The organism is Agromyces terreus (genome assembly GCF_009749465.1).
In the GTDB taxonomy this organism is placed as follows: domain Bacteria; phylum Actinomycetota; class Actinomycetes; order Actinomycetales; family Microbacteriaceae; genus Agromyces; species Agromyces terreus.
Map to the genome: position 1 here is coordinate 226292 of NZ_WBIS01000003.1, position 107548 is coordinate 333839.

General features: G+C 72.1%; 88 protein-coding genes, 1 tRNA gene, 1 other RNA gene and 2 pseudogenes (1 of these 92 only partly in view). 56 read left to right on the forward strand and 36 right to left on the reverse strand.

Annotated features, from left to right (window positions below; translation table 11 throughout):
- Together GQQ92_RS09695 and GQQ92_RS09700 are read right to left on the reverse strand one after the other, a co-directional pair.
- A protein-coding gene (locus tag GQQ92_RS09695; protein ID WP_156999140.1) for a Gfo/Idh/MocA family protein crosses the window boundary here: on the reverse strand, nt 1–714 show its 5' portion. The gene continues 498 nt to the left of window position 1, outside the view; the window shows 714 of its 1212 coding nt (coding positions 1–714); it begins with the start codon at nt 712–714; the stop codon falls past the left edge of the window.
- A 157-nt stretch (nt 715–871) separates the two neighbouring features.
- Nucleotides 872–1939 (reverse strand): LacI family DNA-binding transcriptional regulator, encoded by a 1068-nt coding sequence (locus GQQ92_RS09700; RefSeq protein ID WP_156999045.1) that lies wholly within the window; start codon nt 1937–1939, stop codon nt 872–874.
- A 309-nt stretch (nt 1940–2248) separates the two neighbouring features.
- Between GQQ92_RS09700 and GQQ92_RS09705 the strand changes: the two genes are divergently transcribed.
- On the forward strand, nt 2249–3598 hold the full coding sequence (locus GQQ92_RS09705) for a Gfo/Idh/MocA family protein (protein ID WP_232057612.1): 1350 nt from the start codon (nt 2249–2251) through the stop codon (nt 3596–3598).
- An 18-nt stretch (nt 3599–3616) separates the two neighbouring features.
- A complete protein-coding gene (locus tag GQQ92_RS09710) occupies nt 3617–4195 on the forward strand; it encodes a dihydrofolate reductase family protein (RefSeq protein WP_156999046.1) in 579 nt (192 codons plus the stop codon).
- Here GQQ92_RS09710 and GQQ92_RS09715 read toward each other — a convergent pair whose 3' ends face one another.
- The 4 genes from GQQ92_RS09715 to GQQ92_RS09730 all read right to left on the reverse strand — a co-directional run bounded on the left by GQQ92_RS09715 (nt 4196) and on the right by GQQ92_RS09730 (nt 8784).
- The gene (locus GQQ92_RS09715; protein WP_156999047.1) at nt 4196–5701 is read right to left on the reverse strand and encodes an aldehyde dehydrogenase (NADP(+)); all 1506 of its coding nucleotides are present in this window, start codon (nt 5699–5701) and stop codon (nt 4196–4198) included.
- 67 nt (nt 5702–5768) lie between these two features.
- A complete protein-coding gene (locus tag GQQ92_RS09720; RefSeq protein ID WP_232057613.1) occupies nt 5769–6833 on the reverse strand; it encodes a mandelate racemase/muconate lactonizing enzyme family protein in 1065 nt (354 codons plus the stop codon).
- Nucleotides 6830–7822: a 5-dehydro-4-deoxyglucarate dehydratase gene (locus GQQ92_RS09725; protein ID WP_156999048.1), complete on the reverse strand. Its 993-nt coding sequence runs from the start codon at nt 7820–7822 to the stop codon at nt 6830–6832. Before GQQ92_RS09725 ends, GQQ92_RS09720 begins: the two co-directional genes overlap by 4 nt.
- The gene (locus GQQ92_RS09730) at nt 7819–8784 is read right to left on the reverse strand and encodes an NAD-dependent epimerase/dehydratase family protein (RefSeq protein WP_156999049.1); all 966 of its coding nucleotides are present in this window, start codon (nt 8782–8784) and stop codon (nt 7819–7821) included. Before GQQ92_RS09730 ends, GQQ92_RS09725 begins: the two co-directional genes overlap by 4 nt.
- A 154-nt stretch (nt 8785–8938) precedes the next feature.
- Between GQQ92_RS09730 and GQQ92_RS09735 the strand changes: the two genes are divergently transcribed.
- From GQQ92_RS09735 to GQQ92_RS09765, 7 genes are all read left to right on the forward strand, one after another.
- Nucleotides 8939–9958, forward strand: coding sequence for a LacI family DNA-binding transcriptional regulator (locus tag GQQ92_RS09735; protein WP_156999050.1), 1020 nt, complete (start codon nt 8939–8941; stop codon nt 9956–9958).
- Nucleotides 9959–10134: 176 nt separating this feature from the next.
- A complete protein-coding gene (locus tag GQQ92_RS09740) occupies nt 10135–11109 on the forward strand; it encodes a M24 family metallopeptidase (RefSeq protein ID WP_156999143.1) in 975 nt (324 codons plus the stop codon).
- 43 nt (nt 11110–11152) lie between these two features.
- Nucleotides 11153–13219 (forward strand): beta-galactosidase, encoded by a 2067-nt coding sequence (locus GQQ92_RS09745; RefSeq protein ID WP_232057614.1) that lies wholly within the window; start codon nt 11153–11155, stop codon nt 13217–13219.
- Nucleotides 13216–14313 carry a glycerate kinase gene (locus GQQ92_RS09750; RefSeq protein WP_156999051.1) on the forward strand — a complete coding sequence of 366 codons (1098 nt, stop codon included), beginning with the start codon at nt 13216–13218 and terminating at the stop codon, nt 14311–14313. Before GQQ92_RS09745 ends, GQQ92_RS09750 begins: the two co-directional genes overlap by 4 nt.
- Before the next feature lie 57 nt (nt 14314–14370).
- Complete coding sequence (locus tag GQQ92_RS09755) at nt 14371–14982, forward strand: GNAT family N-acetyltransferase (protein WP_156999052.1); 612 nt, start codon at nt 14371–14373, stop codon at nt 14980–14982.
- Between the two features lie 52 nt (nt 14983–15034).
- Nucleotides 15035–15388, forward strand: coding sequence for a GntR family transcriptional regulator (locus tag GQQ92_RS09760; RefSeq protein ID WP_156999053.1), 354 nt, complete (start codon nt 15035–15037; stop codon nt 15386–15388).
- On the forward strand, nt 15385–16542 hold the full coding sequence (locus tag GQQ92_RS09765) for a DUF1648 domain-containing protein (RefSeq protein ID WP_156999054.1): 1158 nt from the start codon (nt 15385–15387) through the stop codon (nt 16540–16542). Before GQQ92_RS09760 ends, GQQ92_RS09765 begins: the two co-directional genes overlap by 4 nt.
- Before the next feature lie 21 nt (nt 16543–16563).
- Here GQQ92_RS09765 and GQQ92_RS09770 read toward each other — a convergent pair whose 3' ends face one another.
- The 5 genes from GQQ92_RS09770 to xylA all read right to left on the reverse strand — a co-directional run bounded on the left by GQQ92_RS09770 (nt 16564) and on the right by xylA (nt 22835).
- Nucleotides 16564–17859: a sugar ABC transporter permease gene (locus GQQ92_RS09770; RefSeq protein ID WP_156999055.1), complete on the reverse strand. Its 1296-nt coding sequence runs from the start codon at nt 17857–17859 to the stop codon at nt 16564–16566.
- Nucleotides 17856–18608 (reverse strand): ATP-binding cassette domain-containing protein, encoded by a 753-nt coding sequence (locus tag GQQ92_RS09775; protein WP_156999056.1) that lies wholly within the window; start codon nt 18606–18608, stop codon nt 17856–17858. The genes GQQ92_RS09770 and GQQ92_RS09775 overlap by 4 nt, the downstream gene beginning before the upstream one ends.
- 110 nt (nt 18609–18718) lie before the next feature.
- Nucleotides 18719–19783, reverse strand: coding sequence for a sugar ABC transporter substrate-binding protein (locus tag GQQ92_RS09780; protein WP_156999057.1), 1065 nt, complete (start codon nt 19781–19783; stop codon nt 18719–18721).
- A gap of 298 nt (nt 19784–20081) precedes the next feature.
- Nucleotides 20082–21497: a xylulokinase gene (locus tag GQQ92_RS09785; protein ID WP_156999058.1), complete on the reverse strand. Its 1416-nt coding sequence runs from the start codon at nt 21495–21497 to the stop codon at nt 20082–20084.
- A 147-nt stretch (nt 21498–21644) separates the two neighbouring features.
- Nucleotides 21645–22835 carry a xylose isomerase gene (gene xylA, locus GQQ92_RS09790; RefSeq protein ID WP_156999059.1) on the reverse strand — a complete coding sequence of 397 codons (1191 nt, stop codon included), beginning with the start codon at nt 22833–22835 and terminating at the stop codon, nt 21645–21647.
- A 114-nt stretch (nt 22836–22949) separates the two neighbouring features.
- Between xylA and GQQ92_RS09795 the strand changes: the two genes are divergently transcribed.
- A complete protein-coding gene (locus GQQ92_RS09795; protein ID WP_197738187.1) occupies nt 22950–23981 on the forward strand; it encodes a LacI family DNA-binding transcriptional regulator in 1032 nt (343 codons plus the stop codon).
- 28 nt (nt 23982–24009) lie between these two features.
- Here the strand turns inward: GQQ92_RS09795 and GQQ92_RS09800 are convergent, their stop codons facing one another.
- From GQQ92_RS09800 to GQQ92_RS09820, 5 genes are read right to left on the reverse strand one after another with little or no spacing between them, the layout of a single operon-like run.
- The gene (locus GQQ92_RS09800) at nt 24010–25641 is read right to left on the reverse strand and encodes a glycoside hydrolase family 43 protein (protein WP_156999061.1); all 1632 of its coding nucleotides are present in this window, start codon (nt 25639–25641) and stop codon (nt 24010–24012) included.
- Nucleotides 25641–28076: a beta-xylosidase/alpha-l-arabinosidase gene (locus tag GQQ92_RS09805; protein ID WP_156999062.1), complete on the reverse strand. Its 2436-nt coding sequence runs from the start codon at nt 28074–28076 to the stop codon at nt 25641–25643. Before GQQ92_RS09805 ends, GQQ92_RS09800 begins: the two co-directional genes overlap by 1 nt.
- Complete coding sequence (locus tag GQQ92_RS09810; RefSeq protein ID WP_156999063.1) at nt 28073–28942, reverse strand: carbohydrate ABC transporter permease; 870 nt, start codon at nt 28940–28942, stop codon at nt 28073–28075. The genes GQQ92_RS09805 and GQQ92_RS09810 overlap by 4 nt, the downstream gene beginning before the upstream one ends.
- A complete protein-coding gene (locus GQQ92_RS09815) occupies nt 28939–30042 on the reverse strand; it encodes a carbohydrate ABC transporter permease (RefSeq protein ID WP_232057615.1) in 1104 nt (367 codons plus the stop codon). The genes GQQ92_RS09810 and GQQ92_RS09815 overlap by 4 nt, the downstream gene beginning before the upstream one ends.
- A gap of 13 nt (nt 30043–30055) precedes the next feature.
- On the reverse strand, nt 30056–31351 hold the full coding sequence (locus GQQ92_RS09820; protein ID WP_156999064.1) for an extracellular solute-binding protein: 1296 nt from the start codon (nt 31349–31351) through the stop codon (nt 30056–30058).
- Nucleotides 31352–31495: 144 nt separating this feature from the next.
- On the opposite strand from GQQ92_RS09820, the gene GQQ92_RS09825 reads away from it, so the two are divergent.
- The 10 genes from GQQ92_RS09825 to GQQ92_RS09870 all read left to right on the forward strand — a co-directional run bounded on the left by GQQ92_RS09825 (nt 31496) and on the right by GQQ92_RS09870 (nt 44031).
- Nucleotides 31496–32671 (forward strand): ROK family protein, encoded by a 1176-nt coding sequence (locus tag GQQ92_RS09825; protein WP_156999065.1) that lies wholly within the window; start codon nt 31496–31498, stop codon nt 32669–32671.
- Nucleotides 32672–33053: 382 nt separating this feature from the next.
- Nucleotides 33054–34328: a multidrug effflux MFS transporter gene (locus GQQ92_RS09830; protein ID WP_156999066.1), complete on the forward strand. Its 1275-nt coding sequence runs from the start codon at nt 33054–33056 to the stop codon at nt 34326–34328.
- A 140-nt stretch (nt 34329–34468) separates the two neighbouring features.
- Nucleotides 34469–35227 (forward strand): phosphatase PAP2 family protein, encoded by a 759-nt coding sequence (locus tag GQQ92_RS09835; RefSeq protein ID WP_156999067.1) that lies wholly within the window; start codon nt 34469–34471, stop codon nt 35225–35227.
- A gap of 60 nt (nt 35228–35287) precedes the next feature.
- A complete protein-coding gene (locus GQQ92_RS09840; RefSeq protein ID WP_156999068.1) occupies nt 35288–36316 on the forward strand; it encodes a LacI family DNA-binding transcriptional regulator in 1029 nt (342 codons plus the stop codon).
- 150 nt (nt 36317–36466) lie between these two features.
- Entirely contained in the window at nt 36467–37798 is a 1332-nt protein-coding gene (locus tag GQQ92_RS09845) for an ABC transporter substrate-binding protein (RefSeq protein ID WP_197738188.1), read from the forward strand.
- A 110-nt stretch (nt 37799–37908) separates the two neighbouring features.
- Nucleotides 37909–38865, forward strand: coding sequence for a carbohydrate ABC transporter permease (locus GQQ92_RS09850; RefSeq protein WP_156999070.1), 957 nt, complete (start codon nt 37909–37911; stop codon nt 38863–38865).
- On the forward strand, nt 38865–39806 hold the full coding sequence (locus GQQ92_RS09855) for a carbohydrate ABC transporter permease (RefSeq protein WP_156999071.1): 942 nt from the start codon (nt 38865–38867) through the stop codon (nt 39804–39806). Before GQQ92_RS09850 ends, GQQ92_RS09855 begins: the two co-directional genes overlap by 1 nt.
- A gap of 109 nt (nt 39807–39915) precedes the next feature.
- Complete coding sequence (gene arfA / locus GQQ92_RS09860; protein ID WP_156999072.1) at nt 39916–41427, forward strand: arabinosylfuranosidase ArfA; 1512 nt, start codon at nt 39916–39918, stop codon at nt 41425–41427.
- Nucleotides 41428–41435: 8 nt separating this feature from the next.
- Nucleotides 41436–42443, forward strand: a complete 1008-nt coding sequence (locus GQQ92_RS09865; protein WP_232057616.1) for an arabinan endo-1,5-alpha-L-arabinosidase — start codon at nt 41436–41438, stop codon at nt 42441–42443.
- Between the two features lie 190 nt (nt 42444–42633).
- Nucleotides 42634–44031 (forward strand): FAD-binding protein, encoded by a 1398-nt coding sequence (locus GQQ92_RS09870; protein ID WP_156999073.1) that lies wholly within the window; start codon nt 42634–42636, stop codon nt 44029–44031.
- A 45-nt stretch (nt 44032–44076) separates the two neighbouring features.
- Here the strand turns inward: GQQ92_RS09870 and GQQ92_RS09875 are convergent, their stop codons facing one another.
- Nucleotides 44077–44325: a MoaD/ThiS family protein gene (locus GQQ92_RS09875; RefSeq protein ID WP_156999074.1), complete on the reverse strand. Its 249-nt coding sequence runs from the start codon at nt 44323–44325 to the stop codon at nt 44077–44079.
- 182 nt (nt 44326–44507) lie between these two features.
- Here GQQ92_RS09875 and GQQ92_RS09880 point away from each other — a divergent pair, with 182 nt between their 5' ends.
- Complete coding sequence (locus GQQ92_RS09880; RefSeq protein WP_156999075.1) at nt 44508–45758, forward strand: ThiF family adenylyltransferase; 1251 nt, start codon at nt 44508–44510, stop codon at nt 45756–45758.
- A gap of 94 nt (nt 45759–45852) precedes the next feature.
- On the opposite strand, the gene moaA is transcribed toward GQQ92_RS09880, so the two are convergent.
- Entirely contained in the window at nt 45853–47016 is a 1164-nt protein-coding gene (gene moaA, locus GQQ92_RS09885; RefSeq protein WP_232057617.1) for a GTP 3',8-cyclase MoaA, read from the reverse strand.
- Nucleotides 47017–47291: 275 nt separating this feature from the next.
- Between moaA and GQQ92_RS09890 the strand changes: the two genes are divergently transcribed.
- The 3 genes from GQQ92_RS09890 (at nt 47292) to GQQ92_RS09900 (ending at nt 50690) form a co-directional block, all read left to right on the forward strand.
- Complete coding sequence (locus GQQ92_RS09890; protein ID WP_156999076.1) at nt 47292–47819, forward strand: nucleoside deaminase; 528 nt, start codon at nt 47292–47294, stop codon at nt 47817–47819.
- A 16-nt stretch (nt 47820–47835) separates the two neighbouring features.
- Nucleotides 47836–49314: an NCS2 family permease gene (locus GQQ92_RS09895; RefSeq protein ID WP_232057618.1), complete on the forward strand. Its 1479-nt coding sequence runs from the start codon at nt 47836–47838 to the stop codon at nt 49312–49314.
- Nucleotides 49315–49496: 182 nt separating this feature from the next.
- Nucleotides 49497–50690, forward strand: a complete 1194-nt coding sequence (locus tag GQQ92_RS09900) for an MFS transporter (protein WP_232057619.1) — start codon at nt 49497–49499, stop codon at nt 50688–50690.
- Here GQQ92_RS09900 and GQQ92_RS09905 read toward each other — a convergent pair.
- The 6 genes from GQQ92_RS09905 to GQQ92_RS09930 all read right to left on the reverse strand — a co-directional run bounded on the left by GQQ92_RS09905 (nt 50674) and on the right by GQQ92_RS09930 (nt 57589).
- Nucleotides 50674–51438, reverse strand: a complete 765-nt coding sequence (locus tag GQQ92_RS09905; RefSeq protein ID WP_156999077.1) for an SDR family oxidoreductase — start codon at nt 51436–51438, stop codon at nt 50674–50676. The two genes, GQQ92_RS09900 and GQQ92_RS09905, sit on opposite strands and share 17 nt — an antisense overlap.
- Entirely contained in the window at nt 51435–52394 is a 960-nt protein-coding gene (xdhC, locus tag GQQ92_RS09910; protein WP_232057620.1) for a xanthine dehydrogenase accessory protein XdhC, read from the reverse strand. Before xdhC ends, GQQ92_RS09905 begins: the two co-directional genes overlap by 4 nt.
- The gene (gene xdhB / locus GQQ92_RS09915) at nt 52394–54823 is read right to left on the reverse strand and encodes a xanthine dehydrogenase molybdopterin binding subunit (protein ID WP_156999078.1); all 2430 of its coding nucleotides are present in this window, start codon (nt 54821–54823) and stop codon (nt 52394–52396) included. The genes xdhC and xdhB overlap by 1 nt, the downstream gene beginning before the upstream one ends.
- Complete coding sequence (locus tag GQQ92_RS09920) at nt 54820–56328, reverse strand: xanthine dehydrogenase small subunit (protein WP_156999079.1); 1509 nt, start codon at nt 56326–56328, stop codon at nt 54820–54822. Before GQQ92_RS09920 ends, xdhB begins: the two co-directional genes overlap by 4 nt.
- Before the next feature lie 164 nt (nt 56329–56492).
- Nucleotides 56493–56660 carry a hypothetical protein gene (locus GQQ92_RS09925; RefSeq protein ID WP_156999080.1) on the reverse strand — a complete coding sequence of 56 codons (168 nt, stop codon included), beginning with the start codon at nt 56658–56660 and terminating at the stop codon, nt 56493–56495.
- A gap of 179 nt (nt 56661–56839) precedes the next feature.
- Nucleotides 56840–57589, reverse strand: coding sequence for an IclR family transcriptional regulator (locus GQQ92_RS09930; RefSeq protein WP_156999081.1), 750 nt, complete (start codon nt 57587–57589; stop codon nt 56840–56842).
- Between the two features lie 237 nt (nt 57590–57826).
- Between GQQ92_RS09930 and GQQ92_RS09935 the strand changes: the two genes are divergently transcribed.
- The 14 genes and pseudogenes from GQQ92_RS09935 to GQQ92_RS09990 all read left to right on the forward strand — a co-directional run bounded on the left by GQQ92_RS09935 (nt 57827) and on the right by GQQ92_RS09990 (nt 73196).
- A complete protein-coding gene (locus GQQ92_RS09935) occupies nt 57827–59239 on the forward strand; it encodes an NAD(P)-dependent malic enzyme (protein WP_156999082.1) in 1413 nt (470 codons plus the stop codon).
- Entirely contained in the window at nt 59236–60876 is a 1641-nt protein-coding gene (aceB, locus tag GQQ92_RS09940) for a malate synthase A (protein WP_156999083.1), read from the forward strand. Before GQQ92_RS09935 ends, aceB begins: the two co-directional genes overlap by 4 nt.
- Before the next feature lie 2 nt (nt 60877–60878).
- Entirely contained in the window at nt 60879–62153 is a 1275-nt protein-coding gene (locus GQQ92_RS09945; protein ID WP_156999084.1) for a DUF6986 family protein, read from the forward strand.
- Nucleotides 62154–62169: 16 nt separating this feature from the next.
- Complete coding sequence (locus tag GQQ92_RS09950) at nt 62170–62982, forward strand: bifunctional allantoicase/(S)-ureidoglycine aminohydrolase (protein WP_156999085.1); 813 nt, start codon at nt 62170–62172, stop codon at nt 62980–62982.
- Between the two features lie 312 nt (nt 62983–63294).
- Nucleotides 63295–64104 carry a hydroxypyruvate isomerase family protein gene (locus tag GQQ92_RS09955; protein ID WP_156999086.1) on the forward strand — a complete coding sequence of 270 codons (810 nt, stop codon included), beginning with the start codon at nt 63295–63297 and terminating at the stop codon, nt 64102–64104.
- 82 nt (nt 64105–64186) lie between these two features.
- Nucleotides 64187–65065 carry a 2-hydroxy-3-oxopropionate reductase gene (locus tag GQQ92_RS09960; RefSeq protein WP_156999087.1) on the forward strand — a complete coding sequence of 293 codons (879 nt, stop codon included), beginning with the start codon at nt 64187–64189 and terminating at the stop codon, nt 65063–65065.
- A gap of 18 nt (nt 65066–65083) precedes the next feature.
- A complete protein-coding gene (gcl, locus tag GQQ92_RS09965) occupies nt 65084–66880 on the forward strand; it encodes a glyoxylate carboligase (protein ID WP_156999088.1) in 1797 nt (598 codons plus the stop codon).
- Nucleotide 66881: 1 nt separating this feature from the next.
- Nucleotides 66882–68024 (forward strand): annotated as a pseudogene (locus GQQ92_RS16540) (glycerate kinase); the annotation flags it as partial.
- Nucleotides 68025–68069: 45 nt separating this feature from the next.
- A pseudogene (allB, locus tag GQQ92_RS16545) lies at nt 68070–69419 on the forward strand (allantoinase AllB); the annotation flags it as partial.
- 129 nt (nt 69420–69548) lie between these two features.
- Nucleotides 69549–70046 carry a thioredoxin-dependent thiol peroxidase gene (bcp, locus tag GQQ92_RS16965; protein ID WP_197738196.1) on the forward strand — a complete coding sequence of 166 codons (498 nt, stop codon included), beginning with the start codon at nt 69549–69551 and terminating at the stop codon, nt 70044–70046.
- Nucleotides 70043–70558 carry a 2-oxo-4-hydroxy-4-carboxy-5-ureidoimidazoline decarboxylase gene (uraD, locus tag GQQ92_RS09975; RefSeq protein ID WP_156999090.1) on the forward strand — a complete coding sequence of 172 codons (516 nt, stop codon included), beginning with the start codon at nt 70043–70045 and terminating at the stop codon, nt 70556–70558. Before bcp ends, uraD begins: the two co-directional genes overlap by 4 nt.
- Nucleotides 70555–70896 carry a hydroxyisourate hydrolase gene (gene uraH, locus GQQ92_RS09980; RefSeq protein ID WP_156999091.1) on the forward strand — a complete coding sequence of 114 codons (342 nt, stop codon included), beginning with the start codon at nt 70555–70557 and terminating at the stop codon, nt 70894–70896. The genes uraD and uraH overlap by 4 nt, the downstream gene beginning before the upstream one ends.
- A 10-nt stretch (nt 70897–70906) precedes the next feature.
- Nucleotides 70907–71917, forward strand: coding sequence for a factor-independent urate hydroxylase (pucL, locus tag GQQ92_RS09985; RefSeq protein WP_156999092.1), 1011 nt, complete (start codon nt 70907–70909; stop codon nt 71915–71917).
- A gap of 247 nt (nt 71918–72164) precedes the next feature.
- Nucleotides 72165–73196 carry a type IV toxin-antitoxin system AbiEi family antitoxin domain-containing protein gene (locus GQQ92_RS09990; RefSeq protein WP_156999093.1) on the forward strand — a complete coding sequence of 344 codons (1032 nt, stop codon included), beginning with the start codon at nt 72165–72167 and terminating at the stop codon, nt 73194–73196.
- Between the two features lie 80 nt (nt 73197–73276).
- Here GQQ92_RS09990 and ligD read toward each other — a convergent pair whose 3' ends face one another.
- Nucleotides 73277–74518, reverse strand: a complete 1242-nt coding sequence (ligD, locus tag GQQ92_RS09995) for a non-homologous end-joining DNA ligase (protein ID WP_156999094.1) — start codon at nt 74516–74518, stop codon at nt 73277–73279.
- A 94-nt stretch (nt 74519–74612) separates the two neighbouring features.
- On the opposite strand from ligD, the gene GQQ92_RS10000 reads away from it, so the two are divergent.
- Nucleotides 74613–75281, forward strand: a complete 669-nt coding sequence (locus GQQ92_RS10000) for a GNAT family N-acetyltransferase (RefSeq protein WP_232057621.1) — start codon at nt 74613–74615, stop codon at nt 75279–75281.
- A gap of 99 nt (nt 75282–75380) precedes the next feature.
- Here GQQ92_RS10000 and GQQ92_RS10005 read toward each other — a convergent pair whose 3' ends face one another.
- The 6 genes from GQQ92_RS10005 to GQQ92_RS10030 form a co-directional block, all read right to left on the reverse strand.
- Nucleotides 75381–75935: a hypothetical protein gene (locus tag GQQ92_RS10005; RefSeq protein WP_156999095.1), complete on the reverse strand. Its 555-nt coding sequence runs from the start codon at nt 75933–75935 to the stop codon at nt 75381–75383.
- 302 nt (nt 75936–76237) lie between these two features.
- Nucleotides 76238–76325 (reverse strand) — tRNA-Ser (locus GQQ92_RS10010).
- Nucleotides 76324–76420: signal recognition particle sRNA small type (gene ffs, locus GQQ92_RS10015), an RNA gene on the reverse strand. Before ffs ends, GQQ92_RS10010 begins: the two co-directional genes overlap by 2 nt.
- Nucleotides 76421–76475: 55 nt before the next feature.
- Complete coding sequence (locus GQQ92_RS10020; protein ID WP_156999096.1) at nt 76476–77450, reverse strand: SDR family oxidoreductase; 975 nt, start codon at nt 77448–77450, stop codon at nt 76476–76478.
- Entirely contained in the window at nt 77447–78424 is a 978-nt protein-coding gene (locus GQQ92_RS10025; protein WP_156999097.1) for a bile acid:sodium symporter family protein, read from the reverse strand. Before GQQ92_RS10025 ends, GQQ92_RS10020 begins: the two co-directional genes overlap by 4 nt.
- Nucleotides 78421–79875 (reverse strand): flavin-containing monooxygenase, encoded by a 1455-nt coding sequence (locus tag GQQ92_RS10030; protein WP_197738189.1) that lies wholly within the window; start codon nt 79873–79875, stop codon nt 78421–78423. The genes GQQ92_RS10025 and GQQ92_RS10030 overlap by 4 nt, the downstream gene beginning before the upstream one ends.
- A 324-nt stretch (nt 79876–80199) precedes the next feature.
- On the opposite strand from GQQ92_RS10030, the gene pta reads away from it, so the two are divergent.
- The 4 genes from pta to GQQ92_RS10050 all read left to right on the forward strand — a co-directional run bounded on the left by pta (nt 80200) and on the right by GQQ92_RS10050 (nt 85607).
- Complete coding sequence (gene pta, locus GQQ92_RS10035) at nt 80200–82365, forward strand: phosphate acetyltransferase (protein ID WP_156999099.1); 2166 nt, start codon at nt 80200–80202, stop codon at nt 82363–82365.
- Nucleotides 82362–83564 (forward strand): acetate/propionate family kinase, encoded by a 1203-nt coding sequence (locus tag GQQ92_RS10040; RefSeq protein WP_156999100.1) that lies wholly within the window; start codon nt 82362–82364, stop codon nt 83562–83564. Before pta ends, GQQ92_RS10040 begins: the two co-directional genes overlap by 4 nt.
- A 178-nt stretch (nt 83565–83742) precedes the next feature.
- On the forward strand, nt 83743–84351 hold the full coding sequence (locus GQQ92_RS10045; RefSeq protein WP_197738190.1) for a helix-turn-helix domain-containing protein: 609 nt from the start codon (nt 83743–83745) through the stop codon (nt 84349–84351).
- A complete protein-coding gene (locus tag GQQ92_RS10050) occupies nt 84348–85607 on the forward strand; it encodes an MFS transporter (protein WP_197738191.1) in 1260 nt (419 codons plus the stop codon). The genes GQQ92_RS10045 and GQQ92_RS10050 overlap by 4 nt, the downstream gene beginning before the upstream one ends.
- Before the next feature lie 77 nt (nt 85608–85684).
- Here GQQ92_RS10050 and GQQ92_RS10055 read toward each other — a convergent pair whose 3' ends face one another.
- Nucleotides 85685–86059: a TraR/DksA family transcriptional regulator gene (locus tag GQQ92_RS10055; RefSeq protein ID WP_156999103.1), complete on the reverse strand. Its 375-nt coding sequence runs from the start codon at nt 86057–86059 to the stop codon at nt 85685–85687.
- A 78-nt stretch (nt 86060–86137) separates the two neighbouring features.
- Here GQQ92_RS10055 and GQQ92_RS10060 point away from each other — a divergent pair, with 78 nt between their 5' ends.
- The 3 genes from GQQ92_RS10060 to GQQ92_RS10070 are packed head-to-tail and all read left to right on the forward strand — an operon-like array spanning nt 86138 to nt 89777.
- Nucleotides 86138–88768: a DNA polymerase III subunit gamma and tau gene (locus tag GQQ92_RS10060; RefSeq protein ID WP_156999104.1), complete on the forward strand. Its 2631-nt coding sequence runs from the start codon at nt 86138–86140 to the stop codon at nt 88766–88768.
- A 3-nt stretch (nt 88769–88771) separates the two neighbouring features.
- Nucleotides 88772–89368, forward strand: a complete 597-nt coding sequence (gene recR, locus GQQ92_RS10065) for a recombination mediator RecR (RefSeq protein WP_156999105.1) — start codon at nt 88772–88774, stop codon at nt 89366–89368.
- A 46-nt stretch (nt 89369–89414) separates the two neighbouring features.
- Nucleotides 89415–89777, forward strand: coding sequence for a YybH family protein (locus GQQ92_RS10070; protein WP_156999106.1), 363 nt, complete (start codon nt 89415–89417; stop codon nt 89775–89777).
- Nucleotides 89778–89798: 21 nt separating this feature from the next.
- On the opposite strand, the gene GQQ92_RS10075 is transcribed toward GQQ92_RS10070, so the two are convergent.
- From GQQ92_RS10075 to GQQ92_RS10085, 3 genes are all read right to left on the reverse strand, one after another.
- On the reverse strand, nt 89799–91418 hold the full coding sequence (locus GQQ92_RS10075; protein WP_156999107.1) for an ABC transporter permease: 1620 nt from the start codon (nt 91416–91418) through the stop codon (nt 89799–89801).
- Nucleotides 91415–92317, reverse strand: a complete 903-nt coding sequence (locus tag GQQ92_RS10080) for an ABC transporter ATP-binding protein (RefSeq protein WP_156999108.1) — start codon at nt 92315–92317, stop codon at nt 91415–91417. The genes GQQ92_RS10075 and GQQ92_RS10080 overlap by 4 nt, the downstream gene beginning before the upstream one ends.
- A 103-nt stretch (nt 92318–92420) precedes the next feature.
- A complete protein-coding gene (locus GQQ92_RS10085) occupies nt 92421–92921 on the reverse strand; it encodes a hypothetical protein (protein WP_156999109.1) in 501 nt (166 codons plus the stop codon).
- Between the two features lie 112 nt (nt 92922–93033).
- Between GQQ92_RS10085 and GQQ92_RS10090 the strand changes: the two genes are divergently transcribed.
- From GQQ92_RS10090 to GQQ92_RS10120, 7 genes are all read left to right on the forward strand, one after another.
- The gene (locus GQQ92_RS10090; RefSeq protein WP_156999110.1) at nt 93034–94308 is read left to right on the forward strand and encodes an aspartate kinase; all 1275 of its coding nucleotides are present in this window, start codon (nt 93034–93036) and stop codon (nt 94306–94308) included.
- A 154-nt stretch (nt 94309–94462) separates the two neighbouring features.
- Nucleotides 94463–95518, forward strand: a complete 1056-nt coding sequence (locus GQQ92_RS10095; RefSeq protein ID WP_156999111.1) for an aspartate-semialdehyde dehydrogenase — start codon at nt 94463–94465, stop codon at nt 95516–95518.
- A 58-nt stretch (nt 95519–95576) separates the two neighbouring features.
- A complete protein-coding gene (locus tag GQQ92_RS10100) occupies nt 95577–96341 on the forward strand; it encodes an SGNH/GDSL hydrolase family protein (protein WP_232057622.1) in 765 nt (254 codons plus the stop codon).
- A gap of 156 nt (nt 96342–96497) precedes the next feature.
- Nucleotides 96498–97790 carry an ABC transporter substrate-binding protein gene (locus GQQ92_RS10105; protein ID WP_372493347.1) on the forward strand — a complete coding sequence of 431 codons (1293 nt, stop codon included), beginning with the start codon at nt 96498–96500 and terminating at the stop codon, nt 97788–97790.
- 1 nt (nt 97791) lies between these two features.
- Entirely contained in the window at nt 97792–98763 is a 972-nt protein-coding gene (locus tag GQQ92_RS10110) for a carbohydrate ABC transporter permease (RefSeq protein ID WP_232057623.1), read from the forward strand.
- Entirely contained in the window at nt 98760–99707 is a 948-nt protein-coding gene (locus GQQ92_RS10115; RefSeq protein ID WP_156999113.1) for a carbohydrate ABC transporter permease, read from the forward strand. Before GQQ92_RS10110 ends, GQQ92_RS10115 begins: the two co-directional genes overlap by 4 nt.
- A complete protein-coding gene (locus tag GQQ92_RS10120) occupies nt 99704–101440 on the forward strand; it encodes an amylo-alpha-1,6-glucosidase (RefSeq protein WP_156999114.1) in 1737 nt (578 codons plus the stop codon). Before GQQ92_RS10115 ends, GQQ92_RS10120 begins: the two co-directional genes overlap by 4 nt.
- A 96-nt stretch (nt 101441–101536) precedes the next feature.
- Here the strand turns inward: GQQ92_RS10120 and GQQ92_RS10125 are convergent, their stop codons facing one another.
- A complete protein-coding gene (locus GQQ92_RS10125) occupies nt 101537–102193 on the reverse strand; it encodes a GntR family transcriptional regulator (protein ID WP_156999115.1) in 657 nt (218 codons plus the stop codon).
- 151 nt (nt 102194–102344) lie between these two features.
- On the opposite strand from GQQ92_RS10125, the gene GQQ92_RS10130 reads away from it, so the two are divergent.
- Genes GQQ92_RS10130 through gcvPB form a run of 3 tightly spaced genes read left to right on the forward strand, consistent with a single transcriptional unit; the run spans nt 102345 to nt 107489 of the window.
- On the forward strand, nt 102345–104423 hold the full coding sequence (locus GQQ92_RS10130) for a beta-galactosidase (protein ID WP_232057624.1): 2079 nt from the start codon (nt 102345–102347) through the stop codon (nt 104421–104423).
- Nucleotides 104424–104430: 7 nt separating this feature from the next.
- On the forward strand, nt 104431–105879 hold the full coding sequence (gene gcvPA / locus GQQ92_RS10135; RefSeq protein ID WP_156999116.1) for an aminomethyl-transferring glycine dehydrogenase subunit GcvPA: 1449 nt from the start codon (nt 104431–104433) through the stop codon (nt 105877–105879).
- A complete protein-coding gene (gcvPB, locus tag GQQ92_RS10140) occupies nt 105876–107489 on the forward strand; it encodes an aminomethyl-transferring glycine dehydrogenase subunit GcvPB (protein ID WP_156999117.1) in 1614 nt (537 codons plus the stop codon). Before gcvPA ends, gcvPB begins: the two co-directional genes overlap by 4 nt.
- The last annotated feature ends 59 nt before the right edge of the window (nt 107490–107548 follow it).

Consider the following 107548-nt stretch of genomic DNA (forward strand, 5'->3'; position numbering starts at 1 on the left):
GGCCGCGTCATCCGCCGTCGCGGGGTAACGATCGCCGCGCTCGTCGACGCGCTCGGGGATCTCGGTGACGGCCTTCGCGTAGACCGACTCGACGCGGCCGAAGAGGTTCTCGAGCACGTAGTTCCAGTGCGGGAACATGTCGACGATGATGCCGCCGCCGTCTTCGGCGCGGTAGTTCCAGCTCGGGCGCTGGGCGGGCTGCCAGTCGCCCTCGAACACCCAGTAGCCGAACTCGCCGCGCACGCTCAGGATGCGGCCGAAGAAGCCCGAGTCGATGAGGCGCTTGAGCTTCTGCAGGCCCGGCAGGTAGAGCTTGTCGTGCACCACGCCGTTCTTGATGCCGGCCTCATCGGCGAGGCGCGCGAGCTCGAGGGCCTCCTCGAAGGACTCGGCGGTGGGCTTCTCGGTGTAGATGGCCTTGCCGGCGGCGATCGCCTTCTTGATCGCGGCCGCGCGGGCCTTCGTCACGAGGAAGTCGGCGTAGATCTGCCAGCGGTCGTCGGCGAGCGCCTCGTCGAGGTTCGTCGTGTAGTGCTCGATGCCGTGCTTGGCGGCGAGGTCGGCGAGCTTCTTCTCGCTGCGGCCCACGAGGATCATCTCGACCTGCACGCGGGTCTCGCCGTCGGCGAGGAGCACACCGCCCTGCTCGCGGATCGCGAGGATCGAGCGCACGAGGTGCTGGCGGTACCCCATGCGGCCCGAGGCGCCGTTCATGATGATGCCGATGGTCTGGGGAGCGACGGTGTCTGCCACGGTGATTCCTCTTCGAAACGGTCGAGCGGCGGTGCCGCCCGTGCGGGATAGCGGGAAAGCGTTTACCCGAGTGTGCCACAGGAATCACGGGGGCGCAACGGGTGCGTGCGTCCGCGCGTCAGGCGGCGGGGCCGGGGGTGCTCTCTCGGAGGACGACCTCAGTCGAGACATCCGTCGACGAGGCGCGGGCGGACGCGGCATCCGCACCGTCTTCGAGGGCGAGCCGCAGGGCCTGCTCGCCGATGCGCTCGAGCGGCATGCGCACGCTCGTGAGGCGCGGTGTCACGTCGCGCACCGTGGGGATGTCGTCGAAGCCGGCGACGGCGAGGTCGCGGCCGGGCTCGAGGCCGGCGTCGCGGATCGCCGACATCGCGCCCATGGCCATCACGTCGTTGAGCGCGAACACGAGCTGCGTGTCGCCGATGCCCGCCTCGAGGAGGCGTCGCATGGCGTCGTAGCCGCCGTCGCGCGTGAACGAGCTGCGCACCAGGCGGTCGGCGGGCAGCTGGGCCCCGACCGAGGCGAGGCCCTCGGCGAATCCGGCGATGCGGTCGTGCGCGGTGCGCAGCGTCTCGGGCCCGGCGAGTGCGGTGAAGCGGCGGTAGCCGAGCTCGTGCAGCGCGACGGCGAGGTCGCGACCGCCGGCGCGGTTCGCGAGCGGCAGGGTGCGGAACGGCAGATCGCTCTCGCTGACGAACACGGCTCGCCCGCCGGTCTGCTCGTACGCGGTGAGCTCGGCCTCGAGCGCGGCGGCGTTCGGGTCGCCGATGTCGCGCGAGCCGGCGAGGATCATGACGCGCGGGCGCTGCCCGCGCATCGCACGCACGAGTTCGAGCTCGCGGGCGGAGTCGCGCTTGGTCTCGGCCATCGTGACGATGAGGCGGTCGTCGCCGGCGGCGCCGACGACGCCGGCCGCGAGCGAGGAGAAGTACGGGTCGGCGATGTCGGCGACGAGCAGGGCGACGGTGGTCGAGGTGCCCCTGGCCACGGCCTGCGCCGAGAGGTTGGGGGTGTAGCCGAGCTTCGCGGCGGCGGCGAGCACGCGTTCGCGGTACTCCTCGTTGACCTTGCGGGCGCTGCCGTTCAGCGAGCGCGAGGCGGTGGCGAGCGAGACGCCCGCCTCTCGGGCGACGTCGTGCAGAGTCGCCGGCGCGGTGCGGCGGGTGGGGGCGTCGCCCTCGATCATCGATGTCCTCCTGCTGGCCGGATCCGCCGGTCGCTCCTTCGGGGGCGGGGCGGTTGCGTCGCGCTGGCGCGCGGGTCGGGTGCCGGTCGGCCGGGTGCCGCCCGCGACGGGCGCCTCACTTTACCGCGCGGCGTTCTCGGCGGGGGTTTTGCCGTGTGCCGTGTTTCTGATAGACCTGTAACGAGCGTGAGATAGCGCTTTCCCGCAGGATTCCAGCGAGTCCTGCAGACTTCGGCGAGCCGACGGATGCCGCACCCGACGCGGTGCTCCGTCGTGCCGCCGCACACCCGCGAGGCGATGGAGCACAGCATGGCGCAGCACGGACGCGAACGGTACGCACTCATCGGCGCGGGCAGCCGCGCGGGCATGTACATCGGGGCGATGTCCGGAACCGTGGTCGGCGCCGAGCACGTCGCCGACGTGGCCGAACTGGTGGCATGGTGCGACCCCAACCCGGGGCGGCTCGACGTCTACGAGCGGGAAGTGGTCGAGGCGGGGCATCCGGCGCCCGTCCGCTACGCGGTCGAGGACCTCGAGCGCATGATCGGCGCCGAGCGCATCGACCGCGTCGTCATCACCACGCCCGACTTCACGCATGCCGAGTACATCGTGCGCGCCCTGCGGGCCGGCGCCGACGTCGTGGTCGAGAAGCCGCTCACCATCGACGCCGAGAGCGTGCGCCGCATCGGCGAGGCCATCGCCGAGACGGGCCGCGAGGTGATCACGACCTTCAACTACCGCTACAGCCCCCGCAACTCGACGCTGCGGCAGGTCATCGCCGACGGGCGCATCGGCCGGGTCACGAGCGTGCACTTCGAGTGGGCGCTCGACACCGTGCACGGGGCCGACTACTTCCGCCGCTGGCACCGCCAGAAGCAGAACTCGGGCGGGCTGTTCATCCACAAGGCGTCGCACCACTTCGACCTCGTCAACTGGTGGATCGCCGCCGCCCCCGTGCGCGTGTTCGCGAGCGGCGGGCTGCGCTTCTACGGCGCAGAGAACGCCGCGGCCCGGGGGCTCGGCGAGCGACCCGCGCGTGGCACCGGAGCGTCGGGCGACCCGTTCGCCCTCGACCTCGCGGCCGATCCGCGGCTGAAGGCGCTCTACCTCGACCAGGAGCAGCACGACGGATACCTCCGCGATCGCGACGTCTTCGACGAGGGCATCACCATCGAGGACAACCTCGCCGCGCTCGTCGACTACGACTCGGGCGCGACGCTCAGCTACTCCCTGAACGCCCACGCCCCCTGGGAGGGATACCGGGTGACCGTGAACGGCACCGAGGGCCGGGCCGAGCTCGAGGTCGTCGAGCGCGGATCGGTGCTCGTCGGCGCCCACGGAGAGGTCGTCGTCGACCCGAGCATGCACCCCGACGACGTCGTCGAGGACGACGTGCGCCCCCACTCCGAACGGCTGCTCGTGCAGCGGCACTGGGAGCAGGCCCGCGTCGTCGAGATCCCGCAGGGCATCGGCAGCCACGGCGGCGGCGACGCGTACCTGCTCGACCACCTGTTCCGACGGGTGACGGATGACGCGCCGCTCGGCCGTGTCTCCGGCTACGCCGACGGGGTGCGCGCCGTCTCGGTCGGCATCGCCGGCAACCGCTCGCTCGAGACCGGGCTGCCGGTGCTGATCGAGGAGCTCGAGCTCGGGGTCTGAGCTGGCTATTCTCAGCCCATGAGAACGCTGCGGTACTCGATCAACGTGACCCTCGACGGCTGCTGCCACCACGAGGCCGGTCTCCCGCCCGACGAGGAGTCGATGCGGTACTGGACCGGGCAGATCGAGCAGGCCGACGCCCTCCTGTTCGGACGCGTCGCCTACGGGATGATGGAGTCCGCTTGGCGCAAGCCCGCCACGGGCCAATGGCCCGACTGGGTCGCCCAGTGGCAGCTGCCGTTCGCCGAGGCGATCGACCGGGCGCCGAAGCACGTCGTCTCGAGCACGCTCGACGAGGTCGACTGGAACGCCGAGCTGCTGCGCGGCGACCTGCGCGCCGCGGTGATGCAGCTCAAGGAGCAGCCGGGCGGGAGCCTCTGGGTCGGCGGCGTTGCCCTGCCCACGGCGCTGGCGGAGCTCGGGCTCATCGACGAGTACGAGTTCGTCGTGCAGCCCGTGCTCGCCGGACACGGGCCGACGCTGTTGGCCGGCCTGAGCGAACGCATCGAGCTCGATCTCGTCGATCGACGGGAGTTCCGATCGGGGGCGGTCGCCGTGCGATACCGCCCCCGACCGGGCGACGCGAACGCCGGCTGATCAGCCGACCTGCAGCACGCCGTCCACGCGGCGGGGGATGCCGAGCGGGTTCGCGTCGCGCAGCTCGAGCGGCAGGGCCGACTCGGGGGCGTCCTGGTAGGCGACCGGGCGCAGGAAGCGCCGCATCGCGGTGACCCCGACCGACGTGTGGATCGACGAGGACGACGGCCACGGGCCGCCGTGCTGCTGCGCCCAGCTCACGGCGACGCCCGTGGGCCAGCCGCCGAAGAGCACGCGGCCCGCGATCTCGCTGAGCACCGCCACGACGGCCGTCAGGTCCTCGCCCGGCTCGGCGTGCACGGTCGCGGTCAGCGTGCCGCCGACCGCGGCGATCGCCTCGAGCGCCTGGTCGACCGACTCGTACTCGACGACGAGCGTCGACGGGCCGAAGCACTCCGCGTACAGCGAGCTCGGGTCCGCGAGCACGGCCTCGGCGGTCGTGGTGAGCACGACGGCCGACCCGGTGCCGACGGCATCCGCGTCGACCCGGCCGCCGGCGACGCGCACGTCGTCGCGCTCGACGAGCTCGTCGACCCCCGCGGCCCAGGCAGCGGCGATGCCGTCGGTCAGCATCGGCACCGCGGCATCCGCATCGATGACCGCTGCGACCCGCTCGGCGAAGCCCGAGCCGACGGGCGCGAAGACCACGCCCGGATTCGTGCAGAACTGGCCGGCGCCGAGCGTGAACGAGCCCGCGAGTCCGGCGGCGAGCTCGTCGGCGCGGGCCGCCGCGGCATCCGGCGTCACGAGCACGGGGTTCACGGCGCTCAGCTCGCCGTAGAAGGGGATCGGGTCGGGCCGCGACGACGCGAGGTCGAAGAGCACGCGGCCGCCGTGCAGCGAACCCGTGAACCCGACCGCGCGGATGCCGGGGTGCTGCACGAGGGCCGTGCCGTTCTCGCGGCCCACGATGTGCGCGAACAGGCCCTCGGGGGCACCGGCGTCACGGAGTGCCTCGGCCACGATCTCGGCCGTGCGCAGCGACAGGCGCGGGTGCGCCGAGTGCCCCTTCACGATCACCGGGCAGCCCGTTGCGAGCGCCGACGCCGTGTCGCCGCCCGCCACCGAGAACGCGAACGGGAAGTTCGACGCGCCGAACACGGCCACCGGCCCGAGCGGCCGCAGGATGCGACGCAGGTCGGGGCGCGGCGGTGTGGTCGTCGCGTCGGGGTGGTCGACCGTCGCCTCGAGGTAGGAGCCCTCGACGATCGCCGTCGCGAACAGGCGCAGCTGCGCGGTCGTGCGCGCCACCTCGCCGTTCAGGCGCGCCGGCCCGAGGTGCGTCTCGGCGTCGGCGATGGGCACGAGCTCGTCGCGCGCGGCATCCAGGGCGTCGGCGATCGCCGTGAGCCAGGTCGCGCGCTGCTCGGCCGATGACGCGACCGACACCGCGAACGCGGCTCGTGCGGCCGCGATGACCTCGTCGAGGGAGGCGGCGGCTCCGGCGGAGGCGGCGGACGGCGACGCCGGGCCCGACGTCGATGCGGTGTCGATGGTGCTCGTCATGGTTCCTCGGTTCGTGTGCGGTTCGTGGCGGTTCGTGGGCGGTTCGAGTGGGCGGTCGAGTCGCGGGTCAGCGGAAGGTCAGGCCGAGACCGGGTCGACCGGTGGTGTGCACGAGGCTGCCCTCGACGGCGATCGGCGGGGGAGCGTCGAGCGCGCCGAGCGCCTCGAACGAGGCGTCCTCGACCGCCTCGACGAGGTGCTCGCCGGGCAGGGCGAGCGCGAGCTGCGCCGAGAGCTCGAGCAGCAGGTGGGGGTGCAGGTCGGCGCCGTGCGACGCCGCGAGCGAGGCGATCTCGAGGAACGGCGTGATGCCGCCCACGCGCACGATGTTCGGCTGCACGAGGTCGGCCGCGCCCGCGCCCAGGAACTCGGCGAACCGGTACCGGGTGTGCACGTTCTCGCCGAGCGCGATCGGCACCTCGATGCGCTCGTGCAGCGCGACGTGGCCTGGCAGGTCGTCGGCGCGCAGCGGCTCCTCGATCCAGGCGAGGTCGAACACGGCGAGCTCGGAGATCGCGCGCTCGGCCTGATCGAGGCTCCACCGCTGGTTGGCGTCGATCATGAGCCGGCGGTCGGGGCCGAGCACGTCGCGCACCGCCCCGATGCGTTCGACGTCGTCGGCGAGGTCGGGGCTGCCGACCTTGACCTTCACGGCGTCGAAGCCCGCCGCGACCCAGCGTTCGACCTGGGCGACGAGCTCGGGCAGCGGGTAGTGCAGGTTCACGCCGCTGCCGTAGACGGTCGTCGTCTCGTGCTGCCGGCCGAGGTGGTCGGTGATGCCCAGCCCCGCGCGGGTCGCCGCGAGATCCCAGAGGGCGAGGTCGAGGCCGGCCATCGCGATGGTCGTGATGCCGCCGCTGCCGCCCTCGTGCAGGTGCGCCCAGAGCGGATGCCACAGGGTCGCCGCGTCGGCGTCGCGGCCGAGCGCGAACGCGGTGATGTCGTTCGCGAGGTGCGCCTCGACGGCGGCGGCGCCGATCGACGGAGTCCACGAGAACCCGCGGCCCTGCGCGCCGTCGGAGTCCTCGACGACGACCTCGACGAGCGCGAGCGAGCGCACGTCGGGCCCCCACGGCCGCAGCAGCGGCAGTTCGAGCCGGCGCGTCGTGATGCCGGCGATGCTCGCGGTCACGGCGTCGGCACCGCCACGACGGTCGGCAGGGCGGGGGCGGCGTCGGCCGGGGCGTCGCCGCCCAGCTCGGCGGCGAGCTCGAGCCCGCGCTGGAGGATCGCGGCGAGGCGCTGCTCCTGCTCGGGCGTGGGGTCGACGAGGGGCGGCCGCACGGGTCCGACGGGCAGACCGCGCAGGCGCAGCCCCGCCTTCACGAGCGAGACGCCGAAGCCCGGGGTCTCGTCGCGCAGGTTCACGAGCGGCGTGTAGAACTCGCGCAGCAGGGTCATGCGGGTCTGCTCGTCGCCGTCGGTGTAGGCGCGGTAGTGCAGGGCGGCGAGCTCGGGGATCATCGCGAACGCGGCCGAGGAGTACAGCGGGATGCCGATGCCCCGGTAGGCGCCCTGGCTGAGCTCGGCCGTGAGCAGGCCGTTGAAGAAGGCGAAGTCGCGCCCCGTGGCATCCGCTGCGAGCACGATCTCCTGCGCGAGGCCGATGTCGCCCGTGCCGTCCTTGAAGCCGACGACCTTGGGGTTCGCCGCGAGCTGCGTGATGGCGTCGGCCGTGTAGCGCGCGGTGCCGCGGTGGTAGACGATCACGGGCAGGTCGGATGCCGCGGCGACCGCCTCGACCCACGCGACGAGCCCGCTCGTGGTGCCCGAGACGAGGTACGGGGGCAGCAGCAGCAGGCCGTCGGCGCCGGCCGCCGCGGCGCCGCGTGCGAGCTCGACGGCGTGGCCGAGGGGTCCGCCCGCGCCGGCGATGACGGACACGCGGCCGGCGACGACGTCGACGGTGGCGCGCACGACGTCGATCGCCTCGGAGGCCGAGAGCGCGTGGAACTCGCCCGTGCCGCACGCCGGGAACACGGCGCCCGGCCCGAACGGCAGCCGCGACTCGACGTGCTCGGCGAGGAGCGCGAGGTCGGGCGTGCCGTCGGCGGCGAACGGCGTCACGGGGAAGAACAGCACGCCGTCGAAGGTGAGGGAGGCGGGTGCGGCAGCGGTCATCGGAGGCTCGATTCGGTGAGTCGGACGGTGGAACGGTCGGTCGGTCGGGCGGCCTGCTCGGATGCCGCGAGCAGGCGTTCGACGGCGGCGGGGTCGAGCTCGGTGCGCCAGGTGCGCTCGGGCACCCAGTCGAGCAGGCGTTCGGCCTTCTCGATCGAGAAGACCGGGCGGCCGTGGCCGAGCGCGTCGGCGCCCGGCCCGAGGGCGGGCGCGTACTCCCGCCAGAGGTCGGCGACCGGCAGCACCGCGAGCGCGTCGGCGGCGCCGGCGAAGAAGCCCTCGCCGTCGACGACCGTCGCGGGCGCGGCGAGCCAGGCGGCGACGAAGGTGGCGGCGTCGCGGGCGTCGAGGTAGTTGAAGAGGCTCACCGCGGCGAGAGCCGGGTCGGCGAGGCGCTGCTCGAGCGTGTGCCCCTGCTGGGTGGGGGCGCCGGCCCATTCCTCGGGGGAGAGCACGTAGCAGGGGCGGAAGAAGCCGTACGCGGTGCGCTCGGTGCGTGCGAACTGGCGCACGGTCTCCTCGATGACGAGCTTGGACAGCGCATACGCGTTCGCCGGCGCCGGGGGCGTCCGCTCGTCGAGCGGCACCCGGTCGGCGCGCCAGTCGGGGCTGCTGTAGCCGAGCACCGTCGGGCTGCTGGCCGCGAGCACGCGTTCGGCGCCGACCTCGGCGGCCGCCGCGAGCACGGTGTGCACGAGGGCCGTGTTCGTCATCAGGATGCGTCGCTCGGGGGCGCTGAACGGCACGGCGATGCCGGCCAGGTGCACGACGGCCTCGGGGCGCACCTCGGCGAAGAGGCGCTGCGCGGCGAGCGCGTCGATCAGGTCGACGGTGCGCTCGTCGACGCCGGGGAGGCCGACGGCGACCCGATCGGCGCCGACGACCTGATGGCCGGATGCCGCGAGCCCGGCGGCGACGCTGCGCCCGAGGCGCCCGGCCGATCCGGTGACGATGACCCGCATGTCGATCCTCCGTTGCTTTGGGAAACCGCTTTCTTGTCGCTACCATAGGTCACGATCGAGGCCGCCGACAACCCCGGCGGCGATGTCGGGGAATCGGTTTCTCAGGTCGCCGCGGCGGCCGGCGCACGCCTCGATCGCGAACGGGAGGATCAGCATGGGCCAGCGCAGCCGGGCGACCACGATCGCCGACGTCGCCGCGCACGCCGGCGTCTCGCAGGCATCCGTCTCGCGTGTGCTCAACGGGCGGGCCAGCGTCGATCCCGAGATCGTGCAGCGCGTGCAGGCCTCCATCGCCGAGCTCGGCTACCGGCCGAGCCCCACCGCCCGCAGCCTCGTCAACGGACGCAACAACACCGTGGCGATGGTCGTCCCCGACCTCGAGAACCCGCTGTTCCAGGGCATCCTCAAGGGCCTCAGCCTCGCCGCCGCGCGCGACGGCTACCGCGTGCTCGTGGCCGACACCGCCGAGAACGTCGACGACGAGGAGGCGATCGCCCTCGAGGCCCGCCTGCGCTGCGACGCGCTCGTGCTCTGCGCGCCCCGCATGCCCGAGGCCGAGCTGCGCGCCCTCGTCGAGGCGGTCGCGCCCGTCGTCGTCGTGAACCGGCTGCTGCCGGGCGTCGAGGTGCCGGTCGTGGGCGTCGACTACGTGCGCGGCATCCGCGACCTCGTCGACCACCTGCACGCACTCGGCCACCGGCGCATCGCCTACGTCGGCGGACCGCCCACGAGCGCCTCGAACGCCGAACGCCGGAGGGGTCTGGCCGAGGCGCTCACGGCGCGCCCCGATGTGCGCATCGACGAGCTGCCCGCCGGCTCGAGGCTCGAAGACGGCTACGCGGCATCCGGCGCCGTGCTCGACGCGCACCGCGACGGCTGCACCGCCGTGATCGCCTTCAACGACCTCGTCGCCCTCGGCCTCATGACGCGACTGCACGAACTCGGCGTCGAGGTGCCGCGCGACCTCTCCATCGCCGGATTCGACGACGTGCCGATGGCCGGCTTCGCGACGCCGAGCCTCACGAGCATGTCGGTGCCGCGCGGCGAGATCGGCGCGCAGACGTGGCTGCGGCTGCACGCCCTCATCGAGGGCGGGCCGGTCGAGCACTCGGTGCTGCACCGTCCGAGGCTCGAGGCGCGCGACAGCACCGCCGCGATCGGGGTTCGAGCATGATCGCGGATGCCGCGGGCGCGGGCGTGCTCGACGCGTCGGGGGTCGGGGAGAACGCGGCATCCGTCTCGGAGACATCCGGGCCCGAGGCATCCGCCGTCGAGGCATCCGTCATCGACCGTGCCGTCAAGCGCGACCGCGTGCTCGACCTGCTCGATCGGCGCGGTGCCGACTCGATCGTGCTGCGCTCGCACACCGCGGTGTCGTGGTACCTCGACGGCGCCCGCACGCATGTCTCGCTCGCGGGCGACCCCGTGGCCGCGGTGGTCGTGCGTCGCGACGGCGACGAGCTGCGCGTGTTCGCGAACGAGGCCGACCGCCTGCTCGCCGAGGAGCTCGTCTCGCGCGAGCGGCTCGACGTCGTGCGCGTGCCGTGGCACGAGGCGCTCGTCGAGCCCGACGCCGCCCGGCTCGAGGAGACGGAGGTCGCCGCCGAGCTGCGCGCCGCCCGCGCGAGCCTCCTGCCGGGCGAGCTCTCGCGGTATCGCGGGCTCTGTCGCGAGGTCGCCGAGGTGCTGACGGATGCCGCGACCGCCGCCGCCCCGACGGCGACCGAGCGGGGCCTCGCCGCCCGTCTCGCCGGCGCGCTGGCCGAGCGCGGCATCGACCCCCTCGTGACCCTCGTGGCCGGACGATCGCGGCTCGGCCACCGGCATCCGCTGCCCACCGAGGCGCCCATCGGCGACCGGGCCATGCTCGTGGTCTGCGGGCGCCGCCACGGGCTCATCGCGAACGCGACGCGGTGGGTGCGGTTCGGGCCGGCCGACGAGGGCGAGGCCGACGCGATGCGGCGCATCCTCGACGTCGAGGCCGAGGTGCTCGCGGCGACTCGTCCGGGCGCGCCCCTCGGCGCGGTGTTCGAGGCGGGCGTCGCCGCGTACGCGCGGCACGGATTCGACGCCGAGGAGTGGCGGCGGCACCATCAGGGCGGGGCGGCGGGGTACGCCGGGCGCGATCCCCGGGCGGTGCCGGGCATCGCCGACGTCGTGCACGAGGGGCAGGCGTTCGCGTGGAATCCGAGTGCTCCCGGCGCGAAGGTCGAGGACACCGTGCTCGTGGGGGCCGGTAGGCCCGAGGTGCTGACGGTCGACGCCCGCTGGCCGACGGTGTCGGTGACGGGCGTGGGGCGGCCGGTCGAACTCGACCTCGGCTGACGCCCCGGGAATAGGCTTTGCGGACCGACGACGGAGGAACCACGTGCACTACGGCGCCGACTACAACCCCGAGCAGTGGCCCGACGAGATCTGGCCCGACGACGTGGCCCGCATGCGCGAGGCCGGCGTCACCATGGTCAGCCTCGGCATCTTCTCGTGGGCGCGCATCCAGCCGCGCGAGGGGGAGTTCGACTTCGACTGGCTCGACCGGGTGATCGACCTGCTGCACGAGGGCGGCATCGCCGTCGACCTCGCGACGGCCACCGCGTCGCCGCCGCCGTGGGCGAGCGCCGCGTATCCCGAGCTCCTGCCGCGCGATGAGGACGGCAGCGTGTTCTGGCCCGGATCCCGACAGGCGTACGCGCCCTCGTCGCCCGTGTACCGACGGCTCGCCGGGGAGCTCGTCACCGCGCTCGCCGAACGGTATGCGCGGCATCCGGCGGTCGTCATGTGGCACGTCAACAACGAGTACGGATGCCATCTGAATGCCGACTACTCGGATGCCGCGCGCGACGCGTTCCGTCGCTGGCTGGCCGACCGGTACCCCGACATCGACGCGCTGAACGCGGCGTGGGGCACGAACTTCTGGTCGCAGCGCTACGGCTCGTTCGACGAGATCCTGCCGCCGCGCAAGGCGCCCTACAGTCGCAACCCCGGCCAGATGCTCGACTTCCGGCGCTTCACGAGCGACATGCTGCTCGAGTGCTACCTGATGGAGCGCGAGATCATCCGCGCGGCCGGCGCGACGCAGCCGATCACGACGAACTTCATGGGCGCGTTCAAGCCCGCCGACTACCGGCGGTGGGCCGAGCACGTCGACGTCGTGAGCGACGACTGCTACCCCGACCCGAACGATCCCGAGGGCTTCCGCGCCGCGGCGTTCTCGCGCGACCTGATGCGCTCGCTGAAGCCGGGCGTGCCGTGGCTGCTCATGGAGCAGGCGACGAACGCCCTCAACTGGCGCCCGACGAACGCGCCCAAGGCGCCGGGGCAGATGGCTGCGCTCAGCGCCCAGGCGATCGGGCGCGGCGCCGACGGCATCCTGTTCTTCCAGTGGCGGCAGTCGCGCGCGGGCGCCGAGAAGTTCCACTCGGCGATGCTGCCGCAGGCGGGCACCGACACGCGCACGTGGCGCGAGGTCACCGCGCTCGGCGCCGACCTCGCCGCGCTGCCCGCATTGCCCGCACCGGCACCGGGCGATGCCCGCGTCGCGATCGTGTTCGACTGGCAGAACTGGTGGGCCGTCGAGGCATCCGACCACCCCATGAACGGGCTCGACTACGTCGCCGTCGTGCAGCGGTGGCACCGCGCCCTGCACCGCCGCCACGTGCAGGTCGACCTCGTGCCCGCGCCGCGTGCGGGCGAGTACGACGTCGTGATCGCGCCCCTGCTGTACCTGCTGAGCGAGACGGATGCCGCGGCGCTGACCGCGTTCGTCGAGGCGGGCGGGCACCTGCTCACGGGGCCCTTCAGCGATCTCGTCGACGAGCACGACCGCTTCCGCGACGGCGGATTCATGACGCAGCTGCGCGGCGTGCTCGGCGTCGACGTCGAGGACTTCGGCGCGCTCGTCGCACCCGATGCGCCCGCGGGGGAGCCCGGTGAGCGGTTCGCGCCCTTCGCGGGTGTCGGCGGTGCCGGGGTCGGCGGTGCGGGCGCCGGCGGTGCTGGCAGCGGCTCGATCGGGCTCGGCGAGGCCGTCGGCACGCTGCTCGCCGAGGAGCTGCGCATCGCGGATGCTGCGGTCGAGGCGTCGTTCACCGGCGGACGTCTCGCCGGGCGGCCCGCGCTGACCGTGCGCGCGAGCGGGTCGGGCACGGCCCGCTACCTCGCGACGGTGCCCGACGAGGCCGGAACCCAGGCCGTCGTCGACCACCTGCTCGCGACGACCGGTGCCGAGCCCGTCGTCGCCGGGCTGCCCGCCACCGTCGAGGCGATGCGCCGCGGCGACGTCGTCACCGTGGTCAACCACGGCGACGCCGCCTTGTCCGTGCCGCTCGCGGGCACCGACCTCGTCGGGGGCTCGGCGGTCGACGGCGTCGACCTCGAGCCGTACGCCTGGGCGATCGTGCAGACGGCGGCGGGCAGCTCGACCGGGGCCGCTGCATGAGCCGCCGCATCGTGCTCGCGCCCGACTCCTTCAAGGGCACCGCGACCGCCGCGCAGGCCGTCGACGCGCTCGCGCGCGGCTGGCGTTCGGTCGCACCCGACGACGTGCTCGTCGCGATGCCCATGGCCGACGGCGGGGAGGGCACCCTCGACGCGTTCGCCGCTGCCGTGCCCGGCGCCGAACGCGTGCCGGTTGCCGTGCAGGGGCCCGACGACCGCACGGTCGACGCCTGCTGGCTGCGCCTGCCAGACGGCACCGCGGTCGTCGAGCTCGCGCTCGCGAGCGGCATCACGCTGCTCGATCCGCTGCGCCCGCTCGAGGCGCACACCCTCGGCTTCGGGCAGGCGATCGCCGCCGCCCTCGACGGCGGGGCGACGGGGCTGCTGCTCGCAATCGGGGGCAGCTCGTCGACCGACGGCGGCACGGGTGCGCTCGCGGCGCTCGGCGCGAAGTTCGCGGATGCCGCGGGCGAGCCGATCCCGCTCGGCGGTGGGGGCCTGGCGCGCGTGCGCCTCGTCGACCTCTCGGGGCTTCGCGCGCTGCCCGCCGGCGGCGCCCGCATCCTCTCCGACGTCACGAGCCCGCTGCTCGGGCCCACCGGCGCGGCCGCCGTGTTCGGACCGCAGAAGGGCGCGTCGCCCGCCGACGTCGCGCTGCTCGAGGCGAACCTCGGCGCGCTCGTCGACGCCGTGCCGGGCGTCGCGTCGATCGCGGCACGTGCCGGGTCGGGCGCCGCGGGCGGCACCGGGTTCGGGTTGCTGCTCTGGGGTGCCTCGATGGCCGCGGGCGCCGGCGCGGTCGCCGACGCGATCGACGTCGACGCCGCGCTGCGGGGCGCCGACCTCGTCGTCACCGGCGAGGGCCGCTTCGACGGCCAGTCCGCCGCGGGCAAGGTGCCGAGCGAGGTCGCCGCCCGCGCGGCCGCCGCCGGCGTGCCGGTCGCCCTCGTCGCCGGTGCGATCACCGCGGATGCCTCCGGCTTCGCCGCATCCGCCTCGCTCACCGACCTCGCCGGGTCGGGGGCCGCCGCGATGTCCGATCCGCTGCGCTGGCTCGAGGCGGCGGGGGCCGCGCTCGCGCGCGATGCGGGCTGAGCACGGCGCCGCGGTCGCATGCTGGCCGCTGCGGCGTTCGACGGATACCCTGCGGGCATGACCGCTTCAGAGCTGCGCGTCGGCACGGGTGCGCACGTGATCAGGCCGCTCACCCCCGAGACCTTCCCGGCCTGGCTGGCCCTCGCGCAGAAGCACAACGGGGTCTGGGGCGGGTGCTACTGCTCGTACTTCCACGGCGACACCGAGCAGACCGCGAAGGACGACGTCGATCGGCCGACGTTCAAGCAACGGCTCGTCGCCGAGGGGGTCGCGCACGCCGCACTCGTCTTCGACGGCGACGCCGCGATCGCCTGGTGCGAGTACGGCAGCCCGACCGAACTGCCGAACATCTACCACCGCAAGCAGGTCGACGCGGGCGAGACCAGCCCCGCGCCGTGGCGCATCACGTGCTTCTTCGTCGACCGCGACCATCGGCGTTCGGGCGTGGCGCGCGAGGCCCTCGACGGCGCGCTCGAGCTGATCGCGCAGGCCGGCGGCGGCGAGGTCGTCTCGTTCCCCAACGAGCTGGTTCCCGGCAAGAAGACGTCGTCGTCGTTCCTGCACAACGGCACGCGGGCCATGTTCGAGCGGGCTGGGTTCACGTTCGAGCGCCATATCGGCAAGAGCAAGACGGTGATGCGCAAGACGGTGCCGCCCGCGCGCGGCTGACGGCGGTATCCGTAATTTGACTTGTTCTAGTGGTAACTAGAACAATGGATCCATGATCATCCGCATCGATCCCGCGTCGGGCGCGCCGATCTTCGAGCAACTCGTGCGCGCGGTGCGCTCCGAGATCCTCGCCGGCCGGCTCGCCTCAGGCGAGCGACTGCCGGCCGCGCGCGACCTCGCGACCTCGCTCGACGTGAACCCCCACACCGTGCTCCACGCCTACCAGGTGCTGCGCGACGAGGGGTTCGTCGAGCTGCGCCGCGGGCGCGGCGCCGTCGTCACCCACTCGGCGCCCGGCCTCGACGAGGTGCGCGCGCTCGTCGCCGCGCTCGCCGCATCCGCCCGCGCACACGACCTCGCCGCCGACACCGTGCTCGCCCTCGTCCGAGAGGAATTCCACGCATGACCGAACCCCGACCCGAGACCTCGCCCGAGTATCGACCCGAACCCCAGGCCTCGACCGCGGCATCCGGCCCCTCTGCGGCATCCGGTTCGGCAGACCGCCGCGCGCGCGACCGGCGGCTCGTGCTCGCCGTCACGGTGTGGGTGCCGCTTACGATCATCGCCGTCGGCGCCGGCATCCTGATGACCTGGCTGCCGCGCACGCCCGACCCGATGGTCACGCACTGGGGCGCCGACGGCGAACCGAACGGGTGGATGTCGCCCGCCGGCAACCTCATCGCGTACCTCGTGATCTCGCTCGGCGTGCTCGTCGTCATGGCCGGAGCCGCCTGGCTTTCGACGCGAGTCGCGGCGAAGGCCCAAGCTGAGCTGCCCGATTCCGGCCGGCCCGATGCCGGGCAGACCGACACCGAGCAGGCGAACCCGTGGCGGTCGGCGCGCTCGGCCGCACTGTTCGCTCCCGCAGTGACCACCGCCGTGACGATCGTGTTCGTCGCCCTGACCGGGGTGCAGCTCGACGGCTCGGAGCCCGCCGACTGGGTGGTCCCCGTGATCGTCGCGGTCGGCCTCGGCCTCGGCGCGCTCGTCGGCGTCGTCACCTCCTTCGTGCTGCCCGCGCCCGAGCCGGGCGAGCACACCTCTGCCGAGACGATCGCGCATGCCCTGCGCGCCGCCGTGCGCCTCGCGCCGGGGGAGCGGGCCGTGTGGACGGCCGTCGCGCGGGCGCCCTGGCCCGTCACCGCGCTGCTCGTGCTCGCGCTTCTGCTCACGCTCGTGCCGGTCGCACTCGACCCGTCGCTGTGGGCGTTCTCGCTCGTGTTCCTCGTCGTCGTCGCCGTCCTCGCGACCACCACCGCGGCGCGGATCACCGTCGACACGACCGGGTTGCGGGTGCGCACGCTGCTCGGGCTGCCGATCGGGCGGGTACGACTCGACCAGGTCGTGGTCGCGCGTGCGGTCGACGTCCGCCCGTCGGAGTTCGGCGGTTGGGGGTTCCGGTTCGACGCTCGGGGGCGCCGCGGCATCATCCTCCGCGGCGGCAGCGCCATCGAGATCGAGCGCATCGGGGCGCAGCCGTTCGTCGTCACCGTGCCCGACGCCGAGAACGGCGCGGCCCTGCTGAACGGGCTCGTCGCCGAGGCGCGCGGCACGAACTGAGCCGCGCGCCCCGACGGGCGATCAGGTTCGCAGGATGCTGCCGCCGGCGCGCTTGCGCGAGACCGCGTCGATCGTGGCGGCGAGGATCAGCACCCCGCCCGTCACGGCGTAGTTCACGCCGGCCGGCAGGTTGAGCAGGCCGAGGCCGTTGGTGATGACGGCGATCACGAGCGCGCCGATGGCCGCGTGGATCAGCCGGCCCCGACCGCCGAACAGGCTCACGCCGCCGACCACCGCTGCCGCCACACCGCTCAGCACGATCTCGCGCCCGGCCGCGGCATCCACCGATCCGACCTTGCTGATGCTGAACAGGCCGGACACGACCGCGAGCGAGGAGCACACGATGAACGCGCACCAGCGGATCATCGCGACCTTCACGCCCGAGCGTCGCGCGGCCTCGGCGTTGCCGCCCACCGCGTAGATGTAGCGGCCGAACTTCGTGCGATCGAGCACGAAGGTGCCGATCCAGAGGATCGCGAGCGTGATCGGCACCACGATCGGCACGCCCTCGATGGCCTTGAAGCCGGTGCCGCGGTTCTGGTTCAGGATGAGCACGACGCCGCCGCCGAGCACCGCGATCGCGATGAGCTTCGCCCACACGAGCGCGATGGTGCGGTTCGGCACCTCGGCGCGCGTGCGACGGGCCCGATCGATGAACGACATCGTCGCCGAGATCGCGAGCATGACCGCGACCATCACCCAGCCGCCCCACGTCGGCAGCGTGCTGTTCTGGATGGCGAGGATCTCGGGCGTCTCGACGCGGTACAGGCCGCCCGCGCCGATGATGATGAGCTCGAGGCCCTGGAACCCGAGGAACAGGCCCAGGGTCACGACGAACGACGGGATGCCGACCTTCGCGACGAAGAACCCGATGAACGTGCCGATCGCGATGCCGGTGAGGAACGCGATCGCGAGCGCCAGGATCCAGTTCAGGTTCACCACCGCGATGAGCACCACGAAGATGACCATCGTGAGGCCAGCCGTCACGCCCGCGGAGAGGTCGATCTCGCCGAGGAGCAGCACGAACACGAGCGCCATGCCGAGCATGACGAGGGTCGCGGCCTGGGTGAGCAGGTTCGCGAAGTTGCGCTCGGTGAAGAAGTACGGGCTGAGGATCGTGAACAGGATGCTGAGCACGATGAAGCCGGCGACGGCGGGCAGGGCGCCCATGTCGCCGCCGCGCACCCGCTGCACCCACGCGCGCACCTGGTCGAGCAGGCCGCCCTCCTGGCCGCTGCCGATGAGCTGCTCGGTGCTGAGCGCGGCGAGGGCGGTGGTGGACTCGGTCGGCGGCGTGCCGCTGTTCGGCGCGCTCATGCGGGGGTCCCCTCGTAGGTCTTGGCTCCGGTGATGTAGCCGATGACGTCCTCGTTGTTCGTCTCGCTCGCCTTGACGGACGCCACCATCTGGCCGAGGTAGAGCACGCTGATGTAGTCGGCGACCTCGAACACGTCGACCAGGTTGTGGCTGATGAGGATCACCGACACGCCCTGCTCGGCGAGGCGCTTCACGAGGGCGAGCACCTGCGCCGTCTGCGCGACGCCGAGCGCCGCGGTCGGTTCGTCGAGGATGACGACCTTCGCCTTCTTCAGCACCGAGCGCGCGATCGCGACGGTCTGGCGTTGGCCGCCCGAGAGCGAGGAGACCTTCTGCCGCACGGACTTGACCGTGCGCACCGAGAGCTGCCGGAGCGTCTCGGCGGCCTCGCGCTCCATGCGGCCCTCGTCGAACGTGCCGGCCGAGAGCTCCTCCCGGCCGAGGAACATGTTCTGCACGATGTCGAGGTTGTCGCAGAGCGCGAGGTCCTGGTACACGACCTCGATGCCGAGGTCGCCGGCATCGCGCGGGCTGTGCAGGGTCACGGGCGAGCCGTCGAAGAGCACCTGGCCGCCGTCGTAGGGCTGCACGCCGGCGAGCCCCTTGATGAGCGTCGACTTTCCGGCGCCGTTGTCGCCGACGAGGGCGGTGATCTTGCCCGGGTAGGCGGTGAAGTTCACGCCCTTCAGCACGTCGACGGGCCCGAAGCTCTTCACCACCCCCTTGAGCTCGATGATCGGCATGTCCATGCCGGGTCCTTTCTCTGGGGAACTGCGCTGTCCCGTGGGGGTGTTCATGCTGGGGCGGGAGGCCCCGGGGCGAGCGTGCGTCCCGGAGCCTCCCGTCGGTTCGGTCCGCGTTATCCGACGCCGTGGGCCGCGCAGGCGTCGGCCACGTCGTCGGTGCAGATCTCGGCCGCGTCGGCGTTGCCGTCGTCGACGACCTGCTGGACGTCGTCGGGGCCGACGAGGATCGGCGTGACCGCGATGTACGGCGTGCCGTCGTCGAGCTGCTTGTCGACCGAGGGGGTCTCGCCGTTCAGGAGCTTGATGGCGAGGTCGGATGCCGCGTCGGCTTCGAGTCCGAACGGCTTGTAGACCGTGGCGGTCTGCTTGCCGAGGAGCACGTTCTGGAGGCCGGCGACCGAGGCGTCCTGACCCGAGACGGGAACGGTGAGGCCGTTCTTGTCGAGGATCGTGATGACGCCGGCGGCGTTCGTGTCGTTCGCGACCCAAACGGCGTCGACCTTGCCGCCGAGGGCGGTGAGGGCCTGCTCGAAGTTGGTCGCGGACTTGTCGCCGTCCCAGACGCCCGGGGGCTCCTGGGCGGGGGTGATGCCGGCGGGCTCCATGACGCTCACAGCACCGTCGTGGAACATCTTGGCGTTGCCGTCGGCGGGGTCGCCGCCCATGTAGACCACGGTCGCGGAGGCCGGGTCCTTGCCGGCGGCCGCGAGCCCGTCGAGGATCGACTGGCCCTCGAGCGCTCCGACCTCCTCGTTGTCGAACGAGACGTAGTAGTCGGCGCCCTCGATCGGACGGTCGTAGGCGATGACCGGGATGCCCTGATCCTGCGCCTTCGTCGTGACCGCCACGGCCGCGCCGTTGTAGTCGACGAGGAGCATGACGCCGCAGCCCTTGCTGAGCTGCTGGTCGGCGATGGTGGCGTACTTGCTGGTGTCGCCCTGGGCGTTCTGGATGTCGGCCTCGAAGCCGGCGTCGGTGATCGCCTTCTCGAGGGCGGGGCGGTCGCCGTTCTCCCAGCGCGGCGATGATGCCGCATCGGGCAGGATGACGCAGGCACGCGTGGCGGCCTCTCCGCCGCCTCCGTCCCCTCCGTCGCCGCTGCCGCCGGAGCACCCCGCGAGCATCAGCATCGATGCTCCGGCGAGGGCTGTGATCGAGATCAATGAAGACGTCTTCATCGTTCTCCCCTTCTCGTGGTGAGTGTGCAGGACATTCACTGCTGCCGCGTCTGCACTGACGGCGGCATGAGGATACTGACTGCTCTGTAAGCAAATCGGTAGACCGGCGCGGGTAACGATCGAATAACGCCGGACCGGATGTGACACGTCACATCAAAGGCGGAAAACGGTTCTTCGCAGTGCTGGCCACGATGGCCCTGTCACATTCCGGAATCGACCCCCTCTGCAACCTCGTGACCCCATTTCGGGGTCGAATCGATTCGGCGAGCGGATGCCGCCGCCGAGAGGCCGATCGCGATCATGACCGGCCCTCGGCCGCGGCCGCTCCGGCCGCCCGTGCATACCGTTCGCGGATGCGCGGACGGTGATCGCTCGGCAGGCTCGCGGCGATCTCGAGCGCCCACTCCGGGCGTCGGCCGGTGAGCGCCCACGCCGCCTGGCGGGCGGCGCCGTCGGCCACGTACTCGCCCGGCGCGGGCACCGTGATCGGGGCGTCGAACACCTGCGCCGCGATCGCGCGCACCGCCGGGTTCTGGGCCGCGCCGCCGATGAGCAGCACGCGGTCGGCGGCGACGCCGAGCGCGGTGACCGCGTCGAGCCCGTCGGCCAGGCCGCACAGCATGCCCTCGATCGCGGCGCGCGCGAGGTTCGGCGGCGTCGTGTTCGCGAGGGTCAGCCCCTCGATCCGGGCGGTCGCGTCGGGCAGGTTCGGCGTGCGCTCGCCCTCGAAGTAGGGCACGAGCACGGCGCCGGATGCCCCGGGCTCGGCGTCGAGCGCCAGGCGTCCGAGTCCGTCGTGGTCGACGCCCAGCACGCGGGCGAACGCGTCGAGCACGCGGGCCGCGTTGAGCGTGGCGACGAGGGGGAGCGACCGGCCGGAGGCGTCGGCGAACCCGGCCACGGTTCCGGATGCGTCGACGATCGCGGCATCCGTCACCGCGAAGACCGTGCCGCTCGTGCCGATCGAGACGACCACGTCGCCCGGCGCGGCGTCGAGCCCGAGCGCGGCCGCGGCGTTGTCGCCCGCGCCGGCGCCCACGACGATGCCGTCGGGTGTGCGCCCCGGCGACTCCGACGGGCCCAGCACGCGCGGCAGCACCGCGTCGTGGCCGAGCGCGCGCACGAACAGCTCGCGGTCGTAGCCCGCCGGGCCCCAGTACGCGGTGCCGCTCGCGTCGGAACGGTCGGTCGTGAGCTCCTCGAGCACCGGCCCGAGCGGCGACTCGCCGGCCGGCCCGTAGCCGCGCAGGCGCCAGGTCAGCCAGTCGTGGGGGAGGGCGACCGCGGCGACGCGGGCCGCGGCATCCGGTTCGGCGTCGCGCAGCCAGCGCAGCTTCGTCGCCGTGAACGAGGCCACCGGCACGACCCCGGTGCGGCGCGCGTACGCGTCGGCGCCCACCTCGTCGATGAGGTCGAGCGCCGCCTGCGCCGAACGCGTGTCGTTCCAGAGCAGGGCGTCGCGGATGACGCGGCCGCCCTCGTCGAGCACGACCATGCCGTGCTGCTGCCCGCCGATCGCGATCGCCTCGACGCCGTCGAGCCCGCCCGCATCCGCGATGGCCGAGAGCAGCGCGCCCCACCACGCGGCCGGGTCGACCTCGGTGCCGTCGGGGTGGGGTGCGCGGCCGGAGCGCACGAGCGCCCCCGTCGCGGCATCCCGGATCACGATCTTGCAGGACTGGGTCGACGAGTCGACTCCGGCCACGAGCGTCATGTGCACCTCTTCTGGGGTTCTCGTTCGGTCGTGCTCATGGGGTCGTCTCCGACCGGATGCAGGAACTTCTCGGATGCCGCGGGCGTGTCGCCGAGTCGCCGCGGGCGTGTCGCCGGGAAGTTCCTGCATCCCGGGGCGACCGGAGGGTCAGCGGGCGCCGAGCAGGTGCTCGGTCGCGAGTTGCTGCAGGCGCACGAAGCCGCCGCCCTTGCCGCCGAGGTAGGCGTCGGCGTCGAAGTCCTCGTATGCCGAGCGGTCGGCGAGGAACTCGTCGTAGGACTCTCCGGGGTTCAGCGTCGGGGTCGACAGCTCGAACACCTTCGCGGCCTCGAGCGCCTCCTGCACCTCGGGGTCGGCGCGGAACGCCGCGGCGCGCTCCTTGAGGAGCAGGTAGGTGCGCATGTTCGCGGCGGCCGAGTCCCAGACGCCGGTCTCGTCTTCGGTGCGCGAGGGCTTGTAGTCGAAGTGGCGGGGGCCGTCGTAGGCGGGCACGCCGCCGGGGCCGCCGTTCTCGAGCAGGTCGACGAGCGCGAACGCGTTGTGCAGGTCGCCGTGGCCGAACACGAGGTCCTGGTCGTACTTGATGCCGCGCTGGCCGTTGAGGTCGATGTGGAAGAGCTTGCCGTGGTAGAGCGCCTGGGCGATGCCGGCGGCGAAGTTGAGCCCGGCCATCTGCTCGTGGCCGACCTCGGGGTTCAGGCCCACGAGTTCGGGGCGCTCGAGCGAGTCGATGAACGCGATCGCGTGGCCGAGCGTGGGCAGCAGGATGTCGCCGCGGGGCTCGTTGGGCTTGGGCTCGATCGCGAAGCGGATGTCGTAGCCCTTGTCGGTGACGTAGTCGCCCAGCAGGTTCACGGCCTCGCGGTAGCGCTCGAGCGCCTGGCGGATGTCCTTCGCGGAGTCGTACTCGGCGCCCTCGCGGCCGCCCCACATGACGAAGGTCTTCGCGCCGAGCTCCGCGCCGAGGTCGAGCTGGCGGAACACCTTGCGCAGGGCGAAGCGGCGCACGTCGCGGTCGTTGGCCGTGAAGCCGCCGTCCTTGAAGACGGGGGCGCTGAAGAGGTTCGTGGTCACCATCGGCACGATCAGGCCGGTGTCGTCGAGCGCGCCCTTCAGGCGGTCGATCTGCGTCTGGCGCTCGGCATCGCTCGAGCCGAACGCGAAGAGGTCGTCGTCGTGGAAGGTGAGTCCGTACGCGCCGAGCTCGGCGAGCTTCTCGACGGCGTGCACGACGTCGAGGGGCTTGCGGGTCGGGCCGCCGAACGGGTCGGTGCCGTTGTAGCCGACCGTCCAGAGGCCGAAGGAGAACTTGTCGTCGCGGGTGGGCGCGCTGGCCATGGGTGATCCGCCTTTCAGCGTCATCGGTGATTTGTTGGCAGGTACAACATAAACCCGGGGCTCGCGCGCCGCAAGTCTCGATACCGCGCAACTTTCGCGGATATGATTCGAAACATGAAGACGGATGCCGCGGGCGAGCGAGTCACCCTCGCCGAGATCGCCGAGGAGACCGGCGCGAGCCTCTCGACCATCTCGAAGGTGCTGAACGGGCGCACGGACGTCTCGAAGGCCACGAGGGAGCGCGTCGAACGCGTGCTCCGCGACCGCGGCTACGTGCGCCGGGGCGCCGGCCGCTCGGAGTCGCGGCCCGAACTGCTCGAGCTCGTCTTCCACGGGCTCGACCCCATCTGGTCGATGGAGCTCATCGGCGGTGTCGAGGCCGTCGCGAAGGAGCACGGGCTCAGCGTCGTGCTCACCGTGAGCGGCGACCGGCACGCGCCCGACCCCGACTGGATCGAGGGCGTCATGCGCCGCCGCCCGGTGGGGGTCGTGCTCGTGTTCTCAGAGCTCTCGCCCGAGTACCGCGAGCGGCTGCGCGCACGCGCCATCTCGTTCGTGATCGTGGACCCCGCCGGCGACCCCTCGCCCGACGTGCCGAGCGTCGGCTCGGCGAACTGGTCGGGCGGCCTCGCGGCGACACGGCATCTCATCGAACTCGGGCACCGGCGCATCGCGACGATCACGGGCCCCGAAGACATGATGTGCTCACTCGCGCGCCTCGACGGCTACCGCAGCGCGATGAACTCCGCCGGGCTCCCGATCGACCCCGACTGGGTGCGGTTCGGCACGTTCGAGGTGGCTGGCGGCCGTGACCGCGCGCGCGGCATGCTCGCGCTGCCCGCCGACCGCCGGCCCACCGCGATCTTCGCCGGCAGCGACCTGCAGGCGCTCGGCACGCTCGACGCGGCCCGCGACGCCGGGCTCTCGGTGCCGGGCGACCTCTCGATCGTCGGCTACGACGACATCACCCTCGCGCCGTGGGTGAGCCCCCCGCTCACGACGGTCCACCAGCCGCTGCGGCGCATGGGCGAGGAGGCCGCGCGCCTCGCGATCCGCCTGAGCGGCGAGCAGCCCGAGACGACGCCCCGCATGGACCTCGCGACGAACCTCGTCGTGCGCGAGAGCACGGCGCCGCCGCGGAGCTGACCGGCCCGCGGCCGGCGACCGGGAATCGTCAGATCCGCGGGGCCGCATCAGGGTCGGGCCCGGTCCGATGCGCGAGACGCAGGTCGTGAAACTCGATCGGGCCCGACCTGTCCGGGTCGCCGACCGCGAACGCGCCCGCGACCACGCCGAAGAACCCGCGGCCCTCGCTCGGGCTGAGGCCAGTGAGGTCGACCTCGCCGACCGCCGCCCGGCCGATGCGCGCCCGGCACGAGAACCCGTCGAGTTCGAGCGAGAGTTCGGCGCCTGTGGCCCCGGCGGGCACGCTCGCGCGACCGAGGACCTCCTCGACCCCGTCGAGGTGGCGCACGAGCTGCACGGATGCCGCGTCCCGCACGTCGAAGCCGGGCGCGTCCGGCTGCATCGCGAGGGCGACCCACCGGGCCTCGCTCAGCCGCAGCACAAGGCCGCCCCGCAGGCCGTCGCCCGCGGCATCCGACAGATCGGCCGACAGCGACAGAGTCGCCGAGAGGCGCGCGTGCATCGACTCGAGCCGCCAGCCGAGCAGCGCGTGGGGCGCGTGCTCCGAGAGGCTCGACGACGAGGGAAACAGGCGCACGGCATCGCCATGGACCTCGACACGGGCCCGGCCGTCGGCCGTGCGTACGAGCGCGAGTTCGGGGTGCAGTACGCCGCCGGCCACGGCGTCGAGCGTGCGCGAGCCGCGCCGGTCGCCGGACGCGTGCGTCGCGGCATCCGCCCACGGCACCTCCACGCTTTCGGCGAGGCGGCCGACGCCGGGGGCGAAGACGGGCCAACCGTCCTCCCAGCCGACCGGAACGAGCCAGGTCTCGCGCGCCTGCAGAGCCTCGCGGCCGTCGACGATGCGGGTCGCCAGCACGGTCGCCCACCAGCAGCCGCGGCCGTCGTCGACGAGGTCGGCGTGGCCGACGTTGCGCACGTCGGCGGTCATGCCGAGGTGGCGGTGCGTGAGCACCGGGTTGCCCGGGTTGCCGCGGTACTCGCCGAGCGGGGCGCCGGCTCGGGCGACGCTCACGGCGTGGTGGCGCTCGGTGCCGCCCTCGCTCGCGAGCAGCAGCACGCCGCCGTCGTCGAGGTCGAAGAGGTGCGGTCCCTCGGCCCAGACCGCGCCGGTCACCGCGCCGTTCCACACCACCCGCTCCTCGCCGACGAGGCGGAGGGTCTCGAGGTCGAGCTCGCGCACCCAGACCTCGGTCTGCTCGGGCCACCCTGGCGGATCGGCCTGCCGGGTGCCGCTCCACCAGGCGCGGCCGTCGCGGCCCACGAGGATCGACGGGTCGATGCCCTCGGCGCCGTCGATCCACGCCGGGTCGGACCACGGCCCGGCGGGGTCGGTCGCGGTGACGACGAAGCTTCCGGTGCGCGGGGAGGCGCCCGCGTCGTCGACGAGCGTGCACGCCACCAGGAACCGGTTGCCGTCATGCCGGATCGTCGGCGCGAACAGCCCGCCGCTCGACGGCACGGTCGACAGGTCGAGCTGGTCTTCGCGGTGGATCGCGTGCCCGACGGGTACCCAGTGCGCCAGATCGGTCGACCGGTGCACCGGGAGGCCCGGGAAGAGCTCGAACGACGACGTGACGACGAAGAACTCCTCACCGACGCGGCAGATGCTCGGATCGGGGTGGCAGCCCGGCAGCACCGGGTTGCGTGCGATCGCCATCAGCCGTCGACGCCCGACACGGCCGGCACTCGCGCGGATGCCGCAACCCCGACCTCGATCGCGACCGTCGGGCGCAGGTGACGATCTGTGCCGAGCACGCGCACCGGCCCGACCACGCGAACCGAGTGCGCCGACACCAGATCGTCGCTCGACCGGCCCGCGCTCAGCACGAGCTCGCCCGGTTCGACGATCCGGCGGCCGTCGCGCCCGGTGAAGGCCGCGAGGTCGAGGGGCACGTCGAAGCGGATGTCGGCGGCTTCGCCGGACTCCAGCTCGACGCGCGCGAACCCGATGAGCCGCTGCACGGGCTGCACGGCCGAAGCGACCGGGTCATGCAGGTAGAGCTGCACGACCTCGACGCCCGAGCGCCCGCCTGTGTTCCGCACGCGCAGGGCGAGCCCGATCTCGCCGTCGGTCGCGACCGCGTCGGCCTCGCCGGCGAGGGGCGTCCATTCGAAGCTCGTGTACGCGAGGCCGTGGCCGAACGGGTACCGGGGCGTCGGGTCGATGCTCGAGACCGAGTTCCGCTGCGCGAGCCGCGCCGCAAGATACGTCGATGGGTGCACGCCCGCCGATCTCGGCAGCGAGACCGGCAGTCTCCCGCTCGGGGCCACGCGCCCGCTCAGCACGCCCGCGATCGCGTGCGTGCCCTCCTCTCCGGCGAAGAACGCCGCCACGATGCCGCTCGCACGCTCGGGCGCGGTGCCGAGCGTGTACGGGCGGCCCGCGAGCAGGGTCACGACCGTCGGCGTGCCCGCGTCGAGCACCGCCTCGAGCAGCGCGGCCTGGGCGCCCGGCAGGGCGAGCGACTCGGCGTCGCACCCCTCGCCGCTCGTTCCCCGGCCGAACAGGCCGGCACGGTCGCCCAGGGCGAGCACCACGAGATCGGCGTCGGATGCCGCGGCCACGGCGTCGGCGAACCCGTCGGTCTCGCCGCCCGAGATGCTCGTGCCGCCCGCGAACGAGAACGTCGCATCCGGGAACTCGTCTTCGAGCGCCTCGATGAGCGTCGGCAGGGCGATGCCGTCGCCGGATTCCGGGTGGTGAACGCCGACGTGGGTCGGAAAGGCGTAACAGCCGAGCACCGCGAACCGGTCGTCGGCCGTCGGGCCGATCACGGCGATGCGGGCGGGCGGAGTGCGCTCGTCTCCGGCGAGCGGCAGCGTGCCGTCGTTGTGCAGCAGCACGACGGCGCGTTCGGCCACCTCCGCCGCGAGTGCACGGTTGACCGGCGGGTCGAGGTCGATCGCGCCCCGCACCGCGTCGGGGTCGTCGGCGAGGCCCACGAGGGCGGCGGGCGTCGGGTCCCAGTCGGGGTCGAGCAGCCCGAGTTCGGCCTTCTGCGCGAGCACGCGGCGGAGCGCCCGATCGAGCACGGCCTCGTCGAGCCGCCCATCGGAGATCGCTTCGCGCAGCGGCTCCCCGAACGCGTGCACGGTCGGCAGCTCCACGTCGATGCCCGCGTTCAGGGCCGAGGCCGCGGCATCCGCCAACGAACCCGCGGTGCCGTGCAGGGTCTGCAGGAACGCGACCGAGAAGTAGTCGGCGACCACGGTGCCCTCGAACCCCCAGGTGTCGCGCAGCAGGTCGGTGAGCAGCGTCGCGTCGGCCGCGGTCGGCATGCCGTCGAGGTCGGTGTACGCGTTCATGACCGAGCGGGGCCGGCCCTCGCGCAGCACCGTCTCGAACGGCGGCAGCAGCACGTCGGCCAGCTCGCGCGGGCCGACCGACACCGGCGCGAGGTTGCGCCCCGCCTTCGAGGCCGAGTAACCGACGAAGTGCTTCAGCGTGGCGACGATGCCGGCCGACTCGAGGCCGCGCACGTACGCGGCGCCGATCGTGCCGACCAGGAACGGGTCCTCGCCCATGGTCTCCTCGACCCGTCCCCACCGGGCGTCGCGCACGACGTCGAGCACGGGGGCGAGGCCCTGATGCACGCCGACGCGGCGCAGGTCGTCGCCGATGCGGCGCGACATCCGCTCGATCAGGTCGGGGGAGAAGGTGGCGGCCCATGAGAGCGGCACGGGGTAGGCGGTGGCGCCCCACGTCGCGAAGCCCGCGAGGCACTCCTCGTGCGCCACGGCCGGGATGCCGAGGCGGCTCTCGGCGACGATGCGCCGCTGCGTGCGGGCGAGCGACAGGGCACCGAGGCCCGGATCGACCGGCGCGGTGCCGAACGGCCGCGTGAGCTGGCCGAGGCCCTTCGGCAGCAGCTCGTCGAGGTCGACGTCTCCCGACATCTCGTGCTGGTTGGGGGCGACGTCCAGGCCCTCGGCGGACGCGCCGACCCAGACGCCGTAGAGCTGCGCGATCTTCTCGTCGAGCTCGAGCGCCCCGATGAGGGCGTCGACCCGATCGGCCACGGGCAGCGAGCGGTCGTGCCAGGGTGCGAGGCCCGCGGCATCCGTCGTCGTGATGGGCTCGTGCGCGGTCATCCCTTCACCGCCCCCGTGAGGCCGCCGACGATGCGGCGCTCGAAGATGCTGAAGAACACGAGTGCCGGGATCATCGACAGCGACGTGAACGCGAGCACCTTGGCCGTGTCGACCGAGTACTGCGAGGCGAACGCCTGCACGCCGAGAGGCAGCGTGAACGACCCCTCGTTGTTCAGGATGAACAGCGGCAGGATGTAGCTGTTCCAGCTCGCGATGAAGGCCAGGATGCCGGTGGTGATCACGCCGGGCAGGGAGAGCGGCAGCACCATGCGCCAGAAGAACCCGAGGCGCGAGCAGCCGTCGATCGAGGCGGCCTCCTCGATCTCGTCGGGGATGGCTCGGAGGAACGGCACGAGGATGATGATCGTCGTCGGCAGGGCGAACGCGATCTGCGGCAGGATGACGCCCGGGAGCGAGTTCATGAGCCCGAGGTTGCGCACCACGAGATAGAGCGGGGTGATCGCGACCGTCATCGGGAACATGAGCCCCGCGGCGAACACCGCGTAGAGCACGCCGCGGGCCCTGAACCGATAGCGGGCGAGCACGTAACTGGCCATGAGGCCGAGCGCCACGACGCCCGCCGTGGTCACGACCGCGGCGATCGTGGAATTCAGCACCTCGCCCCAGAAGGTCGTGCTCGCGAGTACCTCGGCGTAGTTGTCGAAGACCCATGGAGACGGCAGCGCCGACGGGTCGGCGGTGATCTGCGAGTTCGTGCGGAAGCCGCCGACGATGATGTACGCGATCGGCGCGAGCATGAGCGCGACCACCACGAAGCCGACGAAGTAGATGGCGGGGCTGCCCCACGGCAGCCGTTCCGCGCCGCGCGGGCGTCGGGCGCGCGGCAGCGCGATGGAGGCGGTCATCGGTCGTTCCGTTCGGTGAGGGCGCCCGCGGTGTCGCGGCGCAGGACGAAGCGCTGGTAGACGAGCGCCACGACGAGCGAGATCAGGAAGAGCACCACGGCGACCGCGTTGCCGTACCCGTAGTTGCCGGCGTTTCGGCCGTTGAGCACCATGTACGTCGCCATGGTCGAGGTTCCGGCGGTCGACGCGACGTATTGCCCCCAGATGATGTAGACGAGGTCGAACAGCTGCAGGGAGCCGATGATCGAGAGGAACGCCCAGATGCGCAGCGTGGGTCCGAGCAGCGGCAGGGTGATGCTGCGCTGGATCTGCCAGTACGAGGCGCCGTCGATCTGCGCGGCCTCGGTGAGCTCCTGCGGGATGCCCTGCAGGCCGGCGAGGAAGAGGATGACGGCGAAGCCGATGTACTTCCACGTGATGATGCCGAGCAGGGTCCACATGGCGATGCCGGGGTCGGCGAGCCAGTCCTGGGCGAACGCGCCGAGCCCGACCTTCTCGAGGAGGCCGTTCAGGGCGCCCTCGCTCTGGAGCATGAGGCTCCAGCCTGTACCGACGACGACCTCGGCGATCACGTAGGGCACGAAGATGAGCACGCGGATCGCGGACTGCCCGCGCATCGGACGATTGAGGAGCAGGGCGAGCAGGAGAGCGGCCGGCCCCTGGAGCACGAGCGACATCACGACGATGATCGCGTTGTGCCAGAGCGCCTCGTGGAACGTGGGGTCCTGGAGGATCGTGACGTAGTTCTGGAAGCCGATGAAGTCGGTCGGCGGTCCGAAGCCCTTCCAGCGGAAGAACCCGTAGTACCCGGCCATGACGACCGGGAAGATGACGAAGCCGAGGAACACGATGAGGGCGGGGCCCACGAGCACCGCGATCTCGAGGCCCTTCAGGCGGTCCCGACGGCGTCGTGCGGTGCGGTTGGTGCGGTGTGCTCGGTCGGTGCGATCCTTGCGGCCGGCGGAGTCCGCCTCGGGGCGACGCCCGGCGGGGGACGGCGTCACGACGGCCCGGCCGGCGGCCGGGGACGGCGAACCGTCCCCGGCCGTGACGTCGTCCGCGTCGACCCGCCCCGCGGCGGAGTTGGTGCGAACGCTCATGGTGAAGCGGACCTCAGCCCTTCTTGATCGCGTCGGAGACCGCGTCGACGATGCCCTGCGGCGAGCCCTTGCCCGCGAGCAGGTCGACCACGCCGACGTTCAGCGCGTTGCCGACGTTCTGGCCGAGCAGCGTGTCGAGCCAGACCGAGACGTAGGGCGCCTCGTTGATCGCGGCGAGCACCTCCTGGAGGGCGGGGTCGGTCACGACGCCCTGCGCCTCGCTGTTGGCCGGCAGGGTGACGAACGCCTCGGCGTAGCCCTCCTGGTACTGCTGCTGCGAGGCGAACTCGAGGAACTCGCCGCACTCCTTGGGGGCATCGACGTAGCAGGAGAAGCCGTCGACGCCGCCCATCATGGCGCCGGCGGCGCCGTCACCGCCGTCGACGGCGGGGAAGGGGAACCAGCCGAGGTCGGCGAGGGGCTTCTCGTCGGGAGTGAGCGACGCGATCACGCCCGGGTCCCAGGCGCCCATGAGTTCCATCGCGGCCTTGTGGTTCGCGACGAGCCCGGCCGAGGAACCCGCGCCCTGCTGGGCGGTGGTGGTGAGGAAGCCCTGGTTGAAGGGCTCGGTGTCGGCGAACTCCTGGAGGTCCTCGCCGGCGCGAAGCCAGCACTCGTCGGAGAAGCTCGGGTCCTTCGTGAGATTCGCCATGACGTCCTGCGAGCACTCGCGCAGGGCGAAGAAGTAGTACCAGTGGGCGGCGGGCCAGGCGTCCTTCGCGCCGAGCGCGATGGGGTCGATGCCCGCGGCCTTCAGCTTGTCGACGGCGTCGCCGAGCTCGTCGAACGTGGTGGGCGTCGCGGTGATGCCGGCCTGCTCGAAGAGGTCCTTGCTGTAGTACACGCCACCGGGCAGCACCGACGACGGCACGCCGTAGAGCTTGCCGTCGACCGTGAAGGCCGAGAGCGCGCCCTCGCCGAGTGCGGCCTTCGTGTCGTCGCTCAGGGCCGAGCTGAGGTCCTGCGCCTGGCCGGCCTCGACGACCGCGGCGAGCTTGCCGCCGCCGCGGGCCATGAAGATGTCGGGAGCATCGCCGGAGTTGAGCGCGGTCTGGAGTTTGCCGTCCATGTCCTCGTTCTGGATGGACTGGATCTCGATGGTGACGCCGGGGTGCTCGTCTTCGAAGGCCTTCGCGGTGGACTCCCAGTACGCCTTGCCGTCGCCGGTCGTGGAGTTGTGCCAGAAGGTCAGGGTGACCGATCCATCGCTCGCGGTGTCGTCGCCGGCACTGCACCCGGCGAAGGCGCCCACGGTCAGAGCTGCTGCGGCGCCGATGGCGGTGACCCGGCCGATGCGTCGTCTGTTCATCATTGAACCTCTCGAAAGTTTCGGCCTCAGCGCCGAAAGTGATCTGGACACCGGAACTCTAACGCGACGGGTATTTGCCGTCAAGAGCAACAAATTGCGCGCGTGCCCGATTCTCCGCGTGATCCTCGCCGTAGAGTGGCTCCCGTGGCAGACCGCTCCGGCACCTTCGACGGCGTGCACCGTCGAAACCTCTCGAAAGTTCTCGCGCTCGCGCACCTCGAGGGGCCGCTCTCGCGCGCCCGGCTCACGATCGAGACCGGCCTGAACCGCTCGACCGTCGCCGCGCTCGCGGCCGAACTCGGTGAGCTCGGCCTCGTCGAGGAACGCGCACCCGACCCGACCAACCGCGTCGGTCGGCCCTCGCCCGTCGTCGCCGCGCATCCCTCGGTGCAGGCGATCGCGGTCAACCCCGAGGTCGACGCGATCACCGTCGCCGCGGTCGGCCTCAACGCGCAGATCCTCGTGCGCGAGCGCCTCGAGGTCGATCGCCTCGTGAGCCCCGAGGAGACGGCCGAACTCGTCGCCGAGGTGGTGGGCCGCTGGCGCGCGCACGAGCTCGAGCAGGCACGTCTCGTCGGCATCGGCCTCGCCGTGCCCGGCCAGGTGCGATCCGACGACGGACTCGTGCGCTGGGCGCCGCACCTCGAGTGGACGGATGCCCCGGTGCGGGCGCTCGTCGAAGGCGCGACCGGGCTGCCGGCGGCGGTCGCCAACGACGCGAGCCTCGGCGCCCGCGCCGAGCATCTCTTCGGCGCCGGGCGCGGCGTCGACGACCTCGTCTACCTCAACGGCGGCGCGAGCGGCATCGGCGGCGGTCTCGTCGTCGGCGGCCGCCTCGTGGGCGGCACGCGCGGCTACGCGGGGGAGTTCGGGCAGAACCGACCGGGCATCGCCAGGCCCGAGGATCGTCGGGCGCCCGACGGCGTGCTCGAAGACGAGGTGAGCCGTGCCCGGCTGCTCGAGGTCGTCGGCCTCGGGCACGCCGACGAGCCGACGCTCGCCGCCGAGCTCGCGACCCGGGTCGCCGCCGGCGATGCCGCCGTGGCCGACGAGCTCGCGCGGCAGCAGCGCATCCTCGCGACCGCGCTCGGCAATGCGATCAACGTGCTGAACCCCTCGCTCATCGTGCTGGGCGGGTTCCTCGCCACGCTCGCGACGCACGACCCCGAGGCGCTCGACGCCGCGGTCGCCGACCAGGCGCTGCCCGTGGCTTCCGAGGGCCTGGCGATCCGGGTCGCCGAGCTCGGCGAGCACCGGCTGCTCATCGGGGCGGCCGAGCTCGCGTTCGCGGGCCTCCTGGCGGATCCGCTCGCCGGGTGAGGGTGCGGATGCGCGGCATCCGCTCGAGGCATCCGCTCGAGGCATCCGCTCGCGGCATCCGCTCGCGGCATCCGCTCGAGGCATCCGCCTCAACCGTGCCGGCCGGCGCCGGGTTCAGGTCGCCCGATTCGGTGATTCTTCCGCCGCGCCGTCGTGCGGCCTCGCTCGCCCGGCGTGTCGACCGAATCTCCGAATCGGGCAGCGCCCGCCGAGGGGACTTGCTTGGGGGAGGGGGGCCGCGGCTACAATCGAACACAGTCGAATCGATTCGAGCCCGGCAATGGTCGAATCGCACCATGGCGGCGTCCCGCGGGGCGCCGTTCCCCTGTCTCCCGGCGTCCGAGGGCGTGCGCCGCCGCATCCGAGCACGCCTGGATCCCGCATGTCTGCAACCGCCTCGATTCCCATCATCCGCCCCGACGACTACTCGGCGCCGACCCACCCGGGCGACCTCCTGACCCGTCGTCAGCGGCTCGTCTACGTGCTCGTGCTCGGCGCCCTCACCGCGCTCGGCCCGTTCACGGTCGACCTCTACCTGCCGGCGTTCCCCGTGCTGCAGGACGAGCTCGGCGTCTCGGCCGCGGCCGTGCAGCTGACCCTCACGGGCACGATGATCGGCTTCGGGTTCGGCCAGCTCATCGTCGGCCCGTGGAGCGACAAGGTCGGCCGGCGGCTGCCGCTGATCCTCGCCACGGCGCTGCACATCGCGGCATCCGTCGGGGCGGCGTTCGCGCCCGACATCGTGTGGCTGAGCGTCTTCCGCCTGCTCCAGGGCTTCGGGGCCGCGGCCGGCGGCGTGGTCGCGATGGCGATGGTGCGCGACCTGTTCGGCGGCAAGCCGCTCGTGCGCATGCTCTCCCGCCTCGCGCTCGTGAACGGCCTCGCGCCCGTGCTCGCGCCGGTCATCGGCTCGCAGCTGCTCGGCATCATGGACTGGCGCGGCATCTTCGTCGTGCTCGCCGTCTACGGCCTCGTCGTCGTGCTCGCCGTGATGTTCCTCATCGTCGAGACGCTGCCGGCGTCGCGTCGCCACGTCGCCGGGCACTCGACGCTCCGCGACCGCTACAAGGCGCTGTTCCGCGACCGCGTCTACCTCGGCGCCGCGATCATCGGCGGCATGACCTTCACGGGGCTCTTCGGCTACCTGTCGACGTCGTCGTTCCTCTTCCAGGAGGTCTACGCGTTCACCGCGCAGCAGTACGGCATCCTCTTCGCCGTCAACTCCGTCGGCGTCATCATCGGCGTGCAGACGAGCTCGCGGCTCATGCGCGGACCGGTGGCGCCGCAGTGGATCCTCGCGTGCACCACCGTCGTGCACCTCGCCATGGCCGTGGCGATCATGGTGCTCGACTCGTCGGGCGCCGGGTTCTGGGGCACCGCGATCCCGCTCTGGATCTACATCCTCGCGTGCGGCTTCTCGTTCCCGGCCGTGCAGGTGCTCGCGCTCGCGCACCACGGCGCCGAGGCCGGCACCGCCGCGTCGCTGCTCGGCGCGCTGAACTTCGGGCTCGCGGGGCTCATCTCGCCGCTGATCGGCCTCATGGGCGTGGGCAGCGCGGTGCCGATGGCGATCGTGCAGACGGCCGCCGCCGCGATCGCGATCACCGCGCTCTGGCTGCTCGTGCGCCCGAAGACGGTGCCGCCGCTCGGCGACTGAGACGCCGGGCGGATGCCTCGGGCGCGACGACCGCCCGGCGTGACGGCGCGGCTCGGCCCCGGCGGACTCAACCCCGCCGGACGGTGACGGATGCCGCGTGCCGCCGTCGCGGCATCCGTCGCCGTCGCTACCGTTGGGGAATGACCGAGCCCGACGAGACCGCGCACCCGGCCGACGACCTGGCGCCGCCGCAGCGCGCCGCCCAGGTGCGGCGCGTCGGGCGTCGGGCACCGCTGCTCGGCGGTATCGCGGCCGTCGTGATCGCGGTGCTGCTCGGGCTCCTGATCCTCGTGCGCAACGGCAACCTGCCGCTCGGCATCGACGAGGAGTGGTCGGTCGAGCTGCTCGAGACGCATGCTGCGTGGGCCGATGCGTTCGCGCTCTTCATGAACGCGCTGGGCGGCGGCATCGTGGGCGTGATCGTCGTGCCGGTCGCGATCGCGATCGCGCTCCTCGTGCTGCGGCGGCCGTGGGCGGCGCTCTACTTCGTCGTCGCGTCGGCTGCGAGCGCCCTGGTCGTGCAGCTGCTGAAGGAGCTCGTCGGCCGGCCGCGGCCCGAGCTGATGATGGTGCCGAGCGACTTCGGCTCGTTCCCCTCTGGGCACGTGGCGAACGCGGCGACCATCGCGGTGGCCCTCGGCGTGATCTTCCCGCGCGTCTGGGTGTGGGTCGCGGGCGCGGTCTACACGGTGCTCATGGCGATCAGCCGCACCTACCTCGGGGTGCACTGGCTCACCGACACGATCGGGGGCGCGCTCGTCGGAGCGGGCGTCGCGTTCCTGCTGTGGGCGGCGTTCGCGGTGCCGCTCGAACGCGAGCGGTTGGCGAGGCTCTCCCGTATCTCGGAGCGCAACGCCGCCTTCGCGCAGGCGCACGTGACACCCCCACGGGGGCGATGAGCTGCGCGCATCCGGGGACTACAACGTTGTAGAGTACCCGCAGGAAACCCGGGAGGCGACATGTCCGTGACGTTGCACGACGTGGCGCGCGTCGCCGGCGTCTCGATCAAGACGGTCTCGAACGTCATCAACGCGTATCCGCACATCCGCCCGGCCACCAGGCAACGCGTCGAGGCGGCGATCGCCGAGCTCGGCTACGTGCCCAACCTCACGGCGCGCAGCCTGAAATCGGGCCGCACCGGCGCCATCGCTCTCGCCGTGCCCGAACTCGGGCTGAGCTACTTCGCCGAGCTCGCGGCATCCGTCATCGAAGCGGCCGAGGCCGCCGGACTCGTCGTGCTCGTCGAGCAGACGGGCGGCGACCGCGAGCGCGAGATCGACCTCCTGCGCAGCCCGCGGTTGAAGATGACCGACGGCCTCATCTTCAGCGCGCTCGGCATGAGCGAGGCCGATGTCGCGAGCCTCTCGGTCGACTACCCCCTCGTGCTCCTCGGCGAACGCATCTTCGGCGGCCCGACCGATCACGTGACCATGCGCAACGTCGAGGCGGCGCGCGCCGCGACCGAGTACCTCATCGCCTCCGGGCGCCGCCGCATCGCCGTCGTCGGGGCCCACGAGGGCGAGGTCGTCGGATCCGCGGCGCTGCGCATGCAGGGCCACCTCGAGGCGCTCGAGGCGCACGGCATCCCGTACGACGAGTCGCTCATCGGGTACACCACGCTGTGGCACCGCTCGAACGGCGCCCGCTCGATGACCGAACTGCTCGAGCGCGGCGTCGAGTTCGACGCGGTGTTCGGCCTGAACGACACCCTCGCCCTCGGCGCGATGCGCGTGCTCCAGGTGTCGGGCCGACGGGTGCCCGAAGACGTCGCGGTCATGGGCTTCGACGACCTCGACGAGGCGGGCTACTCGATCCCGTCGCTCACGACGGTCGATCCCGGGCGCGCGTGGATCGCCCGGACGGCGGTGGAAACGCTCGTCGAGCGCATCGCCAAGGGCGGCGACGTCGGTCCCGCACGGCTGCAGCTGGCCGACTTCCGCATCGTCGAGCGCGAGTCCGCCGTCGCCGAGGTCGCGCAGCGCGTCTGAGCGGCGACGGGCCCGTCCCGAATGCACTTGACAGCGTCCGCACCCTTGGGCATCATGTCTCTACAACGTTTACTTTACAACGTTGTACAACCTCAGCACCGAGCAACACCCAGACAGAGTTGTCCACCGCAACAGAAAGAGCACCGCACGATGAAGAGCAAGCTCATCGCCGTCGGCGGCACGGTCGCCATCGCGGCCGCTGCCCTCACCGGCTGCAGCGCAGGCGAGTCCTCCGCAACGGAATGCACCAACGAGATCGTGAACGCCGACGCCACCCAGGTGAGCGTCTGGGCCTGGTACCCGGCGTTCGAAGAGGTCGTCGACCTGTTCAACGAGAACCACGACGACGTCCAGATCTGCTGGACCAACGCCGGCCAGGGCAACGACGAGTACACGAAGTTCTCGACCGCCCTCGAGGCCGGCTCGGGCGCCCCCGACGTCATCATGCTGGAGTCCGAGGTGCTCTCGAGCTTCTCGATCCGCGACGGCCTCGTCGACCTCACCGAGTACGGCTCCGACGAGGTGAAGGACAACTACAGCGAGGGCGCCTGGAAGGACGTCTCGAGCGGCGCCGCGGTCTACGCGATCCCGGTCGACGGCGGCCCCATGGGCATGCTGTACCGCCAGGACATCCTCGACGAGTACGGCATCGCCGCCCCGACCACGTGGGACGAGTTCGCCGCCGCCGCGCAGGCCCTGAAGGACGCCGGCGCACCCGGCGTGCTGGCCGACTTCCCGACCAACGGCCGCGCCTACAACCAGGCGCTCTTCGCACAGGCCGGCTCCGTGCCGTTCGAGTACGACAACGCCAACCCGACCGAGATCGGTATCGAGGTCAACGACGAGGGCGCGAAGAAGGTCAACGCCTACTGGAACGACCTCGTCTCGAAGGGCCTCGTCGCCACCGACGACGCGTTCACCGCCGACTACAACACGAAGCTCGTCGACGGCAGCTACGCCATCTACGTCGCCGCGGCCTGGGGCCCCGGCTACCTCGGAGGACTGTCCGACGCCGACAGCGACGCCGTGTGGCGTGCCGCGCCGGTTCCCCAGTGGGACGCCGCGAACCCGGTGCAGATCAACTGGGGCGGCTCGACGTTCGCCGTGACGAGCCAGGCGAAGGACAAGGAGGCGGCCGCGGTCGTCGCCAAGGAGGTCTTCGGCACCGAGGAGGCGTGGAAGATCGGCATCGAGCAGGCCGCGCTGTTCCCGCTGTGGAAGCCCATCCTCGAGTCCGACTACTTCCGCGACCTCGAGTACCCGTTCTTCGGCGGGCAGCAGATCAACAAGGACGTCTTCCTCGAGGCGGCGGCCGGCTACACCGGCTTCACGTTCAGCCCGTTCCAGAACTACGCGTACGACCAGCTCACCGAGCAGCTCTACGCGATGACGCAGGGCGAGAAGGACTCCGACACGGCGCTCGACGACCTGCAGGCCTCGCTCGAGGCGTACGCCGGCGAGCAGGGCTTCACGCTGAAGTAGTCCGCTGATGTGATCAGGGCAGGGCGGATGCCTCGCGGCCGACCCCGAGGCATCCGCCCCGCCCCTCCAGCACCGACGCACGACCGACCGCCTCACCGAGGAGAGCGAGCATGACCACCCAGACCACCGCCGCGGCGCCGCCCGCGGCGACGCAAGGCAGCCGCGCACCGCGCCGGCCGCGCGGCTCGAGGCTCGAGCAGCGCCGCCAACGCTGGGGCTGGCTATTCGTCAGCCCGTTCCTGGCGGTGTTCGCGCTGTTCCTGGTGTTCCCGCTGTTCTACGCGTTCGGCATGAGCCTGTTCACGTCGACCCTCGCGACCGGCACCAAGTTCACGGGCATCGACAACTACGTCAAGGCCTTCACCGACCCGCTCTTCATGGAGGGGCTGCTGCGCGTCGCCGCGTTCGCGATCGTCATGATCCCGGCGCAGCTCATCGTCGCCCTCGCGGCGGCCCTCGTGCTCGACTCGCTCACGTCGTGGCTCTCCAAGCTCTCGCGGCTGCTCATCTTCGTGCCCTACGCGATCCCGGTCGTGATCGGCGCGCTCATGTGGAGCTTCCTCTACAGCCCGAAGTTCGGCCCGAGCGCCACCCTCTTCACGGCCGTCGGGCTGCCGACCCCCGACTTCCTCGCCTCCGACACGGTCTTCGGCAGCCTCGTGAACATCGTCACCTGGCAGTGGTCGGGCTACTACATGGTCGTCATCTACGCGGCGCTGCGCTCGATCGATCCGTCGATCTACGAGGCCGCCCGCATCGACGGCGCGAACGGCTGGCAGACGGCGACGCGCATCAAGCTGCCGATGATCTCCTCGTCGATGGTCATGGTCATCACGTTCGCCCTCATCGGCACGCTCCAGTTCTTCACCGAACCCGTGGTGCTGCGCAACATCGCCCAGGGCGCGATCGACGCGGCCTACACGCCGAACATGTACGCGTACTCGCTGGCCTTCTCGTACAGCCAGTTCAACTACGCCTCGGCGATCGCGTTCTCGCTCGGCGCCCTCGTGTTCGCCGGTTCGTACCTCTTCCTCTTCCTCACCCGCAAGCAGAGCGGACTCAAGTGATGGCCATCTTCGCCAACGACGCCGCCCCGAAGGACGCGCTCACCACGGTGACGGGCGTTCCCGACCACGACTTCCGCGGGCCCCGCGGCAAGCGCCGCTCCGGCGGGCGCCGCATCGGCTCGCACGTGTTCCTCATCATCCTCGCGATCTACTTCATCGTGCCGATCTGGTGGCTCTTCGTCGCCGCGACGAAGGACACCGCGGGCCTCTTCGGCAGCCCCGCGTTCTGGTTCGACGGCGACTTCGCCTTCTTCGCGAACGTCGCCGAGCTGTTCACCCATCAGGGCGGCATCTACTGGCGCTGGCTCGGGAACTCGTTCCTCTACGCGTTCGCCGGCGGCGTCGGGGCGACGATCCTCGCGATCCTCGCGGGCTACGGCTTCGCGAAGTACCGCTTCCGCGGGCGCAACGGCGTGTTCGGCGTCATCCTCGGCTCGGTCATGGTGCCGCTCACGGCCCTCGTGATCCCGACGTTCATGCTGCTGAGCCAGTACGGCATCATCAACACGCCGTGGGCCGTGATCCTCCCGTCGCTGCTCAGCCCGTTCGGCGTCTACCTCATGCGCGTCTACACGCAGGACGCCGTGCCCGACGAGATGCTCGAGGCCGCCCGCATCGACGGCGCCGGCGAGATCCGCACGTTCTTCCAGGTGGCGCTGCCGATGCTGAAGCCCGCGATCGTGACGGTGCTGCTCCTCTCGGTCGTCGGCACGTGGAACAACTTCTTCCTGCCGCTCGCCGTGCTCACCGACCCGCAGCTGCTGCCCGTCACCGTCGGCCTGAACCGCTGGACCGCGCTCTCGAACGCGGGCGCCGGCGGCGAGCAGGTCTGGAACCTCATCACCTCGGGCGCGTTCATCTCGGTGATCCCGCTCGTGCTCTCCTTCCTGTTCCTCCAGCGCTACTGGCAGGGCGGGCTGGCCATCGGATCGATCAAGTGACGGATGCCGCGGCATCCGCTCGCCCTGCGACCCGCGCCCCGGCCCACCGGCCCACGACCTCGACCTCGACTCGGATCACGACCTCCGAGCCCGACCTGAAAGAAGCACCATGACCTCCGCACGCCTCACCGTCGACCCGCACTTCACGGTCGGCCGCATCGACCGCCGCGTCTTCGGCGGGTTCGTCGAGCACCTCGGCCGCCACGTGTACGACGGCATCTACGAGCCCGGCCACGAGTCGGCCGACGCCGACGGCTTCCGCACCGACGTGATCGAGCTCGTGAAAGAGCTCGGGGTCTCGACGATCCGCTACCCGGGCGGCAACTTCGTCTCGGGCTTCCGCTGGGAGGACTCGGTCGGGCCGCGCGAGGAGCGCCCCCGCCGCCTCGACCTGGCGTGGCACTCGACGGAGACCAACGAGGTCGGCATGCACGAGTTCGCCGACTGGCTCGACAAGGTCGGCAGCGACCTGATGCTGGCCGTGAACCTCGGCACGCGCGGCACGCTCGAGGCGCTCGACCTGCTCGAGTACGCGAACATCGCGGGCGGCACGGCGCTCTCGCAGCGCCGCATCGACAACGGCCGCACCGACGCGTTCGGCGTGAAGATGTGGTGCCTCGGCAACGAGATGGACGGCCCGTGGCAGCTCGGCCACCGCTCGGCAGACGACTACGGCAAGATCGCGAGCCAGACGGCGAAGGCCATGCGCCAACTCGACCCGTCGGTGGAGCTCGTGGTGTGCGGCTCGTCGAGCGCGCACATGCCGACGTTCGGCGAGTGGGAGCGCGTCGTGCTCACCCACGCCTACGAGGACGTCGACTACATCTCGTGCCACGCGTACTACGAGGAGCGCGACGGCGACCTGGGGTCCTTCCTCGCCTCGGCGGTCGACATGGACGGCTTCATCGAGTCGGTCGTCGCCACGGCCGACCACGTGAAGGCCGTGAACGGCAGCTCGAAGACGATCGACATCTCGTTCGACGAGTGGAACGTCTGGTACATCGAGCGCTTCCACGGCGTCGACAAGATCTCGGGGCTCGACAACTGGCCGGTCGCCCCGCGCCTGCTCGAGGACGTCTACTCGGTCGCCGACGCGGTCGTGTTCGGCAACCTGATGATCTCGCTCCTGAAGCACGCCGACCGGGTGACGAGCGCCTCGCTCGCGCAGCTCGTCAACGTGATCGCGCCGATCATGACCGAGCCGGGCGGCATCGCCTGGCGCCAGACGACGTTCTTCCCGTTCTCGATCACCTCGCGCCTCGCGCAGGGCGAGGCGCTCGAACTGAAGCTCGACGCCCCGAAGTACTCGACGAAGGCCTACGGCGAGGTGCCGCTCGTCGACGCGGTCGCCACGCACGACTCCGAGACGGGCCGGTCGGCGGTGTTCCTCGTGAACCGCTCGCAGACCGAGGCGATCACCGTCACGGTCGACGTCAGCGGCCTCGGCGAGGTCTCGGTGCTCGAGTCGCACACCCTCACCGACGACGACGTGTACGCGAAGAACACGCTCGCCGAGCCCGAGCGCGTCGCTCCGGCCGCGAACGACTCGATCTCGGTCGACGGCGGCGAGCTCACGATCACCCTGCCTCCCGTGTCGTGGTCGGCCGTCGCGCTCGGCTGATCGCGTCGGTGCGGCGCGTCGCCGCCGCGCTGCTCGCGGCAGGGGTCGTCACCGTCCTCGCCGCCTGCGGTGCGACGGGCGGCGTGCACGCGGCATCCGGTGATCTCTCGACCCATGACCCGGCGATCGCGCGAGACGACGACGGCACCTGGTGGGTGTACTCGACGGGCAACGGCACCGTGGCCGACGGCAACGTGCAGATCCGCTCGTCGAGCGACGGCGAGCACTGGGTCTACCGCGGCGAGGTGTGGGAGGAGAAGCCCGACTGGCTGACCGAGACGGTGAAGGGCGTCGACAACCTGTGGGCGCCCGAGCTCGTGCGCCACGACGGAACCTGGTACCTGTACTACTCGGCGTCGCGGTTCGGCAAGAACACGTCGCTCATCGCGCTCGCGACGAACACGACGCTCGACCCCGACGACCCCGACTACGAGTGGGTCGACCGGGGGCCGGTCATCGAGTCGACGACCGCCGACGACTTCAACGCGATCGACCCCGGCGTCATCACCGATGACGACGGCACCCCGTGGATGGCGTTCGGCTCGTTCTGGAGCGGCATCCGCATGGTCGAGCTCGAGTGGCCGAGCGGCCTGCGCGCCGCGGGCACGGCGCCCGACGCCACGACCGGCGACGACGAGCCGTTGCGTCTGGCCGACCGCGGGTCGCCGCCGAACGCGATCGAGGCGCCCTACCTCGTCGAGCACGACGGCGACTTCTTCCTCTTCGTCTCGCGCGACTCGTGCTGCCAGGGCGCGAAGAGCACCTACAACATGGCCGTCGGCCGAGCGGATGCCCCGACCGGGCCGTTCCTCGACCGCGACGGGGTGCCGCTCCTCGAAGACGGCGGCACGCCGCTGCTCGCGACCGACGGATCGCGCGTCGGGCCGGGAGGGCAGTCCGTCTGGGGCGACGTGATCGCGTTCCACTACTACGACGCCGACGCCGGGGGCGCGTTCCGGCTCGCGGTCGCCGACCTCGAGTGGGAAGACGACGGGTGGCCCGTCGTGCGGTGGTGACGGGCGTGCGGGCCGTGCGTGCCGTGCGCGCCGCGGGTGCACGCCGCCTGCCGCACGTCCCCGACGCGCGGCATCCGCTCGCCCTGCTACCGTGCAGGAAACGAGGCGCCATCCCCGCTCACAGCGGGGGAGAGGTCCTCGTTTCCTGCAACAGGGCGGCACGGGCGGCACGACGATCCGAGGGAGCACGATGACCGAGCGCAACTGGGCGGGCAATCTCGAGTACGGCGCCGCGCGCGTCGCGAGGCCGGCCTCGGTCGACGAGCTCGCCGAGGTCGTCGCCGCCGCAGCGCACGACGGAACCCGGGTGCGCGCGCTCGGCTCGCGGCACTCGTTCAACCGCATCGCCGACACCGAGGGGGTGCTCGTCGAGACGGCGGGCCTGCCGGCGCGCGTCGAGCTCGACCCCGACGCGCGCACCGTGCGGGTGTCGGCGGGCATCCGCTACGGCGAGCTCGCCGAGGCGATCGACCGCGAGGGGTGGGCGCTCGCGAACCTCGCCTCGCTGCCGCACATCTCGGTGGGCGGCGCGGTCGCCACGGGCACGCACGGATCCGGCGACGGGCTCGGCTCGCTCGCGACGGCGGTCGCGGCGCTCGATCTCGTCACGGCCGACGGCTCGATGCGCACCCTCCGCCGCGGCGACGCCGACTTCGACGGCGCGGTCGTCGCCCTCGGGGCGCTCGGCGTCGTGACCTCGCTCGAGCTCGACGTCCTGCCGACCTACGACGTCGCCCAGCGCGTGTTCGAGCGCCTGCCGCTCGACGCGGTGCTCGCCGACCTCGACGCCGTCACGGGCCTCGCCACGTCGACGAGCCTGTTCACCACGTGGCGCGACCCCGACGTGATCGACCAGCTCTGGCTCAAACAGCGAACGGATGCCTCGAGCATCACCCCATTCCGCCCGGATGCATCCTCGATCCGTCGATCTCCGCCCTTCGAGACTCCCGGAAGGGCGAAGATCGACGGATCGACGCTCGCGCAGGCCGCGGCATCCGGCATCACGCCCGCGGCACCCGCCTTGCTCGAGGAGATGGGCGTACGCGCGGCGACCGTGAAGCGGCATCCGCTGCCCGACGTCTCGGCCGAGCACTGCACCGACCAGCTCGGCGTGCCGGGCCGATGGTTCGACCGCCTGCCGCACTTCAAGCTCGGCTTCACGCCCTCGAACGGCGACGAGCTGCAGTCGGAGTTCCTCGTGCCCCGCGCACATGCCGCCGACGCGATCGAAGCGGTGCGCGCCCTGGCGCCGCGTATCGCGCCGCTGCTGCAGGTGTGCGAGATCCGCACGGTCGCGGCCGATGCGCTGTGGCTCTCGTCCTCGTACGGCACGCCCGCCGTGGGGGTGCACTTCACATGGCTGCCCGACGCTCCCGCCGTCGAGGCGCTGCTGCCCGCGCTGCAGGCCGCGCTCGCCCCGTTCGACGCGCGCCCGCACTGGGGCAAGTTGTTCGACGTCGCCTCGGCCGTCGCAGACGGTCGGATGTCGCGGGTCTACCCGCGTCTGGCCGACTTCGCCGCCCTGCGCGACCGCCTCGACCCGAACCGCGTGTTCGGCAACGACCTGCTGGAGCGGCTCGGGTTGTGAGCGGCGCGCGCCGGCCCCGGAGAGCCCGACGGCGAACGCCCGGGCCTACCCGCCGGCGAACGGCGGCAGGATGTCGACCCGCTCGGTGAGCGCCGCCGCAGGGTCGCGCTCGACGCGCCCGCCGACGAGGAACGAGCCCGAGCGCAGCACGCGCTCCATCGGGGCACCGTACCGGGCGAGGAGTATCTCGCGCAGGTCGCCGACGGTCGCCGCGCCCTCGAGCTCGACGAGCTCCTCTTCGCGTCCGGCGGCCTCGGCGGCGGCGGCGAAGTAGCGGACGGTCACGGCGGTCATGGCTTCGATGCTAACCCGCGAGCGGATGCCTCGCCGTCGCCCTGCGTCGCGCCCCGTCACGCGCTGGGCTCCGGGGCGCCCGGCCCGCCCTGCCCGCCGGGTCCGTCCCGTCCCCTGGCACCCGCCCCCTGGCACCCGCCCCCTCCCGCCGTCGGCGCCGAGCCGCGTGCGAGGATGGCTGCATGGATCCCGTGTCGCCGGCCCTCACACGCCCGGGCCCGCTCGTGCAGCCCGGTCCTCCGCTCACGGGGGCGCAGGTCTCGCGCTTCAGCCGGCAGCTCATGCTGCCGGGCTTCGGCGAGCTCGCGCAGCGCCGCCTCGCCGCGGCCCGCGTGCTCGTGATCGGCGCCGGCGGCCTCGGCAGCGCCCTCGTGCCCTACCTCGCGGGCAGCGGGGTCGGCACCATCGGACTCGCCGACGACGACACCGTCGAGCTCTCGAACCTGCACCGCCAGGTCAGCCACGGCGTCGCCGACCTCGGGCGCGCGAAGGTCGACTCGCTCGCCGACACGGTCGCGGCGATCGATCCGTCGTGCCGCGTCATCCGTCACCGCGATCGCCTCACGTCGGCGAACCTGCTCGACCTCCTCGCCGACTACGACCTGCTCGTCGACGGCAGCGACAACTTCCCGACGCGGTACCTCGCGAACGATGCGGCGGTGCTCGCCGGCATCCCGCTGGTGTGGGGTTCGATCCTGCGGTTCCACGGGCAGGCCGGCGTCTCGTGGCGCGAGTTCGGGCCGACCTACCGCGATCTGTTCCCGGTTCCGCCGTCGCCCGACGAGGTGCTCTCGTGCGAACAGGGCGGGGTGCTGCCGAGCATCTGCGCGCTCGTCGGCGCGCTCATGTCGACCGAGGTCGTGAAGATCGTGACCGGGGTCGGCGAGCCGCTGCTCGGCCGCGTCATCACCGTCGACACCCTCACCGGCCGCTCGCGCGAGATCGCGTACGAGGCGGTCGCCGATGCGCCCGAGATCACGTCGCTCATCGACTACGAGGTGTTCTGCGGGGTGCGCGCGCCCGGCGATGCGGGCGACGACGCGGCCGCCGACGGTGCGGTCGACGGCGAGGGCGCCGGGGCGGATGCCGCATCCGCACGCGCGTCGGGCACGCCGGCGCCGCGCGGGGTCACCGCCGCCGAGGTGCTCGCTCGCGTGCGCGGCGGCGAGGCGCTGCGCCTGCTCGACGTGCGCGAGCCGTACGAGGCGTCGCTGCGCCGCATCGCCGGCAGCGAGCTGCTGCCCCTCGGCGACCTCGTCGCGGGCGCGGAACCTGAGTCCGGCGACGCCCCGCTCATCGTGTACTGCGAGCAGGACCTGCGTTCTCGCCGGGCCGCGCGCGTGCTCCTCGAGCGCGGTCACGCCGACGTCGTGTTCCTCGTCGGGGGCATCGACCGCTTCGCGAGCGTCGCCGACGACCTCGTGCAGCGCTGACGTTGCAGGAAGTTCGAGGGGGCACGCGGGCCGGACGCCATCGATGCGCGGGGTGTCGACCGATTCTTCCTGCAACTCGAGGCAGGTCCGCGCGTCATCCGCCGATGTAGCTCATCTCGATCTTCGGGCGGGCGGCACGCAGTTCGGGCGTGAGCGTCGCCCGCACCTCGGAGTAGCGGTCGTCGCGCGCACCCCAGATCGCGCCCATCGCGTCGGCGAGGCCGGCGTCGTCGACGCCGCCGCGGAGGAGTGCCCGAAGGTCGTGCCCCTCGGAGGCGAAGAGGCACGTGAACAGGCGCCCCTCGGTCGAGATGCGCGCCCGGTTGCAGGTGCCGCAGAACGCCTGGGTGACGCTCGAGATGACGCCGATCTCGCCCTCGCCGTCGGCGTAGCGCCAGCGCGCGGCCGTCTCGCCGGGGGCGGTCGCCCCGAGCGGCTCGAGCGGCATCCGCTCGCCGATGCGCGCGACGATCTCGGAGGACGGGACGACCTCGCCGAGCTCCCACCCGTTGGAGGTGCCGACATCCATGTACTCGATGAAGCGCAGCGTGAACGGGGTGCCCTTGAAGTGCTCGGCCATGGGCAGGATCTCGTGGTCGTTGAGGCCGCGCTTGACGACCATGTTGACCTTCACGGGGCCGAGTCCGGCGTCGTGGGCAGCCCGGATGCCGTCGAGCACGCGGCCGACCGGGAACCGCACGTCGTTCATCGACTGGAACAGCGCCTCGTCGAGCGAGTCGAGCGACACGGTGACGCGGGTGAGGCCGGCCGCCTTGAGCGAGGCCGCCTTCATCGCGAGCGCCGAGCCGTTCGTCGTGAGCGCGATCTCGAGGGGGCGGCCGTCGGGCGTGCGCAGCTCGGCGAGCCCGGCGATGAGTTCTTCGATGCCGCGTCGCAGCAGCGGTTCGCCTCCGGTGAGGCGCAGCTTCTCGACGCCGTGTGCGGCGGCGACGCGGGCGATGCGGGTGATCTCCTCGAAGCTGAGGAGCTCGTCGCGGTCGAGGAACGCGTAGTCGCGGCCGAACACCTCCTTCGGCATGCAGTACACGCAGCGGAAGTTGCAGCGGTCGGTCACCGAGATGCGCAGGTCGCGAAGGGGCCGGCCGCGCAGGTCGCTGAGGCCCCCGGTCGAGGGCAGGCGTCGGGCGGATGTCGCGGGTGCGGGCCGCGCGGGCCGCGCGGGCCCGACCGGGCGTGGCGGGGCGGGCATGCCGAGGCGCACCGGCGCGGCGGCCGGCTTCGTCGCCTCGTGCGTCATGCGAACCCCTTTCGTGGCGTCAACGCTAACACCGGGGAGGCCGAATCCCTCCCGTAAGACTTTCACAGTCCGGAAACAACATTCCAAAAAAGTGTGGCGAAGTGCCGTTTCGGCTGTTATCGTCGATCCCGCAGTCACCGGCCCCACAAGGTCCGCACGCCGCACCACTCACCCTGACGAAGACCCCCGCCGGATCGAAGAGGATCCACCCGACGAGGCATCCCGAACGCTCGGGCTCCTCGACCCGGCGAGACAGCAAGGAAGCTCGACTCACCATGGACACGTTCGCCAGCACCACACAGCCCGCACCCCCGACCGACCCGGCGCAGGCCGCCGCCGCGTACCTCGCCCACGCCGTCGAACTCGCCACGCAGAACGTGCGCGAGAACGGCGGCCCGTTCGGTGCCGTCGTCGTCACCGCAGACGGCAGCGTCTACGAGGGCGTCAACCGCGTCACGGCCAACCTCGACCCGACGGCGCACGCGGAGGTCTCGGCCATCCGCAACGCCTGCCAGGGCCAGGGCACGTTCGACCTCAGCGGTGCGACGCTGTACACGAGCTGCGAACCGTGCCCCATGTGCCTCGCCTCATCGCTCTGGGCCCGCATCGACCGCGTGTACTTCGCGGCCGGCCGCGACGACGCGGCGGACGCGGGCTTCGACGACGCCGTCTTCTACCGCTACTTCGAGGGCGGCAGCGAAGACCGGGCGATCATGCCGGTCGCGAACATCGACCTCGGCGCCGATCAGCGCGTGGCTCCGTTCACCGAGTGGAACAGCACCATCTCTCGTATCGACTACTGAGCAGGAGATCCACCAAGTGTCACAATCGACCACCGTCCGCGAAGACGCGGGCACCCCCGAACCCGAGACGCCGCCGACGATCAGGGGCGGCATCGACCGCTTCTTCGAGATCACGAAGCGCGGCTCGACGTTCGGCCGTGAGATCCGCGGCGGCATCGTCACGTTCGTCACGATGGCCTACATCGTCATCCTCAACCCGCTCATCATCGGCGGTGCGCCCGACGTCACCGGCCACATCCTCGACCCCGCGCAGGTGGGCGCCGCGACCGGCCTGACCGCCGGCGTCATGACGATCCTGTTCGGCGTCGTCGCCCGGCTCCCGTTCGCGATCGCCGCGGGCCTCGGCATCAACTCCTTCCTCGCCGTCTCCGTCGTGGGCAACGTCACCTGGCAGGAGGCCATGGGCCTCGTCGTCATCAACGGCGTCATCATCGTGCTGCTCGGGGCCACCGGCGCGCGCACGGCGATCTTCCGTGCCGTCCCGAAGGCGCTGAAGGCGGCGATCACGGTCGGCATCGGCCTGTTCATCGCGTTCATCGGCTTCGTCGACAGCGGGTTCGTGAACCGCACCCCGGCCGGCCCGCCCGTGCAGCTCGGCGACGCGGGCTCGATCACCTCGGTGCCGACGGCGATCTTCCTGCTCGGCGTGGTGCTCATCGGCATCCTCGTCGCGCGCAAGGTGCCCGGCGGCATCCTGATCGGCATCGTCGCGACGACCATCGTCGCGATCATCGCGCAGTCGATCCTGAAGCTCGGACCGAGCTTCGAGGAGCCGGGCGGCTGGCACATGACGACCCCCGAGCTGCCGTCGCAGATCTTCACGGTTCCCGACTTCGGCCTCGTCGGGCAGTTCGACGTGTTCGGCGCGTTCGAGCGCATCGGCGTGCTCTCGGCGACGATGCTCGTGTTCACGCTCGTGTTCACGAACTTCTTCGACGCGATGGGCACGATGACGGGCCTCGCGAAGAACGCCGGGGTCGCGCACAAGGACGGCACGTTCCCGCGCCTGCGTTCGGCGTTCATCGTCGAGGGCACGGGCGCGATCGTCGGCGGCATGACCTCGACCTCGTCGAACACGGTGTTCGTCGACAGCGCGTCCGGTATCGGCGAAGGTGCGCGAACCGGGCTCGCCTCGGTCGTGACCGGCCTGCTGTTCTTCGCCTCGACCTTCCTCACGCCGCTCACGCTCGTGGTGCCGATCGAGGTCGGTTCCGCCGCGCTCGTGGTGGTCGGCGCGATGATGATGGCGCAGGTGCGCGAGATCGACTTCCGAAAGTTCTCGATCGCGCTGCCGGCCTTCCTCACGATCGTGACGATGCCGCTCACGTACTCGATCGCGAACGGCATCGGCATCGGGTTCATCACGTGGGCGCTGATCAACGCGGCCTCCGGTCGCGGTCGCAAGGTGCACTGGCTGCTCTGGGTGGTCGCCGCCGGCTTCGCGCTGTACTTCGTGCGCGGGCCCATCGAGTCGATCATCGGCATCGGCGGGTAGCGGCCCTGAGCGCTCCGATGCTCGGAGCCCCGGCCTCGACGATGCGGCCGTGACGACGCCCCGCACCGACTCCTCGCGAGCCGGTGCGGGGCGTCCTTCATGCGCAGGGCCGTCGGCGTCGCCCCGTTCGACGCACGTGCACCGGCACCGTGTCCGGAAGGACTTCAGGAGAGGATGGAGCGATGACCACCACGCCCGCTCCCTCGGCATCGGTCTGGCGGGCGACCGGAATGCCGGCCCTGCTCGCCGTGACCGCCCTCGGCTTCGCCGGGTACGCCGTGCTGCTGCCGGTCGCGCCGCTCTGGGCGGTCGAGGGCGGCTCGGGACTCGTCGGGGCCGGGTGGGTCACGGGCCTCTTCATGTTCGCGACCGTCGCCGGGCAGACCATGGTGCCCGCCGCGCTCGGGCGCTTCGGCTGGGCCCCCGTGCTCGTGACGGGCCTCGTGCTGCTCGGCCTCCCTGCCCCGCTCATGCTCGTCTCGGCCGACCTCGGCCCGGTGCTCTTCTGGTCGGGTGTGCGCGGACTCGGGTTCGCGGTGCTCACGGTCGCCGGATCGAGCGCCGTGGCCGAGCTCATCGAGCCCGCGCGTCGTGGGCGCGCGCTCGGAGCGTGGGGACTCGCGATCGCCGGTCCGCAGCTCGTGCTGCTGCCGCTCGCGCCGGTGGTCGCGGAGCACCTCGGGTACGCGCCCGTCTTCCTCGCGGCCGCCGTGCCGCTGCTCGGTATCGTCCCCGCCGTGCGCCTCGCCCGTCACCTCGCGGCCCTGCCGCCGCATCCGACCGAGCACGTGCATGCGTCGCAGGGCGCCCGGGCGGCGTTCGTCGCACTCTTCCGACCGGTCGCGATCCTCATCGCGGTCACGCTCGCCGGCGGCGCACTGATCACCTTTCTGCCCCAGATGTCGGGCGACGAGGTGCTCACCGCTGTGGCGCTGTTCGGGCTGACGGGCATGGCGGCGCTGACCAGGTGGCTCATCGGCGGCCCCGCCGACCGCTTCTCGGCCCGCGCGCTCATGTGGCCGCTCGTGCTCTGCACCGTCGCAGGCCTCTCGCTCACCGCATGGGCGGTCGTCGACGCCGAGGCGACCCTCGGCTGGGCGCTGCTCGGCGGTGCCGCGCTCGTGGGCGTCGCGTACGGGGGCCTGCAGAACCTCACCCTCGGCGAGGCGTTCGCCGCGGTCGGGCCCCGCGACACGCTGCTCGCGAGCGCGGTCTGGAACATCGGCTTCGACGCGGGCACGGGCGTCGGCGCGGTCGTCGTCGGTGCGCTCGCCGCCGGGTTCTCGTTCCCCGTCGCGCTGCTCGCAGCCGCGGGCGTCTCGCTCGCGACCCTGCCGCTCGCCCTGGTACGACGGCGGGTCAGCCTCGGCCGATGAGCGGCATGCCCGCAGCCGTGACGGTCAGGTGCGGCACGCTCACGCCGAGCGGCAGGTTCGCGACGTGCACGAGGAGCCGGGCGAGCGGGTCCGCCTCCATGGTCGGCTCGACGAGGCGGCTGCCGTCGGCCTGCAGCGCGCCCTCGCCGACGATGCCGTCGAGCAGCCCGGTGCGAACGTTGCCGATGTCGAGCTGCGTGCACGTGATCTCGTGCGCGCGCCCGTCGAGCTCGATCGATTTCGAGAGCCCCGAGATCGCGTGCTTCGTCGTGGTGTAGGCGACCGACCGCGGGCGCGGCGACTGCGCCGAGACCGAGGCGTTGTTCACGATGCGGCCCCCCGGCGGGGTCTGCGCGGACATCTGTCGGAACGCGGCGCCCGCGCAGAGCACGGCACCCGTCACGTTGACCGCGAGCACGGCCTGCCAGTCGTCGGGCGAGAGCTCGCCGACATCCGCCGCCGTCCCGAACGAGCCCGCGTTGTTCACGAGCAGGTCGAGTCGACCGAAGCGCGCCACGTGCGCCGAGAACACCGTCTCGACGCCCGCGGCATCCGTCACGTCGGCCGGAACCGCGAGCGCGTCGGCGTGCGGCCCGGCGTCGACCGAGGCCGCCTCGAGCAGGGGAGCGAGTCGACGGCCGACGAGCGTGACGCCCCATCCGTCGGCGAGGAGGGCACGTGCGACGGCCCGCCCGATGCCGGTTCCGGCCCCGGTGACGACCGCGGACCTCGACGGGGCCGCGCTCATCGACCGGCGGAGGGGTGCGTGACCGGAAGCGCGGGCTCGTCGGCCGGTTCGGGGGCGGGGGCCGCGTCGACCGTCCCGGCCGCATCGACCGAGCCGACGCCCGCCGGCCGGCCGGCGTCGTCGATGAGCTGCAGGACGCGAGCCGCCACGCTCACCGCGACGACCGCGGGCGCCTTGCCCGAGACCTCGGGGATGCCGATGGGCGTCGTCACGCGCGCGAGCGACGCCTCGTCGTGCCCGAGGTCGAGCAGCTTCACGCGGAACCGCGACCACTTCGACGACGACCCGATGAGCCCGATCGAGCCGAGCCCCTCGGTGCGCAGCGCGGTCTCGGTGATCGCCAGGTCCTCGACGTGGTCGTGGGTCATGATGAGCACGTGCGCGCCCGTCTCGAGGTCGGCGAGGGCGGCCTCCGGCACCGGCTCGTGGTGCAGGTGCACGCCGGCCACGGCGTCGGCGAGCGGTCCGCCGACGAGGCGTCCGTCGGCGTCGGGCACGCCCAGGCGCTCGGGCGCGAGCATCTCGGCCCGCGAGTCGACGAGATGCAGGTCGAGCTCGTGGCGGGCGAGGATGCGGGCGAGCTCGAGGCCCACGTGGCCGACGCCGAACACGGCGACCGACGGCACGACGCGCACCGGTTCGAGCAGCATGGTGACCTCTCCTCCGCAGCACTGCACGCCGTACTCGGTGACGGCCTTGTCGCTGAGCGTGAGCGTCAGCAGCTCGGGTTCAACGCCGCCCGTCGCGAGCAGGTCGCGCGCCCGTCGCACGGCGGTCGCCTCGAGGTTGCCGCCCCCGACCGTGCCGAAGAGCTCGGTCGGGGAGACGACGAGCTTCGCGCCGCCGTTGCGGGGCGCGTGGCCGCGCACCATGGCCAGCGTCACGACGACCGCGGGGGTGCGCTCCTCGCGCAGCCGCCGTAGCGCGTCCAGCCAATCCAGGGGGCGCGAGACCATCAGATGCGCACCGTCTCGCGGGCCGCAGCGGGCTCGCCCGCGGCATCCGTCGTCGGCTGCGCTACCGCTTCGGTCGGCGCACCCGAGGGCGCATCGGCGAGCGACGCCGCCTCGCGTGCGGCCTCGATCGCCCAGTACACGGCCTCGGGGGTCGCGGGCGAGCCGAGCTCGACGCTGTGCCCCGTGGGACCGAAGGCGCCCACGGCCTCGCGGATCGCCTCGCGGGCGCTGAACGCGAGCATGAACGGCGGCTCGCCGACGGCCTTCGAGCCGTACACGGCACCGGACTCCGTCGCCCGCTCGAACAGGCGCACGTTGAACTCCTCGGGCATCTCCGAGAAGCTCGGCAGCTTGTACGTGCTCGCCGACTGGGTCTTCAGTCGTCCGCGGTGCGGCCCGTCGGACTCGTCCCAGCGCAGTTCCTCGAGCGTGAGCCAGCCGAGGCCCTGCACGTAGGCGCCCTCGACCTGGCCGATGTCGATCATGGGCGAGAGCGAGTCGCCGACGTCGTGCACGATGTCGACGCGGCGCACCCGGTAGGCGCCCGTGAAGCCGTCGACCTCGACCTCGGTGGCCGCGCAGCCGTAGGCGAAGTACTTGAACGGCGAGCCCTGCATGAGGTCGGGATTCCAGTGCAGGCCCTCGGTGCGGTAGTAGCCCGCGGCCCAGAGCTGCACGCGCTGCAGGTACGCGGCGTTCACGACCTCGGCGAACGGCAGGCGATCGGCCTTGCCGAGGCCGGTGACGAATCCGCCCTCGAAGCGCACGTCGCGCTCGTCGACGCCGAGCAGGCGTCCGGCGACCTTGGCGATGCGCTCGCGGATCTGCTCGCACGCGTTCTTCACCGCGCCGCCGTTGAGGTCGGCGCCGGAGGAGGCCGCAGTCGCGGAGGTGTTCGGCACCTTGTCGGTGCGGGTCGGGGCGAGGCGCACCTGGTGCAGTTCGAGCCCGAGCGCGGTGGCCGCGACCTGGAGCATCTTCGTGTGCAGGCCCTGCCCCATCTCGGTGCCGCCGTGGTTGATGAGCACCGAGCCGTCCTTGTAGACGTGCACGAGGGCGCCCGCCTGGTTGAACGCGGCGAAGTTGAACGAGATGCCGAACTTCACGGGCGTGATCGACAGGGCGCGCTTGACGTCGTGGTGTGCGGCGTTGAACGCGTCGATCTCGGCGCGGCGGGCGGTGAAGTCGCTGTCGGCGAGGAGCTCGCTCCAGATCGCGTCGATGCGCTCGGCGTCCTTCACGAGCTGCCCGTACGGGGTCGACTGGCCCGGCCGGTAGAAGTTGCGACGGCGCAGGTCGGCCGGCGCGAGGCCGAGCTGCGGGGCGACCCGGCCGAGGATGTCCTCGATGAGGAACACGCCCTGCGGGCCGCCGAACCCGCGGAACGCGGTCTGCGAGGTCTTGTTCGTCTTCGCGATGCGCCCGTCGGCGTGCACGTTCGGGATCCAGTAGGCGTTGTCGAGGTGGCAGAGCGCACGGCCGAGCACGGGCTCGGAGAGGTCGATGCTCCAGCCGCCGTCGGCGGTGAGGGTGGCCTCGAGCGCCTGGATCATGCCGTCGGCGTCGAAGCCCGCCTTCCACTCGATGTGGAACGGATGCCGCTTGCCGGTCATCGTGATGTCCTGCGTGCGGTTCAGGCGCAGGCGCACCGGCCGGCCGGTGAGCTTCGCGCCGAGCGCCGCGATGGCCGCGAATCCGTGCGGCTGCATCTCCTTGCCGCCGAACGCGCCGCCCATGCGCAGCGACTGCACGGTGACCTCGTTGCTCGGGATGTCGAGCACGTGCGCGACGATCTCCTGCGTCTCGGAGGGGTGCTGCGTCGAGCACTGCACGAAGTACTGGCCCTCGGAGTCGCGGATCGCGAACGAGGCGTGCGTCTCGAGGTAGAAGTGCTCCTGCCCGCCGAACTCGGTGACGCCTTCGAAGACGCGGTCGGATGCCGCCATGGCCGAGGCCGCGTCGCCGCGCGCGACCGTGCGCGCGATGCCCTGGAAGGATTCGGCCGCGATGGCGTCGCGGACGGTGACGTACGAGGGGAGCGGTTCGTACTCGACGCGCACGGCCTCGGCGCCGAGGCGGGCGGCCTCTTGGGTCTCGCCGAGCACCCAGACGAGCGCGTGCCCGTAGAACATGGCCTCGCTCGGGAAGAGCGGCTCGTCGTGCTTGATGCCGGCGTCGTTCACGCCGGGCACGTCGTCGGCGGTGAGCACGCGCACGACGCCGGGGACGTCATAGGCGGACGCGACGTCGACGCTCACCCTCGCGTGCGCGTTCGTGGACTGCACGGGCCAGGCGGTCAGCGTGCCGACGGTCTGCGCGGCGAGGTCGTCGGTGTACATCGCGGCGCCGGTCACGTGGAGCTTCGCGCTCTCGTGGGTGGCGCGCAGGCCGACGACGGGGTTCGCGGGGCGTTCGGCGAGGGCGCTCATGCCGAGACCTCCTTGGATTCGATGACGGTCGCGCTGTAGAGCTTCAGCAGCGAGGTGCCGAGCATGTGGGAGCGGTACTCCGCGCTCGCGCGGTGGTCGGACATGGGCGTGCCCTCGGTGCGCAGCACCGCGGAGGCGGCGCGCACGGTGGCGATGTTCCACGGCCGGCCGATGAGCGCGGCCTCGGTGTCGCGAGCCCTCAGCGGGGTCGCCGCGACGCCGCCGAGGCCGATGCGGGCGTCGACGACCACGCCGTCGCGGAGGTCGAGGGCGAACGCGACGGCGACGCTCGAGATGTCGTCGAAGCGACGCTTGGCGATCTTGTGGAACGCGGTGATCTCGGCGAGCGGGAGCGGGATGCGGATGGAGCGGATCAGCTCGTTCCTCGCGCGGACCGTCTGGCGGTAGCCGGTGAAGTAGTCGGCGAGGTCGACCTCGCGCTCGCCGTCGACGGACGCGAGCACGAGGCTCGCGCCGAGGGCGAGGAGGGCCGGCGGGGTGTCGCCGATGGGGGAGCCGGTGCCGAGGTTGCCGCCGATGGTGCCGCGGTTGCGGATGAGCCGAGACGCGAACTGCGGGAAGAGCTTGGCGAGCAGCGGCACCCGGCCGTCGAGGCGGCGCTCGATCTCGCTGAGCGAGAGGGCCGCGCCGATCTCGACGACGTCGTCGGCGACGGTGAGCGTGCGGAGCTCGTCGAGCTGCTCGATCGCGACGACGAGCGGTGCCCGGCGGCCACGGAGGTTCACCTCGACGCCCCAGTCGGTGGATCCGGCGACGAGCACGGCGGTCGGCTCCTCGTCGAGGATGCGGAGCGTGTCGGCGAGGCTCGCGGGCCGCACGAAGCGGCTGCCGTCGACCTCGACGTCGGTGGGCACGGGATCGGGTGCCGGGCGGCGACGCCGCTCGGCGAGTTCGTCGCCCGCCTCGGGGAAGCCGAGCGTGTACGCGGCGTCGCGGATGGGCCGGTAGCCGGTGCAGCGGCAGAGGTTGCCGCTCAGTGAGTGCAGGTCGAACCCGTTGGGGCCGTGCTCGGCGTCGGCGGCGCCGGATGCCCCGGAGGCGCCGGGCGCGCCGGGCGCCGCGTCGGCCGGGCAGCCCTCGTCGTGGGAGCTCGCGGGCGCGCGGTCCGCTCGGTAGTACTCGCCGGCCATGCTGCACGCGAAGCCGGGCGTGCAGTAGCCGCACTGGGAGCCGCCGGCCTCGGCCAGCTTCGCCTGCACGGGGTGCAGGTCTTCGGTGCCGCCGAGGCCCTCGGCCGTGACGATCTCCTGGCCGTTCAGGGCGGCCACGGGCACCAGGCACGCGTTGACGGGGGTCCAGGCGGTGCCGCCGTCGGCGGTGGGCGTGGCGAGCAGCATCGCGCAGGCGCCGCATTCGCCCTCGGCGCAGCCCTCCTTGCTGCCCGGCAGGCCCGTTTCGCGGAGCCAGTCGAGGGCGGTGGTGTGGGCGGGGACTCCGTTGAGGGGGCGGACGGCCCCGTTGACGGTGACGGCGATGTCTGGCATCGGATCTCCTCGGATTCGGTGTCGGCATCGACACCTGCGGCACCGGGGCCCCGATGGCCCCACCTCGCACCGCGCCTGCTTCGGGCAGTCATCTCGATGATACTGCGTCTGAAGCAAGAACTTCTTGCTCTTCGAAATCAAGATTCCGTAGAGCGGATATCACCTCATGGCGTGAGCCAGCGGAGCACCGGCATGCGGTGCATGAGTCGCGCGAATCGACCGGGCTCCCTGGTCATGCGCGCCGGCATGTGGATGTCGGGGTCGATCACGTTGGAGGCGGTGAACGCGTAGGGGCGGGCGACGACGCCGCGCTCCTCGGGGTAGTGGGACATGTCTCGCTCCTCTCCGCTCAATTCCGAGATGCGGAAGTGCATTTCTGAATTACGGAAAGCGTAAGCGAGGTCGGCGGGTGCCGTCAAGGGTCGCGAGCAGAGCGGATGCCGCGGCATCCGACACGTCCGGACGCGCGCCGGCGAGCGCCGCGCACGGGCGGCGGAGTGGGAGCCCGGCCTCAGGCGGTCGCGGCCGAGATGTCCTGGACGATCTCGCGCAGCACGGGGATCGCCCGCTCGGCGAAGGCCTCGTCGACGCGTGCGACCGGGCCCGAGACCGAGACGGCGGTCGGCACGGGCGCGCCGGGCACGGTCATGGCGTAGCAGCGCACGCCGATCTCCTGCTCGTTGTCGTCGATCGCGTAGCCGCGTTCGCGGCTGAGGTGCAGGTCTTCGAGGAGGGCGTCGACCGAGTCGATCGAGTACTCCGTCGATTTCGGGAGTCCGGTGCGCGCGACGATGTCGCGCACGACCTCGTCGTCGAACTGGGAGAGGATCGCCTTGCCGACGCCGGTGTTGTGCAGGCCCGAGCGGCGGCCGACCTCGGTGAACATGCGCATGGCGTGCGGCGACGGGGCCTGCGAGACGTAGATGACCTGGTCGCCGTCGATCGTGGCGAGGTTGGCGGTCTCGCCGAGGCGTGACACGAGGTCTTTCAGCTGGGGCTTCGCGAGCTGGCCGAACTGGCGGTTCGCCACTTCGCCGAGGCGCACGAGCCGAGGGCCGAGCGCGTAGCGGCGGTTCGCGAGCTGGCGCGCGTACCCGAGCGAGACGAGCGTGCGGAGCAGGCGGTGGATCGTGGGCAGCGGCAGTTCGGCCATGGCCGAGAGCTCGCTCAGCGTCACGTCGCCGCCCGCGTCGGCGATGAGTTCGAGGAGGTCGAAGACTCGGGCGACAGACTTGACGCCTTCGGTCGGGCTGTCGGCCATCCGTGCTGCTCCAGTTCGTTCGAGCTCGCGATCCGCACGCTCCGGCGCGGCACGAGTTATCCGCATCGCGGAAGTCTTCGGGTTCAGACAAGATACCGCACGCCGTGTCGACGGCCCGGGATTTTTGCATCGTGGGCTTGTGTTTCCGAATAGCAGAGAATAATGTCCATCATACGAAAACTTGTGCCAATGGTTTTCATGACCGAGGGTGGCCACGCCATCCGGGAAGGACTTTCGATGGCGAACCCGAGTCCCGGCTATTCCATCCAGCTGCGCGTCGAGGCGCCCGCGGGCGTCACGGCGACGAGCGAACTCGTCGTCACGGTCGCCGATGCGGGGGCCGTGGTCACCGCCGTCGACGTGAGCGAGTCCACGGGCGACCGCGTGCTCGTCGACCTCACCTGCTACGCCGCGAGCGCCGAGCACGCCGCGCAGGTCGCCGAGGCGCTGGCCGCCCGCGAGGGCGTGATCGTGCACGATGTCGCGGATCGCACCTTCAGGCTGCACGCCGGTGGCAAGCTGGAGATCGTGCCGAAGACGCCACTGCGCAACCGCGACGACCTCTCCCGGGCCTACACCCCGGGCGTCGCGCGCGTCTGCCTCGCCATCGCCGAGCAGCAGGCCGACGCCCGCCGCCTCACCGTCAAGGGCAACACCATCGCCGTCGTCACCGACGGGTCCGCGGTGCTCGGGCTCGGCAACATCGGGGCGCTGGCGTCGATCCCGGTCATGGAGGGCAAGGCGGCCCTGTTCAAGCAGTTCGCCGACGTCGACGCGTGGCCCGTCGCGCTCGACACCCAGGACACCGAGGAGATCATCCGCATCGTCAAGGCCCTCGCGCCGGTGTACGGCGGCATCAACCTCGAGGACATCGCGGCCCCCCGCTGCTTCGAGATCGAGCGCCGCCTCCGCGAGGAGCTCGACATCCCGGTCTTCCACGACGACCAGCACGGCACCGCCATCGTCACCCTCGCCGCGCTCGTGAACGCCCTGCGGCTCGTGGGCAAGCGGCTCCCCGACGTGCGCATCGTCGTGTCGGGCGTCGGCGCGGCCGGCTCGGCCATCATCCAGCTGCTCGTCGCCGAGGGCGCACGCGACATCGTCGCCTGCAGCCGCACCGGGGCGATCCACCGCGGCCGGGCCTACGACGACCCGCACCGCACCTGGATCGCCGAGAACACGAACCGGCAAGGCGTGCACGGCACGCTCGCCGAGGTGCTCGTCGGCGCCGACGTGTTCATCGGCGTGAGCGCGCCGAACCTCCTCGGCGAGGCCGAGATCGCCGCGATGGCCGAAGGGTCGATCGTGTTCGCCATGGCGAACCCCGACCCCGAGGTCGACCCGGTCGTCGCCGCGCGGCACGCCGCGGTCGTGGCCACGGGCCGCAGCGACTTCCCGAACCAGATCAACAACGTGCTCGCGTTCCCCGGCTTCTTCCGCGGACTGCTCGACGCCGGCGCCGTCGACATCACGCCCGCGATGCTCGTGGCCGCCGCCGAGGCGATCGCCTCGTGCGTCGGCGAGGACGAGCTCAACGCGAGCTTCATCATCCCGAGCGTGTTCGACCCCGACGTCGCACGCGTCGTCGCCGAGGCGGTCGTCGCCGCCGCGCACCGCACCGCACCCGCACAGGAGGAATCCGCAGCATGACCACCCCAGCCGTCCAGGCCCCGCCGGCCGCCCAGGCCCCCGCCGTCGAGATCACCCGCACGTCGACCGTCGTCGGCGCCGACGAGATCCTCACGCCCGAGGCGCTCGCCTTCGTCGCCGAACTGCACCGGCGCTTCGCGGGAACCCGCGCGGGGCTCCTCGCCGAGCGGCAGGCCAGGCGCGAGCGCATCGCCCGCGGCGGCACGCTCGACTTCCTGCCCGAGACGCGCGACGTCCGCGAGGGCGACTGGCACGTGGCATCCGCGCCCGAGGCGCTGCTCGACCGCCGCGTCGAGATCACGGGGCCCGCCGCGCCGCCGAAGATGGCGATCAACGCCCTGAACTCGGGCGCCAGGGTCTGGCTCGCCGACCTCGAGGACGCCACGAGCCCCACCTGGGACAACGTCGTCGGCGGCGTGAAGAACCTGCGCGACGCCGCGCTCGGCACGCTGGCCTACACGTCGCCCGCCGGCAAGCCGTACGCGCTGCGCACCGACGTGCGCCGCCCGACGGTGGTCACCCGGCCGCGCGGCTGGCACCTCCCGGAGCGCCACCTGCTCGTCGACGGCGAGCCGGCCGTGGGTGCGCTCGTCGACTTCGGGCTGCACTTCTTCCACACGGCGAAGCTGCTCATCGCCAACGGCCACGGACCGTACTACTACCTTCCGAAGCTCGAGAGCCACCTCGAGGCGCGGCTCTGGAACGACGTGTTCGTGTTCGCGCAGGACGCCCTCGGCATCCCGCAGGGCACCGTCAGGGCGACCGTGCTCATCGAGACGATCCCCGCCGCCTTCGAGATGGACGAGATCCTCTTCGAGCTGCGTGAGCACGCCTCGGGCCTGAACGCCGGGCGCTGGGACTACCTGTTCAGCATGATCAAGGTGTTCCGCGACGCCGGAGCCGCCTTCGTGCTGCCCGACCGCGCCTCGGTCGCGATGACCGCGCCCTTCATGCGCGCGTACACCGAGCTGCTCGTGAAGACCTGCCACCGTCGCGGCGCCGCGGCGATGGGCGGCATGGCGGCGGTCGTGCCGAACCGCAACGACCTCGAGGTCACCGCGGCCGCGTTCGAGAAGGTGCGCGCCGACAAGACCCGCGAGGCGAACGACGGCTTCGATGGCTCATGGGTCGCCCACCCCGACCTCGTGCCGGTGTGCCGCGAGGTGTTCGACGCCGTGCTCGGCGAACGGCCGAACCAGTTCGACCGGCAGCGCCCCGAGGTCGAGGTCTCCGCCGCGCAACTGCTCGACGTCGCCTCCGCCGGCGGCGAGGTCACCGAGGCCGGCCTGCGGGCGAACCTCTACGTCGCCGTCGCGTACACGGCCGTCTGGCTCTCGGGCAACGGCGCGGTCGCGATCCACAACCTCATGGAGGACGCCGCGACCGCCGAGATCTCGCGCTCGCAGGTCTGGCAGCAGCTGCGCAACGGGGTCGTGTTCACCGACACGGGCCGACAGATCACGCCCGACCTCGTGCGCGACGTGCTCGCCGAAGAGGTCGACCGGCTGCGCGGCGAGGTCGCCCCCGAGCTCTTCGCCCGCTGCTACGAACCGGCCGCGGCGCTCATCGCCGACATCTGCCTCTCCGAGGACTACGTCGACTTCCTCACCCTGCCCGCCTACGAGCTCCTGGACTGAACATGGCGAGCGCATTCACCGCGGACGACCTCGACCGCATCGACGCCCGGCTCCTCGCCACCGACGAGCTGCTCGCCACCGCGTATGCGGGCGACGACGGCTCGCGCCAACCCGTGCACACCGTGTACGTCCCGGCCGACCGGTTCGCCCCCGAGCTGCCCGCGCAGTGGGGGAGCGCCGCACGCGACGCCGTCGACGCCGCCGGCGGCCTCGCGGCCCTCGCCGGGCGGGTCGGCATCGCGCCGGACATCGCCGACGACGTGGTGCCGCGCGTCGCGGCGAAGCTCGCCGAGGAGCCCATCGAGGACCTGCGCCTCGACTTCGAGGACGGCTACGGCGACCGGGGCGACGAGGCCGAGGACGCGGATGCCGCGCTCGCGGCCGCGCGCATCGCCGACGCCGTCGAGGCCGGGGTCGCGCCGCCGTTCATCGGCATCCGCTTCAAGTGCTTCGAGGCGCCGACGCGACGCCGCGCGCTGCGCACCCTCGACCGGTTCGTGGCCGGCCTCGTCGAACGCGGGCCGCTGCCCGACGGCCTCGTGCTGACGCTCCCGAAGGTCACGACCGTCGCGCAGGTCGAGGCGATGGCGGATGCCGCGGCCACCCTCGAACGCGCCCACGGGCTCCCCGAGGGGCGCCTCCGCTTCGAGGTGCAGGTCGAGACCCCGCAGCTCGTGCTCGGGGCCGACGGACGATCCCCGGTCGCGCAGCTCGCGCTCGCCGCCCCCGGGCGCATCAGCGGACTCCACTACGGGACCTACGACTACAGCGCCTCGCTCGCGATCGCCGCGCGGTACCAGTCGATGGAGCATCCGGCGGCCGACCTCGCGAAGGGCGTCATGCAGCTCGCGGCGGCCGGCACCGGCATCCGCCTCTCCGACGGCTCCACGAACATCCTGCCGATCGGGGACCGCAGCGAAGCGGCGTGGGCGCTGCACGCCAGGCTCGTGCGCCGCTCGCTCGAGCGCGGCTACTACCAGGGCTGGGACCTGCACGCCAACCAGCTGCCGACCCGCTACCTCGCGACGTTCGCGTTCTACCGCGAGGCCTACCCCGAGGCATCCGCCCGCCTTCGCGCCTACCTCGAGCGCACGCCGGGTGCGGTGCTCGACGAACCCGCGACCGCTCGGGCGCTCGCCGACGTGGTCCTCCGCGGCGTCGCCTGCGGCGCGATCACGCCCGACGAGGTCGCCGCCGACATCGGCATCGACCGCCCGAGGCTCGTCGGCCTCGCGCATCCGCGGCTCGCCGACCGAACCCGACCCGACCCGACCTGACCCGAGAGGAGTCCACGTGGGCTACTACACCCCGGCAGGCGGACTGCCCCCGCAGACCGACCTGCTCACCGACCGCGCGGTCGTCAAGCTCGCGTACACCTTCATCCCGAAGGGCGTGCTGCGCGACATCGTGACGAGCAGCCTCCCGGGGTTCACCGGGACCCGCTCCTGGATCCTCGCCCGCCCCACGCCGAGCTCGGCGACGACCTTCTCGCAGCTCATCGTCGAGATCTCCCCGGGCGGCGGTGCGACCAGGCCAGAGCCCGAGGCCGGCGTCGAGGGCGTCGTGTTCGTCACCGCGGGATCGCTCGCGCTCGACCTCGAGGGGGAGCGGCACGTGCTCGAGGCCGGCGGGTACGCCTTCCTCGCGCCGGGTGCGAACTGGTCGCTCGCGAACGAGGGCGACGAGATCACGAGCTTCCACTGGATCCGCAAGGCCTACGAGCCCGTCGACGGCATCGCCCCGCCCGCGTCGTTCGTCACGCGCGACCAGGACATCGAGCCGACGCCGATGCCCGACACCGACGGCGCCTGGGCGACCACGCGCTTCTCCGACGCGAGCGACCTCGCGCACGACATGCAGGTCAACATCGTCACGTTCCAGCCGGGCGGATCGATCCCGTTCGCCGAGACGCACGTCATGGAGCACGGACTGTTCGTGCTGCAGGGCAAGGCGGTCTACCGGCTCAACGACGACTGGGTCGAGTGCGAGGCCGGCGACTACATGCTGCTGCGCGCGTTCTGCCCGCAGGCCTGCTACGCGGGCGGCCCCGAGCCGTTCCGCTACCTGCTCTACAAGGACATGAACCGGCAGATCCGGCTGACCTGACGCGACCTGAACTCCGGATGCCCCGCGTGTGCGGGCACCCGACCCGACGCCCGGCGATCCCTCGAGATCGCCGGGCGTCTCGTCGTCCGGCCGCCTCGAGCGCGACGCCACCGTCCGAGTTGCAGGAAGTTCCGGATGCCGCGCGGCGTGTCGTGCCCCGATCCACGGCGTGTCGGGCGGAAGTTCCTGCACTCGGCGGGGCCGACCTCCGACGGAAGCCGAACTGGTGTTGACCTCCGTGGATCCCTCGCCTAGTATTTCATCACGCAGAAGTTAAATTCCGAATTACGGAAAAGACGAAGGAAGTCGAAGATGACGTACACGGTGAACTGCTCGATCCTCCTCACCGAGCTGCCGCTGCTCGAGCGTCCCGCCGCCGTCGCCGCGGCCGGGTTCGACGCGGTCGAATTCTGGTGGCCGTTCGCCGAGGCCGTCCCCGCCGATCGCGACGTCGACGCGTTCATCGCCGCGATCCGCGACGCCGGCGTGCAGCTGACCGGCCTCAACTTCTTCGCGGGCGACATGCCGGGCGGCGACCGCGGCCTCGTGTCGTGGCCCGCACGCGCGGCCGAGTTCCGCGACAACATCGACGTGGTCGCCGGCATCGGGCGCGAGCTCGGCACGCGCGGCTTCAACGCGCTCTACGGCAACCGCGTCGAGGGCGTCGACCCCGCCGAGCAGGACGCCGTGGCGATCGAGAACCTCGCGGCGGCCGCGGCCGGCGTCGCCGCGATCGGCGGCACCGTCCTGGTCGAGCCCGTCAGCGGTGCGGCGCGGTACCCGCTGCTCACGGCCGCCGACGCGCTCCGCGTGATCGACGGCGTGCGCGCCGCCTCGGGCGCCGACAACGTGAAGCTCCTCGCCGACTTCTACCACCTCGCCGTGAACGGCGACGACGTGGCATCCGTCATCGAGGCGCACGCGGCCCGGTTCGGCCACATCCAGATCGCCGACGACCCCGGGCGGGGCGCCCCCGGCACCGGCACCCTCCCGCTCGACGCGTGGATCGCCCGCAGCCGCGAACTCGGCTACGACGGGCCGATCGGCCTCGAGTACAAGGCCCCCGCCGACACCGCGTTCGCCTGGCTCGCCGCAGAACCCGCGGCCGCCGACGCCCGCTGACCGAACGCGCACCCCGCGATCACCCCGCGATCACCCCGCGACCCACGAACCACACCCCCGCACGCACCGCAAAGGACGCACCATGACGAACATCGCAGTCATCGGACTCGGCATCATGGGCCTGCCCATGGCCCGCAACCTCGTGAAGGCCGGCCACGCCGTCGCCGGCTACAACCGCTCGCCCGAGCGCATCGAGCAGCTCGTCGCCGACGGCGGCCGGGCTGCGACGAGCGTCGCCGACGCCGTGGCCGACGCCGACGTCATCATCACGATGGTGCCCGACTCGCCCGACGTGGCGGCCGTCGCCGGCGGCGAGGACGGCATCATCGCGAACGCGAAGGTCGGCGCCATCTGGGTGGATGCCTCGAGCATCCGACCGGATGTCGCGCAGCAGGTCGCCGCCGACGCCCGGGCCGCCGGACTCCGGCCGCTCGACGCGCCCGTCTCGGGCGGCGAGCAGGGCGCCGTCGACGGCGTGCTCTCGATCATGGTCGGCGGCGAGGCATCCGACTTCGAAGCGGCCCTCCCGGTGCTCGAGGCCGTCGGCAGGACGATCGTGCACGTCGGCCCCTCGGGCGCCGGCCAGACCGTCAAGGCCGCGAACCAGCTCATCGTCGCCGTGAACATCCAGGCGCTGGCCGAGGCGATCCTCTTCCTCGAGGCGTACGGCGTCGACACCGACGCGGCGCTGACCGTGCTCGGCGGCGGACTCGCCGGCTCGAAGGTGCTCGACCAGAAGGGGCGCAAGATGCTCGACCGCGACTTCGCCCCCGGATTCCGACTGGCCCTCCACGACAAGGACCTCGGCATCGTCACCGGAGCCGCCCGCGAGGCCGGCATCGTCGTCCCGCTCGGCGCCCACGTCGCCCAGCTCGTCGGCTCGACCGTCGCGAAGGGCGACGGCGGCCTCGACCACTCCGGACTCTTCAAGCTCACCCTCGCCGCCGCAGGCCGCGAGTAATCCCGTAAGGACACTCCCATGACTCGTATGCGAACCGTCGACGCGGCCGTGCTGATCCTCGAGAAGGAGGGCGCCACCGAGGCGTTCGGCCTCCCCGGCGCCGCGATCAACCCGTTCTACTCCGCGATGCGCGCCCACGGCGGCATCCGGCACACCCTCGCCCGTCACGTCGAGGGCGCCTCCCACATGGCCGACGGATACTCCCGTGCCGCCGACGGCAACATCGGCATCTGCATCGGCACGTCGGGCCCCGCGGGCACCGACATGATCACCGGCCTCTACGCGGCCATGGCCGACTCGGTGCCGATCCTCTGCATCACCGGCCAGGCGCCCGTCGCGAAGCTCCACAAGGAGGACTTCCAGGCCGTCGACATCGAGTCGATCGCGAAGCCGCTGACGAAGATGGCGATGACCGTGCTCGAGCCGGCGCAGGTGCCGGGCGCGTTCCAACAGGCGTTCCAGCTCATGCGCTCGGGGCGGCCGGGACCGGTGCTGCTCGACCTCCCGATCGACGTGCAGATGGCCGAGATCGAGTTCGACATCGACACGTACGAGCCGCTGCCCATCGCGACGCCGGCCGCGAGCCGCGCGCAGGCCTCGAAGGCGCTCGACCTGCTGACCGCGTCGAGGCATCCGCTTATCGTCGCCGGCGGCGGCGTCATCAACGCCGGCGCGTCGGCGCAGCTCGTCGAGCTCGCCGAACTGCTCGGCGTGCCCGTCGTGCCGACGCTCATGGGCTGGGGCGCGATCCCCGACGACCACCGCCTCGCGGCCGGCATGGTCGGCCTGCAGACCTCGCACCGCTACGGCAACGAGACGTTCCTGGCATCCGACTTCGTGATCGGCATCGGCAACCGCTGGGCGAACCGCCACACCGGGGGTATCGAGACCTACACGCGGGGGCGTACCTTCGTGCACATCGATATCGAACCCACGCAGATCGGTCGCGTGTTCGCGCCCGACTACGGCATCGTCTCGGATGCCGCGGCCGCCCTCGAAGCCCTGCTCACGGTGGCCCGGGAACGGGCCGTCGCCGGAAGCCTGCCCGACTACTCGGACTGGGCCGACGAGGTGCGCGAGCGCAAGGCCCGCCTCCAGCGCAAGACGCACTTCGACTCGGTGCCGATCAAGCCGCAGCGCGTCTACGAGGAGATGAACCTCGCGTTCGGCGCCGACACCACCTACGTCTCGACGATCGGCCTCTCGCAGATCGCCGGCGCGCAGATGCTGCACGTGTACGGCCCCCGCAAGTGGATCAACGCCGGCCAGGCCGGCCCTCTCGGCTGGACCGGCCCCGCGGCGCTCGGCGTCGTGCGCGGCAAGCCGGGCGAGAAGGTCGTCGCGCTCTCGGGCGACTACGACTTCCAGTTCATGATCGAGGAGCTCGCGGTCGGCGCGCAGTTCAACCTGCCGTACATCCACGTCGTCGTGAACAACAGCTACCTGGGCCTCATCCGGCAGTCGCAGCGCGGCTTCGAGATGGACTACCACGTGTCGCTCGCGTTCGACAACATCAATACGCCGGCCGACGAGCAGAGCGTCGCCCACGGCTACGGGGTCGACCACGTGAAGGTCGCCGAGGGACTCGGCTGCAAGGCCGTGCGCGTCGAACGCCCCGAAGACCTCGCCGCGGCGTTCGCCGAGGCGGAGTCGCTGCTCGCCGAGCACCGCGTGCCCGTGGTCGTCGAGGTCATCCTCGAGCGGGTCACGAACATCTCGATGGGCGTCGAGATCGACGGCGTCAACGAGTTCGAGGAGATCGCGACCACGCCCGAAGACGCGCCGACCGCGATCCTGTCGCTCCAGCAGGTCTGACATGCGCGTCATCGTCGCTTCCGACAAGTTCAAGGGGTCGCTGACCGCCGCAGAGGTGGCGCAGCGCGTCGCCGCGGGGCTCCGGTCGGCGGATCCTTCGATCGAGGTCGTGTCGGTGCCGGTCGCCGACGGCGGCGAGGGCACGCTCGAGGCCGCGGTCGCGGCCGGCTACGATCGCCGCACCGCGGTCGTGGCCGGCCCGACCGGCGCGCCCCTCGAGGCAGAGTTCGCCGTGCGCGGCGAGGTCGCGGTCATCGAGATGGCGCGGGCTTCGGGGCTCGACGTGCTGCCGGGGGGCATCCGTGACGCCCTCGGCGCCACGAGCTTCGGCACGGGCCAGCTCATCGGCGCAGCCCTCGACGCCGGATGCCGCGAGCTCGTGCTCGGCATCGGCGGCAGCGCCTCGACCGACGGCGGCGCCGGACTGCTCGCCGCGCTCGGTGCGCGGCTGCTCGACGACGCCGGCAGCGACCTGCCGCTCGGCGGCGGTGCGCTCGCCGGCCTCGCCTCGATCGACCTGAGCGGCCTCGACCCGAGGCTCGCGTCCGCGCACGTCGTGCTCGCGAGCGACGTCGACAACCCGTTGCTCGGCGATGCCGGGGCCGCGGCCGTGTTCGGTCCGCAGAAGGGCGCCGACGACGCCGACGTCGCCGCGCTCGACGCCGCGCTCGCCCGGTTCGTCGAGGTGCTCGAGGCGACGGATGCCGCGGGGCCGACTCGTCTGCTCCCGGTGGCGCCCCGCGCCGCCGCCGTCAGGGCCGGGGCGGGCGCCGCGGGCGGCGTCGGGTTCGCCGCGCTCGCCGTGCTCGGCGCGGAGCGCCGGCCCGGCATCGACGTGGTCATCGCCCTGACCGGCCTCGCCGAGGCGCTCCGCGGGGCCGACGCCGTCGTCACCGGCGAGGGCAGCCTCGACGAGCAGAGCCTCATGGGCAAGACGCCGATCGGCGTCGCCCGCGTCGCGGCCGAGGCAGGCGTCCCCGTCTACGCCGTCTGCGGCCGCACGAGCCTCGACGACGAGACGCTCCGCACGGCCGGGTTCGCCGGCGTGCGGCAGCTGCTCGAGCTCGAGCCCGACGCCGACCGCGCCATCGCGCAGGCGCCCGAGCTGCTCGAACGCCTGGCCGCGCAGCTCGCCGCGCAGCTCGGCGGGCCCATCGACCGCGACCGGCCCATCGACCGCGGCGGGCCCATCGAGCGCGATCGGCTCGCGGCATCCGCGCCCTTCGACCTCGTCGTGCGCGGCGAACGCGTGCTCGTCGACGGCGAATTCTCGGCGCGCGAGATCGGCGTCCGCGACGGCGTCGTGGCCCGTGTGGCACCGCTCGGCACGGGGCTCGAGGCGACGCAGACGGTCGACCTCGCCGCCGACGAGGTGCTGCTGCCGGGCCTCGTCGACACGCATGTGCACGTCAACGAGCCGGGGCGCACCGAGTGGGAGGGCTTCGCGTCGGCGACCAGGGCCGCCGCGGCCGGGGGCGTGACGACGATCGTCGACATGCCGCTGAACAGCGTGCCGCCGACGATCTCGGTCGAGGCCCTCGAGACCAAGCGCGCCGCCGCCGACGGCCGGGTGTTCGTCGACGTCGGCTTCTGGGGCGGATTCGTGCCCGGCAACCTCGAGCACCTCGCGCCCCTCGTCGACGAGGGCGTCTTCGGGTTCAAGTGCTTCCTCCTGCACTCGGGCGTCGACGAGTTCCCGCCCGTCACGGCCGACGAGATGGAGCAGGCGATGGAGGTCATCGCCGAGGCCGGCTCGATGCTCATCGTGCACGCCGAGGACGCCCACGTCATCGACGGCGCACCCCACCCGCACAGCGTCGACTACGCCGACTTCCTCGCCTCGCGTCCGCGCGCGGCCGAGGACGCGGCCATCGCCGACGTCATCGAGCGCGCCGCCCGCACGGGCGCCCGCGCGCACATCCTGCACCTGAGTTCGGGCGACTCGCTCGCGCGCATCGCCGCCGCCAAGCGCGACGGCGTGGCGCTCAGCGTCGAGACCTGCCCGCACTACCTGACCCTCACCGCCGAAGAGATCCCCGCGGGCGCCACGGCGTTCAAGTGCTGCCCGCCCATCCGCGAGGCGGGCAACCGCGACGCGCTCTGGCAGGGACTCGAGCGCGGTGAACTCGACTTCGTCGTCACCGATCATTCACCGGCGACACCCGAGCTGAAGTTCGCGGGCGACGGAGACTTCGTCGAGGCGTGGGGCGGCATCGCCTCCCTGCAACTCGGGCTTCCGGTCGTCTGGACCGAAGCACGTCGCCGCGGCATCCCCCTGACCCGCGTGGTCGAGTGGATGTCCGCGGCGCCGGCCCGTCGCGTCGGGCTCACGGCGAAGGGGCGGATCGCGGTGGGTGCCGCCGCCGACTTCGCCGTGTTCGCACCGGACGCGCGGTTCACCGTCGACGCCCGTGCCCTCGAGCACCGGCACCCGGTGACGCCGTACGACGGGCGCGAGCTCACGGGGGAGGTGCGCCGGACCTACCTCGCCGGCGCGCCGATCGACCGCGAGCACGCACGCGGCCGGCTGCTGCGACGGGACATCGCAGCCGTCGCCGGCGCGCCGGGGCCGGGTCCGAGCCCGGCCCCGATCGCGCCCGCGACGAGCCCGGATGCCGGCACGGCCGAGGCATCCGATTCCACGAACCGCCCATCAGAACGGAGCATCATGATCAACTCGTCCGACGAACTCGAGCCGGGCCAGCTCGCGCCCGACTTCACGATCCCGGATGCCTCGGGCACGGCCCGCACCCTCTCGTCGTTCCGCGGCGGCCCGGTCATCGTCTACTTCTACCCGGCCGCGTTCACGCCGGGCTGCACGGTCGAGGCCTGCGACTTCCGCGACAACCTCGCGGCGTTCGAGGCCGAGGGCTACACGGTGCTCGGCATCTCGCCCGATCCCGTCGAGCGGCTCGCGGAGTTCGCGGCCGCCGAGCAGCTGAGCTTCCCGCTCCTGTCCGACCCCGACGCCGAGGTCGCGAGGGCATGGGGCGCGTGGGGCCAGAAGACGGTCGACGGGCGCACCTTCGACGGGCTGATCCGCACGACCGTGGTCGTCGACGCCGAGGGGCGCGTCGCGCACCTCGAGTACGACGTCGCCCCCGCCGGGCACGTCGCCCGGCTCCGGGAGGCACTGGCCGGGGTCTCCGAGGCGGCGACGGCATGAGCGCGACGACCGTGACCGCGGTCGACGCGTTCAACTCGATGGACCGCGACGAGGCGATCGCACTGCTCCGCCCCTGCGTCGACGTCGACCGCTGGTGCGAGGAGCTCGCCGATGCACGGCCCTTCGTCGGCACCGAGCTGCTGCTCGCCGCCGCCGAGCTCGCCGCGTCGCCGTTCACGGCCGACGAGGTCGAGCAGGCGCTCGCGCACCACCCGCGCATCGGCGAGCGGGCCACGGGCGCGCACCGCGAGGCGGCGCTGTCCCGCTCCGAGCAGGCGGGCATCGACCAGACCGATGCCGACGTCGCCGCGGCCCTCGTCGAAGGGAACCTTGCGTACGAGCGCCGGTTCGGCCGGGTCTTCCTGATCCGCGCCGCCGGCCGCAGCGCGAGCGAGATCCTCGCCGCGCTCAACGAACGGCTCGGCAACTCCGACGCCGAGGAAGCGGCCGTCGTGGCCGACCAACTGCGGCAGATCGCCGTGCTCCGGCTGAAAGGAATCTTCGCGCCATGAGCATCTCCCAGATCACGACCCACGTGCTCGACTCCACCGTCGGCAGGCCCGCCGCGGGCGTCGCGGTCGAGCTGCACGCCAGGGACGGCGCCGGGTGGCGCCTCATCGGCACCGGCTCGACCGACGCCGACGGCCGCGCGAAACAGCTCGGCCCGGCATCCGTGCCGACCGGCGAGTACCGGCTGCGGTTCGACACCGGAGCCTGGTTCGCCGCCAGCGACACCCCCACGTTCTACCCCGAGGTCCAGCTCACCTTCCTCGTCGACGAGGAGGGGCGGCACTACCACGTGCCGTTGCTGCTGAGCCCGTTCGCCTATTCAACCTACCGAGGAAGCTAGAGAGAAGAACATGACCGACATCCTCACCCGCACCGAAGACGCCGCAGTGAAGAACGCAACGAACGCATCCAACGCGAACCCCGCGAACCCCGCGAACCCCGCGACCGACGGACAGTCCGGCGGCGCCGCCGGCATCGTCCTCGGCGCCAACCAGTACGGCAAGGCCGAGGTCCGCGTCGTCAAGGTCACGCGCGACACCGATCGCCACGAGATCGAGGACCTCAACGTCACCTCGCAGCTGCGCGGCGACTTCGCGGGGGCCCACCTCGACGGCGACAACGCGCACGTCGTCGCGACCGACACGCAGAAGAACACCATCTTCGCGTTCGCTCGCGACGGGGTCGGCTCGCCCGAGCGGTTCCTGCAGCGGCTCGCCGACCACTTCACCGGCTCGTTCGACTGGGTCACGGGCGGCCGCTGGCTCGCCGAGAGCTACGCCTGGGAGCGCATCGTCGCCCACGGCGCCCCGCACGACCACTCGTTCGTGCGCTCCGGCCAGGAGGTGCGCACGGCCGCCGTCGTCGCCGACGGCGAGGTGCGCCACGTGTTCGCCGGCCTCAAGGACCTCACGGTCCTGAAGACCACGCGCTCGGGCTTCGAGGGGTACCCGAAAGACCGCTACACGACCCTCCAGGAGACCACCGACCGCATCCTCGCGACGAGCGTCTCGACCCGCTGGCGCTACGCCGACGGCGCCGAGGTCGACTACAACGCGGTGTACGACCGGGTGAAGGCGATCCTCCTCGAGGCGTTCACCGAGAACTACTCGGCCGCGCTGCAGACGACGCTCTTCGAGATGGGTCAGGCCGTGCTCGAGGCGCACCCCGAGATCGCCGAGATCCGGTTCTCGATGCCGAACAAGCACCACTTCGTCGTGGATCTCGAGCCGTTCGGGCTCGACAACCCGAACGAGGTGTTCTTCGCCTCCGACCGCTCCTACGGCCTCATCGAGGCGAGCGTCGAGCGCGAGGGAACCGCGAGCCCGGCCGAAGCGTGGGCCAGCCTCGGCGCCTTCTGTTGATCGAGACCGTCGTGGGGGGGGGGGGGGGGGGGGCGCCCGCCCCCCCCCCCCCCCCCCCCCCCCCCCACCCCGCCCCCGAACTGCAGGAACATTCGCGGCGACGGCGGCGCGGCGGGCCACGACGCGCCGCAGCCCGCCGTATTCCTCCTGCGATCACCGCTCCTCCACAGCTCCGGATCCGAAGCGCCGAGCGGATGCCTCGCGCAGGCGCCCGCCCGGTGCCCGAGCGCGGCCGCACGATCGTCGCATGGCGCGAATCGACGGCATCCTGCACACCCTCGGCGAGGTCGCTCGCGTTCGAACGCTCGCCGCCCACGGCGTCGATGAGCGGATGCTCCGGCTCGCCCTCGCGGCCGGCGACCTCGTCCGCGTGCGGCACGGGTGGGTCGCCTCGCGTTCGGCGGATCGGGACCAGCTCCGGGCGGTCGAGGTCGGCGCCCGCCTGGGGTGCGTCTCGGCCCTCTCACGGTGGGGCGTGTGGGCCGGCGTCGGGCGCGACCTGCACCTGCAGGTTCCCCGCACGGCCGCGCGGCTCCGTCGGGCGGCCTCGCACGAGCATCCGCCGGCGACGTCGGCGGCGGCGGGCGTCTGGCACCCGGCCGTGCACGAGCGCCGCCGCCGCGGTCGGGACATCCGCCTGTCGGACCACCCCGCCGACTCCGCAGGCCGCCCCGCCCTCCGCTCCGACCCGTTCGCCCGCCCCGCCGACGGCCTCAGGATCCACTGGACGCACGAGCCGGCGCCCGCCGCGGTGCTCGATTGGATCGTCTCGCCGCAGGTCGCGCTCGCCTGCGCGATCCGCTGCCTCGACGACGAGCACGCGGCGGCGGCGATCGACTCGGCGCTGCGCGAACGCGTGCTCACCAGGGCGCAGGTCGACGAGGTCGTCGGCGACGCGCCGTCCCACGCCGCGCGGCTCGTCGACGCCTTCACGGGGCGGCCGGAGTCAGGCGTCGAGAGCCTGTTCGTGCGGCGCATCGCGGCACTCGGCCTTCGCGTCGAGTCGCAGGTCGACCTCGCGGGATTCGGCCGCTACGACGGCCTGATCGAGGAGTGCGTGCTCTTCGAGGTCGACGGCCGCGGGTACCACTCCGGATCCGCGGAGTTCTTCGCCGACCGCGATCGCACCCTCGTCGGGCAGGCGTTCGGCCTCCCGGTCATCCGTCCGAGCGCTCGCCACGTGCTCGAGGATTGGGCTGCGGTCGAGGCGGCGGTCGTGCGCGTCGTCGACGACGCCCGCATCGTCCGGCGCCATCGAGGGCACCACAGCCTCGCGTGAACTGCAGGAACTTCCGAGTCGGCGTCGGCGCGGCGGCCCACGACGCGCCGACGACGGGCCGAGAGTTCCTGCAACTCGGCTCAGCCGTCGGGCCGAGACCTCCCGGCCCACGGGTCGTAGTCGGCCTCGAGCGCCGCCTGCTCGGGCCGCGCCCCCTCGGGCACGTGCTGCAGGTTCACCCGCACGCGGTACCAGAGCGAACTCGATCCGCGCATGCCGTCGACGAGCACATCGGCCGGATGCAGCAGCGCGGCCACGTCGGGATGCCTCGCCTTCCACGTCTCGAGCGCCTCGAGCGCCTCGGGCTTCGTCTTCGTGCGTGCGATCTCGATGAGCGGCATGCTCGACGAGCGTCGTCCGCTGCCGTCCTTCGCGGACGGCGGCTTCTCGGCGGGGCCGAGCTCTTCGGCGAGCCGCAGCAGCCCCGCGAGGCTGCCGGCGGCACCGGGGTCGTCGATGCCGGATGCCGCATCGCCGCGTTCGGCGTACCGTGCGAGCACGGCGGGCACCGTGAACCGCTCGGGGTGGGAGTCGCGCACCTCGTTCCAGTCGAGCGGGGTCGAGACGCGCGCATCGGGCAGCGCCCGCACGGAGTAGGCGGATGCCACGGTGCGGTCCTTCGCGTTCTGGTTGAAGTCGACGAACACGCGCTCGCCGCGCTCCTCCTTCCACCATCTCGCCGAGGCCAGGCCGGGCGCGCGGCGCTCGACCTCGCGGGCGAGGGTCTCGGCGGCGAGGCGCACCTCGCGGTAGTCCCAGCGGGGTTCGATGCGCACGTTGACGTGCAGTCCGCGCGAGCCCGACGTCTTCGGCCAGCCGACGAGCCCGTGGTCGTCGAGCACCTCCCGCACGACCAGCGCGACGTCGACGATCTGCCCCCACGCGACGCCCGGCATCGGGTCGAGGTCGACGCGCAGCTCGTCGGGGTGGTCGAGGTCCTCTGCGCGCACGGGATGCGGGTTCAGGTCGAGGCATCCGAGGTTCACCACCCACGCGAGCGAGGCGGCGTCGCGCAGCACGACCTCCTCGGCCGACGTGCCCGACGCGTAGTGCAGGGTCGCGGTGTCGATCCAGTCGGGGCGGTTCTCGGGCACCCGCTTCTGGAAGAACGGTTCGGCGCCGATGCCCTTCACGAACCGTTTCAGCACCATCGGCCGGCCCGCGGCCCCGCGCAGCGCGCCCTCGGCGACGGCGAGGTAGTAGTGCACGAGGTCGAGCTTCGTGATGCCCGGCTCGGGGAACACCACCTTGCCCGGGCTCGAGATGCGCACCTCGCGCCCGTCGACCTCGATCGTCGTGGCTTCGCCCTTCGAAGGACTCACGCCTCCACCCTACGGGCGTGTCCGTCGCCGCGCGATGGGGTCGGACGGTGCGCTGTCGACGGACGACCCGGCGGATGCCGTAGGCTCACCGGTCGTGCCTGCTGTGATCTCCGCTCCCGCCGCTGCGATGCGGCATCCGTTCATCAGGGCCTACCGTTCCGACGACCGGGCGGATGTCGCCCGCATCTGCCTGCTGACCGCCTCGGGCGGCTCCGATGCGACGGGCGTGTACTCCGACGACTCGCTGATGCCCGAGGTGTTCGCGCTGCCGTACGTGACGTACGCCCCTGAGCTCGCGTTCGTCGTCGACGACGGCTCCGGGCGGGCGGTCGGGTACATCATCGCGGTCGCCGACACCGCGGCCTTCATCGACTGGTGGAAGCGCGAATGGACGCCGGGCTTCGTGTCGCGGCATCCGTCACCCGGGCCGGCAACCTCGCACGCGCCCTCGTTCACGGAGGCCGACCTGCTGAAGGCCGGCTCCGACCCCGAGCGCATGCGCATCGCCGAGCTCGGCGAGTATCCGGCGCATCTGCACATCGACCTGCTGCCCGAGCTGCAGGGCAAGGGGTTCGGCCGTCGGCTCGTCGAGACCCTGCGCGACGCCCTCGCCGAGCGGGGCGTGCCCGGCGTGCACCTCAGCATGGACCCGAACAACACGAGTGCCCGCGCGTTCTACGACCGGCTGGGGTTCCGCGAGCTCGCGTCCCACCGCCCGACCTCTCCGCTGCTCGGCATCGCGACCGCCCGGCCGGTCGAGTAGCGCGCCGGCGCGTCCGCCCCCCGGTCGAGGAGCGCGCCAGCGCGTCCGCCCGCCGGTCGAGGAGCGCGCCAGCGCGTCTCGAGACCCCGCGACGCACCCTCAGCGGGTGAGCGACCGGCGCTCGAACCAGTAGAGCAGGTTCGGGTCCGTCTCGCGCAGCTCGGCGAGCGTGACCGGATCGGCGCGCACCGTCTCGTTGACGTCGAGGATGCCGGCGATGCGATCCATCGTCGAGGTGTTCCAGAAACGCCCGCGCATGCGGAAGACGCCGCGGCCGTTCCGGCTCACGACGAAGAGCTCCTGCGACGTGTCGAGGCTGTTGCCCTGGTAGAGCTGCACGCGCAGCACCGTCGCGATGTCGCGCGCGGCGACCGTGTACGTGCCGCCGAAGAATCCCCGCTCGACGATGCCGTAGCGGCTCACCGAGGCCTGCGTGCGCTGGTACGCGATCCACGCGAACACGAGTAGCGCCGCGATGATCGCCGCGGCCCAGGCGAACAGCCACCATGCGCTCGACGGGTCGAGGATCCAGAGCTGCGTCGCGACGATCGGCAGCAGCAGCGCCGCGATCGAGAAGCCGATGTTCCGGCCGAGGGTGCGACGCGGCCTCAGGGTGTACACCCTGAGGCCGTCGCCCCTTACTGCCCCGGCCACGATGGAGGAGCCCCCTGCGTCCCCACTCCGTGTGTCCATCCTCGCCGCTGACATCTCTGACAGCATGCGGCAGACGGCGGCACCTGCGCTATTCGGCATTAATGAGGACACGGATGCCGCCCCGCCCGCCGTGGCGCCCATCCGCGGCGCCCGCCCGTCGCGCTGCGTACCGGATGCAGGAAACGAGGACCCATCCTCGCCACCACGGGGGGATGGGTCCTCGTTTCCTGCACGGTGGACGCGAGCGGTCGCTCCGGAGATGCGAAACGGCCCGATCAGAGACTGATCGGGCCGTTTCGTGCTGGCGGAGAATGGGGGATTCGAACCCCCGAGGGCTTGCACCCAACACGCTTTCCAAGCGTGCGCCATAGGCCACTAGGCGAATTCTCCTCAAGACCCCTCACGCACCCGCCAGAGCCCGGTTACCCTTGCTGCGTTTCCGCCCTGGGGGAGTTGGCCTGGATGGCGCCACGTGAGGAGCCTCCGACAGTCTACCCGAGCCGGGCCGCCGAAATGAACGCGCCCCGGTCGGGGAGCGATTCAGCGAGCGGATGCCTCGGCCGCGAGCTCCGGATGCCGCACCGCGAGGTACGCGTCGAACGCCTCGCGGCTCGTCTTGCCCGGCGTGTAGCCGAGCACGTCCTTGAGGCGCGTGTTGTCGAGCACGGGCCGGAACTGCAGGAACCCGACGCGGTTCGCGTCGTGCACGGTGAGGTGCAGCGCGTGTCCGACGCGCAGGGCCGCGGCGAGCAGCCCCGGCGGGAGTTCGAGCGTGCGGGTGCCGAACGCCTCGGCGATCTCGCTCACGGTCACGCGTCCGTCGCCGGCGACGTTGAACGCGCCCGTGACCGACCCGGTGGCGCCCTGCACGATCGCGCCGACGACGTCGTCGACCCAGATGAAGACGAACGGGCTCTCCGAGCCGCGGATCTTGAGGATCCGCCGCCCCTCCCAGAGCGCCGTGATCTGGTTCGACACGGTGGGCCCGAGGATCGTGCCGATGCGCAGCACGACCTGTCCGAGTTCGGGGTGCTCCGTCCGGTACTGCGCGAGCATCTCCTCGACGATGCGCTTGTGCCGCGAGTAGCTGAACTCCTCGTTGCCGCGGATCGGGTCGGTCTCGCTCAGCCACGCGGGACTGTCGGCGTGGTAGCCGTAGGCGGCGCCCGACGACGACACCACGATGCGGCGCACGCCGTGCGCGACGGCGGCGTCGAGCACGTTGCGGGTGCCGTCGACGTCGACGCGCCGCTCGATCTCCTCGCTGAGCCCGCCGGGGTTCACGATCGCGGCGAGGTGCACGATCGTGTCGATCGCGTGCCGTTCGACGACGGCCGACACGGTCGCGGCATCCGTCACGTCGCAGGTCTCGACGATCACGCCGTCGGGGGCGGATGCCGCGGGCGGGCGCACATCGCCCGAGACGACGAGCTCGACGTCGGGGTGTGCGGCGAGCACGCGCACGGCGTTGGATCCGAGGAACCCGCTGCCCCCGGTCACGAGCACCCGGATCATGCGGAGGCCCCCGAGCCGTCGGCGGTGCCGGCCACGGCCGACGCGTCACCGTCGAGCGACGCGGCGCGCGCGGCATCCGCCCTCTTCGTGACGCGGGCCCAGACCGTGGCGAGCGTGAGGCCCGCGATGATGTCCCAGATGCCCCACCAGCCGGCGACGATCGCCATGCCGCCGATGCCGCCGAAGAATGCGAACACGAGACCGAGGCCGAGGCCCGCGTTGCGGATGCCGACCTCGAAGGTGAGGGCCTTGCGCTCGCGGCTCGGCAGCCCGCCGATGCGCGCGCTCGCGTAGCCGAGACCGAGGGCGACCGCGTCGTGCAGGAACACGGCGACGAGCACGATGCCGATGTACGCCATGAAGATCGTCCAGTTGCCGACGAGGGCGATCACGATGAAGCCGACGAGCGCGGCGAGGCTGATCCAGCGGGCGTACGGCTGCACGCGTCCGGCGAACCGCGGCCACTTCGCGCGGATCGCGAGGCCCGCGAAGAACGGCAGCCCGATGATGAGGAAGATCTCGAGCAGCATCTCCCACCCGTCGAGGCTCACGGTCGTGACGATGTCGCGCGCGGTCGGGTGCAGGCTGCCCCAGAACACGACGCTCACGGGCAGCAGGAAGATGTAGATGACGTTCGCGACGGCCGTCATCGACACCGAGAGGGCGACGTTGCCGCGGGCGCGATACGTCAGCACCTGCGAGATGTTGCCCGGCGGGCAGCACGCCACGAGGATCATGCCGAGCGCGATCGACGCCTGCACGTTCAGGAGCAGCGTCAGGCCGAACGTGACCGCCGGCAGCAGCACGATCTGCGCGACCAGTGCGAGGATCATCGCCTTCGGCGCCTTGAGCACGGCCTTGAAGTCCGACGGCGCGGTGTCGAGCGCGATGCCGAACATGATGAAGCCGAGCACGACGTTCAGCGCGATCATCGAGCCGGGGGTGAAGTTCAGGACGACGTCGTCGATGTTCATGCGCGCTTCCCGTCGGCCGAGGTGGGGTTGCCCGTTTCGGACTTTTGGCCGACACGCCGTTCGGGCGGCGCTTCGACGCGGCGTGTCGCCCGAATCTCCGAATCCGGCAACCCGCCGGTCGAGGAGCGAAGCGTCTCGAGACCAGCGTCCCCCCGGCCCAGCGTGCCCAGCAGCTTCTTCACGGCGCCCCGGTAGGCGTCCTTGTTCACGTAGTACGACATGCGCTCGAGCCCGAGGTACTTGTATCCGCCGCTGAGGTCGGGCCACGCGGCATCCGCCCTCGAACGGAATGCGGCCGCGGCCTGCGGGTCGCGCGCGACCGCGGCGAGGTAGGCGGCGATGAGCTCGGCCTGCTCCGCCCGTCCCTGCCAGCCGATGCCCGAGGCCTCGATCATGCCGAGCACGAACACGCCGTTGAATGCGGGCGGGAAGATGTTGAGGTAGAGCTTCGGCGACGCGGCCGTCCAGTTCAGGTGGGCGCGGTCGATGAACGGATAGTCGAGGTGGTATCCGGTGGCGAGCATGACGAGGTCGTACTCGCCCGAGGTGCCGTCGACGAAGTGCACGGTGTGCCCGTCGAACCGGTCGATGTCGGGCACGATGCGCAGGTCGCCCTGCCCGAGGTGGTTGAGGATCAGCGTGTTCACGATCGGGTGCGACTCGTAGATCTTGTAGTCGGGCTTCGGGAACCCGAATCGCACCGGGTCGCCCGTGAACGCCTGCAGCACGCGCCTGTCGACGAACTGCTTGATCGGCGCGGGCAGCGGGCGGCCCTGGTTGAGGGTGTCAGCGGGCTTGCCGAAGAGGTAGCGGGGCACGAAGTAGTAGCCGCGGCGCACCGACATGTCGACGGATGCCGCGTGGTGGACGGCGTCGACGGCGATGTCGCAGCCCGAGTTGCCCGCGCCGATGATGAGCACGCGCCGGCCGTCGAACACCTTCGCCGACTTGTAGGCGCTCGTGTGCATGATCTCGCCGGCGAACTCGCCGCGGAAGCTCGGCACGTTCGGTTCGGCGAGCGTGCCGTTCGCGAGCACGACGCCGGAGTACGCGCCGGTGGTCTCGCCGTCGGGGCCGACGGAGGTCACGAGCCATCCGCTCGCCCCCGTCGCGTCGCCGTCGACGGGCTCGACCGAGGTCACGCGCGTGTCGAAGCTGAAGTGCTCGCGCAGGCCGAACTCGTCGGCGAAGCCGCGGAAGTACGCGAGCAGCTCGCGGTGTCCGGGATAGTCGGCGGTCGAGCGCATCGGGTACTCGGCGAACTCGGTCGTCGTGCGGCTCGAGATGAGGTGCGCCGACTCGTACATGGTCGAGCGCGGGTTGTCGATGTTCCAGAGGCCGCCGACGTCGGGGCCGGCCTCGAATCCGTGGAAGGGGATGCCGGCGCGGCTGAGCGCGCGGGCCCCGGCGAGGCCGGAGGGGCCCGCTCCGATGAGGGCGATGGGGTTCACGTGGTGTTCCTGGTGCTGGGTTCGGGCCGGTGGGGGAGTCGGCTCGGCACGGGCGCACTGCGGCGTCGCGGGCCGACCCAGCATAAGCGACGAGCGCTCGACTTCCGATCCGGCGGACGCCGCCGGGAGCTCGCCGGTCGAGGAGCGAAGCCCGCCGGTCGAGGAGCGAAGCCCGCCGGTCGAGGAGCGAAGCCCGCCGGTCGAGGAGCGAAGCGTCTCGAGACCAGCGGAGTGGTCTCGAGACGGCGCCGGCGCGCCTCCTCGACCGGGGCCTCGCGGGAGACTCCCAGTCCGGTGCCGGATGCCGCGCAATAGGCTGGTCGCGTGGCCCACCGCATCTACATCTGCTCTGCCGAAGGCAACACCGGAAAGTCCACGGTCGCGCTCGGCGCCCTCGACACGCTCACGAGGCGTGCGACCCGGGTGGGCGTGTTCCGCCCGATCGCGCGGTCGACCGACGAACGCGACTACGTGCTCGACCTGCTGCTCGCCCACGACGCCGTCGTGCCGCTGGCCTATGAAGAGGCCATCGGCGTCGACTACGATGCCGTGCACGCGAACCCCGATGAGGCGCTCGCCGAGATCGTGCGGCGCTTCAAGGCCGTCGAGGACCGCTGCGACGCCGTGGTCATCATCGGTTCCGACTTCACCGACGTCGGCAGCCCGACCGAGCTCGCCTACAATGCGCGCATCGCGGCGAACCTCGGCGCCCCGGTGCTGCTCGTGCTCGGCGGCCGGGTCGGCGGCGGGCGCCCGCGCGCCGAGCACATCGGCCATGCCGAGGCCCGCACGCCCGACGAGCTCGTGCAGCTCGCCGATCTCGCGGTCGACGAACTTGCCCGCGAGCATGCGAGCCTGCTCGGCGTCGTCGTCAACCGGGCCGACGCCGATCGTCTCGACGAGATCGTCGACGCCGTGCGTCCCGTCATGCGGCGCGTGCCCGCGCACGAGGCGGCCGGCCACGACGACCGGGGCGCGGCGACCGTCGGGGTGTGGGCGATCCCCGAAGACCAGGTGCTCGTCGCGCCGTCGATGCGCTCGATCATGCAGGCCGTCGAGGGCGAGCTGTACGCGGGCGACCCCGACCTGCTCGACCGCGAGGCCCTCGGCGTCGTGATCGCGGCCATGTCGATGGAGAACGTGCTGACCCGGCTCATCGAGGGCTCGGTCGTGCTCGTGCCCGCTGATCGCAGCGAGGTGCTCATCGGCGTGCTCACCGCGCACGCCTCGGCGACCTTCCCCTCGATCTCGGGCATCGTCCTCGTCGGGGGGTTCCCGCTCGCCGAGCAGGTCGAGCGGCTGGTCGAGGGCCTGCGGGGCGGCCTGCCGATCATCCGCACCGACCTCGGCAGCTACGACACCGCGGTCGCCGTCACGCAGACGCGCGGTCGGCTCGCGGCCGAGTCGCAGCGCAAGCGCGACACGGCCCTCTCGCTGTTCGAGAAGCACATCGACGGGCAGGCGCTGCTCGACCTGCTCGACGTCGCCACGCCCGAGGTGGTCACGCCGCTCATGTTCGAGTACGGCCTGCTCGAACGTGCCCGCAGCGCGCGCAAGCACATCGTGCTGCCCGAGGGGTACGACGACCGGGTGCTGCGTGCCGCGGCGACCCTGCTCGCGCGCGACGTCGCCGACCTCACGATCCTCGGCGAAGAGATCGAGGTGCGCTCGCGCGCCATCGGGCTCGGCCTCGACATCTCGCGTGCGACGGTGCTCTCCAACCACGACTTCGTCTACGTCACGCGGTTCGCCGAGGAGTACCAGCGCCGCCGCGCGCACAAGGGCGTGACGCTCGAGCAGGCGCGCGAGACCGTGCAGGACGTGTCGTACTTCGGCACGATGATGGTCGAGCTCGGCCTCGCCGACGGCATGGTCTCGGGTGCGATGCACACGACGGCCCACACGATCCGCCCGTCGTTCGAGATCGTGAAGACGAAGCCCGGGGTCGAGGTCGTCTCGAGCGTGTTCCTCATGGCGCTCGCCGATCGCGTGCTCGTCTACGGCGACTGCGCCGTGGTGCCCGATCCCACGGCCGAGCAACTCGCCGACATCGCGATCTCGTCGGCGCTCACGGCGGCGCAGTTCGGCATCGAACCGCGGGTGGCGATGCTCTCGTACTCCACGGGCGAGTCCGGTTCGGGCGCCGACGTCGACAAGGTGCGCCGGGCCACGGCGCTCGTGCGCGAGCGGGCGCCCGAGCTCGCCGTCGAGGGGCCGATCCAGTACGACGCGGCCGCCGACGCCGCGGTGGCGCGAACGAAGCTGCCCGAGTCCGATGTGGCGGGGCGGGCGACGGTGTTCATCTTCCCCGACCTCAACACGGGCAACAACACGTACAAGGCGGTGCAGCGTTCCGCGGGGGCGGTGGCGATCGGCCCGGTGCTCCAGGGCCTCAACAAGCCCGTGAACGATCTCTCGAGAGGGGCCCTCGTGCAGGACATCGTGAACACCGTCGCGATCACGGCGATCCAGGCGGCGGATGCCTCGTGAGCGTCGTCCTCGTCGTCAACTCGGGCTCCTCGTCGCTGAAGTACCAGCTCATCGACGTCGAACGGTCCGAGACCCTGGCGAGCGGACTCGTCGAGCGCATCGGCCGCGGCACGGGGCACGCGAGGCACCGCGTCGAGGGCGCCGGTGCGGGGGCCGAGCGGGAGTCCGACGTCGACGTGCCCGACCACGGCGCCGCGTTCGCGGTGATGCTCGAGGCGTTCGCCGAGCACGGCCCCTCGCTCGAGCAGCACGCCCCGATCGCGGTCGGACACCGCGTCGTGCAGGGCGGTGCGCGCTTCTTCGAGCCGACCGTCGTCACCGACCTCGTGAAGATCAACATCGACGAGCTCTCGGTGCTCGCGCCGCTGCACAATCCGGCCAACCTCGCCGGCATCCGCGCGGCCGAGCGGGCGTTCCCGTCGGTCCCGCACGTCGCCGTCTTCGACACGGCGTTCCACCAGACCATGCCGCCCGCGGCATACACGTACGCCATCGATCGCGAGCTCGCCGAGCGGCATCGGGTGCGCCGCTACGGATTCCACGGCACCTCCCACCGGTTCGTCTCCCGTGCGGCGGCCGAGTTCCTCGGGGAGCCGGTCGAGGCGCTGCGCCTCATCGTGCTGCACCTCGGCAACGGGGCGTCCGCCTGCGCGGTCGCCGAGGGGCGTTCGGTCGACACGAGCATGGGCATGACCCCGCTCGAGGGACTCGTCATGGGCACGCGCTCGGGCGATATCGATCCCGCCGTGCTGCTGCACCTGCAGCGCCGTGCCGGACTCGACGCCGATGCGACCGACCGACTGCTCAACTCGAAGAGCGGCATCCTCGGCCTCAGCGGGCATGCCGACATGCGCGAGCTCGAGGCGGCCCGCGCGGTCGGCGACGAGGCATCCGTCGTCGCATTCGACGTGTACGCGCACCGCATCCGTTCGTACGTCGGCGCCTACGCCGCGCAGCTCGGCCGGGTCGACGCGATCGTGTTCACCGCCGGCGTCGGCGAGAACTCGGCGACCGTGCGCACCGCGGCGCTCGACGGGCTCGAATGGTTCGGCGTCGAGCTCGACGCGGAGCGCAACGCGTCGCCCGAGCGCGGCGCCCGGCGCATCTCGACCGACGCCTCCCGCACCGCGGTGCTCGTGGTGCCGACGAACGAGGAGCTCGAGATCGCCCGTCAGACGCTCGAGGTCGTGCGGGCGTAGCGCCCCCCCCGCCCCGCCCCGCCCGCGCCGCCCGCCCGTCGCGGGTGCCCCCGCGCAAGCCCCACCCGGATCGGCGCCTGAGTGCGGATTCGGTGGCACCGATTCGGCACTCAGGCGCCGATCCGCCGATGTGCAAGAAACATTGCGCAAGAGTTCTTGTTGAATTACGATGGGCGGCATGACCGAGTCCGAGAAGGCCGCGGCCCGCGGCGCAGACCGTCGCATCGACGTCCACGACGCGGGCTCCATGCGGGCGCTCGCGCATCCGCTGCGGCTGCGCATCCTCGGCCTGCTGCGCACGTCGGGTCCGCACTCGGTGGGCATGCTCGTCGAGGCGACGGGCGCGGCATCCGGCTCGGTCAGCTACCACCTGGGCACGCTCGCCAAGCATGGTTTCGTGGTGCCGGCGCCCGAGCGCGAGCGCGACGGTCGCGAGCGCTGGTGGAAGTCGGCGCACGAGATGACCGTCATGCACTCCGAGGAGTTCCTCGGTGACCCCGAACGACGCGAGGCGTCCGAGGCGATGCGGCGCACGGTGCTCGAGTCCTATCACCGCGAGCTCCTCGCCGCGCTCGACGCCGAGATCTCGCTCGACCCCGCATGGGTCGCCGCGTCCGATTCGAGCGACGCGGGCGCTCACCTCACGATCGACGAGATGCGCGAGCTCGCGGCCGAGCTCGACGCCGTCCGCGAGAAGTGGTGGGCGCTCGGCCGCGGGCGCGAACCGCGGCCCGAGACCCGCCTCGTGCGGTGGATCACGCATGTCTTCCCGAAGTCCGAGCGATGAGCGATCCGGCCGACCGGCGACGCCTGCCGATCCTCGCGCTGTTCACGGCGCAGTTCTTCTCGCTGTCGGGCAATGCGATCGCGCTCATCGCGATCCCGATCATCGCGCTGCAGCAGACCGGGTCGCCGCTCGCGGCGGGGGTGGCCGGCGTGTTCGCGACCGTTCCGCTCGTGATCGGCGGGGCGTTCGGCGGGGTGCTCGTCGACCGGTTCGGCTACCGCCTGTCGAGCATCGTCGCCGACCTCGCGAGCGGGCTCACGGTCGTGGCGATCCCGGTGCTCGCGGCCACGGTCGGTCTCCATTTCGGGGCGCTGTTGGCGCTGGTGTTCCTCGGGGGGCTGCTCGACCCGCCCGGTGACACGGCCAAGACGGTGCTCGTGCCCGACCTCGCCGCCCTCGCGCGCATGCCGCTGGCCCGCGCCGCGGGCGTGCAATCGACGGTGCAGCGCACGGCGACGATGATCGGGGCGGGCATCGCCGGGGCCGCGGTCGCGCTCGCCGGGCCGATGCCGGCGCTCCTGTTCGACGCGGCCGGGTTCCTCGTCTCCGCGCTGCTCGTCCTCGCGTTCGTGCCGAGGGCGGCCGTCGCAGCCACAGAGGCGGGCGACGAGCACGATCCGTCGGCGAGCGGTTTCGTGGCCGGCATCCGCTTCATGGTGCGTTCGCCGCTGCTGCTCGCCGTGGTGCTGCTCGTGACGCTGACGAACGCGATCGACGCGGCCGGCATGACGGTCCTGAAGCCCGTGTACGCGACCGAGGTGCTCGGCGAGCCGGCCCTGCTCGGCGGCATGATCGCCTGCTTCGCCGGGGGAGCGCTCACGGGCTCGGCGGCCTTCGGGTGGTTCGGGCACCGATGGTCGGGCCGGGTGATGTTCGCGGTCTGCTTCATGCTCGCGGGCGGTCCGCCGTATCTCACGATGGCGCTCGGAGCCCCGCTTCCGGTGCTGTTCGCGGTGCTCGTCGCCTCGGGTCTCGCCGCCGGCATGCTGAACCCGATGATCGCCACCGCGATGTACCGGGAGGTGCCCGACGGCATGCGCGCCAGGGTCTTCGGGGCGATGACCGCGGGCGTGGCGGCGTCGATGCCGCTCGGTGCGCTGCTCGGGGGCCTCGCGGTCGAGCACCTCGGGCTCGTGCCCACCCTCGTCGGGGCGGGATGCCTCTATCTCGCGCTCGGCGCCTCGCCGCTGTTCGTCCGTGCGTTCGAGGGGCTCTCGCACGCGTCGTCGCCGGAGCCGGTGCCAGTCGAGGCCTGAGCGGATGCCGCGGCATCCGGAGTTCGGGCGGTGCGGATGCCGCGGCATCCGCTCGCGCTCGGATCGAGGACGCCGGCTCAGCGCACGTGGCGCGCGCAGTCGATGCAGAGCTCGGCGGTGGGCCGCGCGTCGAGGCGGGCGACCGTGATGCGGGACCCGCAGTTCGTGCAGAAGCCGTAGGTGCCGTCGGCGATGCGCGCGAGCGCGTGCTCGATGTCGGCGAGCTCGGCGCGGACGTCGGCCAGCACGGCGGTGCGCTGCGACCACTCCTGGGTCATCGTCGGGCCTTCCGGATCGTGCTCGTCGTCGGCCGTGGCATCCGTCCGCGCGATGCGGACCTCGGTCATCGCATCGTCGAACTCGGCGAGGCGCTGCTCGGCATCGGCGCGCTCGGCGCGGAGCCTGGCCTCGAACCTCGTGAGCTGAGCCGGTGTCATCGTCGTCGCCGTCATGCGTCCCCCTTCGGTCACCGCATGCTACGCCAGCGGATGCCGGTTCCAGTGTCGGACGCGGCAACTAACATGGAGCCCGTGGTCACCGCCCTGTATCGCCGTTACCGGCCCGAGACGTTCGCCGAGATGATCGGACAGTCGCAGGTGACCGATCCGCTCATGACGGCGCTGCGCACCGATCGCGTCAATCACGCCTACCTCTTCAGCGGACCGCGCGGCTGCGGCAAGACCACGTCCGCGCGCATCCTCGCCCGGTGCCTGAACTGCGCCGAGGGCCCGACCGACGTGCCGTGCGGGGTGTGCCCCAGCTGCGTCGAGCTCGCGCGCGGCGGCGGCGGCTCGCTCGACGTGGTCGAGATCGACGCCGCGAGCCACAACGGCGTCGACGACGCACGCGATCTCCGCGAGCGGGCCGTGTTCGCTCCTGCGCGTGATCGCTACAAGATCTTCATCCTCGACGAGGCGCACATGGTGACCCCGCAGGGGTTCAACGCGCTGCTCAAGCTCGTCGAAGAGCCGCCCGAGCACGTCAAGTTCATCTTCGCGACCACCGAGCCCGACAAGGTGCTCGGCACCATCCGCTCGCGCACGCACCACTATCCGTTCCGGCTCGTGCCGCCCGGCCCGATGCTCGAGTACGTGCAGCAGCTCTGCACCGAAGAGGGCGTCGAGGTCGCGCCCGGCGTGCTGCCGCTCGTGGTGCGCGCCGGCGGGGGCTCGCCGCGAGACACGCTGTCGCTGCTCGATCAGCTCATCGCGGGTTCGGAGGGCACGAGCATCGACTACGAGCGGGCCGTCGCGCTGCTCGGCTACACGCACGGCGCGCTGCTCGACGAGGTCGTCGACGCGGTCGGCCGCGGTGACGCCGCGGGGGCCTTCGCGGCCGCGGACCGCGTGGTGCAGACCGGCCAAGACCCCCGGCGGTTCGTCGAAGATCTGCTCGAGCGGCTGCGCGACCTCATCGTCGTCGCCGCCTCGACGCCCGAGGCCGCGGCGGCCGTGCTGCGCGGCGTTCCCGCCGACGAGCTCGCCCGCATGAGCACCCAGGCCGCGGCCTTCGGCGCCGCCGAGCTCTCCCGGGTCGCCGACCTCGTCAACCAGACCCTCACCGAGATGAGCGGAGCCACGTCACCGCGCCTCCACCTCGAGCTCATGCTCGCGCGCGTGCTCGTTCCCGCGATCGACGACTCCCAGCGCGGTGCGCTCGCGCGCGTCGAGCGGCTCGAACGCCGCGTCGGCGTGAGCGATGCCGCTGGCGTGCCCGGCGCGGCCGGGTCGCCCGGAGCGCCCGCCGCCGAGGCCCGCGGCGCCGACCGCACCCAGGCCCCGCCCGCTCGGTCGGTCGCGGCCTCTCGAGGCGGCGACGCGCCCGCGCCCGGTGCCGCGGCCGCCTCCGAGCGGCGCACGTCGGATTCGGCCGAGGCTCGCGAGCACGCCGAGCCCACGCGGGTCGACGTCACCGAGGCCGCTCGCGCACTCGCCTCCGAGGCGACCGTCGGTGCCGGAGAGGGCTCGGCGCCCTCGGAGGGCGCGGCCGAGGCATCCGCCGCGCGCGTGCGACCGGTCGGCCCCGTGACGCTCGAGCAGATGCGCGACGCGTGGCCCGAGGTGCTCGCCTCGCTTCAGAAGGTCAAGCGCACCGCGTGGATGGCGGCGCTCACCGCGCAAGTCATCGAGTACCGCTCCGAGGGCGATGTGCTCGTGCTCGGATTCCCGAGCCAGAACGACGTCAACGACCTCAAGGGCAGCGCCGGCACGCAGAGCCCCGCCGAACTCCTGCGCGCGGCCATCGCCGAGGTGCTGGGCGTGCAGGTCAAGTTCCTCCCGCGGGTCATCGGCACGCAGGGCGGCGGCCAGGGCGGCGCGCAGGTGCCCTCGCCGGCGCCCTCCGGGTCCGGTTCGGGCTCCGGTTCCGGCGCCGCGCCGCAGTCGCCCGATGCGCCTGCGTCGCCCGGTGCGCCTGCGTCGGCTTCCCACTCGGCGGCCGCCGCACCCGCGCGCGGCGAGCGCTCGGGCGGGGCGTCGTCCGCCCGATCGTCCTCAGCAGGTGCGTCGGCGCCTCATGCACCCTCGGCCGGCGGCGTCTCGGCCGGTGCCCCCACGGCTCCGGCATCCGCTCCGGTGTCCGGCCCGGTCGACTCCTGGGCCACGGTGGCGATTCCGCGTGACGAGCCCTCCGCCGAGGCGTCCGCGGGCTCCTCGACGGCCGTGCTCACCGCGGTGCGCGAGGCCGAGGCACCCGCCGCCGAGGCGCCCACGCCGCCTGCCCCGGCGGCCCCGCCCGTGCGGTCCGCGCCCGCGCCCGACCCCGTGCAGCCCGATGATCTCGACGCGCCGCCGCTCGATGACGAGGCGCCGTTCGATCCCGACTTCGACCGTGCGGCCCCGGCCGACGAGCCGGGCTCCGCCTCGTTCGCGCCGACGCGCTCCTCGGCAGCGGTTCCGGCGGCAGCAGCCCGAGCGGCGTCGGCGGGCCCCTCCGGCGGCGGCCCCTCCGGCGCCGGCCCGACCGAGGCCGGCACCGCTGCGGCCGGTGTGCAGGCGCCGCCATCCGGTCAGGCGGCGCCGCGCCGCTCGAAGCCGGCGACGAGCACCGCCCACGACGGCATCCAGCGATACGGCGAGGCGGTGGTGCGCGAGGTGCTCGGCGCGACCTTCCTCGAAGAGGTCGAGGCGCCGTCGCGTCCCGGCTTCGGCGATCGGAGCTGACGCGTGTACGAGGGCATCGTCCAAGAACTCATCGACGAACTCGGCAGGCTCCCCGGCATCGGGCCGAAGTCCGCCCAGCGCATCGCGTTCCACATCGTGCAGACCGAGCAGTTCGACGTGAGCCGGCTCGCCGAGATCCTCACCGAGGTGCGCCAGAAGGTGCGGTTCTGCGAGATCTGCGGCAACGTCTCCGAGCAGCAGACCTGCGGCATCTGCCGCGACCCGCGCCGAGACCCCGCGCTCATCTGCGTCGTCGAAGAGGCCAAAGACGTCGTCGCCATCGAGCGCACGCGCGAGTTCCGTGGGCTGTACCACGTGCTCGGCGGGGCCATCAGCCCCATCGACGGCATCGGCCCCGATGAACTGCGCATCCGCCAGCTCATGCAGCGGCTTGCCGACGGCACCGTCACCGAGGTCATCATCGCCACCGACCCCAACCTCGAGGGCGAGGCCACGGCGACCTACCTCAGCCGCCTCCTCACGACCCTCGAGATCCGCGTCACGCGCCTCGCGTCGGGCCTGCCCGTCGGCGGCGACCTCGAGTACGCCGACGAGGTCACGCTCGGGCGCGCGTTCGAGGGCCGCCGCGTCGTCGGCTGAACCGCGAAGGGTTGACGCGCGCCACGACCTGGGCTGGACTGGACGCATGGCCGTCAGCCGAGGTGCCGAGTGGGTCGCCGACTACGTCGCGGCGTGGCAGTCGAACGACCCGAACCTCATCGGCGCGCTCTTCACCGACGATGCGGTCTACCTGACGAGCCCCGACTCCGAACCGCGGGTCGGTCGCGACGAGATCGTCGCCGGTTGGCTCGACGACCTCGACGAGCCGGGCACCTGGGCGTTCGACTGGCGCATCATCCACGAGCGCGACGACCTCCTGCTGATCCAGGGTCGCACGATCTACCCGGCCGCCACCGACTTCATCAACCTCTGGATCATCCGCCTGGCCGACGACGGCCGCGCGCGCGAGTTCACCGAGTGGTACATGCGCCGCGAGCATCAGGACTGACCAGACCCGACGCGACGACGATCACGAGGGGATGTCGCGCCGACGGAACCCGACCAGCCCGACGGCGGCGAGCACCGCGGCGATGCCGACGAGCGCCCACTCGGCCGACGCCGAGACATCCTCACCGGGCAGATGGCCGACCGCCTGCACGGGCGAGAGCGCCAGCACCCAGTCGGGCAGCGACAGGGTCGATCCCAGCAGGGCGAGGAAGACGATCACGCCGAGCACCGCCCAGATCGCGGCGGTGAATCGCGGCAGCACGCCGAGCAGCAGCAGGCCGAGCGCGCCGAACACGAGCACCGCGGCCAGATAGGCGAACCCGGCCGCGACGACGCCGTGCGTCTCGTCGCCCGCCGACCACGCCAGCACGGCGGAGCCGACGAGCACGATCAGTGCGGCACCGGCCATCGCGACGAGGCCGTGCGCGGCCATCCACCACACCCGGGACTCCGACCTCGCGAGGGTGGTCTCGAGGCGTCCGGATGTCTCCTCCTCACGCATCCGGCCGACGGCCTGGCCGAGGCATCCCATCGCCATGAAGACGAGGATGAGCAGCACCATCTCGGCGTATGCGTCGTTCGCCGAACCGGAACCGGAGCCGCCCAGCATGCCCTCGAGCGCGGGGTTCGCGGCGACCGCGTCGGCGATGTCGTCGGTGAACGCGCCGAAGACGCCCGAGATCGCCGCCGCGCCGACGGACCAGGCGAGCACGGTCGCCGAGTGCGCGCGCAGCGCCAGCCCGAGCGCGGTGCCCGCGAACGACGAGGCGCGCGTGCGCCCCGGACGGGCGGCGAAGACCGCCGAGCCGAGGTCGCGGCGGCCCACGAGCACGAGGCCGACGACGGCGAACGCGAGCGCGACGCCGAACGAGATCGCCAACGGCCAGACGCGCGCGTCGTCGGCGAACGGCCGGGTCTCCTGCTGCCACGCGAGTGGGGAGAGCCACTTCCACCAGGAGTCGCGCACGTCGCCGATCGCGCGGGTCACGTAGGCGAAGCCGATCACGAGCACGCCGATCGAGGAGACGCCGCGGGCGCGCAGCACGAGCTGCCCGACGAACACCGCGAGGCCCGCGAACACGCATCCGAGCAGCGTCATCGAGGTGCCGTACAACCAGGCATCGGCCGCGTCGACGTCGTAGGCGATGAGGGTGACCGCCATGCCGACGCCCACGAGCGCGCTGCTGAACACCGCCGTGAGCAGGGCGGCCATCCACGGCGCATGGGCGCCGACGCTGCGCGAGCGCAGCAGCTCGAGCAGCCCGACCTCCTCGAGGGCCCGGGTCTGCCTGGCCACGAGCAGGAGCCCCATGAGCGGGATCGCGATCGCCGAGATGAACCCGAACTCGTTCGAGACGACGCCGCCGAGCGTGTCGGCGCCGTAGGGCGTGCCGTTGATCGCGGCCATCGCGGGATCGGAGCCGACGGTCGCCTGATACGTCGCCAACTGCTCGGGGGTGCCGTAGAGGCCGTCGATCGCGCCGACGGTCGCCGCGTACCCGGCGATCAGGGAGACGACCCAGATGACGGGGGCCGCCCACCCGGTGCGCAGCTGCACGCGGAGCACGGTGCCGAAGCCGCCTCGGGACCCGGGCGCTCCGGGCGCGGCCGCCTCCGCGCGCTCGGTCGTCGCGTGCGTCACGCCCGGTCCTCGTACGCCTCGAGGAAGAGCTCGTCGAGGCTCGGCGGCCGCACGGTCAGCGTCGAGACGCCGACGGCGAGCAACTGCGGCAGCACGTCGTCGAGGGCGTCGGGGGCGACGCTGAACGAGAGCTCGGTGCCGTCGCCGGCGGCACCGGTCTCGAGCCCGGACACGTCGGCGCGGCTCAGGTCTGGCGCCGGCCCCCGGGTCACGGCGTGCACCTTCGTGCGCGACATCCGGCGCAGGTCGGCGATGTCGCCGCTCGTGACCACCTTGCCGTGGCGGATGATGGTGACCCGCTGGCAGAGCACCTCGACCTCGCTCAGGATGTGGCTCGACAGCAGCACCGACGTGCCCTCGGCGGCGCGCTCGGCGACGCACTCGCGGAACACCTCCTCCATGAGCGGGTCGAGGCCCGACGTCGGCTCGTCGACGACGAGCAGCTCGGCCCGCGCCGCGAGCGCCGCGACGAGCGCCACCTTCTGCCGGTTGCCCTTCGAGTAGTCGCGCACGCGCTTCGAGGGGTCGAGCTCGAACCGCTGCGTCAGCTCCTCGCGCCGGGCGGGGTCGATCGGCGCGCCCGAGGCGCCGAGCACGTCGATGCACTGGCCGCCGGTGAGGCCGGGCCAGAGCGCCACGTCGCCCGGAACGTACGCGAGCCGCCGGTGCAGGTGGACGGCGCGGCTCCACGGGTCCTGTCCGAACAGGCGCACCTCGCCGCTCGTGCGGCGCATGAGCCCGAGCAGGATGCGGATCGTGGTCGACTTGCCGGCCCCGTTCGGGCCCAGGAATCCGAGCACCTCGCCCTCGCGCAGTTCGAGGTCGAGGCCGTCGAGGGCGTCGAACCTGCCGAAGCGCTTGCGCAGCGCGGCGATCTCGATCACGGATGTCTCGGTCATGCGTCCGACGTTATTGCCCGGGCCGCGCGGGCGGCCGGCCCGACACGCGAGCCCGACACGCGAGCCCGAGCGCGGGAGCCCGAAGCGCGAGCCGCGGCATCCGTCAGCGAAGCACCTCGACGAGCACGACCCAGGCGAGCACGATGGCCGACACGATCGCGAGGATCGCGCCGATCCCGATGAGCATGAGCCCGACCGGCACCGCTCCGCCGACGACCAGCGCGGCGCCGACGAGGTAGACGACCACCGGCACCAGCCCGGCGGCCGACTTCCCGGCGAGCTCGACGGGCGATCCGGGGTGCAGCTCGTCGCGGAAGATCGTCGACACCGCGTGCGCCTCGAACGCCGCGGCGATGCCGGCCGCGACGAGCACCTCGAGTCCGTACAGCCAGATCGGTTGGCCGGGAGCCAGGGCGAGGCCCGTCGCCACGATCGCGAGCACGAGGGTCGCGATCGAGGCCGCGGCCCGGGCCGGCAGGGTCTTCGACTGCATGATCGAGCCGATGTTCACCGACATCGCGACGATGAGCAGACCGGCGAGCGCCGCGGTCGCGCCCAGCATCGCGACATTGAACTCCGACCATCCGTCGAGTGCGTCCGTCATGGCCGCACTCTAGCCGTCACATTGCCGAAGACGCATACGCGCCCGCCGTATGATGGGGGTTCCGGCGACCAGAGGTGCACACCCGGCGCCCCACCCACCCCTTGGAGACCACGTGAGCTTGATCGTGCAGAAGTTCGGCGGGTCCTCCGTCGCCGACGCGGAGAGCATCAAGCGCGTGGCCAAGCGCATCGTCGAGACCCGCAAGGCGGGCAACGACGTGGTCGTCGCCGTCTCGGCGATGGGCGACACCACCGACGAACTGCTCGACCTCGCCAACGACGTCACGCCGATCCAGGCCCCGCGCGAGCTCGACATGCTGCTGTCGGCGGGCGAGCGCATCTCCATGGCGCTGCTCGCGATGGCCATCAAGAGCATGGGCCACGACGCGCGCTCGTTCACGGGCAGCCAGGCCGGCATGATCACGGATGCCACGCACGGCGCGGCGCGCATCGTCGACGTCACCCCGGTGCGACTGCGCGAGGCGCTCGACGACGGCGCCGTCGTCATCGTCGCGGGGTTCCAGGGCTTCAGCCGCGAGTCGCGCGACATCACCACCCTCGGCCGCGGCGGCAGCGACACCACGGCCGTCGCGCTCGCCGCGGCCCTGAACGCCGACGTCTGCGAGATCTACACCGACGTCGACGGCGTGTTCACCTCCGACCCGCGCATGGTCAAGCGGGCGCACAAGCTCGACCGCGTCACCAGCGAGGAGATGCTCGAGCTCGCGGCATCCGGTGCCAAGGTCCTGCACATCCGTGCCGTCGAGTACGCGCGTCGCCACGGCGTGACGTTGCACGTGCGGTCGTCGTTCAACAACAACGAGGGGACGATCGTCTACGACCCCTCGCGTCTTCCCGAAGGAGCAGCTGTGGAAGAGTCCGTCATCGCCGGAGTCGCGGTCGATCTGTCCGAGGCGAAGATCACGGTCGTCGGCGTGCCCGACAAGCCGGGCGTCGCGGCGAAGATCTTCAAGATCGTCGCGAACACCAACGCCAACGTCGACGTCATCGTGCAGAACGTGTCGGCGGCCACCACTGGGCGCACCGACATCTCGTTCACGCTGCCGAAGGCCGACGGCGAGCGGGCCCTGACGGCCCTCGCCAACGCGAAGGACTCGGTCGGGTTCGAGTCGCTGCAGTACGACGACCAGATCGGCAAGCTCTCGCTCGTCGGCAACGCGATGCGCAGCGCCTCGGGCGTCTCGGCGAAGCTCTTCGAGGCGCTCTACGACGCCGGCATCAACATCGAGATGATCTCCACGAGCGAGATCCGCATCTCCGTCGTGACGCGCGCCGACAGCGTCGCCGACGCCGCGCGCGCGGTGCACACGGCGTTCGACCTCGACTCCGACGTCGATGCGGTCGTGCACGGCGGCACCGGCCGCTGAGTCTCTGCCGCAAATCAGGACAAAGCTGCCAGAACAGGACGGTTCCTCGGATTCCGTCCTGATCCGGCGGCGTTGTCCTGCACACTGGAATGACGGCATCCGCCGGACGCACGGGCACGGCGCGAGCCGCGAGCCCGAAGAGATAGGGAAACGCATGGCACAGGGAGTGAACATCGGCGTCGTCGGCGCCACCGGTCAGGTCGGCGCGGTCGTGCGCAGGCTGCTCGAGGAACGCGACTTCCCGGTCGCCTCGATCCGGTACTTCGCCTCGGCCCGCTCGGCCGGTTCGACGCTGCCCTGGAAGGGCGAGGACATCGTCGTCGAGGACGCCTCGACGGCCGATCCGACGGGCCTCGACGTGGCGATCTTCTCGGCCGGCGCGACGCTCTCGAAGGCGCAGGCCCCCCGGTTCGCCGCGGCAGGCGTCACGGTGGTCGACAACTCGAGCGGCTGGCGCATGGACCCCGAGGTCCCGCTCGTCGTGAGCGAGGTCAACCCGCACGCGATCGACGAGGCCGTCAAGGGCATCATCGCGAACCCGAACTGCACCACCATGGCGGCGATGCCCGTGCTCAAGGTGCTGCACGACGAGGCGGGCCTCGAGCGCCTCATGATCTCGACGTACCAGGCGGTCTCGGGCGCCGGCCTCGCGGGCGGCGAGGAGCTGCTCGAGCAGGCGCGGGCCGCGGTCGCGCAGGACGCGATCGAGCTCGTGCACGACGGCCGCGCCGTCGAGTTCCCGGCCAACGAGAAGTTCCCGCGCACGATCGCCTTCGACGTGATCCCGCTCGCCGGCTCGATCGTCGACGACGGCGACGCCGAGACCGACGAGGAGAAGAAGCTCCGCAACGAGAGCCGCAAGATCCTCGAGCTGCCCGGCCTGCGGGTCGCGGGCACGTGCGTGCGCGTGCCGGTCTTCACGGGGCACTCGCTGTCGATCCACGCCGAGTTCGCGAACCCGATCACGCCCGAGCGTGCCACCGAGCTGCTTTCGGATGCCCCGGGCGTCGCGCTGTCCGACGTGCCCACGCCGCTGCAGGCCGCGGGCACCGACCCGAGCTACGTCGGGCGCATCCGCCAGGACCAGTCGGCCGCCGACGGCAAGGGCCTCGTGCTCTTCGTCTCGAACGACAACCTGCGCAAGGGCGCGGCGCTGAACGCCGTGCAGATCGCCGAGCTCATCGCCGCGAAGCTGCCCGCCGCCGTCTGATCGATCCGATGCTCGGCGTCCAGCCGATCCGAACGCCCGTCGGCCCCGAACCACCCGCATGAGCGGAACTCGGGGCGGGCGGGCGTTCGACGTCGCTGCGGCGGTGTCGGCCGGGCGCACGTCGATCGCCGGGCGCGCGGCGCGGCTCGTCGGCGTCGGCGTCGGCCTCGGGATGCTCGGGCTGCTCCTCGCGGGGTGCGCCGGCCCCGCGGCATCCGATCGCTCGGTGCCCTCCTTGCCGCCGGGTGCACCGATCGCCGCGTTCTACGGCGACTCGTACACGCTCGGCACGGGCGCGAGCTCGCCCGAACGCCGGTGGTCGTCGATCATCGCGGCCGATCGGGGGTGGGCGGAGTTCAACCCGAGCGTCAACGGGCTCGGATTCGTGAACAACCGCGGTGCCGGCTTCGGCGGGCCGGGCGTCGACCTCGTCGACGAGATCGTCGCGCTCGAACCGGCGCCCGACCTCGTGTTCGTCACCATGGGCCTGAACGACAACTTCTCGATGCCCGACCGCGCCGCCGACATCGAGGCGGCGATCGGCGCGGACCTCGGCCGCCTGGCCGACGAGCTGCCCGACGCGCGTCTCGTCGTCGTCGAGCCGTTCTGGTACACCGACGAGCGCCCCGACTCGGTCGAGCGGATCATCGGCTGGGTGCACGACGGCGCCGATGAGGTCGGCGCCGACTGGGTCGGCGGCGCCTCGCACTGGCTCGAGGGGCATCCCGAGTGGATGGCCGCCGACGGGCTGCATCCGAACGACGACGGCTACGCCGAGATGGCACGGCGCATGGACGCCGAGCTGCGCGACCTCGGGCTCTGAGCGCCGCGACGCCGTAGAAGGGTCCCGTTGCCGCTTCGTGATCTTCGTGATCTTGACGTTTCTGAGTTTTGTATACAGAATACGAGCGAAGCAATTCCCCGAACCCACCCGGTTCGGCCCTCCTGCAAAGACGAAAGAGGTGGCGGAATGCCCCGCGTGAACTCGAAGATGAGGCGTCTCCTGGCGATCGGTGCCGCAGCGGCAGTCGTCGCCGGCCTGGCGGCATGCAGCGGCGGGGGAGGTGCGAAGGACGAGAACACCGTCGTGTGGTCCACCTGGGGAACGGCCGAGGAGTTGACCCGCTACAAGGAGTTCAACGAGGAGTTCATGAAGCGCCACCCCGACATCACCGTCAAGCTGCAGCCCGTCGCCAGCTACGGCGACTACCACTCCAAGCTGCTCGCGCAGCTCACGAGCAACACCGCGCCCGACGTCTTCTACGTCGGCGACGACAAGATCGGCCAGTTCGTCGACTCCGGTCGCCTCATGCCGCTCAAGAGCCTGATGGAGTCGGATGACAGCCAGACGAAGCCCGACGACTTCTTCCCCGGCCTCTTCGGCGCGGCCGAGCAGGACGGCGAGTACTTCGCCGCCCCGAACGACTCCAACCCCGACGTGCTCTGGTACGACAAGCAGGCGCTCGCCGCGGCGGACATCACGGAGGACCCCGCGACCCTCGCCGAGAACGGCGAGTGGACGACCGACGTCTACCTCGAGATGAACGAGAAGCTCCACGACGCGGGCCTGACGGGTTCGATGTTCTGGAACTACTGGGCCACCCACTACAGCTGGCTCTCCGCGCAGGGCGCCCCCGCCCCGTACGACGAGTCCGGAGCGTTCGTCGCGAACACCGACCCGACGAGCGTCGCGGCGGTCGAGGAGCTCGGCGCGCAGTTCCAGGACGGCACCTTCGTCGTGGCGGACACGCTGCCCGACGGCGCCGGGGCCGACAGCCTCTTCGTGACGCACAAGGCCGGCTTCTTCGTGCAGGGCCGCTACACGATCGGCACCGTCGAATCGGCGGGCGAGCAGGACAGCTACGACATCGTGCGCTGGCCGACGCCCGACGGGCAGCCGGCGCCGACCGGCGTCGCGACGTCGTACCTCGCGATCAACGCGAAGACGGGCGCGGAGGACGCGGCGTTCACCTTCTGGACCGAGTTCCTCTCGGCCGAGGGGCAGACGTTCCGCCTCGAGGGCGGCGGCAACGCGGTTCCGTCGATCAAGGGCGCCGACGAGGTCGTGCTCGAGGGCGACTACCCCGCACACGCCCAGACGTTCCTCGACATGCGCGACATCGGCTTCGAGGACTACGCCCCCGAGGCGCGCGTGCCGAGCCTGTCGACCGACATCAGCGAGCTCTTCCTGAAGCTCTACGAGGGCAAGTCCGACGCGCAGGGCACGCTCGACGCGGTCGCCGACCTCGTCGCGGAGAAGTCGGGCGAGTAGCGTGAGCGGACTCGCCACCGGCGAGCGGATGTCGCAGGCAGCGTCTGCGGCATCCGCTCCGCCGCCCCGCCCGATGCGCGCCGAGGCCGCCTGGCGTCGTCGCGATCGGCGATGGGGCTACGTCTTCGTCGGGCCGCAGCTCTTCGGCATGCTGCTCTTCGTCGTGCTGCCCTTCGCGGCGAGCCTCGTGCTCGCCTTCGCGAGCTGGGACGGACTCGGCGACCTGACCTGGGTCGGCTTCGAGAACTTCACCGCCCAGCTCCAGGACGAGCTGCTCGGCCGGGCGATCCTGAACACGCTCATCATCGCGGTCGTGACCGTGCCGATCGGGCTCGGGCTCGCGGTCGTCATCGCCGTCGCGCTCGAACGGCTGAAGACCCGAACGCTGTACCTGATCCTCTTCTTCGCGCCGGTCGTGACCTCAACGGTCGCGGTGGCGATGATCTGGCAGCAGATGTTCCGCGCCGACGGGGTGCTCTCCACCGCGATCTCGAAGATCTTCGGCATCGCGCCGCCCGACTGGCTGCAGGACCCGAAGCTGGCCCTGCTCGCCGTCTGCATCGTGACGATCTGGTCGTCGGTCGGCCTGAACGTGGTCATCTTCCTGGCCGGGCTCCAGAACATCTCGCCCGCGGTCATCGAGGCCGCCCGCATCGACGGCGCCGGCGCCTGGCGTCTGTTCACCAGCATCCGACTGCCGCTGCTCTCGCCGATCGTGTTCTTCTCCTCGGTGGTCGCGTTCATCTCCTCGCTGCAGACGTTCGACACGGTGTACGTCCTCGTCTCGGGCGGCGGGCCCGACAACGCGACCCGCACGATCGTCTACCACATCTACGATCTCGGCTTCGGCCGGTTCGAGTTCGGACCGTCGAGCGCGGCGAGCGTGATCCTGCTCGTCATCACCCTGATCATCACGGCGGTCCAGTTCGGAGCCCAGAAGAAGTTCGTGCACTACGAGGACGACGCAGCATGACATTCGCCAATCCGAGGCTGACCGACGGCGTCCAGCCCGCGCCGACCGACTCGACCGTCGCGATCTCCGCGCCCGACCACCCGTACCGCCCCGGCACGCAGCGGAGCGGTCGCGGACGCCGCACGCTCGGCTCCGTGGCGCTGCACGCGCTGCTCGTCGTCGGCGGCATCGCGATGGTGTTCCCGTTCATCTGGATGCTCCTGACCTCGTTCAAGACGCTTCCGCAGCTGCTCCAGGATCCGCTCGCGTTCCTGCCGAAGCCGTGGACCCTCGACAACTACGTCGAGGCGTGGAACGCGGTGCCGTTCGGCCAGGCATACGTCAACAGCATCTACATCGCCGTGATCGTGGTGATCGGCACGCTGATCACGGCCTCGATGGCCGGGTACGCGTTCGCGCGCATCCCGTTCCGCGGCAGCCGGGTGCTGTTCATCGTGTTCCTCGCGACGCAGATGATCCCGGTGCAGGTGACGCTCATCCCGTTCTACCTGCTGATGACGCAGCTCGGCTGGGTGGACTCGCACCTCGCGCTCATCGTGCCGGGCCTGCTCGCGAACCCGTTCGCCGTGTTCCTCATGCGCCAGTTCGTGCTCGCGCTGCCGAAGGAGCTCGAGGAGGCGGCCCTGGTCGACGGCGCCGGCCGGTGGCGCATCTTCTGGAGCATCATCCTGCCGAACCTGAAGCCGGGGCTCGCCGCGCTCAGCATCATCGTCTCGCTGAGCGTGTGGAACGCGTTCCTGTTCCCGTTGGTGCTGCTGAACACGCCCGACCTGTTCACCGTGCCGCTGCTGCTGTCGAGCTTCCAGGGGCAGTTCGGCTCGATCAACTACGGCCTCGTCATGGCGGCCTCGGCGATCTCGACGATCCCGATGCTCGTCGTGTTCGTCATCGGTCAGCGCCGGATCCTCAACAGCATGGCCGCTTCGGGACTGGGGGGACGATGAGCCCGGATGCCGCGGAGCGGGCGTCGCTCGCAGCGCGCCACCTCGATCTCGTGCAGGCCCCGTTCACGCTGCCGCGTTCGCGCCTGCTCGTGTTCCGCGCCGATCGCGGCGACCTCACGGGCCCGGGCGCCGTCGACGGCGCGCCGCCGGCCACGGCGCTGCGGGTGCACACGTCGGAGTACGAGCGCGGCCTCGACGAGTGCCGCGTGCTCGACGAGCTCGTGGTGCGGGACGCCGCAGGAGCTCCGCTGCCCGTGACGGCGGTGCTGCCGCACGCGATCGAGTTCGGCGGGGGAGCGGCGAGCCTGTCGTTCGCCGGACCCACGGCGCTGAGCATCGGCGTCGAGCAGGTCGAGCACCTCGGCCACGACGAAGCGCTCGTCGTCGAATGGCGCACGCCCGACGGACGCGGGCACCGCGAACAGGTCGGGCCGGGAGCGGGGGTGCGTCTCGACGTGGCCGCCGACCGCGGCGTGCGGCACGCGGCATCCGCATCGCATGCGACCGACCTCGCCGCGACCGAGCGCATCTGGTTCGACTGGTTCGACCGCTGCCCGTCCGTGCGCGAGGATCTGCGGCAGATGGCCGCGTTCTGCTGGTGGGTGCTCGGTGCGAACATCGTCGAGCTGCCGGGGCTCGGCGGCGCTCGCGGGGTGGTGCCGTCCAAGATCGGCTACGTCGGCGTGTGGCAGTGGGACGCGTACTTCATCGCCCTCGGGCTGCGCCATGGAGACCCTGCGCTCGCGCGTGAACAGCTGGAGATCGCGTTCCGCTTCCCGGGCGAGGACGGACAGCTGCCCGATGTCGTGCACGAGCACGGGGTGCTCGCCTCGAGCGACGACCTGCCCGCGGCCGACCGCGACCGGCTGCGCCGCGCGGGTTCGCAGATCGCCGACCCGAACGCGCCGGTGCCGCTCACGAAACCGCCCCTCGCGGCCTGGGCGCTCGCGAAGGTGCTCGAGGTCGAGGACGCGCCCGACTGGGCGCGTGCGCAGCTCGCGACGATCCGCCGTTCGCAGGACTGGTGGTTCGCGGCATCCGACCTGGACGGCGACGGCATGCCCGAGTACGGCCATCCGTACTCCTCGGGTCTCGACGACAGCCCGATCTTCGACGGCCCGCTGCCGACGACCGCGCCCGACCTCGGGGCCTACCTCGTGCTCCAGGACCTCGAGCTCGCGCGCCTCGCCGAACGCTACGGGGCGGATGCCGCGGGCGACCCGGTCGCCCACCGCGAGCGCGCCGAGCGCACCCTCGCGTCGCTGCTCGCCCTGTGGAACGCGGATGCCGGCCGATTCGAGGCGCGGGCGGCGGGGGAGCGGGTCGCGAGCGACGCGATCGTCGGCTTCATGCCGATGCTCACCGGGGGTCTGCCGGGGCCCGTGCTCGACGCCCTGGTCGAGGCGCTCGCCGACCCCGCACGCTACGCACGCCCCTGGTCGGTGCCGACGGTCTCGGCCGCCGACCCCGACCATTCGTCGGAGCGCATGTGGCGCGGGCCCGTGTGGGTGAACACGAACGTGCTCGTCGCCGAGGGCCTGCGCGCCTCCGGACGCCAGGACCTCGCACGCGAACTCGAGGAGCGCACCGTCGCGCTCGTGGTGCACGGCGGCGGGCCGCACGAGTACTTCAACCCCGAGACGGGGTTGCGGGCCGGCTCGGCGACGACGGCGTTCGGCTGGTCGGCCGCGCTCTTCGTCGACCTCGCGGTGCGGCTCTCGTCGGCGCCCTGATCGCGGGCGCGGGCGCGGGCGGGGCGCGGGCGGGGGTCGGCCGAGCGGCGGACGCCCGGTCCGGCGCCGGACGCCCGGCCCGGCGCCGGACGCGCCTCAAGCCGTGAAGTACGGGCTCGACGCGTTGTCGAGGATGCGCCGCATGCCGTTCAGCCAGTTGGCCTTGAGGGCGACGATCGCGCCAGGGACGTCGCCCTCGACGAGGCATCGCGCGATGGCGGTGTGCTCGGCGGCGACGCGCTCGACCATGACGTCGTTCGGCACGAGCAGGGACTCGTAGCGGTGGAACGTGCCGCGCACGCTGTCGATGACGTCGACGAGGCGCCGGTTGGGGCACGCGGAGAGCATCAGCTCGTGCCATTCGTCGTCCTTCGTGACGACGAGGGCGTGCTCGACGACCTCCTGGTGGAACTCGCGCGAGAGGGTCGCGAGCTGCGCGCCGATGCGCTGGAGCTCGTCGACGGGGCTGAGCTCGAGGGCGAGGCTCTCGAGGGCTGCCATGACGGGGGCGAGGTCTTCGAACTCGCTCTTGCTGAGCGGCGCGAAGCGGAAGCCCTTGCCGTTCTCGCTCTCGATCTGGCCTTCGCTCTCGAGGGCGATGAGGGCCTCGCGCAGCGGGGTGCGGCTCACGCCGAGCTCGCCGGCGAGCTGAACCTCGTTGATGCCCTCGCCGGGCTGGACTGCGCCGGCGCGCATGCGCGCGAGCAGCTCTTCGCGGACCTGCGAGCGCAGGTTCTTGCGTTCGATCGCCATGTGGTCGCCCTCTCGGCCGTTCGGTCGGTCGCCGCAAGCCTAGGGTGTGCTCTCGGCTTGACCGGCTCGTGTTCTGGGTTTACGGTGTCTGTATACAGAATACATTCTGCAGCGCAGACTGTACATCCCACGCACTCAGAGAGGAGCAGGTGTGGCCGACGGAACTCCTCGGGCGATCCGCCTCGACGCCCTCGCCTACGGCGGCGACTACAACCCCGACCAGTGGCCCGAATCGGTGTGGCACGAAGACGCGCGACTGATGCGCGAGGCCGGCGTCAACATCGTGAGCCTGCCGGTCTTCTCGTGGCCGCAGCTCGAGACGGCGCCCGGCATCTTCGACTGGGACTGGCTCGATCGCGTCATCGACGTGCTGTGGGCAGCCGGCATCCGGGTCGACCTCGCGACCGCGACCGCGACGCCGCCCTCGTGGCTCGTCCGAAGCCACCCCGAGATGCTGCCGTGCACGGAAGACGGCCTCCGCCTCGAGTTCGGTTCGCGCCAGGCCTACTGCCCGAGCTCGCCCGTCTGGCGCGAGAACGTCGCACGGATGGCCCGCGCGATGGCCGAGCGGTACGGCGAGCACCCCGCCCTCGCGCTCTGGCACGTCTCGAACGAGTACGGCGACCACGTCTCGCGCTGCTGGTGCCCCGAGTCCTCGGCCCACTTCCGGCGCTGGCTCGAGGCGCGCTACGGCGACCTCGACGGACTCAACGCGGCCTGGGGCGTGAACGTGTGGGGGCAGCGGTACACCGACTGGTCGCACATCGAGGCGCCGCGCCGCTCGACCGGCCCCGTGAACCCGACGCAACTGCTCGACTTCGAGCGGTTCTCCTCCGACGCGATGCTCGAGCTCTTCCAGCTCGAGGTCGACGTGCTCCGAGCGGTCACGCCCGAGATCGCCGTCACCACGAACTTCATGAGCATCCTGCGCGACCTCGACTACTGGGACTTCGCCGCCGTCGAAGACCTCGTCACCGACGACGCGTACCCCGACCCGGCCGACCCGCTCGCGCACATTCCGGCCGCGCTGAACTACGGCTCCATGCGCTCGCTCAAGGGCGGGCGGCCCTGGCTCCTGCTCGAGCAGGCCCCGAGCGGCGTGAGCTGGCGCGAGGTCAACGTGCCCAAGGCGCCCGGGCAGATGCGCGTCGGCAGCCTCCAGGCCATCGCGCACGGCTCCGACGGGGCCATGTGCTTCCAGTGGCGGCAGGCGCGCTCCGGGCAGGAGAAGTTCCATTCGGCGATGCTCGGCCACCGTGGCGAGCGCTCGCGCACCTTCCATGAGGCGAAGGCCTTCGGCGCCGAGCTGTCACGGCTCGAACCGGTCAGGGGCACCCGCGTGCGGTCCCGCGTCGCGCTCGTCGTCGACTACGACTCGTGGTGGGGCTCGTCGGCCGCGGAGTCGCTGCCCTCGCAGCGGCTGAGCTGGCCGGCGCAGGCGCGCGCCTGGCACGCCGCGCTGCACGCGCTCGGCCACCCCGTCGACACCGTGCGCGCGATCGGACCGTTCGACGAGTACGACCTCGTCGTCGTGCCGAACCTCTACCTCGCCGATGACGCGCAGGCGGCGGCGCTCGCCGCCTTCGCCGACCGCGGCGGGCAGCTCGTGGTCGGCCCGTTCTCGGGCGTCGTCGACGCGACCGAGAAGGTGCACGACGGCGGCGCCCCCGGGCCGTTGCGCGGACTGCTCGGCGTCGAGGTCGACGAGCCGTGGCCCGTGCCCGACGGGCACGCCGAGCGCGTCGCATTCGAGGGGGCGGATGCCGCGGCCTTCGCGAACCCCGTCTGGGGCGAGTGGATCGAGGTCGCCGAGGGCGCAGAGGTGCTCGCACGATACGGCAGCGGCGAACTCGCCGGCCGTGCCGCGATCACGCGTCGCCCCGCGGCATCCGACGACGGCGCAGCCTGGTACGTGAGCGCGGTGCTCGAGCACGACGGTCTCGTCGCGCTGTTCCGCCGGGTGCTCGCGGCCGCGGGCCTGCCGGCTCGGGAGCGTCTCGACCTCGACCTCGAGGCCGTGACGCGCGCCGACGACACGACCGATTACACGTTCGTCCTGAACCACGGCCGGCGCGACATCACGGTCGACGTGCCGAAGGGCGCGCTCGACCTGCTCACGGGCGACCGCGCCGACCGCGCCCTCACGCTCGGGCGCTTCGGCGCCGCCGTGCTCGCGACGCCGCGTGCCGAGCACGCACCGTTCATCACCCTTTCCGCCACGACCGACTGAGGCCGCCATGACCAGACCCTTCGTCCATCCGTACATCCCCAACACCGCCCCCGAATCGAGGGCGGCGATGCTCGCCGCTGTCGGCGCAACATCCGTCGACGAGTTCTACGTCGACGTGCCCGCCGACCTGCGTCTGGACCGCCCGCTCGACCTGCCCGAACCGCTCACGGCCGAGCTCGACCTCGAACGCCACGTCGGCGGACTGCTCTCGCGCAACGTGTCGACCCGCACGCGGCTGAGCTTCCTCGGCGCGGGCACCTACCATCACCACGTGCCGGCCGTCGTCGACGAGATCATCAACCGCAGCGAGTTCCTCACGGCCTACGCGGGCGAGCCCTACGAGGACCACGGCCGGTTCCAGGCCCTGTTCGAGTACCAGTCGCTCATGGCCGAACTGCTCGCGATGGATGTCGTGAACGTGCCGACCTACGACGGCTACCAGGCCACCGCGACCGGCCTCGCGATGGCCGGGCGCATGACCGGCCGCCGGCGGGTGCTCGTCGCGAGCGACGTGCTGCCGGCGAAGGCGTCCAAGGTGCACGACTTCGTTCGCGGACACCTCGACCTCGAGATCGTGCCGACCATCGGAGGCACCGCGGATGCCGCGGCCGTCGCGTCCCTCCTCGCCGACGACGTCGCGGCGGTCTGGGTCGAGACCCCGAGCGCCACGGGCGCGGTCGAGGCACGCCTCCGCGAACTCGCCGACGCGGCGCACGCCGTCGGGGCGGTGCTCGTCGTCGGGACCGACCCGATCGGGTACGGCGTGCTCGTGCCGCCCGCCGAGCACGGCGCCGACATCGTCTGCGGCGACATCCAGTCGCTCGGACTGCACCAGTGGTTCGGCGGAGCGCATGGCGGATTCATCGCCGTGCACGACGACCCCCGGTTCATCATGGAGATGCCCTCGCGGCTGTTCGGGCTCGCCACTACTGACGTTCCCGGCGAGTACGGCTTCGGCGACGTCGCCTACGACCGGACCTCGTTCGCGCACCGCGAGGAGGGCAAGGAATGGGTCGGCACCGCCGCCGCCCTCTGGGGCATCGCCGCCGGCGTCTACCTGACCCTCATGGGGCCCGAGGGCATGCGCGAGCTCGGCGAGGTGCTGCTCGCCCGCACCGAGTACGCCCGGCGCGCGCTCGCCGCGATCCCGGGCGTCGAGCTCGGGGACGACGCGCTGCACCTGCGCGAGTTCACCGTCGACCTCGGCGGCACCGGCCGCACGGCGGGCGACGTCGTGCGCGACCTGCGCCTCGTGGGCATCGAGCCCGGTGTGCCGCTCGACGAGCGCACCCTCCTCGTCTGCGTGACCGAGATGACGTCGCAGCGAGACATCGACCGGCTCGCCGAGTCCCTCGCCGCGGCCGTCGGGGCGAGCCCCGCGGCATCCGACCTCGCCGGCGCCGACGTGCCCGCGGCATCCGACCCCGCCCCTACTCTCGAGGAGCAGAGCGCATGAGCCTCCCCGTCGCCCCCAAGCCCGCCGTCCGGCGCTTCCACCAGGCCAGCTGGGACGAACCGATCGTGTTCGAGCTGACCACGCCCGGCGAACGCGGCGTGCTCGTGACCCCGGTCGAGTCGAGGGTGCTCGGGGCCGTCGGCGACGTCGTCGCCGCCCTGCCGGAGCACCTGCGCCGCGCGACCCCGCCCGCGCTGCCCGAGATGGGCCAGATGCGGGTGCTGAAGCACTATCTCCGGCTCTCGCAGGAGAACCTCGGCGCCGACCTCAACGTCGACATCGGTCAGGGCACCTGCACGATGAAATACGCGCCGAAGGTCAACGAGCGGCTCGTCAACACGCCGACGCTCACGGCCCTGCACCCGCTGCAGGACCCCGCCGACGTGCAGGGCGTGCTCGAGATCGTCTGGCGCACCGAACGGATGCTCGCCGAGATCTCGGGCATGGACGAGGTCTCGCTGCACACGCAGGGCGGGTCGGCGGCGATCTGGTCGAACATCGCGATGATCCGGGCCTACCACGAGGCGAACGGCGAGGCCGAGCAGCGCCGCGAGGTCATCACGACGATCTTCAGCCACCCGTCGAACGCGGCGGCGGCGAAGGCGGCCGGCTACGACGTCGTCACCCTGTACCCCGACGCCGACGGCTACCCCGACCTCGACGCGCTGAAAGCCGCCCTGTCACCGCGGACGGCGGCGATCATGGTGACGAACCCGGAGGACACCGGCATCTACAACCCGGCGATCCGGGAATGGGTCGACGCCGCCCACGCGGTCGGCGCCCTCGCCTCGTACGACCAGGCGAACGCCAACGGCATCCTCGGCATCACGAGGGCGCGCGACGCGGGCTTCGACGTCTGCCACTTCAACCTGCACAAGACCTTCGGCACCCCGCACGGATGCGGCGGACCGGGCGCCGGCGCCAACGCCGTGAGCTCTGCACTGGCGCCCTTCCTGCCCGGCCCTCGCGTGATGCGCGACGGCGAGCGATTCACCGTGGAGCAGGCCGGGTCGCGTTCGATCGGATCGGTCGCGCCCTTCTTCGGGGTCGTGCCCAACATCGTCCGCGCCTACGCCTGGATGATGGCGCTCGGCGCCGAGGGCCTCCGCGCCGTGGCCGAGACCGCGGTGCTGAACAACAACTACCTCATGAAGCGCATCCTCGAGATCCCGGGCGCCTCCGCGCCGTACGCGGTTGGGCGGCGCCGGATCGAGCAGGTGCGCTATTCGTGGCAGGACCTGTTCGAGGAGACGGGCATCAGCTCGGAGGAGATCGGGGTGCGGGCCGCGGACTTCGGCATGCACTACTGGACCAGCCACCACCCGTACATCGTGCCGCAGCCGTTCACGCTCGAGCCCACCGAGTCGTACTCGATGGCCGAGCTCGACGAGTACGCGGCCGTGCTGGCCGAGATCGCGCGCGAGGCTCGAGAGGAGCCCGAGGTCGTGCGCACCGCGCCGCACCGTCAGACCGTGCACCACACGCACCACGACGACCTCGACGACCCCGAGCGCTGGGCGATCACCTGGCGCGCCTACCGTCGCAAGTACTTCGCCGGGCGCCCGGCGGGCGCGCCCGCCGCGGCCGACACCGCGGAGGCGGCGGCCTGAGCATGCTCGGCCTCATCGTGAACCCGGTCGCCGGGGTCGGCGGGCCCGCGGGCCTCGCC

Coding starts and splice junctions, on each gene's coding strand:
- GQQ92_RS09700 (WP_156999045.1), bottom strand. CDS start 1,939: ATGATCGAGGGCGACGCCCCCACCCGCCGCACCGCGCCGGCGACTCTG.
- GQQ92_RS09705 (WP_232057612.1), top strand. CDS start 2,249: ATGGCGCAGCACGGACGCGAACGGTACGCACTCATCGGCGCGGGCAGC.
- GQQ92_RS09710 (WP_156999046.1), top strand. CDS start 3,617: ATGAGAACGCTGCGGTACTCGATCAACGTGACCCTCGACGGCTGCTGC.
- GQQ92_RS09715 (WP_156999047.1), bottom strand. CDS start 5,701: ATGACGAGCACCATCGACACCGCATCGACGTCGGGCCCGGCGTCGCCG.
- GQQ92_RS09725 (WP_156999048.1), bottom strand. CDS start 7,822: ATGACCGCTGCCGCACCCGCCTCCCTCACCTTCGACGGCGTGCTGTTC.
- GQQ92_RS09730 (WP_156999049.1), bottom strand. CDS start 8,784: ATGCGGGTCATCGTCACCGGATCGGCCGGGCGCCTCGGGCGCAGCGTC.
- GQQ92_RS09735 (WP_156999050.1), top strand. CDS start 8,939: ATGGGCCAGCGCAGCCGGGCGACCACGATCGCCGACGTCGCCGCGCAC.
- GQQ92_RS09750 (WP_156999051.1), top strand. CDS start 13,216: ATGAGCCGCCGCATCGTGCTCGCGCCCGACTCCTTCAAGGGCACCGCG.
- GQQ92_RS09755 (WP_156999052.1), top strand. CDS start 14,371: ATGACCGCTTCAGAGCTGCGCGTCGGCACGGGTGCGCACGTGATCAGG.
- GQQ92_RS09760 (WP_156999053.1), top strand. CDS start 15,035: ATGATCATCCGCATCGATCCCGCGTCGGGCGCGCCGATCTTCGAGCAA.
- GQQ92_RS09765 (WP_156999054.1), top strand. CDS start 15,385: ATGACCGAACCCCGACCCGAGACCTCGCCCGAGTATCGACCCGAACCC.
- GQQ92_RS09770 (WP_156999055.1), bottom strand. CDS start 17,859: ATGAGCGCGCCGAACAGCGGCACGCCGCCGACCGAGTCCACCACCGCC.
- GQQ92_RS09775 (WP_156999056.1), bottom strand. CDS start 18,608: ATGGACATGCCGATCATCGAGCTCAAGGGGGTGGTGAAGAGCTTCGGG.
- GQQ92_RS09780 (WP_156999057.1), bottom strand. CDS start 19,783: ATGAAGACGTCTTCATTGATCTCGATCACAGCCCTCGCCGGAGCATCG.
- GQQ92_RS09785 (WP_156999058.1), bottom strand. CDS start 21,497: ATGACGCTCGTGGCCGGAGTCGACTCGTCGACCCAGTCCTGCAAGATC.
- xylA (WP_156999059.1), bottom strand. CDS start 22,835: ATGGCCAGCGCGCCCACCCGCGACGACAAGTTCTCCTTCGGCCTCTGG.
- GQQ92_RS09795 (WP_197738187.1), top strand. CDS start 22,950: ATGAAGACGGATGCCGCGGGCGAGCGAGTCACCCTCGCCGAGATCGCC.
- GQQ92_RS09800 (WP_156999061.1), bottom strand. CDS start 25,641: ATGGCGATCGCACGCAACCCGGTGCTGCCGGGCTGCCACCCCGATCCG.
- GQQ92_RS09805 (WP_156999062.1), bottom strand. CDS start 28,076: ATGACCGCGCACGAGCCCATCACGACGACGGATGCCGCGGGCCTCGCA.
- GQQ92_RS09810 (WP_156999063.1), bottom strand. CDS start 28,942: ATGACCGCCTCCATCGCGCTGCCGCGCGCCCGACGCCCGCGCGGCGCG.
- GQQ92_RS09815 (WP_232057615.1), bottom strand. CDS start 30,042: ATGAGCGTTCGCACCAACTCCGCCGCGGGGCGGGTCGACGCGGACGAC.
- GQQ92_RS09820 (WP_156999064.1), bottom strand. CDS start 31,351: ATGAACAGACGACGCATCGGCCGGGTCACCGCCATCGGCGCCGCAGCA.
- GQQ92_RS09830 (WP_156999066.1), top strand. CDS start 33,054: ATGTCTGCAACCGCCTCGATTCCCATCATCCGCCCCGACGACTACTCG.
- GQQ92_RS09835 (WP_156999067.1), top strand. CDS start 34,469: ATGACCGAGCCCGACGAGACCGCGCACCCGGCCGACGACCTGGCGCCG.
- GQQ92_RS09840 (WP_156999068.1), top strand. CDS start 35,288: ATGTCCGTGACGTTGCACGACGTGGCGCGCGTCGCCGGCGTCTCGATC.
- GQQ92_RS09845 (WP_197738188.1), top strand. CDS start 36,467: ATGAAGAGCAAGCTCATCGCCGTCGGCGGCACGGTCGCCATCGCGGCC.
- GQQ92_RS09850 (WP_156999070.1), top strand. CDS start 37,909: ATGACCACCCAGACCACCGCCGCGGCGCCGCCCGCGGCGACGCAAGGC.
- GQQ92_RS09855 (WP_156999071.1), top strand. CDS start 38,865: ATGGCCATCTTCGCCAACGACGCCGCCCCGAAGGACGCGCTCACCACG.
- arfA (WP_156999072.1), top strand. CDS start 39,916: ATGACCTCCGCACGCCTCACCGTCGACCCGCACTTCACGGTCGGCCGC.
- GQQ92_RS09870 (WP_156999073.1), top strand. CDS start 42,634: ATGACCGAGCGCAACTGGGCGGGCAATCTCGAGTACGGCGCCGCGCGC.
- GQQ92_RS09875 (WP_156999074.1), bottom strand. CDS start 44,325: ATGACCGCCGTGACCGTCCGCTACTTCGCCGCCGCCGCCGAGGCCGCC.
- GQQ92_RS09880 (WP_156999075.1), top strand. CDS start 44,508: ATGGATCCCGTGTCGCCGGCCCTCACACGCCCGGGCCCGCTCGTGCAG.
- moaA (WP_232057617.1), bottom strand. CDS start 47,016: ATGACGCACGAGGCGACGAAGCCGGCCGCCGCGCCGGTGCGCCTCGGC.
- GQQ92_RS09890 (WP_156999076.1), top strand. CDS start 47,292: ATGGACACGTTCGCCAGCACCACACAGCCCGCACCCCCGACCGACCCG.
- GQQ92_RS09900 (WP_232057619.1), top strand. CDS start 49,497: ATGACCACCACGCCCGCTCCCTCGGCATCGGTCTGGCGGGCGACCGGA.
- GQQ92_RS09905 (WP_156999077.1), bottom strand. CDS start 51,438: ATGAGCGCGGCCCCGTCGAGGTCCGCGGTCGTCACCGGGGCCGGAACC.
- xdhC (WP_232057620.1), bottom strand. CDS start 52,394: ATGGTCTCGCGCCCCCTGGATTGGCTGGACGCGCTACGGCGGCTGCGC.
- xdhB (WP_156999078.1), bottom strand. CDS start 54,823: ATGAGCGCCCTCGCCGAACGCCCCGCGAACCCCGTCGTCGGCCTGCGC.
- GQQ92_RS09920 (WP_156999079.1), bottom strand. CDS start 56,328: ATGCCAGACATCGCCGTCACCGTCAACGGGGCCGTCCGCCCCCTCAAC.
- GQQ92_RS09925 (WP_156999080.1), bottom strand. CDS start 56,660: ATGTCCCACTACCCCGAGGAGCGCGGCGTCGTCGCCCGCCCCTACGCG.
- GQQ92_RS09930 (WP_156999081.1), bottom strand. CDS start 57,589: ATGGCCGACAGCCCGACCGAAGGCGTCAAGTCTGTCGCCCGAGTCTTC.
- GQQ92_RS09935 (WP_156999082.1), top strand. CDS start 57,827: ATGGCGAACCCGAGTCCCGGCTATTCCATCCAGCTGCGCGTCGAGGCG.
- aceB (WP_156999083.1), top strand. CDS start 59,236: ATGACCACCCCAGCCGTCCAGGCCCCGCCGGCCGCCCAGGCCCCCGCC.
- GQQ92_RS09945 (WP_156999084.1), top strand. CDS start 60,879: ATGGCGAGCGCATTCACCGCGGACGACCTCGACCGCATCGACGCCCGG.
- GQQ92_RS09955 (WP_156999086.1), top strand. CDS start 63,295: ATGACGTACACGGTGAACTGCTCGATCCTCCTCACCGAGCTGCCGCTG.
- GQQ92_RS09960 (WP_156999087.1), top strand. CDS start 64,187: ATGACGAACATCGCAGTCATCGGACTCGGCATCATGGGCCTGCCCATG.
- gcl (WP_156999088.1), top strand. CDS start 65,084: ATGACTCGTATGCGAACCGTCGACGCGGCCGTGCTGATCCTCGAGAAG.
- bcp (WP_197738196.1), top strand. CDS start 69,549: ATGATCAACTCGTCCGACGAACTCGAGCCGGGCCAGCTCGCGCCCGAC.
- uraD (WP_156999090.1), top strand. CDS start 70,043: ATGAGCGCGACGACCGTGACCGCGGTCGACGCGTTCAACTCGATGGAC.
- uraH (WP_156999091.1), top strand. CDS start 70,555: ATGAGCATCTCCCAGATCACGACCCACGTGCTCGACTCCACCGTCGGC.
- pucL (WP_156999092.1), top strand. CDS start 70,907: ATGACCGACATCCTCACCCGCACCGAAGACGCCGCAGTGAAGAACGCA.
- GQQ92_RS09990 (WP_156999093.1), top strand. CDS start 72,165: ATGGCGCGAATCGACGGCATCCTGCACACCCTCGGCGAGGTCGCTCGC.
- GQQ92_RS10020 (WP_156999096.1), bottom strand. CDS start 77,450: ATGATCCGGGTGCTCGTGACCGGGGGCAGCGGGTTCCTCGGATCCAAC.
- GQQ92_RS10025 (WP_156999097.1), bottom strand. CDS start 78,424: ATGAACATCGACGACGTCGTCCTGAACTTCACCCCCGGCTCGATGATC.
- GQQ92_RS10045 (WP_197738190.1), top strand. CDS start 83,743: ATGACCGAGTCCGAGAAGGCCGCGGCCCGCGGCGCAGACCGTCGCATC.
- GQQ92_RS10050 (WP_197738191.1), top strand. CDS start 84,348: ATGAGCGATCCGGCCGACCGGCGACGCCTGCCGATCCTCGCGCTGTTC.
- GQQ92_RS10055 (WP_156999103.1), bottom strand. CDS start 86,059: ATGACGGCGACGACGATGACACCGGCTCAGCTCACGAGGTTCGAGGCC.
- GQQ92_RS10070 (WP_156999106.1), top strand. CDS start 89,415: ATGGCCGTCAGCCGAGGTGCCGAGTGGGTCGCCGACTACGTCGCGGCG.
- GQQ92_RS10080 (WP_156999108.1), bottom strand. CDS start 92,317: ATGACCGAGACATCCGTGATCGAGATCGCCGCGCTGCGCAAGCGCTTC.
- GQQ92_RS10085 (WP_156999109.1), bottom strand. CDS start 92,921: ATGACGGACGCACTCGACGGATGGTCGGAGTTCAATGTCGCGATGCTG.
- GQQ92_RS10095 (WP_156999111.1), top strand. CDS start 94,463: ATGGCACAGGGAGTGAACATCGGCGTCGTCGGCGCCACCGGTCAGGTC.
- GQQ92_RS10100 (WP_232057622.1), top strand. CDS start 95,577: ATGAGCGGAACTCGGGGCGGGCGGGCGTTCGACGTCGCTGCGGCGGTG.
- GQQ92_RS10115 (WP_156999113.1), top strand. CDS start 98,760: ATGACATTCGCCAATCCGAGGCTGACCGACGGCGTCCAGCCCGCGCCG.
- GQQ92_RS10120 (WP_156999114.1), top strand. CDS start 99,704: ATGAGCCCGGATGCCGCGGAGCGGGCGTCGCTCGCAGCGCGCCACCTC.
- GQQ92_RS10125 (WP_156999115.1), bottom strand. CDS start 102,193: ATGGCGATCGAACGCAAGAACCTGCGCTCGCAGGTCCGCGAAGAGCTG.
- gcvPA (WP_156999116.1), top strand. CDS start 104,431: ATGACCAGACCCTTCGTCCATCCGTACATCCCCAACACCGCCCCCGAA.
- gcvPB (WP_156999117.1), top strand. CDS start 105,876: ATGAGCCTCCCCGTCGCCCCCAAGCCCGCCGTCCGGCGCTTCCACCAG.